Here is a 115,343-nt window from a genome sequence, read left to right as displayed (position 1 = left end):
CATGCAACTGAACAGCAGCGCTGTCAGGCCTGACGACACGTGCATCTCGCCATAGTTGAGCAAGTAGTAAGGCAGGCTGAAATACGACAGCGTGACGAACACAAAGAACCAGCGGCTTTGTCGGGGAAACAACAGCGGTTCCTTGCGCAACAGCGCGAAGCTCAGGAACAGCGGAAAAGCAATCAGAAAACGCAGCCCGGCGGCCGTCAGCGGCGGCACGCTTTCCACCGCAATCTTGATCCCCAGCCACGTCGTGCCCCAACTCAGACAGACGATGAGAAACAGCGTGCTGGTGATCAATCCGGCGAGCCAGGGTTTGCTGATGTGCATCGGTGTGCTGACGGCTGTCGACATGTGGCGTACTCCGAACGGTGGAATTGACCTGATCGCGAAAACGGTCTATTTCTGATTGAACCTGTTTTCAGCACGCTATTCGGGGCAAGAATGACTGTCAAAGTAAGTATTGCCATGGTGTCAAACCTCCGTGATGGTCTCGCCAATGGCGTGGGCGTGAAGTACAAACGCCTGGCGAATGCCGTCGCGCAAGCCATCGATGAAGGCATTATCGATGCCGGTAGCAAACTGCCGCCGCACCGGTTGTTGGCCGACAGTCTCGGAGTGACCATCGGTACGATCAGCCGTGCCTACGGCGAATTGGAGCGCGTGGGGTTGGTCGTCGCCCGCGTCGGAGATGGCACTTATGTGTGTCAGCGCGGGATAGAACGGCCGCAGGACAAAGGCTTTCGTAATGTCAGCGATGAGCCGTCAGCCTGTTTCGATATGAGCCGCAATCAGCCGATTCCCGCACAGGAAGCGGCGTTCATGAGCCAGAGTCTGCAGGAACTGGCCAGCGATCCTCGGGTGCTGCAACAGTTGACCGGGTACACCGCTGAAGCCGGGTTGGCGCGGCATCGTGTGGCGGGGGCGGTGTGGTTGCAGCATGCGGCTTATGTCCCGCATGCCGATCAGGTGTTGTGCGTCAACGGTGGCCAGCATGGTCTGCTGTGTACGTTGATGGGCTTGCTCAAGGTCGGCGACACCGTTGTGACCGAGCATTTGTCCTACCCGGGATTGATCGGCGTCGCACGCCAGCTCGGGATAAAACTCATTGGCGCAGCAATGGATGACGAAGGGCTTTTACCGTCGGCGCTCGAGGACATTTGTCGTCAGCATCGTGTTTCAGCGCTGTATTGCACCCCGACGATCCAGAATCCTACGGCCGCTGTGATGTCGATCCCACGGCGCGAGGCGATTGCCGACCTCTGTCGTCAACACAATCTGCTGATTATCGAAGACGAGGCCCATGCCGTTCTGGATCGCCAACGCCCGTTACCGCTGAGCTATTTTGCGCCGGAGCGATCGGTGTTGATCGGCAGCCTGAGCAAGGCTGTTTCGGCGGGGCTGCGCGTCGGTTATCTGCATGCGCCGCAAGCCTTGATCGGGCGTTTGAGTGCCGCCATCCGCGCAACATGCTGGATGGCCAATCCGTTATCGATGGAAGTCGCGAGTCTGTGGATTGAGAGCGGCATGGCCGAGCGTTTACTGGACGAGCAGATCAGCGAGATCACTCGGCGCAAGACCTTGGTGGCGCCTGTTCTGCAGGGTTTGAACTACAAGACTCACCCTTACAGTCCGCACTTCTGGGTGGAGGTGCCTGAGCTGTGGCGGGCGTCACAGATTGCGGCGGAGTTGAAGGAGAACAACTATCTGGTGGCCACCGCTGAGGCGTTTGCGGTGGGGCATGCAGCGGTGCCGCAATTTATTCGGGTGAGTGTGTGTAATGCGGTGGGGGATGATCGCTTGTTGCTGGCAGGTTTTGAAGCTCTGGCCAAGGCATTAACAGACACCGTGTAATCGTTCTTCGCGAGCAGGCTCGCTCCCACATTCGACCGCATTTCAACGGGATAAACGCGATCAAACTGTGGGAGCGAGCCTGCTCGCGAAAGCGTCAGCCCAGACACCACAAATCTACTTGAACCGCCGCTCCACACCTTTCTCCACCAGAATCTTCGCCGAAATCTCTTCCACCGAAAAATGCGTGGAGTTGATGTGCGGGATGTTCTCGCGGCGGAACAGATTCTCTACTTCACGCACTTCGAATTCGCACTGGGCGTAGCTCGAATAACGGCTGTTGGGCTTGCGCTCGTTGCGAATCGCGGTGAGGCGGTCGGGGTCGATGGTCAGGCCGAACAGCTTGTGCTGATGAGCGCGCAGGGCCGTCGGCAGGGTCAGGCGTTCCATGTCGTCTTCGGTCAGCGGATAGTTGGCCGCGCGAATGCCGAACTGCATGGCCATGTACAGACACGTCGGCGTTTTGCCGCATCGCGACACGCCCACTAGTATCAAATCGGCTTTGTCGTAATAGTGCGTGCGCGCGCCGTCGTCGTTGTCGAGGGCAAAGTTAACCGCCTCGATACGCTCCATGTAATTGGAGTTGTGCCCGATCGAGTGCGACTTGCCGACCGTGTAGGAAGAGTGCTCGGTCAGTTCCTGCTCCAGCGGGGCAAGAAAGGTCGAGAAAATGTCGATCATGAAACCATTGGACGTTGCGAGAATCTCACGGATGTCCTGATTGACGATGGTGTCGAAGATGATCGGGCGAAAGCCGTCGGTTTCAGCGGCTTTGTTGATTTGTTGTACCATGGCCCGCGCTTTCTCAACGCTGTCGATGTACGGTCGCGTGAATTTGCTGAAGGTAATGTTTTCGAACTGCGCCAGAAGGCTTTGACCCAGGGTTTCGGCAGTGATGCCGGTGCCATCGGAGATGAAGAAAGCAGATCGTTTCATTTGCACCTTGGGCCTTAAGCTAGTCATCAATCTTGGATATGATAGGCGCGATTTGCCGGCCGCCATTGGCCCGCATTCTCACTTATTTTCCAGGTCCAGGCCATACAACCGGCCAAGGCTCCCCCGGGCCGCCGGTTTCTGAGCTTTTCCAACACAGTTAGTGGAGAGATCACCTTGGTAGAGTACGTAGTTTCCCTCGATAAGCTCGGCAAACACGATGTTGAGCGTGTGGGGGGCAAGAACGCATCCCTGGGCGAGATGATCAGTAACCTGGCAGGCGCCGGTGTTTCGGTCCCCGGCGGCTTCGCCACGACGGCTCAGGCTTATCGTGATTTCCTCGAACTGAGCGGCCTCAACGACCAGATCCACGCGGCCCTCGATGCGCTCGACGTCGACGACGTCAACGCCCTGGCCAAAACCGGCGCACAGATCCGTCAATGGATCATGGAAGCCGAATTCCCCGAAAAACTGAATGCCGAAATCCGCACCGCGTTTGCCGCGCTGTCGGCCGGCAACCCTGACGTGGCCGTGGCCGTGCGTTCTTCCGCCACCGCCGAAGACCTGCCGGACGCCTCGTTCGCCGGTCAGCAGGAAACCTTCCTGAACATCCGTGGCGTTGAAAACGTTATCCGCGCCGCCAAAGAGGTGTTCGCTTCGCTGTTCAACGACCGTGCAATTTCCTACCGCGTGCACCAGGGCTTCGACCACAAACTGGTCGCCCTGTCGGCTGGCGTGCAGCGCATGGTGCGTTCGGAAACCGGCACTGCCGGCGTGATGTTCACCCTCGACACCGAATCCGGTTTCCGTGACGTGGTGTTCATCACCGGCGCTTACGGCTTGGGCGAAACCGTCGTACAAGGCGCGGTCAACCCGGACGAATTCTACGTACACAAGGGCACGCTGGAGGCCGGTCGTCCGGCGATCCTGCGTCGCAACCTCGGCAGCAAAGCCATCAAGATGATCTACGGCGACGAGGCCAAGGCCGGTCGTTCGGTCAAGACCATCGACGTCGACAAGGCTGATCGTGCGCGGTTCTGCCTGTCCGACGCTGAAGTCAGCGAGCTGGCCAAGCAAGCGATGATCATCGAGAAGCACTACGGCTGCCCGATGGACATCGAGTGGGCCAAGGACGGTGACGACGGCAAGCTGTACATCGTGCAGGCGCGTCCGGAAACCGTGAAAAGCCGCACCCAGGCCAACGTCATGGAACGTTACCTGCTGAAAGAAACCGGCACCGTGCTGGTGGAAGGTCGTGCGATTGGCCAGCGCATCGGCGCCGGTAAGGTTCGCATCATCAAAGACGTCTCCGAGATGGACAAAGTCCAGCCGGGCGACGTGCTCGTTTCCGACATGACCGACCCGGACTGGGAACCGGTGATGAAGCGCGCCAGCGCCATCGTCACCAACCGTGGCGGCCGTACCTGCCACGCGGCGATCATCGCCCGTGAGTTGGGGATTCCGGCAGTGGTTGGTTGCGGCAACGCTACCCAACTGCTCAAGGACGGCCAAGGCGTGACCGTGTCCTGCGCCGAAGGCGACACTGGTTACATCTTCGAAGGCGAACTGGGCTTCGACATCAAGAAGAACTCCGTCGACGCCATGCCAGAGCTGCCGTTCAAGATTATGATGAACGTCGGCAACCCGGACCGCGCCTTCGACTTCGCGCAACTGCCGAACGCTGGTGTGGGTTTGGCCCGTCTGGAATTCATCATCAACCGCATGATCGGCGTCCACCCGAAAGCGCTGTTGAACTACGACGGTCTGCCGCAGGAAATCAAGGACAGCGTCGACAAGCGTATCGCCGGTTACGACGATCCGGTCGGCTTCTACGTCGAGAAACTGGTTGAAGGCATCAGCACCCTCGCGGCTGCGTTTGCACCGAAGAAAGTCATCGTGCGTCTGTCGGACTTCAAGTCCAACGAATACGCCAACCTGATCGGCGGCAAGCTCTACGAGCCGGAAGAAGAAAACCCGATGCTGGGCTTCCGTGGCGCTTCGCGTTACATCAGCGAATCGTTCCGTGACTGCTTCGAACTCGAATGCCGCGCGCTGAAACGTGTGCGCAACGAGATGGGCCTGACCAACGTCGAAATCATGGTGCCGTTCGTCCGTACCCTCGGCGAAGCCAGCCAGGTCGTCGATCTGCTCGCCGAAAATGGCTTGAAGCGCGGCGAGAACGGTCTGCGCGTGATCATGATGTGCGAACTGCCATCCAACGCGATCCTTGCTGAAGAGTTCCTCGAATTCTTCGACGGTTTCTCGATCGGTTCCAACGACCTGACTCAGCTGACCCTGGGTCTGGACCGCGATTCCGGTATCATCGCGCACCTGTTCGACGAGCGTAATCCGGCAGTCAAGAAGCTGTTGGCCAACGCGATTGCCGCGTGCAACAAGGCCGGCAAGTACATCGGTATCTGCGGTCAGGGTCCTTCGGACCACCCGGATCTGGCCAAGTGGCTGATGGAGCAGGGCATCGAAAGCGTGTCGCTGAACCCGGACTCCGTGCTGGAAACCTGGTTCTTCCTCGCCGAAGGCCAAGCCCCGGCTTGATCAACATGTGAACGGGCCGCGTCTCCCTGTAGGAGTGAGCCTGCTCGCGATAGCGTCATGACAGTCAGCATCGATTCGAATGACACACCGCCATCGCGAGCAGGCTCACTCCTACACGGTTCGGTTCCTTATGATTCAAACAGGGCGGGGTCTCCGGATGCCGCCCTTTTTTGTGCAAGAGCATTATGCAAAGCAGCAGCAACCTGTTTCCTGTCGCCCTGATCAGCGCCGAACGGCGCGGCGATCTGAGCGAAGACGTGTATCGACTGAAACCCGGCAACAGTCCCGACTGGTCCGTGGAAATCGCTGTGACCCGTTTGGGCATGGCCGATGACTCGACGCCTCGCGGTGTGCCGGTGATTCTGCTGCACGGCAGTTTTTCCAATCGACGCTTCTGGTTTTCACCGAAAGGCCTGGGCCTGGGCGCGTATCTGACGCGACTGGGGTTCGACGTTTGGATTCCGGAGATGCGCGGTCACGGCCTGTCGCAGCGCAATGAGGAATACCGACGCAACCGGGTCGCCGACTATGCCCGTTACGATCTGCCGGCGATTGCCGCATTCGTGCGAGAGCAGAGCGGGCAGATTCCGCACTGGATCGGCCATTCGCTGGGCGGCATCACCCTGGCCGCCGCGCTCGGTGGTGAGTACCTTGGCGAACCCGCCGTGGCTTCGGCTGCGTTTTTCGGCACACAAGTCAGCCGCACTTACTGGCCGTTGAAAATTCCGCCGGTGGAGTGGAGCGGGCGCTTCATTCTCAAGCGTTTCGCGCAGCTGTCGGGTTCGCGTCTCAAGCGTGGCCCAGAAGATGAGCCGATCGGTCTGGCGCTGGAAAGCATGCGCTGGTACGGCTTGTTCGGTCGTTTTGGCGACAAGGACAAGGATTGGTGGGCGGGGCTGGCCGATGTTCAAGTGCCAGTGCTGGCGGTGACCGCAGCAGGGGATCATCAGGATCCGGCCTGGGCCTGTCGCAAATTGTTCGAGCAGATCGGCTCCGAGCACAAGCAGTTCATCAATCTGGGTCGCGAGCAGGGCTTCAACGATAATTTCGGCCATGTCGAGATGTTGGTGAGCAAAGCGGCGCAGACCGAGGTGTGGCCACTGGTGGCGCGTTGGTTGAACGATCAGCACACGCCATTGCTGGGCGAGAAGCCGGATCTGGCCGCTGCTGTGTGAGTGCGAAGGCCTTGAAGGGATTTCGTTCGGGTTGGCTTGCGGCTAAGATATGACGCAATGTGCGGATCTGGTCATTTTTGGTGGCGGTTTAGCTATTACGTTTCAGGGTTTGTTCAGGTTCGTTCAGCGACCATGGGATGGACTAAGGTAAACAGCGACCACCGAAACTCGTCTCTTCAGAACGCAGCATCCTCGATCGTTTTCCTTTTTACAGGAGTTTTTCGATGAACCATTACCTTACGCCTGATCTGTGCGACGCCTATCCGGAGCTGGTACAGGTGCTGGAACCGATGTTCAGCAATTTCGGCGGCCGTGATTCGTTCGGCGGCGAAATCGTGACCATCAAATGCTTCGAAGACAACTCGCTGGTCAAGGAACAGGCTGAACTCAAGGGTAACGGCAAGGTGCTGGTCGTCGATGGCGGCGGTTCGCTGCGCCGTGCATTGCTGGGGGACCTGATCGCCGAAAAGGCCGCTAAAAACGGTTGGGAAGGGCTGGTGATCTACGGCTGCATCCGTGACGTTGACGTCATCGCGCAGACCGATCTGGGCGTGCAGGCGCTGGCCAGCCATCCGATGAAAACCGAAAAACGCGGCATTGGTGACCTCAACGTCCCGGTGACGTTTGCCGGCGTGACATTTCACCCGGGCCACTACATTTATGCGGACAACAACGGCGTGATCGTCTCGCCGAGTCCGCTGAAGATGCCTGAATAAGCTTTTCGACAAAGGGATGCGGATGTTCGAGGAAGAAAACGCGCAGTGGGGGCTGGTGCATGCCCTGGTGCTGGACGGAAAAGGCGGTGCGCGTTCGATAGCCCGGACTGAGCTCGACGATTTGCAGCTGCAGGCCCATGAAAGCCTGTGGCTGCATTGGGATCGCAGCCATCCGCAGACCCAGACCTGGCTGCGCAAATCCAGCGGGCTCAATGAATTCACCTGCGATCTGCTGCTGGAAGAGAACACCCGGCCGCGCCTGTTGCCGCTGCCGGATGCCGAACTGTTGCTGTTTCTGCGCGGAGTCAATCTGAATCCGGGCGCCGAGCCGGAAGACATGGTCTCGGTGCGGATTTTCGCTTCTGCCCAACGGGTGATTTCACTGCGTTTGCGCCCGTTGCGCGCCACCGATGAGCTGCTGGCGCAATTGGCCGACGGCAACGGCCCGAAAACCTCCTCCGAACTGATCCTTTATCTGGCGCAGTTCCTCACCAACAAGGTGCAGGATCTGGTCACTTGCCTCTCGGAAATCGCCGATGAGGAAGAAGAAAAGATGGATGCCGACGAACGGTATACTCCCGAGCATGGCGCCATTTTGCACATCCGTCGCCGGGCGGCCGGACTAAAGCGATTTCTCGCGCCGCAGCGGGATATTTTCGGACAACTGACGCGGATAAAACTGCCTTGGTTTGTCGATGACGATGCCGATTACTGGAACGAACTGAACAACAGTCTGACCCGCTATCTCGAAGAGCTCGAATTGACCCGAGAGCGCGTGGGGCTTGTGCTTGAGGCTGAAGACCGACGCTTGAGCGAGCGTATGAATCGCACGATGTACCGCTTCGGGATCATCACCTGCATCTTTTTGCCGATGAGTTTTATCACCGGTCTGCTGGGTATAAACGTCGGCGGAATTCCGTTCTCCAGCAGCCCTTATGGTTTCCTGATTGCCTGTTTGACGGTGCTCACCCTGGCCTTCGGTCAGTGGTGGTTATTCCGTCGTTTGCGCTGGGTATGAAGATGGCGCATGTGACCCGACCAAATCTGCCCGCGTCTTTCACAGACATCACGAGAGGTGCGTATGCACGATCCGTTTGAACAGTCTTTGCGCGACATGCTCAACGCTTCGCCGTCCAGCCGCGACGACGATGCGTGCCTGGGCCGCGTACTCAAAACCGCCAACCGCCAGGTTGGCGCCGGTGATCTGTTCAGCCTGCTGGGCCGCTGGCTGCCCGCGCTGATGATCGCCCTGAATAATGGATCGGCGCATGTCTCGCCGGTTTCCCGTCTTCGTAAACCTACCGCTCGCACTGCTGATAAGGCTGATTGAATATGGAACTTGATCTCTGGACTCAGAGCCTCGTCACTGCAATGACTGCGTTGTGGACCAAAGTCGCCAACTTCATCCCGAACCTGTTCGGCGCACTGGTCGTGCTGCTGTTGGGTTTCGTCGTGGCCAAGCTGCTCGATACCCTGCTGTCCAAACTGCTCGCCAAGCTCGGTCTTGATCGCCTGATGGGCGGCACCGGGCTGACCAAGTTGATGTCGCGCGCCGGGTTGCAAGTTCCGATCTCGACCCTGATCGGTAAAATCGTTTACTGGTTCGTTCTGCTGATTTTCCTGGTTTCTGCAGCAGAATCCCTTGGCCTTGAGCGAGTTTCGGCTACGCTGGATATGTTGGCGCTCTATTTGCCGAAAGTATTCGGCGCGGCGCTGGTGTTGCTGGTAGGTGTTTTGCTCGCGCAACTGGCCAATGGGCTGGTGCGCGGGGCGGCAGAAGGCGTCGGCCTGGACTACGCTTCGGGGCTTGGGCGAATTGCTCAGGGGCTGGTGATCATCATCAGCATCTCGGTCGCGATCAGTCAGCTTGAGGTCAAGACTGACCTGCTGAACCATGTGATCGTCATCGTTTTGATTACCGTTGGTCTGGCCGTTGCGCTGGCCATGGGTTTGGGAAGCCGGGAAATTGCCGGTCAGATTCTTGCGGGAATCTATGTGCGTGAGTTGTATCAGGTTGGGCAACAAGTGCGTGTTGGCGAGGTCGAAGGCCAGATCGAGGAGATCGGCACGGTTAAAACCACATTGCTGACCGATGAGGGTGAGCTAGTCTCTCTTTCCAATCGGATCCTGCTGGAACAGCATGTGAGTAGCCGCTAATTCGGCAAACCCTGCTAATGTATGCCGCCGCAAAATGCCAGCTGATGCTGGTTGCGGCGGACATTGACCTGACTGTCGGCACGACTTGTTTTGAATAAAGCCCAAACGCTATCCACGCGCTACGACCCCCGCGAGCTCTCTGATGAGGAGTTGGTCGCGCGCTCGCATACCGAGCTTTTTCACGTAACGCGCGCCTATGAAGAACTGATGCGGCGTTACCAGCGAACATTATTTAACGTTTGTGCGAGATATCTTGGGAACGATCGCGACGCAGACGATGTCTGTCAGGAAGTCATGTTGAAGGTGCTGTATGGCCTGAAGAACTTCGAGGGGAAATCGAAGTTCAAAACGTGGCTCTACAGCATCACGTACAACGAATGTATTACGCAGTATCGGAAGGAACGGCGAAAGCGTCGCTTGATGGACGCATTGAGTCTTGACCCCCTCGAGGAAGCGTCCGAAGAAAAGGCGCCGAAACCCGAGGAGAAGGGCGGGCTTGATCGCTGGCTGGTGTATGTGAACCCGATTGACCGCGAAATTCTGGTGCTTCGATTTGTCGCAGAGCTGGAATTTCAGGAGATCGCAGACATCATGCACATGGGTTTGAGTGCGACAAAAATGCGTTACAAACGTGCTCTAGATAAATTGCGTGAGAAATTTGCAGGCATTGCTGAAACTTAGTTCAGCGCAAATATCTCTTACGTGTAGGCAAGTTCTGATAGACTTGCCGCCGAGTTGTCCCCCGGTTTGCGGGACTGCTTCACAATCACCAGATGGGGATTTAACGGATGAAACTGAAAAACACCTTGGGCTTGGCCATTGGTTCTCTGATTGCCGCCACTTCGTTCGGCGCTCTGGCACAAGGCCAAGGCGCAGTTGAAATCGAAGGCTTCGCAAAGAAAGAACAATTCGACAGCGCTCGTAACTTCAAGAACAACGGCAACCTGTTCGGCGGCTCGATCGGTTACTTCCTGACCGACGACGTTGAACTGCGTCTGGGCTACGACGAAGTGCACAACGTACGTGCCGATGATGGCAAGAACGTAAAAGGCGCTAACACCGCTCTGGACGCTCTGTACCACTTCAACAACCCAGGCGACATGCTGCGTCCATACGTCTCGGCCGGTTTCTCCGACCAGAGCATCGACCAGAACGGTTCGAACGGTCGTAACCGTTCTACCTTCGCTAACGTTGGTGGCGGTGCCAAGCTGTACTTCACCGAGAACTTCTACGCCCGTGCTGGCGTTGAAGCTCAGTACAACATCGACCAGGGCGACACCGAGTGGGCTCCTAGCGTCGGTATCGGTGTGAACTTCGGTGGCGGCTCCAAGCCTGCTGCTGCTCCAGTTCCAGCACCAGCTGAAGTCTGCTCCGACAGCGACAACGATGGCGTTTGCGACAACGTTGACAAGTGCCCGGACACCCCAGCCAACGTAACTGTTGACGCTGACGGCTGCCCAGCAGTTGCTGAAGTTGTTCGTGTTGAGCTGGACGTTAAGTTCGACTTCGACAAGTCGGTTGTGAAGCCAAACAGCTACGGCGACATCAAAAACCTGGCTGACTTCATGAAGCAGTACCCATCCACCACCACTACTGTTGAAGGTCACACTGACTCCGTCGGTCCTGACGCTTACAACCAGAAACTGTCCGAGCGTCGTGCAAACGCCGTTAAGCAAGTTCTGACCAACCAGTACGGTGTTGAATCGTCCCGCGTTCAGTCTGTTGGCTACGGCGAATCCCGCCCAGTTGCTGACAACAAAACTGAAGCTGGCCGCGCTGTAAACCGTCGCGTAGAAGCGCAGGTTGAAGCTCAAGCTAAGTAATTAGCTGCCGCTCTGAGAAAAGCCCGGCTTAGGCCGGGCTTTTCTTTGCCTGCGATTTGGCTTTGCAGCTTTAAAAGATCGCAGCCTTCGGCAGCTCCTACAGGACCAATGCAGATCCAAAGTAGGAGCTGCCGCAGGCTGCGATCTTTTGATCTTCAACAACAGCCGCCACCGCCCCGATCACCAGAATCGCCGGGCTTTTCAATCCAAACGCACACGCATCATCACTCATACTCGCCAGATCACTCCGGCATTCGCGCTGCTCTGGCAACGATGCATTCTCGATCATCGCCACCGGCGTATCCGCCGCCATCCCGCCTGCCAGCAGTTGATCGCGAATCTCCCCCAGCTTGGCCACGCCCATATAAACCACCAGCGTCGTACCCCCCTGTGCCAGCGCCTGCCAGTTCAACTGGCTGTCGTCCTGCGTGTGTGCAGTCACCAGCGTCACCCCGCGCGCCACACCGCGTAACGTCAGCGGAATATCGCACTGCGTCGCCCCGGCCAGCCCGGCGGTAATGCCATTGACCAGTTCCACCTCAACGCCTCTTTCACGGAGCCACTGCGCCTCTTCGCCACCTCGGCCGAAAATGCACGGATCGCCGCCCTTGAGCCGCACCACACACTTGCCATGGCGGGCATAGCGCAGCATCAGCCGATGGATAAACGCTTGCGGTGTCGAACGGCAGCCGCCGCGTTTACCCACTGCAATGATGCGGGCGTCAGGGGAGTGTTCCAGCACCGCGTCGTTGACCAGATCATCGATCAGCACCACATCGGCCTCGCGCAGGGCGCGTACCGCTTTGAGGGTCAGCAGTTCCGGATCACCAGGACCTGCACCCACCAGCCAGACTTTTGCGTTCATGGTGTTTTCCTCATCAGATGACGGCGGCTGGCTGCACGTCGGCAGCCAGTAAGCGTTTTATTTCCGGGACGCACGATCCGCATTGCGTGCCGCAGCCCAGTTGGTTTTTCAAGCCCTGCAGATCCAGGCCTTGGCGAATGCCGGCGCAGACCGCGTTGAGGCTGACGTTCTTGCAGTTGCACAGGGTTTTATCCACAGCCATTTGCGCCCCGACACTGCCCGGCGGCGCACTCATTGGCGCCAATAGCCAGCGCCGCAGTTGCTCATCCGCACGGCCTTCCAGCCACAACCCTTGCAGCCAATGCTGAGCGAGGGTTTCACCGGCTAACCGGATAGCAGTGATCCGGCCGTTTTCAATGCGCACGCGTTTGCCAATGGCGCGGCGAGGATCGTCATAGGCCAATACCGGGCCGTCGATCAGTGACAGGCATTGGTCGATTTCACCGAGCAATTGCGCATTCGGAGCTTCGCTGCTGGCCGCGCGTATCAGCAATGCCGATCGTTCACGTCCGACAAGGCTGAGACTCACGTAGGAAAGTGCCTCACAGAGCGGTCGTAGCGTCTCGAAATGCCGTTGAACATCACCCTCGATCAGTGCGAAAAGTTGCCACGGCAGATTGACCGGCTCGAGGCGCACACCGCTGTGTTTGAGTTCCGGTTGCTTCGACAGCGGATCAAAGTCCGGCAGGGTCAGGCTGTTCACACCGCCCTTGAGAAAACGGTCGCCCCAGTGCATCGGCAGAAACGCTTGCCCCGGACGTACGCTGTCATCGCTGCCAACCGCGACGATTACCGCGCCGCGACGACTTTTAAGGTTGACCAGATCGCCCGGCTGCAAACGATGCCGGCGCATTTCGTCCGGGTGCAGGCTCAACACCGCTTCGCTGACATGCCCGAACAATTGCGCTGCCGTGCCAGTGCGGCTCATACCGTGCCATTGATCGCGCAAGCGGCCAGTGATCAACGTCAGTGGAAAGCGAGCATCGCGCTGCTCTTTGGCGGCGCGATACGGATCGGCAATAAACTGAGCCCGACCGTTGGCCGTAGGAAAAATACCGTCCTCGTACAGTCGTGGCGTTCCTTGCCGCGCTCCGACAGGGAAGGGCCATTGCTGCGGTCCGATCTCGTCGATCAGCGCGTGGCTGATCCCGGACATATCCAGATCCCGTCCACGCGTCAGCCCTTTGAATTCATCGAACAACTGCGCAGGTTGGTTAAACGTAAACAGGCTCGACTCAGCGGGACGCAGACGTTTCTCCAGACGTTGTGCGAAATCTACCGTGATCTCCCAGTCCGGCCGCGCCTCACCCGGTGGGAGGATGGCTTTACGCACGTGGGAAATGCGTCGCTCGGAATTGGTCACCGAGCCTTCTTTCTCGCCCCAACTGGCGGCGGGTAGCAGGAGATCGGCGAATGCAGCGGTTTCGGTGGTGCGAAAGGCTTCTTGCAGAACCACAAACGGGCAGGTCTCAAGCGCTGTTCGCACAGCATGTTGGTCCGGCATCGATTGGGCAGGGTTGGTGCAGGCAATCCACAACGCCTTGATCTTGCCGTTGCGCACTTGCTCGAACAGTTCGATGGCACTGAGACCGGTACTTTCCGGCAACCGATCAACGCCCCAATATGCCGCTACTTCGGCGCGATGTTCAGGGTTGGCCGCGTCTCGATGGCCCGGCAACAGATTCGACAAACTGCCCGTTTCGCGCCCGCCCATGGCATTCGGCTGACCGGTGAGGGAGAAAGGTCCTGCACCCGGACGGCCGATTTGCCCGGTGGCTAAATGCAGATTGATCAGCGCGCTGTTCTTCGCGCTGCCAGCGGTGGACTGGTTCAGGCCCATGCACCACAGCGACAGAAAACTCGGCGAGGTGCCCACCCATTCCGCGCATTGCTGCAATTGCTCGACACTGATCCCGCACAGTTGCGAAACCATCTGCGGGGTGTAATCACGGACTAGATTTTTCAAGTCGGCGAGGCCATCGGTGTGCGCCTTGATGAAGTCACGGTCGATCCAGTCTTCCCACAACAACAGATGCAAAATCCCATGAAATAAAGCGACATCTGTGCCCGGCAGAATCGCCAAGTGCAAATCGGCAAGATCGCAGGTGTCGGTGCGCCGTGGATCAATGACGATGACTTTCATCTGCGGGCGGCGGGATTTTGCCTCTTCCAGCCGACGGAAAAGTACCGGATGGGCGTAGGCCATGTTACTGCCGACGATCATCACGCAATCGCTGAGTTCCAGATCCTCATAGCTGCACGGCGGAGCGTCGGCGCCGAGGCTGCGCTTGTAGCCGACCACCGCTGAAGACATGCACAGGCGCGAATTGCTGTCGATGTTGTTGGTCCCGACCAACGCCCGCGCCAGTTTGTTGAAGGCGTAATAGTCCTCGGTCAGCAACTGCCCGGAGATATAGAACGCCACGCTGTCCGGGCCGTGCTCGGCAATGGTCTCGGCGAACACGTTGGCAGCGTGTTCCAGTGCCGTATCCCAATCCGTTCGGCTGCGCGCCAGGCCTTTGCCCAGACGCAGTTCCGGGTACAGCGCGCGGGCTGCCAGGTCGCCGGTCAGGTGCAGGGTCGAGCCTTTGCTGCACAGTTTGCCGAAGTTGGCCGGGTGCGCCGGATCGCCGCTGACGCCGAGGATGCGCTCGCCGTCATGCTCGATCAGCACGCCGCAGCCGACCCCGCAATAACAGCAGGTCGAGGCGGTCGTCTGGCGGCTCATCAGATGGCGTCCCGCAGGGCCAGTTGCACACGACCGTTTTCGACCCGTGCCGGGTGATGGTGCGCGCAACCGATATCCGGCGCCTGAGCTTCGCCAGATTCGAGGTCGATTTGCCAGTTGTGCAACGGGCAGGCCACACGTTTGCCGTAGATCAAACCTTGCGACAATGGCCCGCCCTTGTGCGGGCAGCGGTCGTCGAGGGCGAAAACCTCATCGTCGCTTGTACGAAAAATCGCGATGTCACCTTTCGGCCCGGCAATGATTCGCGAACCGAGGGCATTGATCTCGTCGAGAGCGCAGATATCTAGCCAGTTCATGCCGGCACCTCCAGATTTTTCACAGGGATCACATCGAATTCTTTCTTCAGTTGCGGCTGCGCCAGACGCTCTTTCCAAGGGTCTTGCTCGAACGACAGAGAGAATTGCAGGCGCTCGTTCAGGGCCTTGCGACGCTCGGGGTCTTCGAGCACGGCTTTCTTGATGTGCTCCATGCCGACCCGTTGCAGGTAGTGCACGGTGCGTTCGAGGTAGAAGGCTTCTTCGCGGTAGAGCTGCAGGAACGCGCCGTTGTATTCGCGGACTTCCTCGGCGGTTTTCAGCTTGACGAAAAACTCAGCGACCTCGGTTTTGATTCCGCCGTTACCGCCGATGTACATCTCCCAACCGGAGTCGACACCGATAATTCCTACGTCTTTGATCCCCGCTTCCGAGCAGTTGCGTGGGCAACCGGAGACGGCGAGTTTCACTTTGTGCGGCGACCACATGTTGAACAGATCGTGCTCGAGCTCGATGCCCAGTTGTGTCGAGTTTTGCGTGCCGAAGCGGCAGAACTCGCTGCCGACGCAGGTCTTCACGGTACGGATGGATTTGCCGTAGGCATGCCCGGACGGCATGTCGAGGTCTTTCCAGACGCCGGGCAAGTCCTGCTTCTTGATGCCGAGCAAATCGATGCGCTGACCGCCGGTGACCTTGACCATCGGCACGTTGTACTTGTCGGCCACGTCGGCAATCCGCCGCAGTTCCGAAGGATTGGTCACGCCGCCCCACATCCGTGGTACCACCGAATACGTGCCGTCCTTCTGGATGTTGGCGTGTGCACGCTCGTTGATCAGGCGCGATTGCGGATCGTCCTTGGCTTCGCCGGGCCAAGTGGAAATCAGGTAATAGTTGAGGGCCGGGCGGCAGGTTGCGCAGCCGTTCGGCGTGCGCCAATTGAGGTAGCTCATGGTCCCGGCGATGGTCAGCAGATGCTGTTCGCGAATAGCCTGGCGGATCTGGCCGTGGTTGAGATCGCTGCAACCGCAGATGGCTTTTTCGCTTTTCGGTTTGACGTCCGCCGCGCCGCCGACGGTGTTGATCAGGATCTGTTCGACTAGCCCGGCGCACGAGCCGCAGGAGCTGGCCGCTTTGGTATGTTTCTTCACCTCGTCGACGCTGAACAGGCCGTGTTCCTGAATGGCTTTGACGATGGTGCCTTTGCACACGCCGTTGCAACCGCAGACTTCGGCGCTGTCGGCCATGACCATGGCTTTGTCCTGGCCCTGATGTCCTACGTCTCCGAGTGCGTTTTCTCCGAACATGAGGTGATCGCGGATCTCGCCAATGGCGTGATTCTCACGAATCTGCCGGAAATACCAACCGCCATCTGCCGTATCGCCGTACAGACAGGCGCCGACTAGCACGTCATCCTTGATCACCAGTTTTTTGTACACGCCGCCAATCGGGTCGGAGAGGGTGATGGTTTCCGTGCCTTCGCCGCCCATGAAATCGCCGGCAGAAAACAGATCGATGCCGGTGACTTTCAATTTGGTCGAGGTCACCGAACCCTGATAACGGGCGAAACCCAGTTGTGCGAGGTGGTTGGCGCAGACCTTGGCCTGTTCGAACAACGGCGCGACCAGACCGTAGGCAATGCCGCGGTGGCTGGCGCACTCGCCGATGGCGTAAATGCGCGGGTCGTAGGTTTGCAGCGTGTCGTTGACCAGAATCCCGCGATTGCACGGGATGCCGGCCTTTTCCGCTAATTCTGTGTTGGGACGAATACCGGCAGCCATTACCACCAGATCGGCGGGGATGATGTCGCCGTTCTTGAACTGCACCGAGCCGACCCGGCCATTGCCTGCGTCGTGCAGCGCCTGAGTCTGTTCGCACAGACGGAAGTGCAGGCCACGGGATTCAAGGGTGTTTTGCAGCAGTTGGCCGCTGGTTTTGTCGAGTTGACGTTCCAGTAACCACTCACCGATGTGCACCACGGTGACGTGCATGCCGCGCAGCATCAGGCCATTGGCGGCTTCGAGACCGAGCAGACCGCCACCGATGACCACCGCGTGTTTGTGGGTTTTGGCGGTGTCGATCATGGCTTGGGTGTCGGCGATGTCGCGGTAACCGATCACCCCGTGCAAGGTGTTGCCGGGGATCGGCAGGATGAACGGCGTCGAGCCGGTGGCGATCAGCAGGCGATCGTATTCGGCTTCGGTGCCGTCCTCGGCGATCACCCGGCGTTTGACCCGGTCGATCTCCACCACTTTGCGGTTGAGCAGCAACTTGATGTTGTTTTCCAGGTACCAGTCGAGGTCGTTGAGGACGATCTCTTCGAAGGTCTGCTCACCGGCCAGCACCGGCGACAACAGGATGCGGTTGTAGTTGGTGTGCGGTTCGGCGCCGAAGACCGTGATGTCGTACAGCTCGTTGCTCAGCTTGAGCAGTTCTTCCAGGGTGCGGACCCCGGCCATGCCATTGCCGATCATCACTAGTTTGAGTTTTTTCATCAGGTTCTCCGGGAGCTGCGGCTGGCCTCTTGTGGGCAGTCAGGCCTTGCTCGACAAATTTTGCGCAAACAAAAAAAGGCGTCCCGCTAGTTGCCTAGCGAGGACGCCTTTGTCCTGGTCCCGTTCTCTCGGGAAGCGCAGCCTTCGTCGTTGAAGGTTGGGCTTTATGTGTGTGTTGGTTGGGTTAATGCAGTGGTTGTGCCAAGTGGGGGAATGGCGTGTTTATTGGGCGGGAGCGGTAATTGACGGGGATTTTTTGCACCGAATCGACGCGGGTTGCTCGTTCGTGGGGCATTCAGGCAGACAGAATTGTTGTGATTGGGCTGACGTCATCGCGAGCAGGCTCACTCCTACAGGGGAACGCATTTCAAATTGTAGGAGTGAGCCTGGCGATGCGGTGTCAGCCGTGAAACAACAAAACCAGCAGCACCAGATTCCCCAGCAGAGCCACGATCGCCATCGTCCGCCACACCTTCAACGGCTCACGCTCCAATAATGGTCTGGGCCGCACACTCAAACTGCGCCGCTCGCCCTGTTCCAACACCAACAGCCATTCCTCAGCCGTTTCAAACCGTTGCTGCGGATCAGCCGCCACCCCGCGCTCCAGACTCTGCGCCAGCCATTCCGGCAGATCCGGCCGAAATCGACTGGCACTCACTGCCACACCAAATCGCGGCCGCTGAAACGCTTCGATCTCGCCATAGGGAAAATGCCCGGTGAGCAAGAAATACAGGGTCACACCGACCGCATACAAATCCTGCTGCACATTCGGCGGATCCCCACGAAACGCTTCCGGGGCAATATAGCTGGGCGTTCCCGGCAACGTTGACGGCGCGTCTTCGGACAAGCCTGGGCAGTACGCCAGGCCAAAATCCAGCAGACGCAATTCGCCGTCGTCGCCCACGTGCAGATTTTCCGGTTTGATGTCCCGGTGCAGGATCTGCCGCCGATGCAGCAGCCCGACCGCACGCAACAGGCGCTCGGCGATGTCCTGCCACTGTGCCAACGACAACGGGCCTGACTGTTGAAACAGCTGCGCCAGCGTCGCCCCGGAATATTCCCGCATCACGTAGTACAAATGCTGACGCTGCTGGCAGGCATGGACTTCAGGAAAGTGGCGACCGGCTACGCGTTTCAGAAACCATTCCTCGGACAACAGTGCTTGCCCGGCGTAGGAATCATCGGCGGAACGCGTGGGTAGGGTTTTCAGAAGCCACGTCTGACCTTGTCCATCAATCACCCGATACAGCAGCGATTGCTGGCTCTGAGCGACAACGTCCAGCACTTGCCAGCCTTCGAACGACTGACCGGGTTTCAACGGTGGCGGCAGGGGCCATTGCTGCAGATGAATCAGCGCATCGCCGATACTGGCCTCACCCAAAGCATCCACCCGCACCAGCAAAGCACTGGCATTGTCCTGGCTCCCCGCCAGATGCGCGGCGTTGACCAGCGTCTGCGCGGCACTGTGCAGATCCGGTTGATCACGCAGAATCGCCGCAATAGCGGTATCGCCGAGTGTCGACCAGACACCGTCACTGAGCAAAACAAAGCACTCGCCGTCGCGCAGTTCGCCATCAAGGAAGTCCAGCACCAGATGCTGATCCAGCCCTAGCGCACGCTTGAGCACATGCTGCATGCCCGGCTGATCCCAGACGTGGTCTTCGCTGATTCGCTGCAAGCTGTCGGCGTGCCAGCGATACACCCGGCAATCGCCGACGTGGGCGAGGGTGAAACGCCGACCACGCATGACCAAGGCGCTGACTGTGGTGAGCAACGGTTGCCCACCACCGTTGGCCTGCAACCAGCGGTTTTGCGCGAGCAGCAGGCGATCCAGTGCCTGGGCCACGCTCCAGGTTTCCGGTGTGGCGTAGTAGTCCAGCGCCAAGGCTTGCAAGGTTGAACGCGCGGCCAGTCCGCCATCGGCACACTGGCTGACGCCATCGGCGATAGCGAACAGATAACCCTTGCTCGCCGCCAGCGCCGGCGCGGGCGTGACCAGACGCATAGCGTCCTGATTCTCCGCGCGCGGGCCGGTGGCGCTGGCTTCGGCAAAGCTCAGTTGCAGGGCCATCGAAGGTTCAGACCCGCGCCGCCGTCACTGCCGCCGAACCCCAGGTGGTTCTCCAGCGACGCTTGACGCCGTGCAGGCCAAACCACGCCAGCACGCCAAGGCTGGCGAACAACCACAACGCCAACTGATAGCTGCCGGTGCTCTGCTTGATCGCGCCCATACCGGCGGCCAAGGCAAAACCGCCGATGCCGCCGGCCATGCCGATCAGCCCGGTCATCACGCCGATCTCCAGACGAAAACGCTGCGGTACCAGTTGGAAAACGGCGCCGTTGCCGGCGCCCAGACCGAGCATGGTGCAGACGAAAAGTGCCAGCGCGGCGTAGGAACTTGGCAGGTTGAAACCGACGGCCGCGATGCAGACGGCAGCGACGGTGTACATCGCCAGCAAGGTGCGGATGCCACCGAAACGGTCAGCCAGGGCGCCACCCAATGGCCGCATCAAACTGCCGCCGAACACGCAGGCTGCGGTGTAGTAGCCTGCGGTCACCGGGCTCAAACCGTACTGATCGTTGAAGTAGCCGGGCAGGGCGCTGGCCAGGCCGATAAAGCCGCCGAAGGTCACGCTGTAAAAAAACATGAACCACCAACTGTCACGGTCGCCCAGGGCTTTGAAGTAGTCAGCCATGGCTTTGGCTTTCGGCCGCTCAGGGGCGTTTTTTGCCAGCCAGGCGAACAGCACCAGGGTCAGAATCAGCGGGATCAGGGCGAAACCGAAGACATTGCTCCAGCCGAACGCGGCGGCGAGCACCGGCGCGAGCAGCGCGGCGAACACCGTGCCGGAGTTGCCCGCACCGGCAATGCCCATGGCTTTGCCCTGATGCTGCGGCGGGTACCACTGCGACGCCAGCGGCAGTGCAACAGCAAACGACGCGCCGGCCATGCCGAGAAACAGGCCGAGTATCAGCGCCTGTTCATAACTGTGGATGCCGAGTTTCCAGGCGCCGAACAGCGCACAGATCACGATGACCTGGCCGATCAGACCGGCGGTTTTCGGCGACAGCCGATCGGCGAGCATGCCCATCACAAAACGCAGCACCGCGCCGGCGAGGATCGGCGTGGCGACGACGAGACCGCGTTGTTGCGTGGTTAGCTGCAGGTCGGCGGCAATCTGCACCGCCAGCGGGCCGAGCAGGTACCAGACCATGAAGCTCAGGTCGAAATACAGGAAGGCTGCGAACAATGTCGGGGTGTGGCCGGATTTCCAGAAGCTTGAATTCATCGCGCACCTCAGCTGAAAAGAGTCTCGAAAGGAGTCATGCAACAGCAGGTGGGGCGCCGCCACGGCCGCACCACCGGCCCCGGGCTGTGGGGCCAAAACGCAAAAACGCCGCTACCTGATGCGCCGGTTGGGCGAACGGGTGAGCGACGTCTTTGTCGTAGGTGGGGCAACCGCCGTTGGTTACCTGTGCGTTTTACTTAGCGAGATTTGTGCCAACAGCCGGAAAATCAAAAGCCCCTCACCCTAGCCCTCCCGAAACGTCGGACCGCCCAGAGGGAGAGGGGACTGACCATGTTGTTCCAACGAATTCAGCGACCTGAAAGACCGAGTCGATTATGGATTCACAGCAGAAATCACAGGTCGGTGTACTTCGTGAGCATCCCCCAATCGGTCCCCTCTCCCTCTGGGAGAGGGCTAGGGTGAGGGGCTCTTAAGCGGTCAGAACACCTCAGCCCAGCAACTCACTCATGGCAATAATCTGCTCCGCCACCTGAATCAGCTTCTGCTGCCGGCTCATGGCCTGGCGCCGCATCAGGGTGTACGCCTCTTCCTCATTGCAGTCCTTCATCTTCATCAACAACCCCTTGGCCAGCTCAATACGCTTGCGCTCAGCCAATTGCAGGTCTCGCGCCTGCAGCTGCGCACGCAACGCCTGATCACTCTCGAAACGCGCCATCGCCACATCGAGAATCGGCTGTAAACGTTGTGCGTGAATGCCTTCGACGATGTACGCACTGACCCCTGACTTGATCGCCTGGCGCATCACCCCCGGATCATGCTCGTCGGTAAACATCACGATCGGCCGTGGTTGGTCGCGGCTGACCAGCACCACTTGCTCCATGACATCGCGGCTCGGTGACTCGGTATCGATCAGGATCACGTCCGGGCGCACCGTTTCGACGCGCGCGGGCAGGTCGATGGTCAGGCCGGACTCGTCGATCACCTCGAAACCGGCCTCGGTCAACGCAGCTTTCAGGCGACCGACTTTTTTCGCTGTGTCGTTGATCAACAGAATGCGCAACATGTTCGCGGTCTCCTGTCAGCGGCGGGCGAGAAGGGGGGCGTCGTCGTTCAGCGCGTGCAACTTGAAACTGCGCGCGTAAGCGGCCGGGTCGCTGCCGTCCCAGACCTTGCCGTCGAGCAACTGGCTGCTTCGCATGTCGGTGCCCCATGCGGCGACGCTGACAGCGGTGGCGGCGTCGCGGTAGACGTCCAGCCGCTGAACCTGGCGGGCGACGGCGAGGTAATCCGGATCCTCACGCAGCAAGCCCCAGCGGCGGAACTGGGTCATGAACCACATGCCGTCCGACAGATACGGCAGATTCACTTCGCCGTTACCGTGAAAGCGCAGCGCGTGCGGATCCTGCCAGCGATTGCCGAGGCCATCGGCATAGTCACCGAGAAAACGCGGTTCGATGCACGCCACTGGCGCATCGAGATATTCCGGCGCGCTAAGCAACTGCGCGGTGCTGCGGCGGTTTTCCGGGCTTTCTTCGATGAAGCGGCTGGCTTCAAGGATCGCCATCACCAACGCCCGTGCGGTGTTCGGATACTGCTCGACAAATTCGCGAGTGCAGCCAAGGACTTTTTCCGGGTGATCGGGCCAGATGGTCTGGCTGGTGGCCAGGGTGAAACCAAGATCCTGCTGCACCGCGCTGGCCGCCCAAGGCTCGCCGACACAAAAACCGTCGATACGCCCGGCTTGCAGGTGCGCGACCATTTGTGGCGGCGGCACCACCACGCTGTCGACATCCTGAAGTGGATGAATGCCCTGACTCGCCAGCCAGTAATACAGCCACATCGCGTGCGTGCCCGTGGGGAAGGTCTGCGCGAAAGTCAGTTTTGCGCGGCTTTGGTGCACGTGGCGGTCCAGCGCTTCAGGACTGCTCACGCCAAGGTTTTGCAGACCGTGGGAGAGGTTGAGGCTCTGGCCGTTCTGATTCAGGCCCATCAACACGGCCATATCGGTCGGGGCGATACCGCCGATGCCCAGGTGCACTGCGTAGATCAGCCCATACAGACTGTGCGCGGCGTCCAGTTCACCGCTGACCAGTTTGTCGCGCAAATTGGCCCAGGATGTCTGGCGCTTGAGGTTCAGCGTCAATCCGTAAGGCTGGGCGAAGCCCTGTGTGGCTGCGACCACCACCGACGCGCAATCGCTCAGGGCCATGAAGCCGAGGTTGATCGCGCTTTTTTCCGGGGCATCGCTGCCATTGACCCAGGCCAGTGGCCCTACCGAAGGTTCATTCATCCAACGTACCTCGAAAAAAAAGCGCCGCCGCGGACTTTGCGCAGGCAAAACCCGGGACGACGCCATTGTCCTTGCCCGCCTGCCGTCATTGGCCTGCGCACTGATAGCCTGGAGGGTGCAAGGCATATGCCAGTGCCAGTGATTTGCGCGTGCGCCTCGCGCCGCAGGTCGATGCCCGGCTATAATCGCCGCCTCTTTTCGCCGCCCGAGTCATCGCCGCCCATGTATTCCCTGGCCCGTCAGCTGTTGTTCAAACTTTCCCCGGAAACCTCCCACGATCTGTCGCTGGATCTGATCGGCGCGGGTGGGCGTTTGGGCTTAAACGGCTTGCTGTGCAAGGCGCCGGCGAAGAAGCCGGTGACGGTCATGGGCCTCGAATTCCCAAACCCGGTGGGGCTGGCGGCCGGTCTGGACAAGAACGGCGCGGCCATCGATGGCTTCGCGCAACTGGGTTTCGGTTTTGTTGAAATCGGCACCGTGACCCCACGCCCGCAGCCGGGCAACCCGAAACCACGGATCTTCCGATTGCCGGAAGCCGAGGCGATCATCAACCGCATGGGTTTCAACAACCTCGGTGTCGATAACCTGTTGGCGCGTGTGGCGGCGGCTAAGTACAAAGGCGTGCTGGGCATCAATATCGGCAAGAACTTCGATACCCCGGTCGAGCGTGCGGTCGATGATTATCTGATCTGCCTGGACAAGGTTTACGCCCACGCCAGCTACGTGACGGTCAACGTCAGTTCGCCAAACACCCCTGGCCTGCGCAGCTTGCAGTTCGGCGATTCGCTCAAGCAATTGCTCGCCGATCTGGCCACGCGTCGCGCTGAACTGGCCCTGCGTCATGGCAAGCATGTGCCGCTGGCGATCAAGATCGCGCCGGACATGACCGATGAAGAAACCGCGCAGGTTGCTCAAGCGCTGATCGAAACCGGCATGGACGCAGTGATCGCGACCAACACCACCCTGAGCCGTGTTGGCGTTGAAGGCATGGAGCATGGCGACGAGGCGGGCGGTCTGTCGGGCGCACCGGTGCGGGAGAAGAGCACGAATACTGTGAAGGTGCTGGCCGGTGAGCTGGCTGGGCGTTTGCCGATCATTGCGGCGGGCGGGATTACTGAAGGCAAGCATGCGGCGGAGAAGATTCTGGCCGGTGCGAGCCTGGTGCAGATCTACTCCGGCTTCATCTATAAAGGCCCGGCGCTGATTCGCGAATCGGTAGACGCGATCGCCGCCCTGCGCACATAACCCAGGCTGACCCGGTCAATGTAGGAGCTGCCGCAGGCTGCGATCTCTTGATCCTGTTTTTAAGATCAAGATCAAAAGATCGTCCGAACGCGGCCCGAGCCTTCGGCAGCTCCTACACGAGATGTGTGTCAGCCAGACAGGCATAAAAAAGGGCTCCTCGAAGGAGCCCCTGGGCCGCAGCCCGCCGTCCGGGAAGGACGTGCATGGTAAGTCGTTACAAATTCAGATTGTCGTGTCGGAATTAATGCCCTGTGTCAGCCGACGGCGTGAAGTTCGTTGAGTCTGTGGATTCCCGCAGTGCCGGTCATACCGTCCCAGTTGTCGCCGCGTCCTTCTCGCCAGCCGTTAATCCAGGCTTGGCGTACCGACGGTAGAGTAAATGGGCAAAGCTCACGGGATTTGCCACCAACGCCATATTGATATCCGCGCAAAAATGCTCTTTCCAACGGATCACGCTTAAGTCTTCTCATAGGGTGTTTCCCTCACTTGTTGACTGTTTTGTATCGCGTTGACCTCAACCGAGGTCTGGCAGAAAAAACCTGCCATGGTGCGGCTCGCTGCCGGCGTGGCGAGCCAAGGTGTTGACGCCGTTGCGACGTCAACCTGTGTTCAGTTCTAACCAATGAGTCACACCGAGGGAATGATCGTTTTGTCATAAGGACGTAACGAAATTGGTGCTACAGCCATAAGTAACGACGGGTTTCATGCACGGTTTTTCAGCAAACCCCGGTATGATCGGCCCCGCGCTGGATGATGGGGTTAATTCTTTAGTGAGAATGACCCACGTTTGCGCTGGGGTATAAAGCGACGAAGGGTCGCTTTAAGACTTTTTGTTTCATCAACTTTTTTATCTTTCCCGGCATCTAAGCTCTTTTAACCCGAGCAGCGGGGATGGAACGGCACACCTTCGTGCCACGCGGGCGTTCTTTTAGAAAAGCGCCTGATTGAAAACCGGATCGGCAATGCGTTGCCGATTCACTAGCCAAAGGCTCTGGAAATACCATGTCCGACCGTTTCGAACTCTTCCTCACTTGCCCTAAAGGTCTTGAAGGCCTGCTCATCGAGGAAGCCGTCGGGCTTGGCCTTGAAGAAGCGCGCGAGCACACTTCCGCCGTGCGTGGCATGGCGACCATGGAAACCGCTTATCGCCTGTGCCTCTGGTCGCGTCTGGCCAACCGCGTGTTGCTGGTACTCAAGCGTTTCCCGATGAAAGACGCTGAAGACCTCTACCACGGTGTGCTCGACATCGAGTGGCAGGATCACATGCTCAGCGACGGCACCCTGGCCGTTGAATTCAGCGGCCACGGCTCAGGCATCGACAACACCCACTTCGGTGCCCTGAAAGTCAAAGACGCCATCGTCGACAAACTGCGCACGCCGCAGGGCGACCGTCCGTCGATCGACAAGCTCAACCCGGACCTGCGCATTCACCTGCGTCTGGATCGCGGCGAAGCGATTCTCTCCCTCGACCTGTCCGGCCACAGCCTGCACCAGCGCGGCTATCGCTTGCAGCAGGGCGCTGCACCGCTGAAGGAAAACCTCGCGGCGGCGATCCTGATCCGTTCCGGCTGGCCGCGCATTGCCGCTGAAGGCGGCGCGCTGGCTGACCCGATGTGCGGTGTCGGTACGTTCCTCGTCGAAGCCGGCATGATCGCCGCTGATATGGCGCCGAACCTGCGCCGTGAGCAGTGGGGCTTCACCGCATGGCTCGGTCATGTGCCGGCGCTGTGGAAAAAACTCCATGAAGAAGCCGTTGAGCGTGCCGCTGCCGGTCTGGCCAAGCCACCGCTGTGGATTCGTGGTTATGAAGCTGACCCACGTCTGATTCAGCCGGGCCGCAACAACGTTGAACGTGCTGGCCTGAGCGAGTGGATCAAGATCTACCAGGGCGAAGTCGCGACCTTCGAGCCGCGTCCGGATCAGAACCAGAAAGGTTTGGTCATCTGCAACCCACCGTACGGCGAGCGTCTGGGTGATGAAGCCAGCCTGCTGTATCTCTACCAGAACCTCGGCGAGCGTCTGCGTCAGGCTTGCCTGAACTGGGAAGCGGCGGTGTTCACCGGCGCTCCGGATCTGGGCAAGCGCATGGGCATTCGCAGCCACAAGCAGTATTCGTTCTGGAACGGCGCGCTGCCGTGCAAACTGCTGTTGATCAAAGTGCTGCCGGATCAGTTCGTCACCGGCGAGCGTCGTACCCCGGAACAGCGTCAGGCCGAGCGTGAGCAAGCGGCTTACGATCAGACCCCGGACGAGCCGCAAGAACGCAAGTTCAACAAGAACGGCAACCCGATCAAGCCAACGCCAGCTCCGGCACCGGTGATCGAGCAACCGCGCTTGAGCGAAGGCGGGCAGATGTTTGCGAACCGCCTGCAAAAGAACCTCAAGGCCATGGGCAAGTGGGTCAAGCGCGAAGGCATCGATTGCTACCGCGTCTACGATGCCGACATGCCTGAGTACGCGATGGCCATCGACCTGTACCACGATTGGGTGCACGTCCAGGAATACGCCGCACCGAAGTCCATCGATCCGGAAAAAGCCTCGGCGCGCATGTTCGACGCCTTGGCCGCCATTCCGCAGGCGCTGAACGTCGACAAGAGCCGCGTGGTGGTCAAACGCCGCGAACGCCAGAGCGGCACCAAGCAGTACGAGCGTCAGGCTGCACAGGGCAAGTTCAATGAAGTCAGCGAGGGCGGCGTGAAGTTGCTGGTCAACCTCACCGACTACCTCGACACGGGTCTGTTCCTCGACCACCGCCCGATGCGCATGCGCATTCAGAAAGAGGCCGCCGGCAAGCGCTTCCTCAATCTGTTCTGCTACACCGCGACCGCCAGCGTGCACGCGGCCAAGGGCGGCGCGCGCAGCACCACCAGCGTCGACCTGTCGAAAACCTACCTCGACTGGGCACGCCGTAACCTGTCGCTGAACGGTTACTCCGACAAGAACCGTCTGGAGCAGGGCGATGTGATGGCGTGGCTGGAAAGCAGCCGTGACGAGTACGACCTGATCTTCATCGATCCGCCGACCTTCTCCAACTCCAAGCGCATGGAAGGCATCTTCGATGTGCAGCGTGACCAGGTACAGTTGATCGACCTGGCCATGGCCCGTCTGGCAACCGGTGGCGTGCTGTATTTCTCCAACAACTTCCGCAAGTTCCAGTTGGAAGAAAACCTCGCCGAGCGTTACGCGGTCGAGGAAATCAGCGCGCAGACCATTGATCCGGATTTCGCCCGTAACACCAAGATCCACCGCGCCTGGAAAATCACGGCTCGTTGACGCTTTGCGCAATTGGATCCACAGAGCCTTGATTTTTAAAGGCTCCGTGGATCTGCCCGCGCTAGCTAAATTAGTGGCTAATAGCTATAACTCACACACGGTCAATGGGGTTTTCCCGTAAATGCTGGCGTAGTGTGAGTTGTCTTTATGTCGTTGCACCCCGTGCGCCCAAAGATTCTGGGTTTCATCAGTGAAGACGTCTCGGCCTGGCTGGTCGCGCTGCTGGTATTGCTCGCCGGCGGGATTCTCACGGGGCTGCTCGCCTGGGCCACTCTCAATCAGTTCCAGCAACAAACCCGTCAGCGTTTCCAATTGCTGGCCAACGAACGTTACACCCGCATCGAAGAACGCTTTCAGGATCAGGAACAACGCCTAGACGGCCTGCGCCGCTTCTTCGCCAACTCTGAATCGGTGTCTCGCGCCGAATTCGACGGTTACACCCAACCCTTATTGATGCGTACCCAGGCCTATTCGTTTGCCCTCAAGGTCAATGGAGCCGAGCGCGCCGCATTCGAGCAGCGGGTGCGTGATGAAGGTCTGACCAACTTTTCCCTCCGAGAATTGAGTGCTCAGGGCGAGCTGCAACTGGCTGGCGTGCGCGATGAATACGTGCCGGTGCTCTATAGCCAGACGCAAAGTCGGCTCGGCTCACCGTTAGGCTATGACCTGCTGGCGCAACCCTTGCGCCGGGACACCCTGCAACGTGCCGACAAACGCGGCGGGCTGGCGGTGTCGCAACCGATGCACCTAGTCAGTATCGAGCCGTCCTATGCGCGCGGTGTGCTGCTGGTGGCGCCAGTGAGCCACAGTGGCGAGCGCCAATCCTTTGGCTACGTGATGGCGGTAATCAGCATGCGCCAGTTGCTGGCCGACGGTCTGCCTGATGCCTTCCATGACTATCTGTCGGTGCGCATTCTCGACATGTCGACCCATGATCAGCACGAAGTGTTGTTCGAGTCGACCAACGAGCCGGCGCCGAGCGACCTGTCGGCCACGCGGTTACTGCGCATGGCCGATCACGACTATCAGGTCGATATTCTGCCGAGCGACGCCTTCGCGCAGGCCAATCATTCGTCGGTCGGTAGCGTGATCATTCTGGGCAGCTTGCTCAGTTTGCTGCTCAGCGCCTTGCTCTACGTGTTGGTCAGTCAGCGTCAGCGCGCCTTGCGCATGGTCGAACTGCGCACGCAGGAGCTGCACGCCAGCGAACAGGAATTGCGCGGCACCCACGGTCAGTTGCGCGGCGTGCTCAATGCGGCGACGCAGGTGGCAATCATCGCCACCGACTTGCGCGGCGTGATCAACACCTTCAACCCCGGTGCCGAACAAATGCTCGGCTACAGCAGCGCCGATGTCGTCGGTCACATGACCCTGGAAAACCTGCACCTGCCCCGTGAGCTGATGGCCCGCGCTGCCGAGTTGAGTGCGCGCTACGGGAAAAGCATCCCGACCTGCCACGCGATGCTGGTCGAGGGCGGTGAGGTCGGCGGACACGAGGCCCGCGAGTGGACGCTGGTGCGCAGCGATGGCAGCCATATTCCGGTGAACATGCTCGCCACGCCGGTGCTGGATGAGCAGGGGTTGTGGGTCGGACACCTAGCGATCTGCATCGACATCACCGAGCGCAAGCGCGTGCACGAGGTGCTGGCGGCGCGGGATGTGTTGCTGAAGAAACTCAGCGCGCACGTGCCCGGAGGCATTTATCAATTCAAGATGGAATTCGATGGGCGCTTCAGCGTGATCTACGCCAGCGACGGCATCCGCGAGATCTACGAACTGGAGCCGGACGTGCTGCTGTTCAACGCCGAGGCGATCTTCACGCGCATTCATCCACAGGACGTTACTCGTGTGCGCTCTTCCATTCGCGCCTCGGCCGACAGCCTCAGCCCGTGGCGCGAGGAATATCGCGTGCAACTGCCCGAGCGCGGCCTGCGCTGGGTGCGCGGTGAGGCGACGCCGGAAGAACTGCCGGGCGGCGGCGTACTCTGGCACGGCTATATCTCGGATATTTCCGACCTGAAACGCGTGGAAGAAGAATTGCGCGCATTGTCGGTGACCGACTCGTTGACCGGCATCCATAACCGCCGCTACTTCCAGGAACGCCTGACCACGGAAATGGCCCGGGTCGAGCGCGGCGGCGGCGAGTTGTCGGTGATCATGCTCGACATCGACCATTTCAAACGTATCAACGATCAGTACGGCCACGCTGTGGGCGACCGGGTGCTGCAAGCGGTGTGCGAGCGCATCGGCCATCGTCTGCGGCGTACCGATGTGTTTTGTCGGTTGGGCGGCGAAGAGTTCATGGTGCTGTGCCCGGACATCGACGGCGAGCATGCGCACACGCTGGCGATCGAGTTATGGCAGGGTTTGCGCAGTGCGCCGGTGGATGTGGTTGGCGTGGTGACCGCGAGTTTTGGTATCGCCAGTTGGCGACCGGGGGAGGGCGCGGATGCGCTGTTGCTGAGGGCGGATTCGGGCGTGTATATGGCAAAGCAGCGCGGGCGTGATCGCGTCGAGCAGATGAGCTGACTTCAATACGCCGCAACCCCTGTGGGAGCCGGCTTGCCAGCGATAGCGTCATTTCAGTCAGCATATTCAGTGGCTGACATTCCGCAATCGCTGGCAAGCCAGCTCCCACAGGGTTTTGTGGTGTTGCTTGAACGGCGTTACAGGACCGAAGCGGTCTGCGCCAGTTTCGGCTGTTTGTACAGATCCAGCAGTACCTGATCGAGCACCGACGATGCACCAAACGGCGCCTTGTCGTTGAGGATCGCCACCACCGCCCAGGTATTGCCATTCACATCACGGCTGAAGCCGGCGATCGCGCGCACGGTGTTCAGAGTGCCGGTCTTGACGTGAGCCTCACCGCGCATCGCAGTGGTTTTCAGGCGTTTACGCATGGTGCCGTCGGTACCGGCGATCGGCAGCGAGCTGATGTATTCCGCGGCATACGGGCTGTGCCACGCCGCCTGCAGCATGCTCGCCATCTCACGGGCGCTGACACGTTCGGCGCGAGACAAACCGGAGCCGTTCTCCATCACCAGATGTGGCGCAGTGATGCCTTTCTTCGCCATCCACTGACGCACTACGCGCTGCGCTGCCTTGGCGTCATCCCCGTCGGCGTCGTTGCGGAAGCGCTGGCCGAGGCTGAGGAACAGCTGCTGGGCCATGGTGTTGTTACTGTATTTGTTGATGTCGCGGATGATTTCCGCCAGGTCCGGCGAGTAGGCACGAGCGAGAAGTTTGGCGTTGCCCGGCGTCGAGGCCAGACGATCCTTGCCCTGAATGCTGCCACCCAGCTCTTTCCAGATCGCGCGGACGGCGCCGGCGGTGTAGGTCGCGTGATCGAGCAGCGACAGATAAGTCTGTGAACTGCAACCTTCGCCCAATTGGCCGGCCACGGTCACGGTCACGCTGCCATCGGCCTGCGGCACCGGGTTGTAGCGCACGCCACCGGTGCATTGTTTGGAAGGCAGCGCTTTGACAGTGTTTTCGATACGCACGCTGGCAATCGGCGGCTCAACCGAAATCAGTACCCGGCCGTTATCGTTACGCGCAACAAAGCGCAGGGCCTTGAGGTTGACCAGCAAGGAGTCGGGTTTGACCAGGAACGGCTTGTTCTCGTCATTTCCGTCATCGTTGAATTCCGGCAGCACTGGCTGCACGAAGAAGTTACGGTCGAGGATCAGATCACCGGTGATTTGCGTCACACCGTTGGCGCGCAGGTCGCGCATCAGCAGCCAGAGCTTTTCCATGTTCAGCTTTGGATCGCCGCCGCCCTTGAGGTAAAGGTTGCCGTTGAGGATGCCTCCGTTCAGGTCGCCATCGGTGTAGAACTCGGTCTTCCACTGATGGTTGGGGCCGAGCATTTCCAGCGCCGCGTAAGTGGTCACCAGTTTCATGGTCGAGGCCGGGTTGACCGACACGTCGGCGTTGAACACGGTCGGCGTGCCCGGGCCGTCGAGCGGCACCATCACCAGCGACAGGGCGCTGGGCTGCAATTTGCTCGCCTTGAGGGCTTTTTCAACGTTGGGAGTCAGGGAAGTATTGATGTTGGCAGCAGAAACAGGCAGCGCCAGAGGCAGAAGAAGGCCGGCGAGAAACAGTGGACGCAACGATTTGATCATATGAAATAAAACCCTACAGCCGAGGGGAAAAAGACGAGGACATGGATGAAAAGGTCCTCAGTGGTCACGAAAGTGTCGGCATTATGCCCCAACCTGTAACAGGTTGTGCCTTGTCCGGGCAGGCCAATACGTTATTTTTTTACAGGCGGTCGGTCGCTGTGTCCAGAGAGTCGGGCAATCGATTGCTTAAACTGGTAAAGTGCCCGCCGTATTTACTTAAGAGGATTGTTCCAATGGCGACTAACCGTTCCCAGCGTCTGCGCAAAAAACTGTGCGTTGATGAATTTCAAGAGCTGGGTTTCGAGCTGAACCTGGACTTCAAAGAAGACTTGTCCGAAGAAGCCATTGACGCTTTCCTCGAAGCCTTCATCAAAGAAGCCATGGAAGCCAATGGTCTGGGTTATGTTGGCGGCGACGACTTCGGTCTGGTTTGCCTGCAGAAGCGTGGCTCGGTCAACGAAGAGCAGCGCGCTGCCGTTGAAGCCTGGCTGAAAACCCGCTCCGAGCTGACCAAGTATGAAGTCAGCCCGCTGCTGGACGTTTGGTATCCGGAAAAGCCGATCAATCCGGTAGCTTGATGTCATGGGAAACGGCGACCTAAGGGTCGCCGTTTTTTTTCGTCTGGTGTTTGGGTGTTCGGCTCGAGTTGTACGCTGGGCCTGCCCCTCACCCCAGCCCTCTCCCCCTGGAGAGGGGGCCGATTTATGGGCTTTTCAAAATTTGAGTTCGACTCGGTATCCCACGTCGGCGTATGTCTTCCAAACACCTCGGTCAGTCCCCTCTCCCCCGGGGAGAGGGCTAGGGTGAGGGGCTTTTGACCTTAAGCTTTACGCCAATTCAGAATCACCAGCGTCAAAACCCCCGCGACAATCCCCCAAAACGCCGAACCAATGGAAAACAACGTCAACCCCGACGCCGTGACCATAAAGGTAATCAGCGCCGCTTCGCGTTCCTTCACCTCGGTCATGGCAATGCTCAAACCATTGATGATCGAACCAAACAGCGCCAGCGCGGCAATCGACAGCACCAGTTCCTTCGGCAGCGCCGCAAACAATGCCGCCAATGTGGCGCCGAACACTCCGGCAATCCCGTAGAAAATCCCGCACCAGACTGCAGCCGTGTAGCGCTTGTTGCGATCTTCATGGGCGTGCGGCCCGGTGCAGATCGCCGCGCTGATCGCTGCGAGGTTGATGCCGTGGGAGCCGAATGGCGCCAGCAGCAGCGAGGCGATACCGGTGGTGGTGATCAGCGGTGAGGCCGGCACGTTGTAACCATCGGCGCGCAGCACGGCGATCCCGGGCATGTTCTGCGAGGTCATCGCGACCACGAACAGCGGAATGCCGATGCTGATGGTCGCCGCCAGCGAGAAGTGCGGGGTGGTCCACACTGGTGTCGCCACTTCCAGATGAAAACCGCTGAAGTCGAGCAGACCCATAAAGCCTGACAGCGCGGTGCCGATCAGCAGCGCGGCGAGCACGGCATAACGCGGCGACAGGCGTTTGATCAGCAGATAGGTGAAGAACATCCCCAGCACCAGCCCGGTGCGGTGCTGCGCGGCGACGAAGATTTCACTGCCGATCTTGAACAGAATCCCTGCCAACAATGCCGCCGCCAGTGAAGCGGGGATCTTTTTCACCAGGCGTTCGAAGCTGCCGGTCAGGCCGCAGATCGTCACCAGCACGGCGCAGGTGATGTAGGCGCCGATGGCCTCGCCATAGCTCACGCCGCCGAGGCTGGTGATCAGCAACGCTGCGCCGGGGGTCGACCAGGCGATGGTGATGGGCGTGCGATAACGCAGCGACAAACCAATCGAGCACACCGCCATGCCGATCGAGATCGCCCAGATCCACGAGGAAATCTGCCCGCTGCTCAGCCCGGCCGCTTGCCCGGCCTGGAACATCAGCACCAGCGAGCTGGTGTAGCCGGTCATCATCGCGATGAATCCCGCGACGATCGCCGACGGTGATGTGTCGGCCAGTGGGCGCAGTTGAGTGTGCGTGGCGTCGTTCATGACGGCGGTGTTCCTTATACCAATGAAGATGTCCGCCATGACGCAAACCCTTGTAGGAGCTGCCGAAGGCTGCGATCTGTTGATCTTGCTTCTTAAAATCAAAGTCAAAAGATCGCAGCCTTCGGCAGCTCCTACAGGGGAGGCGCTGTTCTGGCGGCGGATTCTGTGATCAAGCCTAAACTCAAACGTAACGGATCGTTGCAATACAGCGGAAGTCGCAAACAGCCGTACAGTCGTGTTGCCACCTTCCATTGTGTACAATCGCGCTGTTTTTTACGCGATACTTGCCAGCGACCTACTGTGCCGTATTACAGTCACGGTCTATTCGCCGCAGTTCTCCCGACTCGAGTGCCCATGAACGAACAGTTGCAACCCCTCAAGAAACAACCGCGAGCAGGCAAAGCCGGCCGCAGCGGAACCCAGGACGATATTGTCTACGCGCATATCTTCGAGGCCATCCTCGAACAGCGTCTGGCGCCCGGCACCAAATTGAGCGAAGAAGCGCTGGGGGAAATCTTCGGGGTCAGCCGCACCATCATTCGCCGCGCGCTCTCGCGTCTGGCCCATGAAGGCGTGGTGCTGTTGCGGCCGAACCGTGGCGCCGTAGTTGCCAGCCCGAGTGTTGAAGAAGCCCGTCAGGTGTTTCTTGCCCGTCGCCTGGTCGAACGCGCGATCACTGAGCTGGCGGTGCAACACGCCACCGCCGAGCAGATCGCCGAGCTGCGGCAGATGGTCAACGATGAGCGCGACAGCTTCTCCCGTGGCGATCGCGGCGCCGGTATTCGTCTGTCGGGCGAATTCCACCTGAAGCTGGCGGAAGCGGCGATGAACGCCCCGTTGATCAGCTTCCAGCGCAGCCTTGTTTCGCAGACGTCGCTGATCATTGCCCAGTACGAAAGCGGCAACCGCTCGCATTGCTCGTACGACGAACACACCCAGTTGATCGACGCGATCGAGAAGCGCGACGGTGAGTTGGCGGTGAATCTGATGATGCATCACATGGATCACATCGACAGCAAGCTCAACCTCGACGAGGAAGGCGCGTCGGATGATCTGCATGCGGTGTTCTCGCATTTGTTGCAGACCAAGAAGCCGGGGCGCCCTGCGGCCAAGCTCTGACTGACCAATAGAAAAATCCCCCGCAGCTGAAAAGTTGAGGGGGATTTTTTGTGCCTGTCTGATCGTTCCCACGCTCTGCGTGGGAATGCCTCTGGGGACGCTCCGCGTCCAGTGACGCGGAGCGTCACGGGCTGCATTCCCACGCAGAGCGTGGGAATGATCATGGGGCGGGGGAAATTAGCGCTGATGCACCAGCGCACCCGCCGCATACGTCTGCTGCACCGTGCGGTCATCACCCAGCGTCATCAACACGAACAACGTCTCGGCAATGTTGTTGGCCTGCTTCAAGCGGTAGCTCAGCAGCGGCGTGGCGTTGTAATCGAGCACCAGGAAGTCAGCGTCGGAACCCGGTTGCAGGGTGCCGATCTTGTCTTCCAGACGCAGCGCCCGCGCGCCACCTAAGGTCGCCAGGTACAGCGACTTGAACGGGCTCAGGCGCGCACCTTGCAGTTGCATCACTTTGTACGCTTCGTTCAGCGTCTGCAGCAGCGAGAAACTGGTGCCGCCGCCAACGTCAGTGCCCAGACCGACATTGAGCCTGTGCTTCTCGGCCATCGGCAGGTTGAACAGGCCACTACCCAAGAAGAAGTTCGAGGTCGGGCAGAACGAGATCGCCGAGCCGGTTTCCGCCAGTCGCGCGCATTCGTCGTCGCACAGGTGCACGCCGTGGGCGAACACCGAGCGCTCGCCGAGCAGTTTGTAGTGATCGTAAACGTCGAGGTAGCCCTTGCGCTCCGGGAACAGCTCCTTGACCCACTCGATTTCCTTGAGGTTTTCGCTGATGTGGGTCTGCATGTACAGATCCGGATACTCGGTCAGCAGTTGGCCGGCGAGTGTCAGCTGTTCCGGGGTGCTGGTCGGTGCGAAGCGCGGGGTGACCGCATAGTGCAGACGACCCTTGCCATGCCAGCGCTCGATCAGCGCTTTGCTGTCGACATAGCTCGATTCGGCGGTGTCGGTCAGGTAGTCCGGGGCGTTGCGGTCCATCATCACCTTACCGGCGATCATCCGCAGGTCGAGCTTCTCGGCCGCTTCGAATAACGAGTTCACCGATTGCGGGTGCACGCTGCCAAACACCAGTGCGGTGGTGGTGCCGTTGCGCAGCAGCTCCTTGACGAAAATGTCAGCGACTTCGTCGGCGTGGACCTTGTCGCCGAACTGGCTTTCGCACGGGAAGGTGTAGGTGTTCAGCCAGTCGAGCAGTTGCTCGCCGTAGGCACCGACCATGCCGGTTTGCGGAAAGTGAATGTGGGTGTCGATGAAGCCCGGGGTGATCAACGCGTCTTGGTAATGCTCAATTTCGATGTCCGCCGGCAGGGTCGGCAGCAAATCACTGGCATGGCCAAGGGCGCTGATCTTGCCGCCATCGACCACCAGCAGGCCGTCCTCGAAATATTCGTAGGAGGCTTCGATCCCGACTTCGGCGGGGTCGGCGATGCTGTGCAGGATGGCGGCGCGGTAGGCTTTGCGAGTCAGAGGCATGAGGGTTCTCTAATCAGTTTGAGGCTTTGAGTTTGGTGGCTTGACTGCGCCGCGACACCGGCAGCAGTTTGGCAATCGGTTCGGCGCTGGCAGTCTGCTGGCCGAAGTTGGCGTTGTAGGTGGCGATGATTTCGCCGGCGATGGAGATGGCGATTTCCACAGGCAGTTTGCCTTTGACTTCGCCGATGCCCATCGGGCAGCGCATGCGTTGCACGACGCCGCTGTCGAAACCACGATCGCGCAAACGATGTTCGAACTTCGCCCGTTTGGTTTTCGAGCCGATCAGGCCGAAGTAAGCGAAGTCGTTGCGCTTGAGAATCGCGGCGGTGAGTTCCAGGTCGAGTTGATGGTTGTGGGTCATGACGATGCAATAACTGCCGGCGGGCAGCTCATCGATTTCATCCACAGGCTCTTCGGCGACGATTTTACGCACGCCGTGGGGGATCTGTTCGGGGAATTCGGCCTCGCGCGAATCGATCCAGCGTACCCGGCAGGGCAGGCTGGCGAGCAGCGGCACCAAGGCGCGGCCAACGTGACCGGCCCCGAACACGGCGATTTGCGCCTGCACCTGGCCCATCGGTTCAAACAGCAACACGGTGGCGCCGCCGCAGCACTGGCCCAGGCTGGCGCCGAGGCTGAAGCGCTCCAGATGGGTGTCCTGCTTGCCGCTGGCGAGCATCTCGCGGGCGATCTGCATGGCTTTGTATTCCAGATGCCCGCCACCGATGGTGTCGAAACTCTGATTGGCACTGATGACCATTTTCGAGCCGGCGTTGCGTGGCGTCGAGCCGAGTTCTTCGATGATCGTCACCAGAACGCAGGGTTCGCCCTGGTTCTGCAGGTCGGCGAGGGCGTCGATCCAGTTGTACATACACACCTCTCAGATCGTTCCCACGCTCTGCGTGGGAATGCATCACTGGACGCTCCGCGTCCGCTGTTCAGGATGCGACGCAGAGCGTCGCGGGCTGCATTCCCACGCAGAGCGTGGGAACGATCATCAAACAACCGCGGTTTCAGCTTCGACGGCTTTCACCGCTTTCAACTGACGCATCTGCTCACACCCCCACAACACCCGCTCCGGGGTCGCCGGCGCATCGATCTGCGGCTGATGTTTGTAATCACCGAGGCTCGCCACTGCATCCTTGATCGCACACCACGACGCAATCCCGAGCATGAACGGCGGCTCACCGACAGCTTTGGAATGGAACACCGTGTCTTCCGGGTTCTTGCGGTTTTCCACCAGTTTCACCCGCAGGTCGAGCGGCATGTCCGCCACGGCCGGGATCTTGTAGCTCGCCGGGCCGTTGGTCATCAGCTTGCCTTTGTTGTTCCAGACCAGCTCTTCCATGGTCAGCCAGCCCATGCCCTGGATGAAGCCACCTTCGACCTGACCGATGTCGATGGACGGGTTCAGCGAGGCGCCGACGTCGTGAAGGATGTCGGTGCGCAGCATCTTGTACTCGCCGGTCAGGGTGTCGACGATCACTTCGCAGCACGCCGCGCCGAAGGCGAAGTAGTAGAACGGACGACCACGCGCCTGGCTGCGGTCGTAGTAGATTTTCGGGGTCTTGTAGAAGCCAGTGCTCGACAGCGAGACCTGATTGAAATACGCCTGCTGGATCAGCGCTCCAAAGGTCAGGATATGGTCGCGAACACGCACGTGACCGTTGTGGAATTCAACGTCTTCTTCAGTGACTTTGTAGTGACGCGCAGCGAATTCGATCAGGCGTTTCTTGATGATTTCCGCCGCGTTCTGCGCCGCTTTACCGTTCAAGTCGGCGCCGCTGGACGCTGCCGTCGGCGAGGTGTTTGGCACCTTGTCGGTATTGGTCGCAGTGATCTGCACACGATCGATTTCGACCTGGAACACTTCGGCCACGACCTGCGCGACTTTGGTGTTCAGGCCCTGACCCATTTCGGTGCCGCCATGGTTCAGGTGGATGCTGCCATCGGTGTAGATGTGGATCAGCGCACCGGCCTGGTTCAAGAAACTGGCGGTGAAGGAAATGCCGAATTTCACCGGGGTCAGCGCCAGGCCTTTTTTCAGGATCGGGCTGTTGGCGTTGTAGCGACGAATCGCTTCACGGCGCTCGTGGTACTGGCTGCTTTCTTCCAGTTCGGCGGTCATCTCTTCGAGCATGTTGTGCTCGACGGTCTGGTAGTAGTGGGTGACGTTGCGCTCGGTCTTGCCGTAGTAGTTGGCCTTGCGCACCGCAAGTGGGTCGAGGTGCAGGTGACGGGCAATCGCGTCCATCACTTCTTCAATCGCAACCATGCCTTGCGGGCCACCGAAACCACGGTAAGCGGTGTTCGACGCGGTGTTGGTCTTGCAGCGGTGACCATTGATGGTCGCATCGCCGAGGTAGTACGAGTTGTCCGAGTGGAACATCGCCCGGTCAACGATCGACGCGGACAGGTCCGGCGAGCAGCCGCAGTTGCCGGCTAGGTCCATGTTGATCCCGTGCAGGCGCCCGGTGCTGTCGAAGCCGACGTCGTACTCGACGTAGAACGGGTGACGCTTGCCGGTCATCAGCATGTCTTCGACGCGCGGCAGGCGCATCTTCGTCGGCTGGCCGGTGAGGTGCGCAACCACCGCGCACAGGCACGCCGGGCTTGCGGCTTGAGTTTCCTTGCCACCGAAACCACCGCCCATGCGGCGCATGTCGACGACGATTTTGTTCATCGATACGTCGAGCACTTCGGCAACCAGTTTCTGTACTTCGGTCGGGTTCTGCGTCGAACAGTAAACGATCATGCCGCCATCTTCAGTCGGCATCACCGAGGAGATTTGCGTCTCCAGATAGAAGTGTTCCTGGCCACCGATGTGCAGCGTGCCCTGAATGCGGTGTTCAGCGGTCGCCAGCGCGGAAACCGAATCGCCGCGCTGGTGGGTGTGACTGTCGAGGACGAAGTGGCGTTTGCGCAGGGCTTCGACCACGTCGAGCACGGGTTCGAGATCTTCGTATTCGATGATCGCGGCCATCGCGGCTTTGCGCGCGGTTTCCAGATCCTTTGCGGCGACGGCAAGCACCGGTTGACCGACGAACTGCACGTCATCGATGGCCAGCAACGGGTCGCCCGGCATCAGCGGGCCGATGTCTTTCAGGCCCGGCACGTCTTCGTGGGTGATGGCGATGCGCACGCCTTCGAAGGCGTAGCACGGCGAGGTGTCGATGCTGATGATCTTCGCGTGGGCGCGGTCCGACATGCGTGCATACAGGTGCAACTGGTTGGGAAATTCCAGGCGATCATCGATGTACTGCGCTTCACCGGACACGTGCTTGGCGGCGCTGTCGTGCTTGACGCTGCGGCCGACACCGGAGGTCAGGTCCTTGGCGAACAATTCAGCCAGTTCAGCCTGGGTTTTTTCTACGCCGTGATGGTTAGACATAAGCGGTCACCCGAGTCTCGATGTGCGGTGTTTGCAGTTCGATGAAGTATTTGCGCAGCAGGTTCTGCGCGCTGAGCAGGCGATATTCCTTGCTGGCGCGGAAGTCCGAGAGCGGCGTGAAATCTTCCGCCAGTGCGGCGCAGGCGCGTTCGACCACCGTGTTGGTGAACGGCGCACCGATCAGCGCGGCTTCACAGTGGGCAGCGCGTTTCGGGATCGCGGCCATACCGCCGAAAGCCATGCGTGCATCGGTGATCACGCCGTTTTCGACGCGCAGGTTGAACGCGGCGCAGACGGCGGAGATGTCATCGTCCAGACGCTTGGAGACTTTGTAGGCACGGAACAATTGCTCGGCGCTGGCGCGCGGGACGATGATCTTCTCGATGAATTCACTTTCCTGACGGGCCGTGACTTTGTAATCGATGAAGTAATCTTCCAGGTTCAGGGTGCGGCGGGTTTCGCCTTTACACAGCACGACCTGCGCGCCGAGGGCGATCAGCAGCGGTGGCGAGTCACCGATCGGCGAGGCGTTGCCGATGTTGCCGCCGAGGGTGCCCTGGTTGCGGATTTGCAGCGAGGCGAAGCGGTGCAGCAGTTCGCCGAAGTCCGGGTACTCGGCGTTCAACGCTTCGTAGCAGTCGGAGAGGGCGGTGGCGGCGCCGATTTCAATGCGGTCTTCGAAGGTGTCGATGCGCTTCATTTCCGCGACGTTGCCGACGTAGATCATCACCGGCAGGGTGCGGTGGAATTGGGTGACTTCCAGCGCCAGATCGGTACCGCCAGCGAGCAGACGCGCTTGTGGGTACGCGTCGTAGAGATCGGCAAGGTCGGCGACAGTCAGCGGCACCAGGCAGCGCTTGTCGCCGCTGTTGAGTTCGCCGATATCGGTCGGGGCGATGGCTTTGAGGCGCGCGATGGTTTCCGCTTCGCGGGCATCGAACTGATCTGGTTGCTTGCCGCAGCAGGATTGCTCGGCAGCGGCCAGAATAGGGCGGTAGCCGGTGCAGCGGCAGAGGTTGCCGGCCAGCGCTTCGTGGGCCTTGGCGTGATCCGGTGCATCGCTGTTCTTTTGCAGGGCGAACAGCGACATGACGAAGCCGGGGGTGCAGAAACCGCACTGCGAGCCGTGGCACTCGACCATGGCTTTCTGCACGCTGTGCAGTTCGCCTTTGTGCTTGAGGTCTTCGACGCTGATCAGTTGTTTGCCGTGCAGCGACGACACGAACGTCAGGCACGAGTTGAGGCTGCGATAGCGAATGTGTTCGCGGCCAGCGTCATCCGTTTGCAATTCGCCGACCACCACGGTGCAAGCGCCGCAGTCACCGCTGGCGCAACCTTCTTTGGTGCCGGATTTGCCGACGTGTTCACGCAGGTAATTGAGCACAGTCAGATTCGGGTCCAGGGCGTGCTCGCTACGGAGTTCCTGGTTAAGTAAAAACTGGATCACGGAAGGCCTCGCAGACTCATTATTGTTGTTAACCGACGTGAACCGAATTTAGCAGGTCTGACTTTTCGGTCAATGGTTTTCTGACTTAAAGGTCAGGAAAATGCATTTCGTCGATCAACAACGTGTCTATTCAGTATTGACCCTCATCGGATCCCCTGCTTTTTTGCGGGATTCGTGCCAAAAACCGCTGAGTGGGCACTCCGCCATGACCGTGCATTTGCGCTACACTGCGCCGCTTGTGCAGATCGATAGAGTTTGAAGGACAACCATGACGTTCAAGGCGCCGGACAGCCTCGCCGAGCAAATCGCTCACCACCTCGCCGAACGCATCATTCGTGGCGAAATGAAGCCGGGAGAGCGCATCCAGGAACAGAAGGTCACGCTGGCACTGAATGTCAGCCGCGGTTCGGTCCGTGAAGCCTTGCTGATCCTTGAGCGCCGCCACCTGATCGCGATCCTGCCGCGCCGTGGTGCGCACGTCACCGAGCTGACGCCGCACAAGGTGCAGAGCCTATGCACGTTGATGAGCGAGCTGTACATCCTGCTCGGCAACGCGGTGGCCAATGGCTGGCAAGTGCAATCGGACATGGCGCCGTTCGTGCAGATCCAGCAGCGCCTGACCGCCAGCTACGAGCGTCAGGATATCCGCAGCTTCGTCGACGACAGCTTCGCCGTAATGCGCGCTGCCTATCCGTTCGCCAACAACCCGTACCTGCAAGAGACCGTCGAGAACCTGCAACCGGCGATGAGCCGTGCGTACTTCCTCGCCCTCGAACAGCGCAAGGCTTCAATGAGCGAGTTCCTCGAACTGTTCGAACGCCTGCTCGCCGCCGTGCTCGCCCGTGATTTGCCGCAGATCCGCATCGTGCTGACGGCTTACGCCCAGCGCAGCTGCGATCTGGTGGTTTCCGCCCTGACGGTTGCCTAAGCGTGCGGCTCAAGTGCATCAAACTGGCGGGATTCAAATCCTTCGTCGACCCGACCACGGTGAACTTCCCCAGTAACATGGCGGCGGTCGTCGGGCCGAACGGTTGCGGCAAGTCGAACATCATCGACGCCGTACGCTGGGTGATGGGCGAGAGTTCGGCGAAGAACCTCCGTGGCGAGTCGATGACCGACGTCATCTTCAACGGTTCGACCAGCCGCAAACCGGTGAGTCAGGCCAGTATCGAGCTGGTTTTCGACAACTCCGACGGCACGCTCCTGGGCGAGTACGCCGCCTACGCCGAGATTTCGATTCGCCGTAAAGTCACCCGCGACAGCCAGACCACGTATTACCTCAACGGCACCAAATGCCGGCGTCGCGACATCACCGATATCTTCCTCGGCACCGGTCTGGGCCCGCGCAGTTACTCGATCATCGAGCAGGGGATGATCTCCAAGCTGATCGAATCCAAGCCGGAAGACTTGCGCAACTTCATCGAAGAAGCGGCCGGCATCTCGAAATATAAAGAGCGCCGCCGCGAGACCGAAAACCGCATCCGCCGCACCCACGAAAACCTCGCGCGTCTGACTGACCTGCGCGATGAGCTGGAGCGTCAGCTCGAGCGCCTGCACCGCCAGGCCGAAGCGGCGAAGAAGTATCAGGAATTTAAAGCCGAGGAGCGTCAGCTCAAGGCACAACTGTCGGCCCTGCGCTGGCAGGATCTCAACGAACAGGTTGGCCAGCGCGAGTCGATCATCGGCACCCAGGAAATCAGTTTCGAAGCGCTGGTCGCTGAGCAGCGCAATGCCGATGCGGCCATCGAACGTCTGCGCGACGGTCACCATGACCTGTCCGAACGCTTCAATCTGGTGCAGGGGCGCTTCTATTCGGTCGGCGGCGACATCGCCCGCGTCGAGCAGAGCATCCAGCACGGCCAGCAACGCTTGCGGCAGTTGCAGGACGACTTGAAAGAAGCCGAGCGCGCACGCCTCGAAACCGAATCACACCTGGGCCACGACCGCACGTTGCTGCTGACCCTCGGCGAAGAGCTGGACATGCTCACCCCTGAGCAGGAAGTCACCAGCGCTGCCGCCGAGGAAGCCGCCGCTGCGCTGGAAGATTCCGAATCGGTCATGCACGGCTGGCAGGAGCAGTGGGACGCCTTCAACCTGACCGCCGCCGAACCGCGCCGTCAGGCTGAAGTGCAGCAGTCGCGCATCCAGCAGCTGGAAACCAGCATGGAGCGTCTCGCTGATCGGCAAAAGCGTCTCGGTGAAGAGCGCGCGCTGCTCTCGGCTGACCCGGAAGACGCGGCGATCATGGAACTCAACGAGCAGCTCGCCGAGTCCGAAGCGACCCTCGAAGATTTGCAGACCAGCGAAGAAGCGCAGGTCGAAAAGCTTGAACAACTGCGTCAGGAGTTGCAGCAAGCGCTGACCGCGCAGCAACAGGCGCAGGGTGATTTGCAGCGCCTCAACGGTCGTCTGGCTTCCCTTGAAGCCTTGCAGCAAGCTGCGCTCGATCCGGGCACCGGCACTGCCGAATGGCTGAAAGAACACAACCTCGCCGAGCGTCCGCGTCTGGCCGAAGGCCTGAAGGTTGAGGCCGGTTGGGAACTGGCGGTGGAAACCGTACTCGGCGCCGACCTGCAAGCGGTGCTGGTCGACGACTTCAGCGGCTTCGATTTATCCGGTTTCACTCAGGGCGATCTGCGCCTGCTCAGCCCGGCCAGCGATGGCGTGCGCGTCGCTGGCAGCTTGCTCGATAAGGTCGAAGCGCAGATCGATCTGTCGCCGTGGCTCGGTCAGGTCAAACCGGTCGACAGCCTCGAGCAGGCCTTGGCCTTGCGCGGGCAATTGAGCGCCGGCGAGAGCTTGATCAGCCGCGACGGTTACTGGGTCGGTCGGCATTTTTTACGCGTGCGTCGGGCCAGCGAAGCGGAAAGCGGCATGCTCGCCCGGGGCCAGGAAATCGAAGCGCTGCATCTCGAACGCGAAGAGAAAGAAGCCACGGTCGAGGCTATGGAAACCCGTCTGCAAACCCTGCGCGCGCAACAGCGTCAGCAGGAAAACGGCCGCGAACATTTGCGCCGTTTGCTGCAAGACGAAGCGCGCCAGCAAGGTGAATTGAAAGCGCAGCTGTCCGCTGGCAAAGCCAAGGCTGAACAGCTGACGCTGCGCCGCACGCGTCTCGATGAAGAGCTGGTCGAGCTCGGCGAACAACGCGAACTCGAGCACGAACAGATCGGCGAAGCGCGCATGCAATTGCAGGAAGCGCTGGATGCCATGGCGCTGGACACCGAGCAGCGCGAGTTGCTGCTGGCCCAGCGCGACAGCCTGCGCGAACGCCTTGACCGGGTGCGTCAGGAAGCGCGCCAGCACAAGGATCACGCGCATCAATTGGCCGTGCGTCTTGGCTCGTTGCGCGCGCAGCATGACTCCACGCGTCAGGCGCTGGAGCGTCTGGAAATGCAGGCCGAGCGCCTGACTGAAAAGCGCGAACAGTTGAGTCTGAATCTGGAGGAGGGCGAGGCACCGCTGGAAGAGCTGCGCCTGAAACTCGAAGAACTGCTCGACAAGCGCATGACCGTCGATGAAGAACTGAAGACCGCGCAGATCGCTTTGGAAGATGCCGATCGCGAATTGCGCGACGCGGAAAAGCGCCGGACTCAGGCCGAGCAGCAATCGCAGTTGATTCGCGGCCAGCTCGAACAGCAACGCATGGAATGGCAAGCCCTGACCGTGCGCCGCAAGGCTTTGCAGGATCAGTTGCTCGAGGACGGCTACGATCTTAACGGCGTGCTCGCGACATTAACCGCACAAGCCAGTGAACGCGAAGCCGAAGAAGAACTCGAACGCATCAACGCGCGGATTCAGCGCCTGGGTGCGATCAACCTCGCGGCCATCGATGAATACACGCAACAGTCCGAGCGTAAACGTTATCTGGATGCCCAGGACGCCGATCTGGTCGAAGCGCTGGAGACCCTGGAAAACGTCATTCGCAAGATCGACAAGGAAACCCGTAACCGCTTCAAAGATACCTTTGATCAGATCAATGGTGGTTTACAGGCGCTTTTCCCGAAAGTTTTTGGTGGCGGGCGCGCGTATTTGGAACTGACGGGCGAAGATCTACTCGATACAGGGGTAACGATCATGGCGCAGCCGCCAGGGAAGAAGAACAGCACCATCCATTTGCTCTCCGGCGGGGAGAAAGCCCTGACCGCACTGGCACTGGTTTTTGCCATCTTCAAATTGAACCCGGCGCCGTTCTGCATGCTTGATGAGGTTGACGCACCACTGGATGACGCTAACGTTGGACGCTACGCACGCTTGGTCAAAGAGATGTCGCAGACCGTGCAGTTCATCTATATCACCCACAACAAGATCGCCATGGAAATGGCCGAGCAGTTGATGGGCGTAACGATGCATGAACCGGGTTGTTCGCGACTGGTAGCCGTGGATGTCGAGGAGGCGATGGCGATGGTGGACGCCTGAGTCAGCGTGGTGTCGGAAAAGGTAATTCAGGTCTGTAGGACTTTTTTACCAACTGCGACTTGCTGGCCAATCGACATATTCGCGCAAGCCAAATGAGACAGACGGTGTAAAGTTGTCTTTGGTCGTGCTAGTTTAATGTCAATTTTTCGTATACGTGGGCAAAACGCCTGTCAGAACATAGAGTTGGCGCCACGTTTTAAAGCGGTTTGCACAATGTAAACCCCTTATTTTTCAGCATTTTTTATAGAGGCACGGGATTACATGGAAATCGGTCTGCGCGAGTGGCTGATCGTCATCGGCATCATTGTGATAGCCGGTATTCTTTTCGATGGCTGGCGCCGTATGCGCGGCGGCAAGGGAAAACTGAAATTCCGTCTTGACCGAAGTCTGTCCAACCTGCCGGACGAGGACACCAGCGCTGAGCTGTTGGGCCCGGCTCGCGTGCTGGACACTCACAAAGAGCCGCAACTGGACGAACACGACCTGCCGTCGGTGAGCATGCCGGCCCGCGAAGCACGCGAGCCTCGCGAATCCGGTTCGAAACGTGGCAAGCGTGGCAGCAACGGTCCGGCGCAGGGTGACCTGAACCTCGATCTGGATCTGGACGGCGGCCCGAGCTTCAGCAGCCGTGACAACGATTTCGTTGAAGACAGCAAGCCTGCTCCGGCGATGGCCGACAAGGATCAGCCGCAAGCTGAAGAAGTATTGGTCATCAGCGTGATCTGCCGTGATGCCGCTGGCTTCAAAGGCCCGGCGCTGTTGCAGAACATTCTCGAAAGCGGTCTGCGTTTCGGCGAGATGGATATTTTCCACCGTCACGAAAGCATGGCTGGCAACGGTGAAGTGCTGTTCTCCATGGCTAACGCGGTCAAGCCGGGCATCTTTGATCTGGACGACATCGACCATTTCAGCACCCCGGCGGTAAGCTTCTTCCTCGGCCTGCCAGGCCCGCGTCATCCGAAGCAAGCCTTCGACGTGATGGTGGCTGCAGCCCGCAAGCTGTCGCAGGAATTGAACGGCGAACTGAAAGATGACCAGCGCAGCGTCCTGACCGCGCAGACCATCGAGCACTACCGTCAGCGCATCGTTGAATTCGAACGTCGCGCCTTGACCCAGAAGCGCTAAGGCCAAGATCAAAAGATCGCAGCCTCGTTTCACTCGACAGCTCCTACAGGATTGCGATGTCTGTAGGAGCTGCCGAAGGCTGCGATCTTTTGCTTCTGCTGCCAGAGATAGATGAATTAGAGCAGCTTCGGCTGCTCTTTTGCTTTTTGAGAGAACACCCATGACCGCCGCCAAAAACCGCATTCTTGAACTGCGCGCTGAACTCGATCAGCACAACTACCGTTACCACGTCCTCGACGAGCCGAGCATTCCGGACGCCGAGTACGACCGGTTGTTCCACGAGCTCAAAGCGCTGGAAGCGGCCAACCCGGAATTGATCACCAGCGACTCGCCGACCCAGCGCGTCGGCAGCGTGGCGCTGACCGCGTTCACCCAGGTGCGTCACGAAGTGCCGATGCTCAGCCTCGGCAACGCCTTCGAAGAAACCGATATGCGCGAATTTGATCGCCGGGTGACCGAAGGTCTGGACCTGCCGGCCGGCGATCTGTTCGGTGGCGGGGCGGCGGTGGAGTACAGCTGCGAGCCGAAACTTGATGGCCTGGCGGTCAGTCTGCTTTATCAGGACGGCGTGCTGGTACGCGGCGCCACGCGCGGCGACGGCACTACTGGCGAAGACATCAGCGTCAACGTGCGCACCGTGCGCAACATTCCCCTGAAACTGCATGGCGAAGGCTGGCCGACGACCCTGGAAGTGCGCGGTGAAGTGTTCATGTCCAAGGCCGGTTTCGAGCGTCTCAATGCCTCGCAACTGGAAGTCGGCGGCAAGACCTTCGCCAACCCGCGAAACGCCGCCGCCGGCAGCTTGCGTCAGCTCGATTCGAAGATCACCGCCAACCGTCCGCTGGAATTCTGCTGCTACGGCATCGGTCAGGTTTCCCACGATATTTCCGACACGCACATCGGCAACCTCAAGCAGTTGCAGAAGTGGGGCATGCCGATCAGTCACGAGCTGAAACTGGCCAAGGGCATCGGCGAATGCCTGGACTACTACCGCGACATCGGCGAGCGCCGTAACTCGCTGGCCTATGAAATCGATGGCGTGGTGTTCAAGGTCAACAGCATTGCCGATCAGCGCGAGCTGGGCTTCCGCGCCCGCGAGCCGCGCTGGGCGATTGCACATAAATTCCCGGCGATGGAAGAACTCACCGAGCTGCTCGACGTCGAGTTTCAAGTCGGTCGTACCGGTGCTGTCACCCCGGTCGCTCGTTTGAAACCGGTCAAGGTCGCCGGCGTCACCGTGGCCAACGCCACGCTGCACAACATGGACGAAGTCGCCCGTCTGGGTCTGATGATCGGCGACACCGTCATCATCCGTCGCGCCGGTGATGTGATTCCGCAAGTGGTGCAAGTGGTCATGGATCGCCGTCCCGAAAATGCGCGCGCGGTGCAGATTCCAGAGAACTGCCCGGTGTGCGGCTCGCACGTCGAGCGCACGCAACTGATCAAGCGCAGTAAAGGCAAGGAAACCGTCAGCGAAGGCGCGGTGTATCGCTGTGTCGGCCGTCTGGCCTGTGGCGCGCAACTGAAGCAGGCGATCATTCACTTTGTCTCGCGTCGGGCGATGGATATTGAAGGCTTGGGCGACAAGAGCGTGGAGCAATTGGTCGACGAAGGTCTGGTCAGTTCACCGGCCGATCTGTATGCGCTGAAGTTCGACGACATCGTCGATCTGGAAGGCTTTGCCGAGGTGTCGAGCAACAAACTGCTGGCGGCCATTGAAGACAGCAAGAAGCCGGGGCTGGCGCGTTTTATCTATGCGCTGGGTATCCCTGATGTCGGCGAGGAGACCGCCAAGGTGCTGGCGCGCTCGCTCGGTTCGCTGGAACGCGTGCAGCAGGCATTGCCGCAAGTGCTGACCTATCTGCCGGATGTGGGGCTGGAAGTGGCGCACGAGATTCACAGCTTCTTTGAAGATGCGCATAACCAGCAGGTCATCGCTGAGTTGCTGGGCCATGGTCTGCAGATTCAGGATCAGGGTGAGCTGGGTGCCGAGTTTGCCGCCAGCGCCACGCTGGGTGGCTTCCTCGACAAGCTGCACATTCCTTCGGTCGGCCCGGGCGGCGCGCAGAAGTTGGCGGACAAGTTCGGTTCGCTGGAAGCGGTGCTGAATGCTGACTGGCTGGACATGCGTCAGGCCTTGCCGGAGAAGCAGGCCAATTCGGTTCGCGAGTTTTTTGCACTGCCTGAGAACCGGCAACTGGCTGAGAAATCCGAAAAGCAACTGCGTGATTTCGGCATGCACTGGCAGAGCGAGAAGAAAGTCGTCGAAGGTTTGCCGCTGTCCGGCGAGACTTGGGTGCTGACTGGCAAAGTTGAGTTGATGAGCCGTGATGTCGCCAAGGAGCATCTGGAAAGCCTGGGCGCCAAAGTCGCGGGTTCGGTGTCTGCGAAGACTCATTGCGTCGTGGCAGGCCCCGGTGCCGGTTCCAAATTGACCAAGGCCAATGAGCTGGGCGTAAAAGTGATGGACGAAGAAACCTTCATCGCCTTCCTCAAAACCCATGGCCTGAACGTTTGATCGTTCCCACGCTCCCGCGTGGGAATGCCACCCCGGACGCTCCGCGTCCGCTGTGACGCAGAGCGTCACTGGATGCATTCCCACGCAGAGCGTTGGAACGATCAGCAAAGTGCGGGAACGATGTTGTCACGGGAATGATCTAGTCTTGGCAAGCCCCAGGGAGAGATCGCCATGCACCGTTTTTTCGAGCAGCTCAGTTCCCGCATCATCGCGCCGTTCATGGGCGAATCCTCACGCAACAGCAAACTCTGGCCGTGCCGCTGCGGCCAGTCGCTGTTCTTTCGTAACAGCCAGTGTCTGGCCTGCAACGCATTGCTTGGTTATCAAGCCGAAGAAAGTCGCCTGACTTCGCTGCAACCGGGGCCGTATGAGGGCACCTGGACGCTCGATGCCGACCCCGAGGCCGGACTGTTTCGCCGCTGCGCCAACCTCGACACAGCCGCCGCGTGCAACTGGCTGCTGCCGGCCAACGAACACGACAGCCTATGCATCGCCTGCAGCCTCAATCGCACCATCCCCGACCTGTCCGCCCCGGACAACCCTGAGCGTTGGCGCAAAGTCGAAATCGCCAAGCGTCGCCTCGTTGCGCAACTGATCACCCTCGGCCTGCAAGTCATCCCGAAAACCGTTGATGAAGACACTGGGCTGGCCTTCGACTTCATCGGCGTCGACCTCGAAGGCAACGCGCCGATGACCGGCCACGCCAATGGCCTGATCACCCTCGACATCAAAGAAGCCGACGACGCCCACCGCGAGCAGGTGAGGGCGGCGATGCATGAACCTTACCGCACACTGCTCGGGCATTTTCGTCATGAGGTTGGCCATTACTACTGGGATCGCCTGATCGCCAACGGCCCCTGGCTCGATTCATTCCGCAGCCTGTTCGGTGACGAACGCGCCAGTTACGCCGAGGCGCTGGACCGTCACTACCAACAAGGCGCACCGCAGGACTGGCCGCAGTACTACGTCAGCGCCTACGCGACCATGCACCCGTGGGAAGACTGGGCGGAAACCTGGGCGCATTACCTGCACATGATGGATGCGGTGGACACGGCGTTGGGCTTTGGCATGAGCGCGCGGGAAATGGATTTCGACTACCAGCCGTTTCCGCCCAGCACGCTGTACGACCCGGAGCATCCCGGCGGCGAGGCGTTCCTCTCATTCGTCAATGCGTGGATCGAATTGGCCGGCATGCTCAATGAACTGTCACGGAGCATGGGCCAGCCGGATTTCTACCCGTTCGTGCTGCCGGCACCGGCGATTGCCAAGCTGCACTTCATTCATCTGGTGATCCAGCAGGCGGGCGGCAGGGCGGATGAGGTTCTGACCCTGTAGGCGCTGCCGCTGGCTGCGATCTTTATGTCCTTGAGCCCGTTCATATTTTTTATCTGCAACCAACGGTTGTAACTTCGCTTCAGATAGGTACAATGGCGCGGCTCGCCGACAGGCAAGCGTCGTTATGGTGACCCCATCGGTCCCCCCGCAACGATTACCCGTGAACCTGGTCAGAGCCGGAAGGCAGCAGCCACAGCGGGAACATTGTGTGCCGGGGTGTGGCTGGTGGGGTTACCACCTTAACGAACAATCGAACGCTTCAAACAGAACTGCATGGGTTTCGCCCACTGCGGTTTTTTTGTTTCTGCGATTTGCCAAATCGACACATATTCCCCCTGTTGAAGATGACCCTGTGGGGGCTGGCTTGCCAGCGATAGCGGTGTGTCAGGTTCATCTATTTGACTGAAAATCCGCAATCGCTGGCAAGCCAGCTCCCACAAGGTTATGGGGTGTTGTCGGAGTGGCCGGTGTAGAGCCGGATAATCTCATCAATCTCCCCCGATATCTTCATCCGCAACAACGTGCGCAAGACCAGTTGCACCGGCACCTTCGGGTCATTGCGCACATAGCAACCCACCTTCTGCTCCTGCAACACGGCGACACCTTGCAGTTGCTGCTCAGGCATCAACCGCTGATTAAACCAGTCCAGCGTCCACTGGTTACTCACCGCATAGCGATAACGCCCGGCCAGTAGTTTCTCCAGCACCTGCTCCTGATTACGCGCATCTTCCCGTTGCAGCCGATCAGCGTCGAACAACGGTTGCAGAGTCGGGTAGGTGTAGCCCAGAACGGTGCCGATGGATTGGCGGGGCAAATGCGCGGGGACGACACTGGCAGGTTGATCCTTGCGGCTGATCAACAGATCGCGCTGGAAGAACAACGGCAGACTCCAGATGTAGTCCCCCGACTGATTCGGCAGCCACGACTGTGCGGCATAGCAGCGCACGTCGATCTCGCCGTGTTCCATCGCGCTCTGCACGCGGGCGCGGGGCAGGACGTGAAACTCGGCCGGTACGCCGACTTGCGTGGCCAGGCTGAGCATCAGATCGTAAAGAATGCCTTGCGTGGGTCGCCCGCGTTCGTATTGCACCATCGGCATCGCCCAGCTGTCGGGCATGGCGAAGCGCAACGGGGTTTCCGCTGCCGTCACATTCAGGCTGATTCCCAGCAACGCCCCCACGGCCCACCGCATAAACGCTCCGGTAATTCCCGATCCCGAGCCGATAAAAGCCTCTGCTCATGCAGCTTAGCCATATTAGACGAGGACACCGGATGCAATTTTGCCCTTGCTCCGCTAGCATTAGCCGCTTCAGCTTCCTTCGTTGCGACGGTTTTCGATGAGTTATCAGGTTCTTGCACGTAAATGGCGTCCGCGCTCGTTCCGCGAAATGGTCGGCCAGACCCATGTGCTCAAGGCTCTGATCAATGCCTTGGACAGCCAGCGGCTGCACCACGCGTACCTGTTTACCGGTACGCGTGGGGTGGGTAAAACCACGATTGCGCGGATCATTGCCAAATGCCTGAACTGTGAGACAGGTATCACTTCCAGCCCGTGCGGCGAGTGTTCGGTGTGCCGGGAAATCGATGAGGGGCGCTTCGTCGACCTGATCGAGATCGATGCCGCGAGCCGCACCAAGGTCGAAGACACCCGCGAACTGCTCGACAACGTGCAGTACGCGCCAAGCCGTGGGCGCTTCAAGGTCTACCTGATCGACGAAGTGCACATGCTCTCCAGCCATTCCTTCAATGCGCTGCTGAAAACCCTCGAAGAGCCGCCGCCGTACGTCAAGTTCATCCTGGCGACCACTGACCCGCAGAAACTTCCGGCAACGATTTTGTCGCGCTGCCTGCAGTTCTCGCTGAAGAACATGACGCCGGAGCGTGTGGTCGAGCATTTGACCCACGTTCTCACTGCCGAGAACGTACCGTTCGAAGACGATGCACTGTGGCTGCTCGGTCGCGCCGCTGACGGTTCGATGCGTGACGCCATGAGCCTCACCGACCAGGCGATTGCCTTCGGTGAGGGCAAGGTTCTCGCTACCGACGTGCGGGCGATGCTCGGCACCCTGGATCACGGTCAGGTCTATGACGTCCTGCATTCATTGATCGAAGGCGACGCCAAGGCGTTGCTCGAAGCCGTGCGTCACTTGGCCGAACAAGGTCCGGACTGGAACGGCGTGCTCTCCGAAATTCTCAACGTGCTGCACCGCGTGGCCATCGCTCAGGCGTTGCCGGAAGGCGTCGACAATGGCCATGGCGACCGCGATCGCGTGTTGGCACTGGCGCAGGCCTTGCCTGCCGAAGACGTGCAGTTCTATTACCAGATGGGCCTGATCGGCCGCCGCGATTTACCGCTGGCGCCGGACCCGCGTGGTGGCTTCGAAATGGTCCTGCTGCGGATGCTGGCCTTCCGGCCCGCCGACACCGCGGACGCGCCGAGGCAACCGCTAAAGCCAGTGGGGATCAGCCAGGCCACAGTTGATTCCGCAAACTCCGTGGCTGCCGCGCCTAAACCTGCGCCGGTAGTCGCTGCGGCGGTTGGGCCGACGCTTGCTCCTGCGCCGGTGGCTGCAACTGCACCGGCTCCCGAGCCTGCGCCGGTTGCTCAAGTTGCTCAAGTTGCTCCCGTTGCCGAGCCAGAACCTGCGCCAGCGGCTGTCGTCGCCGAAGCAGTCGTCGATTTACCGTGGAATGATCCGGTAGAGCCAGAGCCAGAGCCCGAGCCTGCGCAGCAGCCAGCCGTAGAGCCCGTACTGGAAACCACCGCCGAGCAACCCGAGTTGCCGCCGATGCCGCTGCCGACCCCGGACAGCGTCGTTCCGGAGGCGCCTGAGTGGGCCGCCGCGCCGATTCCCGAGCCGTCGGTCGCCGACGTCGATGCCGCCACCCCGGGCATGGACCTGGACGACGAGCCGCCGCTGGATGAGGATTACATCGAGCCGGACATCGATTCGGCCTACAGCTACCTCGACGAACTGGCCAGCGAACACGCTGCCGAGCCTGCCCCGGAACCAGAGCCAGAGCCGGCAGCGGCGCCAGCCACAGGTCTGGCGTTGCAGTGGCTGGAGCTGTTCCCGAAACTGCCGATCTCCGGCATGACGGGCAGCATCGCCGCCAATTGCACATTGATCGCCGTCGATGGCGACCATTGGCTGATGCACCTCGACCCGGCGCACAGCGCACTGTTCAACGCCACGCAGCAGCGACGCCTCAACGACGCGTTGAACCAGTTCCATGGCCGCACGCTGAGCCTCACCATCGAGCTGATCAAGCCCGAGCAGGAAACCCCGGCGCAAGCGGCGTCCCGTCGGCGCGCCAACCGTCAGCGCGAGGCGGAGGAGTCGATCCACGGCGATCCGTTCATCCAGCAGATGGTTCAGCAGTTCGGCGCAGTGGTGCGACACGATACTATTGAACCTGTCGATGCCTTGGTCGCCCAAGGCTAATAACTGAAGGTGCCCGGCCTCGCTGGCCGGGCGCTGTTTTGATCCAAGTACTTTTGAGGTGATTCCCATGATGAAAGGTGGCATGGCCGGCCTGATGAAGCAGGCACAGCAGATGCAGGAAAAAATGGCCAAGATGCAGGAAGAACTGGCCAACGCCGAAGTCACCGGTAAGGCCGGCGGCGATATGGTCACCGTGGTGATGACCGGTCGTCACGACGTCAAAAGCGTGAGCATCGACCCAAGCCTGGTTGAAGGCATGAGCGAAGATGACAAAGAAATGTTGGAAGCGGTCATCGCCTCCGCCGTCAACGACGCAGTGCGCAAGATCGAAAAGAACAGTCAGGACAAAATGGGCAACATGACCGCTGGCATGAACCTGCCGGCCGGTATGAAACTGCCATTCTGATTCGCCAACCGGCGGCAGATGAGCTACACAAAATGCCAGGCATCGCGCCTGGCATTTTTGTTTCTGACTGATCATTCCCACGCTCTGCGTGGGAATGCAGCCCGGGACGCTCCGCGTTCCAAGTCCAGAGCCGAACGCGGAGCGTCCGTTGCGGCATTCCCACGCGGAGCATGGGAACGATCAATCCCGGCCAACTGAATAAACATCGAACGCGCAAAAGCTTCAACGGTCTGCTCCCTATACCCGCTGAATTAACCCTTCACAGGAGACGCTGACATGTCCGACCCTCTCACCCTCAACCAGCGCTTTGTCCTCGCCTCACGTCCGGTCGGTGCGCCGACCCCGGAAAACTTCCGCCTCGAACGCGAAGCCTTGCCGGATCTGCAGGACGGCCAGGTATTGTTGAAAACCCTGTACCTGTCCCTCGATCCCTACATGCGCGGGCGAATGAGCGACGCACCGTCCTACGCCGCGCCGGTACAAATCGGTGAAGTGATGACCGGCGGCGCGGTCAGCCGTGTCGAGGATTCACGTCATCCGAAATTCCATAAAGGCGATCTGGTGGTCGGCGCGACCGGTTGGCAGAGCCACAGCATCAGCGATGGCCGTGACATCATGCCGATCCCGGCCGGGTTGCCGAGCCCGTCGATGGCGCTGGGTGTGTTGGGCATGCCCGGCATGACCGCGTACATGGGGCTGATGGACATCGGCCAGCCAAAAGAGGGCGAAACATTGGTCGTGGCTGCTGCGTCCGGCGCGGTCGGTTCGGTGGTCGGGCAAGTGGCCAAGATCAAAGGGCTGCGCGCAGTCGGCGTGGCCGGCGGTGCCGATAAGTGCAAGTACGTGGTCGAAGAGTTGGGTTTTGATGCCTGCATCGATCACAAGGCGCCCGATTTTGCCGAGCAATTGGCCAAGGCCTGCCCCGATGGCATCGACATCTATTACGAGAACGTCGGTGGTCATGTGTTCGATGCCGTGGTGCCGTTGCTCAACCCCAAGGCGCGCATTCCGCTGTGCGGCCTGATCGCCGGTTACAACGCCTCCGAAACGCCAAAAGGCCCGGATCGCCTGCCGATGCTGCAACGCACGCTGCTGACCAAGCGCGTGCGCATTCAGGGCTTCATCGTGTTCGACGACTACGGTGATCGTCAGCCGGAGTTCATCAGCCACATGGTGCCGTGGGTACGCGATGGCAAGGTGAAATTCCGCGAGGACGTGGTCGAAGGCCTGGAGCAGGCGCCCGAGGCGTTTATCGGTCTGCTGGAAGGGCGCAACTTCGGCAAACTGGTGGTGAAGGTCGCCCAGGACTGAGTATTTGACGCTGGCCAGAGGCGCGGGTATAAACCGCGTCTCGTTGTTTTGTCGGACTTTTTACCCATGAGCTTCAGCCCTTTGATTCGCCAACTGATCGACGCCTTGCGCACTTTGCCAGGCGTGGGTCAGAAGACCGCCCAGCGCATGGCGTTGCAGATGCTCGAGCGTGACCGCAGCGGCGGCTTGCGCCTGGCCCAGGCCCTCAGCCAGGCCATGGAAGGGGTCGGTCACTGCCGTCAGTGCCGCACGCTGACCGAAGACGATCTGTGCCCGCAATGCGCCGATACCCGCCGTGACGACACGTTGCTGTGCGTGGTGGAAGGGCCGATGGATGTGTATGCGGTCGAGCAGACCGGTTTCCGTGGCCGCTACTTTGTGCTCAAGGGGCATTTGTCGCCGCTCGATGGCCTGGGGCCTGAGGCGATCGGCATTCCGCAGTTGATGACGCGGATCGAAGAGGCGGGCACGTTTACCGAAGTCATTCTCGCGACCAACCCGACCGTGGAAGGTGAAGCGACGGCGCATTACATTGCTCAGCTGTTGAGCAACAAAGGCCTGATCGCCTCTCGCATTGCCCACGGCGTGCCGTTGGGTGGTGAACTGGAGCTGGTCGATGGCGGCACGCTGGCGCATTCGTTTGCCGGGCGTAAACCCATCTCTCTCTGATAAAAATCAAAAGATCGCAGCCTTCGGCAGCTCCTACATGGAAACGCGTATTTCCAATGTAGGAGCTGCCGAAGGCTGCGATCTTTTGATCTTCTGCATCTTGTAAACCAAGCAAGCGCTCGGTTAAGTTCGGCGAACCCTACCGTGGAGCTCGCCCATGCCTGCCTTTCAGGAATACTTCGACCCCAGCCACCAATTGGTCCGCGACAGCGTCAGACGTTTCGTCGAACGCGAGATCCTGCCGGACATTGATCAGTGGGAAGAAGCCGAAAGTTTCCCCCGCGAGCTGTACCGGAAGGCTGGCGCGGCAGGCATCCTCGGCATCGGTTATCCGGAAATGCTTGGAGGCAGCCATGAAGGCGATCTGTTCACCAAGGTTGCCGCCAGTGAGGAGTTGATGCGCTGCGGCTCTGGCGGCCTGGTAGCGGGGCTGGGATCGCTGGATATCGGCCTGCCACCGATCGTCAAATGGGCGCGCCCGGAGGTACGTGACCGGGTCGTGCCACAGGTGCTCAGCGGTGAAAAGATCAGCGCGCTGGCGGTTACCGAACCGGGCGGTGGCTCCGACGTCGCCAACCTGCAAACCCGCGCCGTGCGTGACGGCGATGTCTATCGCGTCAGCGGCAGCAAAACCTTTATCACCAGTGGCGTGCGCGCCGATTTCTACACCGTCGCGGTGCGCACCGGTGCGCCGGGGTTTGGCGGCATCAGCCTGTTGCTGATCGAGAAGGGTACGCCAGGCTTCACCGTTGGTCGTCAGTTGAAAAAAATGGGCTGGTGGGCGTCGGACACGGCTGAATTGTTCTTCGACGACTGCCATGTACCTGTGGGCAATCTGATCGGCGCGGAGAACATGGGCTTCGCCTGCATCATGGGTAACTTTCAAAGCGAACGTCTGGCGCTGGCATTGATGGCCAACATGACTTCACAGCTAGCGCTGGAAGAGAGTCTGAAATGGGCGCGCGAGCGTGAAGCGTTTGGCAAGCCGATCGGCAAGTTTCAGGTGATCAAGCATCGCCTCGCCGAAATGGCGACTGCGCTGGAGGTTTCACGGGAGTTCACTTACCGGCAAGCGGCGAAGATGGCGGCGGGGCAGAGCGTGATCAAAGAGATTTCGATGGCGAAGAATTTTGCCACGGACACGTCAGACCGGATCACCACCGAGGCAGTGCAGATTCTTGGTGGGCTGGGTTATATGCGCGAGAGTCTGGTGGAGCGGCTGTATCGGGATAACCGCATCTTGTCGATTGGCGGCGGGACGCGGGAGGTGATGAACGAGATCATCAGTAAGCAGATGGGGCTTTAAAGGCAAAAGATCGCAGCCTTCGGCAGCTCCTACAGGGAAACGCACATTCCAATGTAGGAGCTGCCGAAGGCTGCGATCTTTTGATCTTGATTATTTATCGGTCAACGCAAACTGCGTCAGGCAGAAGGTCGGGATGCCCATGTCCTCAAGACGCTGCGAACCTTGCAGTTCCGGCAAATCAATAATCGCCGCCGCTTCATGCACCCGCGCGCCCATGCGGCGAATCAGGTTGGCGGCTGCGATCAATGTCCCGCCCGTGGCAATCAAATCATCGAACATCACCACCGAATCGCCTTCACACAGGCTGTCGGCGTGCACTTCCAGGAACGCTTCGCCGTACTCGGTTGCGTAACCTTCGGCCAGTACGTCCGCCGGCAGTTTGCCTTGCTTGCGGAACAGCACCAGCGGCTTGTTCAACTGATAGGCCAACACCGAGCCGATCAGGAAGCCACGGGCATCCATCGCGCCAATGTGGGTGAAATCAGCTTCCACGTAGCGGTGGGCGAAACTGTCCATCACCAAGCGCAGAGCCGTTGGCGACTGAAACAGCGGGGTGATGTCGCGAAAGATCACGCCCGGTTTCGGGAAGTCGATCACAGGGCGGATAAGCGATTTGATGTCGAAGGAGTCGAAGACCATCGTCGAGGTGTCCTGGCAGGGCTGCAAACGGCGCAGTATACCCGCGGCTGAAACGCTTCGCTCAACCGCGGATCGAGATCAGCCTTCGATCGAGCCACCGGCCAGCGCGCAGAGCTGGATCGGGTCGAGGATGTGAATCTCTTTGCCCTCGGCGGCAATCAGTTCGTTCTGCTGGAAACGGGTGAAGACCCGGGACACGGTTTCCACCGCCAGACCGAGGTAGTTACCGATTTCATTGCGCGACATGCTCAGGCGGAACTGGTTGGCGGAGAAGCCGCGAGCGCGGAAGCGGGCCGAGAGGTTGACCAGGAAGGTAGCGATGCGCTCGTCGGCGGTTTTTTTCGACAGCAGCAACATCATTTGCTGGTCGTCACGGATTTCCCGGCTCATGACGCGCATCAACTGCCGGCGCAGCTGCGGCAGTTGCAGGGCCAGCTCATCGAGACGTTCAAAAGGGATTTCGCAGACCGATGTGGTTTCCAATGCTTGGGCGGAGACCGGGTGTTTCTCGGTGTCCATGCCTGACAGGCCGACCAGTTCGCTTGGCAGGTGGAAGCCCGTCAGTTGCTCTTCGCCGCTGTCGCTGAGGCTGAAGGTCTTCAGGGCGCCGGAGCGTACTGCATAAACGGAATCGAACGTGTCGCCCTGGCGGAACAGGAACTCGCCCTTTTTCAGCGGGCGGCCGCGTTTAACGATTTCGTCCAGCGCATCCATGTCTTCCAGATTCAAAGAAAGTGGCAGGCAGAGAGGGGCCAGGCTGCAATCCTTGCAATGGGCCTGGTTGTGAGCGCGCAGTTTAACTGGCTCGGACATTTCTTAGATCCTTGTGGGAAAACACACATAAGCCGTAAGGGTAACTCACGGGAGGACATTCAGGCCAGTCTGGGGCGACTTTGCCCTACAGCCATAAAGCCACAGGGCCAGCAGCCGATAAACAGGTATCAAAGTGCATACAAGGAACGATTCGATGGCCGCCATTGGTACGCTGGGCCCCGCTAGCAGCGACGTTGCGGCAACGCCGGAAGCGTTTAAAGTTGCGTCCGGCAATGCACACAACCCAGGTTCGTCCGATGAGGCAACCCCGACCTTGGTCGAGGGCGTCAAAGTGTCGCTCTCCGGTGCATCGATTGCAAAATCCGCCAGTGCCGGTGGCGAAAACAGCGACATCGAGACCAGTGGCCTGCCCGAGAACATCCAGCAATTGCTGAAGATGATCCGCAAACTGCAAAAACAGATTGCCGAGAAAAAGGCACTCATCGAAGCGGTCATGGCCGACAAGCGCCTTTCCAACGAAGAAAAGATCATCAAGGCTGCCGCGCTGCGAGGCGCAATCGCCGCGTTGAATACCGGTCTGATCACGGCCAATCTGGCTTTGTCCAAAGTGGTCGGGCAGTCCGGGTTGACCGCGGATCAGAACCTGAGCGTCGGTTCGTTGTTGACGAAAAACTAAATCACCCGCGAAAAACGCTGGCGGTTCTGCTGTTCCAGGTAGGCATCGAACACCATGCACACCGAGCGCACCAGCAGACGACCCGCCGGCAACACGGCGATCCGCTCGCGATCCAGCGCGATCAGGCCATCACTGGCCATGCCTTGCAACTGCGGCCACAGCGCGCCGAAATAGCCCTGAAAATCGATGTTGAACTGCTGCTCGATCGCGGCGAACTCCAGGCTGAAATTGCAGATCAGCTGCTGGATCACCGCTCGGCGCAAGCGATCATCGGCGTTGCACACCAAGCCCCGGCTGGTCGCCAGTTGTGCGGCGGCGAGGGTGTTCTGGTACTCGTTGAGGTCGCTGCTGTTCTGGCAATACAAGTCGCCGATCTGGCTGATGGCCGAAACGCCCAACCCGATCAGGTCGCAATGGCCGTGAGTGGTGTAACCCTGGAAGTTACGTTGCAGGGTTTCTTCTTCCTGAGCAATCGCCAGCTCGTCATCGGGCAGGGCGAAGTGATCCATGCCGATGTAGCGATAGCCGGCGGCGGTGAGTTGCTCAATGGTGCGCTCAAGCATTTCCAGCTTCTGCGCGGGCGCCGGCAACTCATTGTCATTGATCCGTCGCTGCGGCATGAAACGCTCGGGCAGGTGCGCATAGTTGAACACCGAGAGCCGGTCCGGTTGCAGGCTGATGACTTCTTCAACGGTGCGGGCGAAATTTTCCGGGATCTGCTTGGGCAACCCGTAGATCAAGTCGATATTGATCGAGCGGAACTGCAGGGTGCGCGCCGCATCGATCACCGCGCGGGTTTCCTCCAGACTTTGCAGGCGATTGACCGCGCGCTGCACCGCCGGATCAAGGTCTTGCAGGCCGATGCTGACCCGGTTGAAACCCAGTTCGCGCAGCAGGCCCATGGTCGACCAGTCGGCTTCACGCGGGTCGATCTCGATGCCGTAATCACCGGAGTCGTCATCCAGCAAATTGAAATGCTTGCGCAGGTGCGCCATCAATTGGCGCAGCTCGTCGTGGCTGAGAAAGGTCGGCGTGCCGCCGCCAAAGTGCAGTTGCTCGACTTTCTGGGCCGGGTCGAGGTGGCAGGCGATCAACTGGATTTCCTGCTCCAGCCGCTGCAGGTAGGGCAGGGCGCGACCACGATCCTTGGTGATGACCTTGTTGCAGGCGCAGTAGTAGCAAATGTTCGCGCAGAACGGCACATGCACGTAGAGAGACAACGGGCGCAGGGCCTTGCGGCTGTCGCGCAGGGCATGAAACAGGTCGAAGGTGCCGACCTGACTGTGAAATTGCACGGCCGTCGGATACGAGGTGTAGCGCGGCCCCGCCAGGTCGTAGCGGCGGATCAGATCAGAGTCCCAACGAATGGCGTCGAGCATGCGGGCATTCCCCCGGATAGGCTGGCAGTGTGAGCGAGTCTATCGGGGGGCGGTGGTGGCGCTGTTGATTTGCATCAACGGGGAGAGGTGTGGTGTTAGTGCGGGCCTCTTCGCGAGCAGGCTCGCTCCCACATTGGATCGGTGGTGCAACACAAATCCCCTGTGGGAGCGAGCCTGCTCGCGAAGGCCGCGCCGCCGATCTAATGGCCCATGAGCCAATGCTGATGTGGGCCGGGTAATGTCCAGATCCCGAACAGGATCACCAGCAATCCACCCGCCATGCGCACGCTGCGTTTGCGCAAAATGGCAGTCACGCGTTCCGCCGCAAGCCCCGTCGCCAGCAATACCGGCCAGGTGCCGAGGCCAAACGCGAGCATCAACAACGCACTGTCCAGCGCATTGCCCTGACTCGCCGACCACAGCAACGTGCTGTAAACCAGTCCGCAGGGCAGCCAGCCCCACAACGCGCCAAGCAATAGAGCCCTAGGCAGGCTCGACACCGGCAGCAAGCGGTTGGCCACCGGTTGAATGTAACGCCACAAACCGCGTCCAAGACTTTCAATGCGCGTCAGCCCGCTCCACCATCCGGCCAGATACAAACCCATGGCGATCAGTAGCAATCCAGCCAGCACGCGCATGAACAGCGCGGCCGGACTGTTGGCGACAGCCCATCCGGCCAGACCGATCAACAAACCAGCCGTGGCATAACTGAGAATCCGCCCAAGGTTATACGCCAGCAACAAGCGGAAACGCCGGCTGCGCTGTTCCTTGGGAATCGCCAGGGTCAGCGCGCCCATCAAACCGCCGCACATGCCCAGGCAATGACCGCCACCGAGCAGGCCGAGGATCAATGCCGATACCAGCAAGGGCGCCAGTTCAAGCATGAGGTGGGGCCTTGTCGTCCGGTTTGTCGGGGTTGGCTTCGTCCACGGCGGCGGTGTGGTTCGGGTCCTGATCATCGAACAGGATGCTGTGCGCCGGGCCGTCGAGGTCGTCGTACTGACCGCTGTCCACCGCCCAGAAAAAGATGTAAACGGCGATGGCCACGATCAGCAGGGCGGCCGGGATCATCACGTAGAGAGCTGGCATCTGTACTCCAGGTGCCCGCGCGGCTCAGGCCGGCAGCGGGCGGGTTTGCGATCGGGTGCTGGCGGGCGGCGGACTCGGCAGGCGAGTCAGACGCAAGGCATTGAGCACCACGGTCAACGAACTGATCGACATGCCGACGGCGGCCCACACCGGCGTGATCCAGCCGAGGGCGGCGAACGGCAACATGAGGCCATTGTACAGCGCCGCCCACAGCAGGTTCTCGATGATGACCCGACGGGTGCGGCGCGCCAGCGTGAAAGCCTGGACCAGCGCGTCGAGTCGGTTGGACAGCAGCACCGCATCAGCACTGGTTTTCGCCAGATCGGTGGCCGAACCCATGGCGACACTGATGTCGGCCGCGGCGAGTACCGGCACGTCATTGACGCCATCGCCGAGCATCAGCACTTTGCGACCTTCCTTGTGCAACTGTTGCAGGACTTGCAGCTTGTCGTCCGGGCGAAGACCACCGCGAGCCTCGTCGATGCCGAGTTCTGCCGCCACACTGGCGACCATCGGCGAGCTGTCGCCCGACAACAGCAATGTGCGCCAGCCGCGCGCCTTGCACGCGGCGAGCAGGGCGGGGGCGTCGTCACGCAAGCGATCGTCGAGGACGAACCACGCCAGCGGCCCCTGAGCGTCGCCGAGCAGCAGCCATTGGCCGGCCTCGTTCGGCATGCCGGGCACGTTCGCACCGCTGAGGGCGCAGACAAATTCTGCCTGGCCGATGCGCAAACGCTGTCCGCCCACCAAGCCTTCGAGGCCAAGCCCCGGCGTGCTGTGGACTTCTTCAGCGGCCAGCGGCGCACGGCCGAAGGCGCGGGCAATCGGATGTTCCGAACGGTTTTCCAGTGCGGCGGCAAGGCTCAGGCATTCATCGCTGTCGCGCGCGCCGAGCGGGCGAATCGAGCGCAGCACCAGTCGGCCTTCGGTGAGGGTGCCGGTCTTGTCGAAGATCACCGTGTCGATTTGATTCAAGCCTTCCAGCACGTGACCACGGGTCAGCAGCAAACCGAGTTTGTGCAATGTCCCGGTGGCTGCGGTGAGCGCGGTCGGTGTTGCCAGCGACAGCGCGCACGGGCAGGTCGCAACGAGCATGGCGAGGACGATCCAGAATGCGCGCGATGAATCCAGCTCCCACCAGAGCAGGCCGATGGCCGCGGCGGCAATCAGTGATAACAGCAAAAACCATTGCGCGGCGCGGTCGGCGATTTCCGCCAGTCGCGGTTTTTCCGCTTGGGCGCGGTCGAGCAGGCGGACGATGGCCGACAGGCGCGTGTCTTGGCCCAGCGCCTGAACTTCCACGGTCAACGCGCCTTCGACATTGAGCGTGCCGGCAGTGACCGTGTCGCCGAGGGTACGCGGTTGCGGCAGGTATTCGCCGGTGAGCAGCGATTCGTCGATGCTCGATTGGCCGTCGATGATTTTGCCGTCCGCCGGCAGAATCGACCCGGCCTGCACCAGAATCCGCTCGCCGAGGCGCAGTTCGCTGAGCAGGATGCGTTCGCTCTGGCCGGCTGCATCAAGGCGCAGGCAAGAGGCAGGCAATAGATTGACCAATTGCGCGGTGGCGGCAGCGGTGCGTTCGCGGGCACGGCGTTCGAGATAGCGGCCGGCAAGCAGGAACAACGCAAACATCCCCACCGCGTCGAAATACAACTCGCCGACCCCGGTGATCGAGGTCCAGATCCCGGCAATGTAAGCACTGCCGATCGCCAGCGACACCGAGACATCCATGGTCAGGTGGCGTGTGCGCAGATCGCGCATCGCGCCTTTGAAGAACGGCGCGCAGCTGTAGAACACGATCGGTGTGGTCAGGAACAGCGCGACCCAGCGCAGGATCGTGTGCAGCTCGGGGCTGAGGTCGATGTTGAATTCCGGCCAGGTGGCCATGGTCGCCATCATCGCCTGGAACCACAGCAGACCGGCGACACCGAGTTGGCGCAGGGCCAGACGGTTTTCGCTGGCCAGTTGTTCGCTGGCGCGATCGGCCTGATACGGGTGGGCGGCGTAGCCGATGTGGCGCAGTTCGGCGAGCACTTGGCTCAGCGGCAATTGCGCGTCGGCCCAGCGCACATGCAGGCGATGGTTGGACAGGTTCAGCCGCGCCTCGGCCACGGCGGGCAGCGTGCGCAGGTGTTTTTCGATCAGCCAGCCGCAGGCGGCACAACTGATGCCTTCCATCAACAGGGTGGTTTCGGCCAGATCGCCTTCGTGGCGGACGAAGGGTTGCTGCACATCGGCGCGGTCGTACAGGGCCAGTTCATCGACCAATTGCACCGGCAATGCTTCGGGGTTGGCCGAGGCTTCGCTGCGGTGTTGGTAATAGCTTTCCAGACCGCCGGCGACGATGGCTTCGGCCACCGCCTGACAGCCCGGGCAGCAGAATTCGCGGGATTGCCCGAGTACGACGGCAGTGAAGCGGCTGCCGGACGGGACCGGCAGGGCGCAGTGATAGCAGGGGAGTGGGGTGGTCATGGCATCGTTGAGGGGGTAAGCCCTTGCATTGGGGTTGTCCGCTTGCCCTCACCCCAGCCCTCTCCCGGAGGGAGAGGGAGCCGATCGGTGTGAGCCGGAAAAACTGGTTCAGTCGGCTGGATCTTTACTGTCATACACAAAACGTGCAAACGCTCTAGATCAGTCCCCTCTCCCGGAGGGAGAAGGAGCCGATCGGTGTGAGCCTGAAAACAGGCTCAGTCGCCTGGATTTTCACTGTCATACACAAAACGTGCAAACGCTCGAGATCAGTTCCCTCTCCAGGGGGAGAGGGCTAGGGTGAGGGGGCTTTTGAAGTTGTTTACTTCTTCAAATCTTCGGCACCTTGCAGCGGTTCATCACCCAGCAGCAGATCCTTGTCATGGTTAACCAATTCTTCCTCGAACATCCGCCAGACGTGATCATCCTGAGTGCCCAGCAACTCGACAAACCGGCGACCTTCAACTTTGTCACCCAATTGGCCGATGTAACGCCCGGTTTCGGTCTCGCTGCGGGTCAGGACAATCTTGCGATCCTTCTCCGGCTGCGTCGGTGAAATCAGGTTCAGCTCCAGAGTCTTTGGCTGACTGTCACCGCTTAAACGCAGATCAACTTCACCGGTCACGTCATCCAGATGCACAGCGGCGCGCATCTTCAGAGTCTGTGCCAACAGCTCACGGTCCAGCGAACGGTTGATGCCTTTGCCGGCCTCGTAGTAGTTGTCGTTGACGAGGTTGTCCGGGTTGTTCACCGCAATGGTCACCATGGACAGAGTCAGGGTCACCGAACAGGCCAGAATTCCGATGATGATCCATGGCCAAAGGTGCTTGTACCAGGGACTTGCGGCGTTTGCTGCGGGCATGTTCAGTTCTCTCAACGGATTTGTGGGCCGATGAATCGGCTCTTGGCTTCAACGTGGACGCTGTCGTCATCGGCATCCTTGAGGAGGAATTTCACCTCATTGGTGCTCGATGGCAGTTGCTCCGGTGCGCTCGACAACTCGACCGGCATGCTGACGATGTCGCCGGCCGCGACTTTGATCTCGCGTTTGCCTTGCAGGCGCAGGTCGGGCAGGCCGGCGGCTTCCAGCACGTAAGTGTGGTCGCGCTGATCCTTGTTCATGATCTTCAGGCTGTAGACGTTTTCGATCCGGCCTTCGGCGTTTTCGCGGTATAGCACGCGGTCCTTGCTGACGTCGAAGCCAACCAGCGAGCGCATCACGAATGCAGTGACCAACAGGCTGATCATCGCCAGCAACACTACGGCATAGCCGATCAGGCGTGGCCGCAGTTTATGGGTTTTCTGCCCGGACAGGTTGTGTTCGGTGGTGTAGCTGATCAGCCCGCGCGGGTAATCCATCTTGTCCATGATGCTGTCGCAGGCGTCGATGCAGGCCGCGCAGCCAATGCACTCGATCTGCAGACCGTCGCGGATGTCGATGCCGGTCGGGCACACCTGAACGCACATGGTGCAATCGATGCAATCGCCCAGGCCCTGGGCCTTGTAATCGACGCCTTTCTTGCGCGGGCCACGGCTTTCGCCGCGACGCGGGTCGTAGGAGACGATCAGCGTGTCCTTGTCGAACATCACGCTCTGGAAGCGTGCGTACGGGCACATGTAAATGCACACCTGCTCACGCAGCCAACCGGCGTTGCCGTAAGTGGCGAGGGTGAAGAAGCCGACCCAGAAATACGACCAGCCATCGGCCTGGCCGGTGAAGAATTCGAAGACCAGTTCACGGATCGGCGAGAAGTAGCCAACGAAGGTCATGCCGGTGACAAAACCGATCAACAGCCACAGCGCGTGTTTGGCGAGTTTGCGCGCGAACTTGTTGGCGCTCATCGGCGCCTTGTCGAGCTTGATGCGCTGATTACGGTCGCCTTCGGTGACCTTCTCGCACCACATGAAAATCCACGTCCACACACTTTGCGGACAGGTGTAGCCGCACCAGACCCGGCCGGCGTACACGGTAATGAAGAACAGGCCGAACGCGGCAATGATCAACAGGCCCGAGAGCAGAATGAAATCCTGTGGCCAGAAAGTGGCGCCGAAGATGAAGAACTTGCGCTCCGGCAGGTTCCACCACACGGCCTGATGACCGCCCCAGTTCAGCCACACCGTACCGAAATACAGCAGAAACAATGCCGCACCGCCCATCATCCGCAGATTGCGGAACAGGCCAGTGAAAGCACGGGTGTAGATTTTTTCTCGAGAGGCGTAAAGGTCAACGCTGTTGTTCGCGTTTTTGCTCGGTGGTGTGACGTCGTGTACCGGAATCTGGTTGCTCATCATTGCATCCCACGGCAGTGGAAAAATGCCTCGGTCGATACGTGCCAACCCAGGTCAGAAAGGGGTGTTGCAGTGGCGCAATGATACGCCGGTCGCTCTGGCTCAAGGGTGCGACCTTTGGTCGCGTTGGGTAAAAAACCTGAATGGTGTAGCGAATGCAGCAAAGCATGATGCAGGTCAATTGACTTGTTGAGTATGGACGGTTTTGGCTTGAGGGCTAATTCATTGTTTCCACGGGAGAACAGTCCGCCGCTGCGGTCATTGCGAGTTTCATAAAAAAGCCTGGTCAGATTGGACGCACGCACGAATGGCGTCACGTTCAGGGTTTCCTTTGCACAACTCGACGCGTGTCTGTCCTGAAAGAAAACTTTGAATGTGGTTTTGCGTGGACCACGCCAGGTTGAATGGAACTTGTCATGTTTATTTTCAGTGCTCTGCAGGTTATTCAAGTTGTGCGGTTAGTGCCTCTGAAATAAATCCAATTGATTGTTCTTTATGAGTGCTTTGAAGTTTTCTGTTTTTTCGAATAAGTTCTGTTTGCGCGAAAAGTTTGCGTCTGATTGATTAATCTAAACGGAATTTAATGTATGGCTTTTAACAAGTTTGCAAGCGTTGTGCTGGGTGTTTGTTTGTGGGCGACGGTTGTATCGGCGCAGGCTATAAGCGGAACACCGAAACACATGGTTTTTGCCTCGGATACTCAATATCCCTGGACCGACAAGACTGATGACCGGGAGCCGGAATCCGACGCCGAATTCGATGTTCGTTCGAAATGGCTGGTTGATACTCAGCTTGGGAGTATTGCCGAGTTCAGAAATCAGCACGGCTCTCAAGCCCAGGTGCCTTTGATGATCAATGGCGATATAACCGCTTTTGGTCATGGCTGGCAGCGTTCGTTCATGAAGGATTTACTGACCAAGCACTTCAAAGGTGAGTATTTGTATGGCTTGGGTAATCACGATTATGAAAACAATGTTGATGATTGTTTTAGTAATAGCTGTGCAGCGGGAAGTATCGTCGAATTCAAAGAACACCATGAGGGTAAAGTCGACAGCTTTGATCTGAAAATCACCAGTGGGTTTCTCAGTAAAAAGTACTCTGGCAGTCTCGCCTATTCAAAAAATATCGGCGAAGTTCATATGGTTCAACTCAATAACGAACCGACGTATACCACCCGCATTGCTCATCCATTGAACCCGACGACATTTGAAATCAACGATGCGCTCGACTGGCTCGAGACGGACCTCAGACTGGCGCGAGCCTCGGGGTACGCCATCATCATCAATATGCATAAACCGTTGCGCCACCAGGGGACCCAGGCGCAACAGAAACGCTTCACCGATATGGTCAACAAATATCAAGTGACGGCGATCTTTGCCGGCCATTTGCATAAGGATGGAGGTGATGCTTATTGGGAGGGTAGCGTACCCATCTACCTGAGCGGCAGTACGTCTCAGCAAACCTATCTGATTGCCAGTTTCACCGAGGACCGCAAGCAGTTGCAGGTCTATCTGGTGAAGAACAATCAGTGGCGCAATCGAACGCTGATCGATACGACGCCGGTGCATTCAATCTTTGCCAAGCGCCCATAAAAAAAGCCCCGCCAGTGATTAGGCGGGGCTTTGTACGATCAGTGATTGGCAGCGTTCCATGGATTGATCAGATGAACGCCGCTGAGTTGGAAATCGGCAACATTACGGGTGACCAGCGTCAGCCCATGAACAAGCGCGGTGGCGGCGATCAAAGCGTCGCATTCATTGCTGCGATCAGGCACGTGCAGCTGTGCGCATCGGCTAGCGACGGTGCTATCGACCGAGAGGATTCTTCCCGAGAATGCGGGTTTGACATGACGCTCGAGCCAGTTGCGCAGCATCCCTCCTTGTGGCGGGTCGCGGCGTTCGATACGCAGAATGCCGGTTTCCAGCTCCAGCACAGTGATGGCCGATAAATACAGGCTGGCCGGGGCGACGCTGTTTGCCCATGTCACCACCTGCTTGTCGGCCTGGGGTTTTCGCAGTTCGGAAACTACATTGGTATCCAGTAGAAACATCAGGACAGGTCCACGCTGCGAGGAGTGATGACGGCGCGCTCGGGTTCGAATTCGATGTCAGGCGCATTCGGCATGACCAGCAGATCGACGATGCTGGTCTGGGTACCGGTCAGTTTCTGGTATTCCTCGATGCACAGCAGTACATGGGCAGGCTTGCCACGATCGGTAATGATGACCGGGCCCTGATGCGCGGCTTTTTTGGCAGCACTGGTGTCCTGGTTGAATTCGCGGCTGGAAATGGTCGTGATGGCCATCATGTTCGGCCTCCGGTGATCCTGGTGTAGAAACGTTACTACTTTGGGGTTTGCCCCGCAATCGAAAAGGTGGGTTGCGGACGATCGGTTTATCACTGTCATAACGGCACCGGCGAAAGCGCCCCGGCCAAAGGGCAGGGGCGCAGGATATTGGACGTAAATTCGCTGTGTTTTGCTGCCCCCTGTCAGGGCAATCTGCCGCCGCCAAGACCGTCCAGACCGCCGCTGTTACCTGGGCAACCTACGGGGTTTGGTGAGGGTGAGCGTGCGGGTGCCACAGGCCTATTCACCAGCGTTGCTTCATGATCATGGAGGGACTGCAAACGTTTTGGCAGTGTGGTTTCGTCATTCTTTGACATGTAGGCTTCATCCTTGAAGGTTGACCCGATGCTGCTCATCGGGGTGAGAAAAACCTACAGGGCAGCTTTCCTCAGGTCTATTGAGCAAACGTTTCAAGGCATGAATTCCAGCATGAAAAAAGGCCCCGCCAATCAACATTGGCGGGGCCTTTTCTACTTCAAGCGCTGGCCTTACTCGGCGTTCGCTTCGGGTGCTTTTTCACCGTGGGACAGGCTGTAAACATATGCCGCCAGCAGGTGCACCTTGTCGTTGCCTTGCAGTTGTTCCTGCGCAGGCATCTGGCCCTGACGGCCGTAACGGATGGTCTGCTGCAGTTGCGCGAAGCTCGAACCGTAGATGAACGCACCCGGGTGGGTCAGGTCAGGCGCGCCCATGGCGGGGGTGCCTTTGCCGGCCGGACCGTGGCAGGCCACGCAGTTGGCGGCAAACAGTTTACCGCCGTTAGCCGGGTCAGCCTTGGTGCCTTCCGGCAGTTTGCGGCCATCCAGGTTGGTCACGACAAACGCTGCCACGTCGGCAACGCCTTGCTCACCAATCACTTCAGCCCAGGCCGGCATCACCGCGTGACGACCGCCCATGATGGTGGTCTTGATGGTTTCCGGCTCGCCGCCCCAGCGCCAGTCGGCGTCGGTCAGGTTAGGGAAACCGTAGGCACCCTTGGCGTCGGAACCGTGGCACACCGAGCAGTTGGAGGCGAACAAACGGCCACCCATCTTCAGTGCTTGCGGATCCTTGGCCACTTCTTCGATTGGCATGGCAGCGAACTTGGCGAAGATCGGACCGAACTTGGCGTCCGAGCGGGCCATTTCCTTTTCCCACTCGTGCACGCCGGTCCAGCCGGTCTGGCCATTGGCGAACGCGGTCTGCTTGTCGTTATCGAGGTAGTTGTAGCCCGGCAGCAGGCCTTTCCAGTTGCCCAGGCCCGGGTACAGCACCAGGTAACCCAAGGCAAAAATGATGGTGCCGACAAACAGCATGAACCACCATTTCGGCAGTGGGTTGTCGTACTCCTCGATCCCGTCGAAGGAGTGCCCGACCGTCTCGTCCGTCTGTTCGCTGCGCTGGCCCTTGCGGGTCGACAGCAGCAGCCAGGTCAGGGAAAAGATCGTACCGAGACTGAGGACTGTGACGTACAGACTCCAGAATGTAGTCATTCTTTGTTACTCCTAGAAGCTTGCTCGACGTGCTTGATGGCTTCGGGATCATCCGCAAAAGGCAACAAGGTCGCGTCTTCAAACTCCGACTTGCGCTTGGGGCTGAACACCCACAACGCCAGACCGATGAAGGCCACCATCACGACAACGGTGCCCAGGCCACGAATCATCCCGATATCCATCTAGATCACCGTTTGCTTTTGATGATGGTGCCCAGGCCTTGCAGATAGGCCACCAGCGCGTCCATTTCGGTTTTGCCCTTCACGGCATCCTTGGCCCCGGCGATGTCTTCGTCGGTGTAAGGAACGCCGAGCGTGCGCAACACTTCCATTTTCTTGGCAGTGTCTTTGCCGTCGAGCTTGTTTTCTACGAGGAACGGGTAAGCCGGCATTTTCGACTCAGGCACGACGTTGCGCGGGTTGTACAAGTGCGCACGCTGCCAGTCATCGGAGTAACGACCGCCAACACGGGCCAGATCTGGCCCGGTACGTTTGGAACCCCACAGGAACGGGTGATCCCAGACGCTTTCACCGGCGACCGAGTAGTGCCCATAGCGTTCGGTTTCGGCACGGAACGGACGGATCATCTGCGAGTGGCAGCCGACACAGCCGTTGGCGATGTAAACGTCGCGGCCTTCCAGTTCCAGCGCCGAACGCGGCTTCATGCCTTCGACTGGCTTATTGGTGACGTCCTGGAAAAACAGCGGAACGATTTGGGTCAGGCCGCCAACGCTGACGGCGATGACCATGAAGAAGGCCAGCAGGCCAATATTCTTCTCGACAGCTTCATGCTTCATCAGTGAGCTCCAACGACAGCGATCTGGGCAGCGGCTTCGGCTTCAGCCGGGTTCGAGGCGCGCACGGTGCGCCAGACGTTGTAAGCCATCAGGAACATGCCGCTGGCGAAGAAAGCACCGCCCAAGGCGCGAACGATGTAGCCCGGGTGGCTGGCTTGCAGCGCTTCAACGAACGAGTAGGTGAGGGTGCCGTCGTCGTTGATTGCACGCCACATCAGGCCCTGCGTGATGCCGTTGACCCACATCGAAGCGATGTAGAGCACGGTGCCGATGGTCGCGAGCCAGAAGTGCGCGTTGATCAGGCCAACACTGTGCATCTGCGCACGGCCGAACAGGCGCGGGATCATGTGGTAGATCGCGCCGATCGAGATCATCGCTACCCAGCCGAGAGCGCCAGCGTGTACGTGGCCAATGGTCCAGTCGGTGTAGTGCGAGAGCGAGTTGACGGTCTTGATCGCCATCATCGGCCCTTCGAAGGTCGACATGCCGTAGAACGCCAACGAGACCACGAGGAAGCGCAGGATCGGGTCGGTGCGCAGCTTATGCCAGGCGCCCGACAGGGTCATCATGCCGTTGATCATGCCGCCCCAGCTTGGCGCCAGAAGGATGATCGACATCGCCATGCCCAGCGATTGTGCCCAATCCGGCAGTGCGGTGTAGTGCAGGTGGTGCGGACCGGCCCAGATGTACAGGGTGATCAGCGCCCAGAAGTGCACGATCGACAGGCGATAGGAGTAGATCGGACGCTCGGCCTGTTTCGGCACGAAGTAGTACATCATCCCGAGGAAACCGGTGGTCAGGAAGAAGCCCACCGCGTTGTGGCCGTACCACCACTGGATCATCGCATCGGTCGCGCCGGAGTAGGCGGAGTAGGACTTGAAGAAGCTCACCGGCAGGGAGGCGTGGTTGACGATGTGCAGCATCGCCGTGACGACGATGAACGCGCCGTAGAACCAGTTACCCACATAAATGTGCTTGGTTTTGCGCTTGGTGATGGTGCCGAAGAACACCAGACCGTAGGTGACCCAGACAATCGCCAGCAGAATAGCCAGTGGCCATTCCAGTTCCGCGTATTCCTTGGTGGTGGTGTAACCCAGCGGCAAGGTAATGATCGCGCCGACGATCACCGCTTGCCAGCCCCAGAAGGTGAAGGCCGCGAGGCTGTCGGAAATCAGTCGCGTCTGGCAGGTTCGCTGCACGACATAGTAGGAAGTGGCAAACAGTGCACAACCACCGAAGGCGAAAATCACCAGGTTTGTGTGCAACGGGCGCAGGCGTCCAAAGCTCGTCCAAGGCAGACCGAAGTTCAACTCCGGCCAGACCAGTTGCGAGGCGATGAAGACACCGAGCCCCATGCCAAGGATCCCCCAGACCACCGTCATGATGGCGAACTGGCGGACTACCTTATAGTTATAAGCAGTCGGACTGATTGCTGTGCTCATTCTAAGGTTCCACGGTTTGGGTGTTTTATTAGGATTAAAATCGGCCGCAAGTATGCAGAGAGCAGGGGGTCATTGCAACGCGCCATGACCTGGGTCAATGCTTTCCAACGCTGATTCTGCGGCCTTTCCATGCGCCGCGTAAGGACAAAATTGGCCTCGGACAAAATGTCGCAGCGGACGAAAAAAGCGAGGGGTTCAGGTCGCTTGTAACGGGGTGTGTTCAAACGCTCAGTTCGGGTGACGGACGCTAAATGGCACGACAGCCGGTATCTACCGGCGTTTGCGGCCACATCAGTCAGCCGGTTCGCGGAACACAGCAGTCAGCGTTGACCTGGAACCGGCACAAGCCAGTCCGCATCGAGCAAGCGTAGACCCGAATCAGAGGAACCGAAAGGAGAGGGTGTGAAGGGGTGCGACAATGCGTCGCAAAGGGGCTGGATGCTGCCGCACCGAGAATGGTGCGGCAGATGTGTACGCAATGCTTACTTCTTGTTGTCTTCAGTAATCAGTTTTTCTGTATTCAATCCATGTGACAGGCTGTACACATAAGCGGCCAGCAATTGCACTTTATCGTTACCCAGCAGCTCGTTCTGCGCCGGCATGTGGCCTTGGCGACCATGGCGAATGGTTTGCTCGAGTTGGGTCAGGCTGGTGCCATAGATAAACCCGGCCGGGTGCGTCAGATTTGGCGCCCCCATGGCTTCAGTACCTTGGCCGGTTGCCCCATGACAGGCCACGCAAGTAGTGCTGAACGCCTGCTGTCCGGCTTGCAGGTCAGCCTTGTTATCGGCTGGCAATGGCAGACCGGCCAGTTCGTGACGGACGTACGCCGCGACGTTTTTCACCCCGGCTTCGCCCAACACTTCGCCCCAGGCCGGCATTGCCGCCATCCGGCCACCCATGATGGTGGTCTTGATGGTGTCGGCGTCGCCACCCCAGCGCCAGTCGCTGTCGGCGAGGTTAGGGAAACCGAACGCGCCTTTGGCGTCTGAGCCGTGGCACACCGAGCAGTTGGAGGCGAACAGGCGGCCACCCATCTTCAGCGCCTGCGGATCCTTCGCCACTTCTTCCAGCGGCATGGCGGCGAACTTGGCGAAGATCGGCCCGAATTTGGCGTCGGCCTTGTTCATTTCCTTTTCCCACTCGTGCACGCCGGTCCAGCCATCCTCGTAACCCGGCAGGATGCCTTTCCAGTTGCCCAGGCCCGGATAGAGGATCAGATAGCCCACGGAAAACACCAGCGTGCCGGCGAACAGCATGAACCACCACTGCGGCAGCGGGTTGTCGTACTCCTCGATGCCGTCGAAGCTATGGCCCATGGTCTGGTCTACGCTGCCCTTGGTCTCGCCCCGGCGCGTGCCGATCAGCAGCCACGTCAGGCCGATCAGGCTGCCGATGGTCAGTACGCAGATCCACGTACTCCAGAAGGTGGTCATGGCCGGGTACTCCTTGTCTCATTTACTGGGGTTGTGTCGGGTTGCGGCTCGTCGGCGAACGGCAGCAGACGCGCTTCGGCGAATTCCGGGGTGCGCTTGCGGTTGAATACCCACAAAGTCAAACCGACGAAAGCTATAAACACGACAACGGTGCCTAAACCACGGATCAGCCCTGTGCTCATTTCAATGACCATGGCTCACCTCTTGCTCTTGATCGCAGTGCCGAGCACTTGCAGGTAGGAGACGAGGGCGTCCATTTCGGTCTTCCCCTTGAGGCTGGCCACCGCACCGCTGATGTCGTCGTCGGTGTACGGCACGCCGAGGGTGCGCATGGTCTTGAGCTTGGTTTCGGTGTGGCTGCTGTCGACCGCTTGCGTGACCAGCCACGGATAGGCCGGCATTTTCGATTCCGGTACGACGTTGCGCGGGTTGTACAAGTGCGCGCGGTGCCAGTCATCCGAGTAACGCGCGCCGACCCGGGCGAGGTCCGGACCGGTACGTTTCGAACCCCACAGGAACGGGTGATCCCACACGCTTTCGCCCGCAACCGAGTAGTGCCCGTAGCGCTCGGTTTCGGCGCGGAACGGGCGGATCATCTGCGAGTGGCAACCGACGCAGCCTTCGCGGATGTAGATGTCGCGGCCTTCCAGTTGCAGCGCGGTGTAGGGCTTCATGCCTTCCACCGGTTTGTTGGTGACGTCCTGGAAGAACAGCGGGACGATCTGGGTCAGGCCGCCGATGCTCACGGCAAAGACCATGAGCAACATCAACAGGCCGACGTTCTTTTCAATCGTTTCGTGTTTCATGGCGGACTCCTCAGGCCATCTGCGCGGCAGCAACGACGTCAGCAGGCTGCGAGGCCCGCACGGTGCGCCAGGTGTTGTAAGCCATCAGGAACATGCCGCTGAGGAAGATCGCGCCACCAATCAGCCGCACGACGAAGCCTGGGTGGCTGGCCACCAGGGTTTCGACGAAGGAGTAGGTCAGCGTGCCGTCCTCGTTTACCGCACGCCACATCAAGCCTTGGGCGATGCCGTTGACCCACATCGACGCGATGTAGAGCACGGTGCCGATGGTCGCGAGCCAGAAGTGCGCGTTGATCAAACCGACGCTGTGCATCTGCGCCTTGCCGAAGATTTTCGGGATCATGTGGTACAGCGCGCCGATCGAGATCATCGCCACCCAGCCGAGGGCGCCGGCATGTACGTGGCCGATGGTCCAGTCGGTGTAGTGGGAGAGGGCGTTGACGGTCTTGATCGCCATCATCGGACCTTCGAAGGTCGACATGCCGTAGAACGCCAGCGAGACCACAAGGAAGCGCAGGATCGGGTCGCTGCGCAATTTATGCCAGGCGCCTGAGAGGGTCATCATGCCGTTGATCATGCCGCCCCAGCTCGGTGCCAGCAGAATCAGCGACATCACCATGCCCAGCGACTGTGCCCAGTCTGGCAGCGCGGTGTAGTGCAAGTGGTGCGGGCCGGCCCAGATGTACAGGGTGATCAAGGCCCAGAAGTGCACGATCGACAGGCGATACGAATACACCGGACGCTCGGCCTGTTTCGGTACGAAGTAGTACATCATCCCGAGGAAACCAGCGGTGAGGAAAAAGCCTACGGCGTTGTGGCCGTACCACCATTGCACCATCGCGTCGGTTGCACCGGCGTACACCGAGTAGGACTTGGTGAAACTCACCGGCAATTCAAGGTTGTTGACGATGTGCAGAATCGCCACGGTGATGATGAACGCGCCGAAGAACCAGTTGCCCACGTAGATGTGCTTGGTCTTGCGCTGCATGATCGTGCCGAAGAACACGATGGCGTAGGCGACCCAGACGATGGTGATCAGGATGTCGATCGGCCATTCCAGCTCGGCGTATTCCTTGGAACTGGTGTAACCCAGTGGCAGGCTGATCGCCGCCAGCAGGATCACCAGTTGCCAGCCCCAGAAGCAGAACGCGGCGATTTTCGGCGCAAACAGTTGTGTCTGGCAGGTGCGTTGCACCGAGTAAAACGAACTGGCGAACAGCGCACAGCCACCGAACGCGAAGATTACCGCGTTGGTGTGCAGCGGGCGCAGACGGCCGAAACTGGTCCAGGGCAAATTGAAGTTGAGTTCGGGCCAGACCAATTGAGCCGCGAGAAAAACCCCGAGGCCCATGCCGACGATGCCCCACACCACCGTCATAATGGCGAATTGGCGGACCACCTTGTAGTTGTAGGCGGTACTGATAGAAGTGTTCATGGTTCCCCATCCACGGTTCAGCCGAAGTGAGCGCGCGCAAGACACGCGGCGAATCCTTCGTCTGGAGTTATAGGCAGACTAAAAGCGAGGCAAGCATGGACAAACAGCACAAGGCCAGTATTGACGGGGATCAATGGGCGCAGTGTGTGCGTGATCATGGATGGCTTTGGGATGCCGCTGAGGGTAAGGCGTTTGTGACGTTGATCCTCGCGCATGGGGCGGGGGCGCCGATGGATAGCGATTGGATGACCGACATGGCTGGGCGCCTTGCTGCACTGGGTGTGAACGTGTTGCGGTTTGAGTTTCCTTATATGGCGCAGCGGCGGGTGGATGGGGTGAAGCGGCCGCCGAATCCTGCGGGGAAATTGCAGGAGTGTTGGCGTGAGGTGTATGCCGAGGTGCGGCGTCATGTCGCTGGGGTTTTGGCCATTGGCGGGAAGTCTATGGGTGGGCGGATGGCCAGTCTTTTGGCTGACGAATTGGAAGCGGATGCTTTGGTGTGTCTGGGGTATCCGTTTTATGCGGTGGGGAAGCCGGAGAAGCCTCGGGTTGAGCATTTGGCTGGTTTGCAGACTCGGACGTTGATTGTGCAGGGCGAGCGGGATGCGTTAGGCAATCGTGAGGCGGTTGAGGCTTACACCTTGTCACCGAGTATTGAGGTGGCGTGGTTAGCTGCCGGCGATCATGACCTCAAGCCATTAAAGGTTTCCGGGTTTACCCATGAACAGCATTTGGCCAGCGCTGCGCAGAAAATAGCCGAGTTTCTCAGCAACTGACCGAGCTGGGCTGAGATTTTGAACTGCATGAAGATCTGCTCCCTTTCCCCCTCGCCCCCATGGGGGAGAGGGCTGGGGTGAGGGGGATCGATTTCAGCTGCGACATATTTTTTGGGTACATATCCGTTGCTGCGGTAACGGCCACTTAGGGTTCCGCCCTTACGGCGGGTCACCTTTTCCAAACGCCGAAAAGGTAACCCAAAAGGCTTGCTCCTACGTACGGCCCGCTCGCTAAGGCTCGGGGTCCCTTCGCTCCGGGATCGATCCGGGCGCAGCGCCTACGGTTTGCTTCGCTGCACCTCCTCTCGCTGTGTTTGGCTTCGCCAAACGGTCGCTGCGCTCCCACCCCCGGATCAATCCCTCACTCAGCCTTCCGACGTCGCCCGTGGATCAAGATCAAAAGCAGGCGAGCTGACACTCGGCCTATTGAGTGGTTAAGGGCCAAGCGGTGTTCGGCTGTTAATTTGTGTTGTGACTGCCCTCACACCAGCCCTCTCCCGAGGGAGAGAAAGCCGATTTGTGGGCTTTTCAAAGCCTGAGTTCAACGCGCTATTGCATGTCGGCGTACCTCTCCCAAACACCGCGATCAGTCCCCTCTCCCTCTGGGAGAGGGCTAGGGTGAGGGGCGATTTCGCTGACACGATAAAAAACTGGAAGCGCTCTCTGTCCAGCATTTCCTGCGCGTAAACATGATTCCGTGAGCGCGTTTAAAGTACACAGCCCGTTACGCCACGGGGCCTACAACACCTTGCGCCGTTACCTACGCGTACGCCAGAATCCGCCTGCTTACGCGGCTATGAGGTGGGTTGTATCGTGTCCCTGTCACTGAAAAACAGTGATCGGGTTTGGTAGCCCGCTTCGAAACCGTATGGCGTCACCGTATGCAGTCCCTTTTTGGGGGCTCAGATCTTTATGGTGGGCATGCGTGGGGCTCATTCGTGAGCGCCGGGTTTCCCGTTTCGACCGGTCTACCAACCCACGTATGGCCACCACCCACTCGTTTGGTAGCGAGGGTGATGGCTCCTAATATTCGAAACTGGAGTTACACCTATGTTCAAAATCACACCAAACCCGCCCGTTACCGATCCAATCCCACACGACCCCGCGATTAGCCCGCAAAAGATCAAAGAAGCAACCGACCGCGCCCTCGACTACTACCTCCGACCCGAAGCCCTGGGTGCTCCACCAAGCTCGCCAAAATTTCGCCCGGTCTATCTCGTCGACCCCACGCTGGATGACGAAACGCTGCTGGTCGAGGCGAGCGAGTCGCTTTCATACGCCCATGCCATGGCCGGTAACATCGCCCACTCAATCGGCGGCCCGGAGCGCAAACCGCTGCTGGCGCTGCAACAGGTGATCATGCTCAACGAACTTTTGGTCAATCGACTGCTGGATAAGCTGAAGTTGCCTCAGTAATTTCGCTGGCTGTTATGGCCTCATCGCGAGCAGGCTCACTCCTACAAGGGATTGTCGTTGGACACAAATCTGTGATCCCACTACGTTCCAAAGTGGGAGCGAGCCTGCTCGCGAAAAGCGCTCTGCCAAGCACTATCACTTTCAGACAAGCAACAAAAAACCCGGAAGCTTTCGCCGTCCGGGCTTTCAAGATCAAAAGATCGCAGCCTTCGGCAGCTCCTACATTGGAATGCATGTTCCTGTAGGAGCTGCCGAAGGCTGCGATCTTTTTGATTTACTGGGTAATGGGTAGCCTGCCAGTGATCACAAATTTATCGAACACTTTCTGACCATCGCGCGCAGCTTGTCAAACATCAAGGAATGTCAGCTCATCACGAACTTTCTGTTTTGCGGGTTTTCGGGCGGGGGTTGTATTCATGCTGGCCGGTCTGTGTGATTGGGTAGCGACCGGCAAACGATAGAACCTGGCTTCATCAAGCACCAGTCGGCGCATTCTGGGCGAGTTGTAGGCAGTGTCTGCATTGCTTGAGTGAGCTCGTCGTCGGCAGAGACGGCCTCATCGCGAGCAGGCTCGCTCCTACAAGGGATTGTGGTCGGGCACAAAAGCTGTGTTCATCGCAGACCCCATGTAGGAGTGAGCCTGATCGCGATGGCGGTCTGCCGGCCCCCAAAAATTCCAGATCACAAACAAAAGGCCCGGAAGCGCTCGCTTGCCGGGCTTTCAAATGTAAAACGGGCTACGCGGGATTGCTGCGCTATTTCAGCGTCCCGTCGCTGCCTACTTCACGCTTTGCACGTGCATATCCACCGCAATCCCATCGCCTTTATCCGTACTAGCGTGATAGAAAAAACCGTAATCCACCAGATAGTAATAATGATCCATCGGCACGGGCTTCAAGCTCTTGCGCTGATCACGGCAACTGATCGCTTTGGCGTTACCACTCAACGCCGGGTTCAGCAGTTTGGCGGGTGATTCGCTGTCGACGGTGCAATCCACGGTAACCGGTTCTTCCCCCAGCGAGCCGATCAGGTTGCTGTTGATGCTGCCTTGGCGGGTGTAGCCCAGTTGGCTGCCGACGCGCATTTGCTGCCAATCACCTCGGAAACTCAAATTGTCGATCACAAGGGTGTTGCGGGACAGTTTGGCCTGTTCCCGACCGGACAGGGTGAGCAGGCCGCGCCAGCTGATTTGATGGCCGACGAGGTTTTCGCTCTTATGGTCAATGCTCAGTTGTTGGCTGGCCGGGTCGCTGGAAATGAAGTATTCGGTGCGTTCCGGCCAGCTCTTTTTGCTATTGCTGGCGGTCCCGGCGAGGTCCAGGTAAGTCAGGGTCTTGAGTGGTTTCGGCAGGTGCAGCTGTTCGATGCTTTTCAGCACGTTCGGGTTGATGTCGGGGATAGCGTTGGCATCTACCGTCGCTTTGCTGCGTCGGGTCAGCGCCGGCAGGCTGGCGATTGACGTTGGTGCGTTGCACACCAGTTCAACCATCTTTGACTTGTCCGCCTCGGACGCCGTGATCGCTTTGGTCTCGGGGAACATGTCGACTTTGCCGTCGGTGACCTGGTTGTCGGCGTTGAGGAAATAGCGGGCCAGCAGCGTGGAATTGCGTGTGGCGCAATCGAACGTGTAATGCTCGCGAGTTTGGGTGAACGGTGCGCTATTGACCAGGTTGAGGCGGGTTTTCGGCTCGTCGTAGGCCATCCATACATCGACTTGCCCGGCCTTGTTTTGCAGGTTGTTTTTATCGACCAGCAACCAGCGACCCGTGTCGTCTTCCGCCACTTTGCGCCAATCGGCGACGGGCAGGTTTTTGCATGCCTGGAGGAAGTCGCGGTTGTTCAGCAGTGTGGCGTGGTAACGCTCGGGCAACGCCCTCGCCGGCGCATAGTGGCCCGGATTGCCCGGATAAATGTGGCGCATCAACAGGAATGAATACACTTCGTTGATCTGCGCCGTGCTGCAGGCCGCCGAGTACTGGAAGCGCTGTACCACCACGGATTGCGGATCGCGCGGCTCGATCACCTGAAAGTTGATGACGTCGCCTTCACGCATCAGGCTGTTGGGTGTCAACGGCTGGGCCAGCAACACTGCCTGGCGGTCGGTATTTTTGGGCTGGGTGACGCAAGCGGCCAGCAGCAATGTGCTGATGCAAAGAATGATGCGCTGCACGGAACTCTCCGGGGGATCGATTGAAAGAGGCATTACGATTCATATAGCTCTGCTTGGGCTCAGCGCAGCGCCATCACCCTTACTCGTTCAAATCCTTGACCAGATAGTCGCCGACAATCTGCGAAACACCGGTCAACGCGGTGCGTACCAGTTCCGGTTCAGTGCGATAGCGCAGCGGCTCATAACCGTAGGTGTTGGCGCCGTTAAACGCGGTGATCGGCTCGTTGCGCTGCCAGATCAACTCGTCGCCGCGCTTCATCACGCCGTTGACCGCGATGGTCGGGTAAACCACGCTGCTGAAGCCCTGGGTCAGGGCGAAGCCCCAGTTGAATACGGTCAGTTCAATCTGCGCGTCCGCCGGTTCGTTGTCGCCGACGATTTTGAAGCGGCCGCTGGCGGCGAGTTTTTCTTCGAAGCTCGTTTTCACCAAGTCGCCGAGGTTGATGTTGGCGGTTTCCATGTTGTACAGGATCGCATCGACGGTCGACATGGAGGCCAAGTCGCCGGCCTTCAAACCAGCGGCAAAACCGGCACCGCCGAGTGCCGCTGTACCGATTTTGCCAGCGCCCGCCGCCAGACCTACGCCGGTGCCGACGCCCGCGCCAATGGCGGCGCCCCATGCTTGTTCGCGTCCCATATAGCTCATTTCCCGGGGTTTCCATGACACCGCGAGGATTTTCACGGTGTGGATTTGGGTACGGTATTCGGGCTTGAATTTCTGGTTGGCGCATCCGGCCAGGAACAGAACGGCGAACATCAGGACAGCGATCTTCTTCATGAAGGACTCACAACAAGAAACGGACTTGCGGAGGTTGTCGTCCGCATGCAGGAATTCTGAAGGGGTAGTGGCTACTAATGTGCCACTATTGCGGCGATAGAGTTCCGGCGCCTGAATTCAGCTGCTGCCAGGACGTTGAAGCGCGCATCGGAAAACTCGCTGGACACACGCACAGCCCCACACGCTAGCGTCTCGCGCTCTAATGCGAGAGACCTGTCATGGATGACCTGTTGACTACATTATCCAGGCGCATGAAATACTGGTGTGCACGTCGTTCGCGGCGCTGTTGGCGAGTCAGCCGTTGCTGGTCCTGGCGGAAAACGTCAACGGGAAAACTCTCTATTCCCAGTGATGCGCGGTGTGCCAGACGTCACCAATCCCGGAACCAATAGAACCGGACAGCTTTCGCCGTCCGGGTTTCCAAGGTCAAAAAGATCGCAGCCTGCGGCAGCTCCTACACCGATTATCTGTAGGAGCTGCCGCAGGCTGCGATTTTTTGCTGTTAGCGGTTAAACCGCTCCACCAACGAATACTGCGTATTCGCCGTCTTCGTCAGCTCTTCACTCAACAACGCCGAGTTATGCGCCTGTTCCGACGTCTGATCCGCCAGCTCCGAAATATTGCTGATGTTGCGGCTGATCTCTTCAGCCACCGCACTTTGCTCTTCGGTCGCGGCCGCAATCTGCGTGGTCATGTCGGTGATGTTGGCCACCGCTTCGCTGATGCCGACCAACGCCTGATCCGCTTCCAGCACCCGCGCCACACCTTCTTCAGCCTGGCGATGCCCGGCTTCCATGGTTTGCACGGCACTCGAAGCCGTCTGCTGCAACTTGGCGATCAGGGCATGAATCTGCCCGGTCGATTCGCTGGTGCGTTGCGCCAGTTGACGCACTTCGTCAGCCACCACGGCAAAGCCACGGCCCATCTCACCGGCACGCGCTGCTTCAATCGCAGCGTTCAGGGCGAGCAGGTTGGTCTGGTCAGCGATGCCTTTGATCACATCCACCACGCCGCCGATTTCGTCGCTGTCCTTTGCCAGTTGGGTCACGGTCAAACCGGTTTCACCGACAACTACCGACAGACGCTGGATGGCTTCGCGGGTTTCCCCGGCGATGTCACGACCGCGACCGGTCAGGCGATTGGCTTCCTGAGTGGCGTCAGCTGTGCGCTGGACGTGGCTCGCCACTTCCTGGGTGGTCGCGGCCATCTGGTTGACGGCGGTGGCGACTTGTTCGGTTTCCACACGCTGGCGTTCCAGGCCGGTGGAGCTGTTGTGCGCCAGGACGTCGGATTGCTTGGCCTGATCGGTCAAGTGTTCGGCGGTGTCCTGCAGACGGGTCAGGCAGGTTTTCAGGCGTGCTTCCTGGCTGAGGATCGACATTTCCAGACGCGCCTGGGCGCCACGGCTGTCGGTGTACATCTGCGCGATCAGCGGGTCGGAGGTGGTCTGCTCGGCCAGGCGCAGCAGGCGTTTGAGCCCGCGTTGCTGCCATTGCAGGCCCATCAGGCCCAGCGGCACCGACAGACCGGCGGCGAGGGCGAAGCCCCACTGCGAGTTCAGGGTCGCGCCGATCATGAAACTCAACTGGCTGACCAGAATGAACGGCAGCCAGTCTTGCAACACCGGCAGCCATTTATCAGTGGAAGGGATCGCCGACTTGCCTTGGTTGATGCGTTGGTAGAGCGCTTCGGCACGGCGGATCTGTTCGGCAGTGGGTTTGACACGCACTGACTCGTAGCCGATCACCTGACTGCCATCGAACACCGGAGTCACGTAGGCGTTCACCCAGTAGTGGTCGCCGGATTTGCAGCGATTCTTGACAATGCCCATCCATGGCAAGCCTTGTTTCAATGTGCCCCACATGTGCGAAAACACCGCCGCCGGTACGTCTGGGTGACGGACCAGGTTGTGCGGCGCACGGATCAGTTCTTCACGCGAAAACCCGCTGATCTCGACGAAAGCGTCGTTGCAGTAGGTGATCACGCCCTTGGCGTCGGTTGTGGAAATCAACCGCTGCTGAGCCGGGAAAGTCCGTTCGCGTTGTGTAATGGGCTGGTTGTTACGCATGGTTTTTCAATCCGCAAGGCTTTGAAAGGTTGTCGGCGGTGACAGCTTTTTATTGAAATTTTTTTTCAATAATCAGCACGGCGTCGCAAAATGGCGCTTGCTTCAGCCGGCGAGCATCGGATAGGTGAACAGGCCGAAATGCAGCAGGTTCAGGCCGAAATGCGTGGCGATCGCCGCGCCGAGCCCGCCAAAACGGTAGGCCAGACCATAGCCGACACCCGCCAGACCCGCCAGCAACACCCAGGTCCAGCCTGCGCCGGCATGCACCAGACCAAACAGCAGCGAGGCCAGCAGCAGGGCGAGATTTTCTCCGTAAGGAAGATTTTTGAAACGCTGACTGAGGCCGCCCTGTATATAGCCGCGAAACAGCGCTTCCTCGACCAAGGTCACCAGCAGCAGATTGTTCAGCACCCACAGCCACGCTTGATCAGGCCACTTCGGTGCCCAGGCGATCACGCCCAGCAACAGCGCGCCGCCAAGGGCAAGAACCGCGCTCAGCGTCAGGGCGAGGGCGGTGGCGTAGACGCTCAGGCGCAACGAACGTCGCCCGACAATCCACGGGCACACCAGCAACAACCAGAAGCCAACCAGCGGTTTGTCGAGGTTCAGGTACATCGCGAACGGCACGGCGTTGTCGGTGAAGCGTTGCGGATCAATGGCGCGACCGTTGGCGAAGCCCGGTAGCCAGTGTAGAGCCAGCGCCAAAGCCAGCACGATAAACAGACCATGGCCGAGAAAACGTGCGACCGGCACCTGTTGTTGGCGAACGGCAAAACCGGCGAACACCAGCAGCCCGATGGAAATCAGCGCCAGCCAGCCGAGGTGGCCGTAACTCAGCGCCCATCCGTAACCGAGGCTGAGAAGCGCCAGATAGAGCCATGGCAAAGCCTTCATCGAAAGTCCCTGTGCAAATTTGTGGAAGGGCTTTCTACACGGGTGGGGGCGTGGGGACAAGTGAAGGTGAAGGGGGAAACTGGGGCAGCACACAAACCTATGGTCAACCCCTTTACCTGTGGGAGCTGGCTTGCCAGCGATGAGGCCTGTTCAGCCGACATCTTCATCGACTGGTCCACCGCTATCGCTGGCAAGCCAGCTCCCACAGGGTTTTGTGTTTGCCTGGGAATCAACGCAAGTTAAGTTTCGCCGCCGCACGCTCGGTGATTTCCGTGCGCAGCTTCAGCGATGGCGCTGCACGCAAACGTGCCTCATCGACAATCTCACTCGGCGCAGTCTCCGGGCTGCCCGCGTTGAACGGCGGTGCCGGGGCATATTCCAATTGCAACTGGATCAGCTGCGCCGCATCGGCACCCACCAACTCTTCAGCCAGCACCAAGGCGAAATCAATCCCCGCCGTGATCCCGCCGCCGGTAAACAGATTGCCGTCACGCACCACCCGATCCTTCACCGCGATCGCCCCCAGCGTCGGCAGCAGATCGTGATACGCCCAATGCGTGGTCGCCCGTTTGCCTTGCAGCAGACCCGCCGCGCCGAGCACCAGCGAACCGGTGCACACCGATGTCACGTACTTTGCCAGCTCAGCCTGACGCTTGATGAAAGCCAGTGTCAGCTCATCTTCCATCAGCGCGCCGACGCCACCACCACCCGGTACACAGATCACATCCAGATCCGGGCAATCCTCAAACGTGGTGGTCGGTTTCAGCAGCAGTCCGGTACTGGCGGTGACCGGCATCAGATCCTTCCAGATCAAGTGCACCTGCACGTTCGGCAGCGAGGCGAGCACGTCATACGGCCCGGTCAGGTCGAGTTGCTGAACCTGCGGAAACAACAGAAAACCGATCTGCAACGTCATCGTTCTTACTCCATGAAAAGGGCTGGACGGCTTCACTGTAGGCGCGTAGGTTCTGGCGCATACGCCAATCACCCCACGAATTACGCCAAATGCCCAAAGCCATCCACGTACTCGCGTTTGCCAACATGCAGATCCTCGACGTCACCGGCCCCTTGCAGGTGTTCGCCTCGGCCAACGACATCGCCCGTCAGCGCGGCTTGCCGATCCCGTATGCGCCGAGCGTGATTGCCAGCGGCGGCGGGGCGGTGATGTCGTCGGCGGGGTTGGCGGTGTTGGCCGAGCCGTTGCCGCAACTGCCCAGCGACACGTTGATCATCGCCGGTGGCTGGGGCATTTATCCGGCGGCCGAAGATGTGCTGTTGGTGGATTGGGTGCGCGAACACGCCGGCAAATGTCGACGCGTGGCCTCCGTGTGTACGGGGGCATTTCTGTTGGCGGCGAGCGGCTGGCTCGATGGCCGTCGCGTGGTTACCCACTGGACGCGATGCGAACAACTGGCGCAGCAACATCCGAATTTGCACGTCGAGGCCAATCCGATTTTCATCAATGACGGCCCGGTCTGGACCTCGGCGGGGGTCACGGCCGGCATCGATCTGGCCTTGGCCATGGTTGAAGAGGATCTGGGCAGCGACATCGCCCTGGACGTCGCCCGGCACCTCGTGGTGTTTCTGAAACGTCCGGGCGGGCAATCGCAATTCAGCGTGACCTTATCCTTGCAGAATCAGGGCAATCGCTTTGATGAACTGCACGCGTGGATCGCCGAAAACCTCACCTGCGACCTTGGCATCCCGACCCTCGCAGAACAAGCCGGGATGAGCGAACGCAGTTTCGTCCGCCACTACCGCGCCGACACCGGCCAGACCCCGGCGCGGGCGATCGAATTGATTCGCGTCGAAACCGCCCGGCGCTTGCTCAGTGACACCGGTTTGCCGGTCAAACGCATCGCCGCCAATTGCGGTTTTGGCAGTGAAGAGACGTTGCGGCGCAGCTTCCTGCGGGCCATGGGGGTAACTCCGCAGGCTTATCGGGAGCGGTTTTCGGTCAAGGCTGGAGCAGATCCAGTGATGCCTTGAATCAAGCCTCGGCTTCCGCCACCTGATTAAAATACTTCGTCCGATCCGGGGTAAACGTCACCACCATCCCAGTCCGCGAGCACGTCAGGGAACGCTCCTGACTCAAATCAATATCCAGATCCTCACCGCGCAAGCCTTGCCACTGCGCCAGATACTTCAGCGAGCCAAATTTCTCGTTTTTCTTCAGGCTGCGGCTCACGCCACCTTTCCAGCCGAGCACGGGCAGTTCGCCGGCGAGACATTTTTGCGCGAGGTCGGGGAAGCGGGTGGCGCGCTGGCGGCCGATTTCCCAGCACTTGATCAGGCCTTTGTCCGCGGCTTCCCAGAGTTGGGTGCGGGTCAGGCCGCTGCGAAGCGGCGTGTCGATGGTGCGCTGGACGTGCTGGGACATTCTGGTTCCTTGAATTCGGGTTTTATTGGACAGCTCCGCTGTGCCCGTTGCGGTGGATGGTAGGGGTGGATGTAACAGCTGGCAACAGGGTATTTCCGGGTGTGACTGCGAGTTGCAGGGCAGACACGGTTCAGGGGATGTTGACCATTTGTAGTCTTACGGCAGTTGAAAACTGTGCTGAGGGAGCTTGCTCCCGCTCGGCTGTGCAGCAGGCGCAAAGTCAGGCAACCCGGTGCTTCAGTGGGATTGGGGAGGCAGGTTTCAGGGCCGCTTCGCGACCCGGCGGGAGCAAGCTCCCTCGCCATAGGGGGTGGGAGTGAGCCTGCTTTTGCGTAGGTGTCAGTCCTACAATTGGTTGTTGATGCAGGCTATTTCCTACAGCCTTTGGTGACAATTACGGCTGCCAGTAACTCTTTTCCCCACTCAACTTGCGATCGAGAAAACTCGCCGCACTGATCAACGCCAGATGCGTCAAGGCTTGCGGGGTATTACCCAAGTGCCGGCCATGAGCGTCGAACTCTTCGGCGTAGAGACCCAGCGGATTGGCATAGCGCAGCAATTGCTCAAACTCCAGATGGGCTTTTTCAACCTGCCCCGCGCGAGCCAGGCATTCGACATACCAGAACGAACACGCGGCGAAGGCGCCTTCAGTGCCGGCCAGGCCATCGATATTGCTGTCGTCATTGCGATAGCGATAAACCATGCCGTCGCGCACCAGGGTCTTTTCGATGGCCGCAAGGGTCGACAGCCAGCGCGGATCCTTGGCGCTTACGAAACGCACCAACGGCATCAACAACATCGAGCCATCCAGCGCGGTGCCGCCCTTGTACTGGACGAAATGCCCGCGCTCCTCATTCCAGAAGTTGTCCCAGATATCCGCGTAGATCGCCTGTCGTGTCTGGTCCCACTGCGCGAACGGTGCTGGCAGCGAGCGTTTCGAGGCCAGGCGAATCGCCCGGTCCAGCGCTACCCAGCACATCAGCCGCGAGTGCAGGAAGTGATGCTGCTCACCGCGCATTTCCCAAATGCCGACATCGGCGGTCTGCCACGTTTCACAGACTTGATCGACCACTTCGCGCACATGTTTCCAGCCCTCGTGGGAAATTGCGTCGCCGTATTTGTTGACCAGATACACCGCATCCATCAGCTCGCCGAAGATATCCAGCTGAATCTGATCGTAAGCGCCGTTGCCGATGCGCACCGGTTGCGCACCGCCGTGACCGGACAGGTGCGACAGCTCGGTTTCCGGCAATTCCTGACGACCATCGATGGCGTACAGAATGTTCAACTTCATCGGCTTGCCGCAGCAGTCGCTGACCCGTCCGCGCAGCCAGCCCATATAGGCGTTGGCCTCGCCGACAAAGCCCAGGCGCATGAACGCGTACACCGTGAACGAGGCATCGCGGATCCATGTGTAGCGGTAGTCCCAGTTACGTTCGCCGCCCGGCGTTTCCGGTAGACCGAAAGTGGCGGCGGCGAGAATGGCGCCGTGTTTGCGTGAGGTCAGCAGCTTCAACGCGAGGGCCGAGCGGTTGACCATTTCCCGCCAGCGCCCGCGATAAATCGACTGACCGATCCAGTCGCGCCAGAACTTCAATGTGCGTTCCATGCACAAGTGTCCGGCGCCTTCGGCGAATCGTGGATCATCGGTCGCCCCGAGCATGAACGCCGCCGTTTCATTTTGCTTGAGCGTGAATTGTGCCACCGCCGCTTGCGCGTCGATCTGCATCGGCTGGTCCGAAGCCAGGCGCAGTGACGGTTGGCCGGAAGCGCTAAATTTCACGTCTTGTTGATCCATCTGAGCTCGGGTGTCGGCTCGGGCGTAATCGTGGCGCACGGCGCAGCGCATGGTGAAAGTCGCTTCGCCGCTGACCACGCGCACCCGACGCATCAACAGCGGCAGGTCATCGGCGTTGTCCGCCACTGGCAGCAGATCGGTGACTTCGACCACGGCGCGTTCACTCAGCCAGCGGGTTTGCAGAACGTTAGTGTCGGGCAGGTAAATCTGTTCGCGGCGGGCGTCGGGCAAGTCCGGCGCCAACTGGAAAATCCCCGCGTCCGGGGTGTCCAGCAACGAACAGAAAATCGACGGACTGTCGAACTCCGGCCAGCAGAAAAAATCCACACTGCCACGGTCGTTGATCAGTGCCGCGCTGCGCATGTCGCCGATGATGCCGTGGGCGTCGATTGGGCTTTGTCGTTCCAGGTGATGCTCAGCCATTGCCGCGAAACTCCGGATAGAGGCTCATGCCGCCGTCGATGAACAGGGTGGTGCCAACGATGTAATCGGCGGCATCCGAGGCGAGAAAGACCACGGCGTTAGCGACGTCTTGCGCGTCGCCGATGCGCCCGTAGGGAATCAGATCAAGCAGCTTTTCGCCGGCAGCGCCTTCGGTGGCATCTTTATTGATCGCCGTGCGAATCGCCCCCGGCGCGATGCCGTTGATGCGAATGCGTTGGTGGCTGACTTCCTGTGCAAGGGTCTGCATCAGCTGATCGACACCACCCTTGGACGCGGCGTAATTGACGTGCCCGGCCCAGGGAATGCGCTGGTGCACCGAACTCATGTGGATGATCTTGCCGGCCGCGCGGGACACGCCTTCACGAACGCCCTGGCGATTGAAAATCCGCAGGGCAGCGCGGGCGCAGAGGAACTGCCCGGTGAGGTTGACGCCGATCACCGCGTTCCAGTCGTCGAGGGTCATGTCCACAGCGGCGGCATCTTTTTGCATACCCGAGTTGGCCAGCAGAATATCCAGCGAACCGAAGGCATCGATGGCCGCCGAGAACAGACGCTCAACCTCGTCTTCCTTGGAGACATCAGCGCGAATGGCGATGGCCTGCCCACCGTCAGCAATGATTTGCCGGGCCAGTGCTTCGGCAGGTTCTGCCTGACGGTTGTAGTTGATGACCACTGCCGCGCCGGCAGCGGCCAGGGCTTTGGCGCACGCGTGGCCGATGCCGGAGCTGGCGCCGGTGATCAGGGCTGTTTGTCGGGCGAGGGAAATATGCATGCAAAATCGCGCCTTGAGTGAGGGCCTACATAGCTGACCGGTTGCCAATAGTGAGAGTTCATTCGGCAGAAAGGGCTGTGGTGATCTCGCCGACGCTTTCGCGAGCAGGCTCGCTCCCACACTGGATCGGCGTCGTACACAAATCCTCCTGTGGGAGTGAGCCTGCTCGCGATGGAGGCTTCACATTCCACCAACAATTCCGCGCTTCCACGCCACCCGACCCTATGGCAACTTGGCGGCCCTTGATGAGGCTGCAGTCCATGGCAAACCCCTACCGCGAATTGTTCAACGCCCCCGGCGCACGGAATTTTGTCCTGGCCGGAATGATCGCGCGCATGCCGATCTCCATGACCGGTATCGGCGTGATCACCATGCTGTCGCAGTTGAAGGGCGGGTATGCGCTGGCCGGCGCGGTGGCGGCAACCTTTGCCCTGGCCACAGCGTTTTGCGCGCCGCAGGTATCGCGTCTGGTTGACCGTTATGGGCAGCGACGCATTCTGCCGGTATCGGCATTGATCGGCGGCGGGGCACTGCTGATGTTGCTGCTGTGCACGCGGTTGCAGGCGCCGAACTGGACGCTGTTTATCTTTGCCGCGCTGGCCGGGTGCATGCCGAGCATGTCGGCGATGGTGCGGGCGCGCTGGACGGAGATCTATCGCGGCCAACCGCAGTTACAGACGGCTTATGCGCTGGAGTCAGTACTCGATGAAGTCTGCTTTATCGTCGGTGCGCCGCTGTCGGTGGGGCTGTGCGTGACGCTGTTTCCCGAGGCCGGACCACTGGCGGGACTGTTGATGCTGGCGGTCGGCGTCACCGCGTTTGTCGCCCAGCGCAGTACCGAGCCCTCGGTGCATCCGCATGAGCCACACCATCAAGGCTCGATCATTCGCTCCACGGACATGCAATGGCTGCTGTTGTTGATGACCGCCATGGGCGTCATCGTCGGCGTGATCGATGTGGTCAGCGTCGCGTTCGCCCAGCAACAGGGGCAGCCGGCGGCAGCGAGCATCGTGTTGTCGGTGTACGGAATCGGTTCTTTCCTGTCCGGTATTGCGTTCGGTGCGATGCGCTCGAAGCTGCCGTTGCCGCAGCTGTTTTTGTACGGTGGAGTGGCGACGGCGGTGACCACATTGCCGCTGTTGCTGGCGAGCAATATTGTTGGATTGTCGGTGGCGGTGTTCGTCGCCGGGCTGTTCTTTTCACCGACGCTGATTGTGGCGATGGCGTTGATCGAGCGCATCGTACCGCCGGCCAAGCTCACTGAAGGCCTGACCTGGCTGGTGACCGGTTTGAGTATCGGCGTGGCGGTGGGCGCCGCCGGCGCAGGTGCGCTGGTCGATGCCTTCGGCGCGCGCAGCGGCTTCTGGCTGGCGATTGCTGCCGGGGCGGTAGTCCTCGCATCGGCGGTGCAGAGTTTCCGTCATTTGAAGTGATCGGCTAACCGACTAATTCCCGCGCTATCTCATCCGTTCTCTTTTACAGATAACCCTATTGAGGTAAACGCGGTGACAAAGCTGACACTGCTGTGCCTGCCCTATTCGGGCGCCAGCGCCATGGTCTACAGCCGCTGGCGGCGCCAGCTGCCATCGTGGCTGCACTTGCAACCGGTGGAACTGCCCGGGCGCGGTGCCCGTTTCGACGAACCCCTGCAGATCGACATGCGTGCGCTGGCCCGGCAACTGGCCCGCGAGCACAAGGCTGGCTTGCAGGCGCCTTACGCACTGTTCGGGCATAGCCTCGGCGCGCTGCTGGCGTGCGAGATGGCGCATGCCTTTCGCGAACTCGGAGTACCGGAACCGGTGGCGTTGTTCGCTTCCGGTACTGCTGCGCCGACGATGCGCAGTGACTACGATCGCGGCTTTGCCGAAGCGCGCAGCGATGAGGAATTGATCGATCAACTGCGCACCTTCCAGGGCACCAGCGAAGAAGTATTGGCCAACAAAGAACTGATGAGCCTGACCCTGCCGGTGCTGCGCGCCGACTTCATGATGTGCGGGCGTTTCACGCCGGCGCAGCGGCCGTTGCTCAATTGCCCGGTGCACGTGCTGGGCGGCAAGGAAGACCGCGCGACCACCGAGCAACTGATCGGCTGGAGCAAGGAAACCCTGGGCAGTTTTTCCGTGGACATGATGACCGGTGGGCATTTCTTCATTCATGAACACGAAGCCCGGGTCATCCGCACGATCAAGACCCATCTGGAAGTCCATCACCGCCGTCATGCGCAGGCTACGGCACCGGCGTTTTAGCGCGCGGTTCACCTATCGAGTGATTACAGGAGGCCAGTCATGGCTGTTGCTGTGGGATTTTCCGTTCGGCCACTGCTGCCGCAACGGGGGCGCTTGCCGTTGTTGGTGGAAGCGACCGATGCGGACACTGACTTGTTGGCGGTGTTCGATGAATTGAAAGAACTGGTGGACGAGCATCTGCTGCGCGACGGCGGGCTGCTGTTTCGCGGCTTCCGTCTGAACGGTGCCGAACAGTTCCGGCAGTTCGCCGCCAGTTTTGGCCATCCGCTGTTGAACTATGAATTCGGCTCGACACCGCGCACCAACGTGACGCAGGGCGTGTACACCTCGACCGAATACCCGGCGCACCAGAGCATTCCGCTGCACAACGAGCAGGCTTATTCTCGCGACTGGCCGATGAAGATCTGGTTCTACAGCATGATCGCCGCCAAGTCCGGCGGCGAGACGCCGATTGCCGATAGCCGTGAAGTTTATCGGCGCATTCCGTTGGCAATTCGCGAGCGCTTCGTCAGCAAAGGGCTGATGTATGTGCGCAACTTCGGCAACGGCTTGGATGTGGCTTGGGAAGACGTGTTCAACACCGACGATCGCGAGGTCGTCGAGGCCTACTGCAAGGCTCACGGCATTGTCTGCGAATGGAAGGACGACGGTGAATTGCGCACCCGCCAGACTTGTCAGGCGGTGGCGGTGCATCCGGTGACCGGCGACAACGTCTGGTTCAATCAGGCGCACCTGTTCCACATTTCCAACCTGCAAGCGGAAGTGCGCGAAAGCCTGCTCGATATCGTCGACGAAGAGGACTTGCCGCGTAACGTCTATTACGGCGATGGTTCGGCGATTGAAGACGAAGTGCTGGCGCAGATTCGCGCGGTGCTCGATGAGTGCGCGATCAGTTTTCCTTGGCAGGAGGGCGATGTGCTGATGCTCGACAACATGCTCTCGGCGCACGCGCGTTCGCCATTCGAGGGGCCGCGCAAAGTGATTGTCGCCATGGCTGAAGGGCATTCACAGGGGCCGCTCTGAGCAATCCCCACGCCTGGTGGTAAAGCAGCCGAAGCCGGTCTCGTACCGGCTTCGGCGTTTGTGTGCCTACCGTCGGGCCGCTGTTGCGCCAGCGCGCTAAATCATCGCGTTTGTCATTCGTTCTTGTTGATACGACCGGGTCTCCTGGTCACGCCGCCGATCAGCAAGGACCCCATGCATGAATGCCGCAGACGCCCAGAAACTAGCCCGTCGTTTTATCGAACTGCCACAGGACAAACGCCGTTTGTTCCTCGCCGGCATGGCCCGTGAGGGCATCGATTTTGCGCAGCTTCCCATGACTGCCTGTGACGGAATCGCCGAGCGCGACGGGCTTTCGTACGCCCAGCAGCGGATGTGGTTTCTTTGGCAACTGGACCCGCACAGTACCGCTTACAACTTGCCGATGGCGGTGCGCCTGACGGGCGACCTGCAAGCGCAGGCGCTGGAGCAGGCGTTCAGTCTACTGGCGGCGCGGCACGAGTGCTTGCGCACCACCTTTGGTCAGGAGGGTGAGCGCGCGTTTCAGCGTGTCGCCGAACCGCAGCCGTTGAAACTGCCGATCACTGATCTGAGTGCGCTGCCCGAGACCCAGCGCTGGCCGCTGGCGCAACAGCACATGATGGCTGAGGCCGCTCAGGCCTTCGATCTGGAGAACGGTCCGCTGCTCAGCCTGCGCCTGTTGCGTCTGGCCGAGCAGGAGCATGTGTTGCTGCTGACCTTGCACCACATCATCGCCGATGGCTGGTCGATGAATATTCTCATCGATGAATTCATGCGCACTTACGATGCTCTGGTGGCGGGGCGCGAGCCGTCATTGCCGGCACTTACCGTGCACTACCGCGATTTCGCCCTGTGGCAACGCAGTTGGCTGGAGGCCGGTGAGCGCGAACGTCAGCTGGATTACTGGCGCACGCAATTGGGCGACGAGCATCCGCTGCTTGAGCTGCCGACCGATCGTGCCTATCCGGCGCAATCCAGTCATCAGGGCGCGCGTCTGGAAGCGGTGATCGACGCAGCGCTGCGCCAAGAGCTGAAAAGCCTCGCGCAACGTCAGGGCGTGACGCTGTTCGTGGTGCTGTTGGCGGCGTTCAAAACGTTGTTGCATCGCTACAGCGGCCAGACCGACATCCGCGTCGGCGGGTTGATTGCCAACCGTACGCGCAGCGAAACCGAAGGGCTGATCGGCTTCTTCGTCAACACGCAGATCCTGCGCAGTGAAGTCACCGCACAAACCCGTTTTGCCGATCTGTTGCAAAGCCTGCGTCAGGCTGCGCTCGGCGCCCAGATTCATCAGGATCTGCCGTTCGATGCCTTGATCGAAGCCTTACAACCGGCGCGCAGCCAAAGCCACAACCCGTTGTTCCAGGTGATGTTCAACCACCAGCCGCTGGTGACCGACTTGCACGATGTGCAACTTGAGTCCGGTTTGCAGGTGGGCTATTTGACTGAGGAGCAATTGGCCGGCAGCGGTCGCCAACATGCCGCCACCAGCGACCTGATGCTCGACACCCGCGAGGAGGGCGAGCAGTTGTTCGCGGCGTTCACCTACGCCACCGATATTTTTGATGCCACCACCATTGCTGCTATGGCCGGGCATTGGCGCAACATCCTCGCGTCCGTGTGCCGCGATCCGCAGCAAATCGTCGGCGAAGTCGAACTGCTGGCGGAGGCGGAACGTGCACAACTCATTCAGGCCACCGAAGCAGAACCTGTGTTCGCCAGCGTGCAGACCCTGTTCGAAGCGCAAGTAGCGCGCACGCCACAGGCATTGGCAGTGATTCTGGCGACCGAGCCGTCGCCGGCACTCAGCTATGCCGAGTTGAACACCCGCAGTAATCGTCTGGCCCATCAGTTGCGCGCTCGCGGTGTCGGCCCTGATGTGCTGGTCGGTGTCGCGTTGGGGCGCTCGCTGGAACTGGCGGTGGCGTTGCTGGCGGTGCTCAAGGCCGGCGGCGCCTACGTGCCGCTGGATCCGCAAACCCCGGCCGAACGCTTGCGCCATGTGCTAGATGACAGCGGTTTGAAATTGCTGCTGACCGATCACGCCAGCCTCGCCAGCCTGCCGGATCTGGATGGCGTCGATTGCCTGTGCCTGGAGCAACTGGCCGACAGTGATCGGGCCGACAATCTGCCGGTGACGGTCGCCGCGCAAAACCTCGCCTATGTGATCTACACCTCCGGTTCCACCGGGCGCCCGAAAGGCGTCGCGGTCAGTCATGGTGCGCTGAGCGAGTTCATCGCCCGCGCCATTGATTACAGCGACCTGCGTGAAGGCGATCGCGTTCTGCAGTTCGCCACCAGCAGCTTCGACGGCTTTGTCGAGCAGTTTTTCCCGCCGCTGTGCCACGGCGCCGCAGTCGTCCTGCGCGATGCGCGGTTGTGGGACAGCGCGGCGTTGCATCAAGTGATTGTCGATCACGGCATCACCTTGGCCGACTTGCCGGCCGCTTATTGGTATTGGCTGGTGCAGGAATTTGCCGCTAATCCACCGAGCGGCTTCGGTGCGCTGCGGCAGATTCACGTCGGCGGCGAAGCGATGGCGGTGGACGGTTTGCGCTTGTGGCAACAGGCCGGTTTGGGCCATGTGCGCTTGCTCAATACCTACGGGCCGACCGAGGCCACGGTGGTGTCGAGCATTCACGATTGCACGGCATTGACGGCAGACGCCGTGTCGTGGCGCGGCATCCCGATCGGCCACGGTCTCGACGCGCGCCGTTTATACGTGCTGGACGATGATTTGAACCTGCTGCCGCAAGGCGCGGTGGGCGAGTTGTACATCGGTGGTCCGGGCCTGGCGCGGGGTTATCACCGCCAGCCGATGCTCAGCGCCGAGCGTTTTATCGCCGACCCGTTTGCCGATGGCCAGCGCCTGTACCGCACCGGTGACCGCGCGCGCTTGCGACCTGACGGAGCCGTGGAGTACATCGGTCGGGCCGATCATCAAGTGAAGATTCGCGGTTTCCGCATCGAGTTGGGCGAAATCGAATCGCGCCTGCAGCAATGCTCTGGCGTTCGCGAAGCCGTGGTGCTGGCGGTGCCGCTCAGCGGCGGCCAGCAACTGGTGGCCTACGTAGTCGCCGATCAGGCCACGCTCGAAAACGCCGCGACGCAAGCGGCGTTCCGTCAGCAAATTCGCGCTGCCCTGCAAGCCCATTTGCCGGACTACATGGTGCCGGGCCACTTGCTGTTGCTGGCGAACCTGCCGCTGACACCCAGCGGCAAGCTCGATCGCAAGGCGTTGCCGGCGCCGGATCCGGCGCAGTTGCAGGGCGATTATCGCGCCCCGCAATCGGACGCCGAGTTGTGTCTGGCGCAGATCTGGGCGGATGTTTTGCAAGTTTCGCGGGTGGGTCTTGACGATCACTTTTTTGAACTGGGCGGCCACTCGCTGTTGGCCGCGCAAGTGATTGCCCGGGTGAAAAGTCAGCAGGGCGTGGTGCTGCCGCTACGCAGCCTGTTCGAGAAACCGCTGCTGATCGATCTGGCCGCCGTGTTGGCGCAACTGGCAGATGGCGCAACGAACGACGACTGGTCCGACATGGATCAGTTCATGAGTGCTTTGGAAGGAGAAGAAGTATGAGCGGCACAATGGCGGAACGTATCGCGAAGAGGTTCGTCGGCTTGCCGCTGGAACAGCGTCGGCTGTTTCTGGCCAAGTTGCGCGAAGATGGCAAGGACTTCAGCCTGTTGCCGCTGCCGGTCAGTCGTCACGATATCGCGCCGATTCCGTTGTCGTTCGCTCAGCAGCGCCTGCTGTTTCTCTGGCAACTCGAACCGCAAAGCGCTGCTTACAACATGGCCGCCGGCCTGCGCCTGAACGGGCGTCTGGACGAAGCGGCGCTGCAGCGCTCCTTCGATCATCTGGTGGCGCGCCATGAGGTCCTGCGCACGGTGTTCCAGACTGACGGTGATCAGCCGCATCAGGTGATCCTTGAACAGCAACCGCTGGCCGTGGAGCGTATCGACCTGACCCGCCTGCCGGCAGCAGAACGCGAGCAAGCGTTGGCGCAACAGGTGCAGACCGTCACTGCAAGGCCTTTCGATTTGCGCCACGGGCCGCTGCTGCGCGCCAGTCTGTTTGCCCTGGCCGACGAGGAATTCGTGCTGGTGGTGAGCATGCACCACATCGTCTCTGACGGCTGGTCGATGGACGTGATGGTCAAGGAATTCGTCCAGTGCTATCAGGCGTTCAGCCTCGAACGCGAACCGCAATTGCCGGCGCTGGCGCTGCAATACGCCGACTATGCGATCTGGCAGCGCCGCTGGCTGGAAGCCGGCGAGGGCGAGCGTCAACTCGATTACTGGCGCCAGCAACTGGGTGAAGAACATCCGCTGCTGGAAGTGGCGCCGGACTTTGCCCGGCCACTGACGCAAAGCTTCGAAGGCCAGACCCTGAGTTTTGATTTCGGTGCGCCGCTATCCCTGCAACTCAACGCCTTCGCCCGTAGCCAAGGCATCAGTCTGTTCATGCTGGTGCTGGCCGGGTTCTCGCTGTTTCTGTCGCGGCAGGCCGGGCAGCGCGACATTCGTGTCGGCGTGCCGAATGCCAACCGTGGCCGTGCTGAAGTCGAAGGGCTGATCGGCTTTTTCGTCAACACCCAAGTGCTGCGTTGCGAGGTGGATGAGCGCGGCAGTTTCGAGGATTTGCTGGCGCGGGTGCGTGAAGCTTCGTTCGGCGCGCAGGCGCATCAGGAGTTGCCGTTCGAGCAACTGGTGGACGAGTTGGTGGCTGAACGCACCCTCGGCCACAACCCGCTGTTCCAGGCCAAGTTCAACCAGAACGTCGGCATGCAGAAACAGCGCGCGATGGCTCTGCCAGGGCTGACTGTCGCCGAGTATCCGCTGGACAAGGACGGCACCCACTTCGATCTGGCGCTGGACATCACCGATGACGGCACGCTGATTCACGGTCAGATGACCTATGCCAGCGACCTCTATCGCCCGCAGACCGTCGAAGCTTTCGTGCCGGCCTTGCTCGGTCTGTTCAGCGAATTGCTGAAAGCGCCGCAGGCACCGTTGCACAGTGTTGCGTTGATCTTGCCAGCACCGCTCCCGGCACCCGCCGAGCCGGCGTTGTTGGTGTTGCAGCACTGGGATCGTGAAGTCGCGCGCCAGCCCGAAGCATTGGCCGCGCGCGACTTGAATCAGGCCTTGAGTTTTCAGGCGCTGGATCAGGCGGCCAATCGACTGGCCCATCATTTGCGCGCCCAAGGCGTGCGCGACGGCCAGCCGGTGGCAGTGCTGATGGAGCGTTCGCTGGACTGGCTGACTTCTGTGCTGGCGATCTTCAAGGCGGGCGCGGTGTACATGCCGCTGGACGTCAAGGCGCCGGACGCACGCCTGCAGCAGATGCTTGGCGCTGCGAAAGCACGGCTGCTGTTGTGCGCCGAAGGCGATGCGCGTGTCTCCGCGCTGGCGGTCGATGGCTGTCAGGGTATCGCCTTTGCAGCGCAGCAGTGGCAGTCAATGCCGGACACTTGCCCAGCCGTGACGCTGTGCGCGCAATCACCGGCGTACGTGATTCACACCTCTGGTTCCACCGGGCAACCGAAAGGCGTACTGGTCAGCCACGGTGCGCTGGGCAGTTATGTGCGCGGTGTGCTGGAACGGATGGCGCCGACGGCGGACAGCAGCATGGCGCTGGTCTCGACCATTGCTGCGGATCTGGGCTTTACCGTGCTCTTCGGTGCGCTGTGTTCCGGGCGCCTGTTGCATGTCTTGCCGGAAGAATTGGGCTTCGATCCGGACCGCTTTGCCGAGTACATGGCCGCGCATCAAGTGGGCATGCTGAAAATCGTCCCGGGCCATCTGGCCGCGTTGTTGCAGGCCGCGCGGGCTGCCGACGTGCTGCCGGAACACGCGTTGATTGTCGGCGGTGAAGCGTGCTCGCCGGCGCTGGTCGAGCGCGTGCGCCAGCTCAAACCGGGCTGCCGCCTCATCAACCACTACGGGCCGAGCGAAACCACGGTGGGCGTGCTGGCCCATGAAGTCGGTGATCTGAGCCTGACGCGCAGCGTACCGGTCGGTAGCGCGCTGGCCGGCGCTCACGTTTACGTGCTCGACGATGTGCTGAACAACGTCGCCGATCAGGTGGCTGGCGAGTTGTACATCGGTGGTGACAGCGTGGCGCTGGGCTACCTGAACCAGCCGGGGCTGACCGCCGAGCGCTTCCTGCCCGATCCGTTTGGCGCGCCGGGTGCGCGGGTGTATCGCAGTGGTGACCGGGTACGCCGCAATCGTCAGCAAACGGTGGAATTCATCGGCCGTGCCGACGATCAGGTCAAGGTGCGCGGTTATCGCGTGGAGCCGGCGGAAGTCGCGCGGGTGTTGCTGGGCCTGGACGGTGTCAGTGAAGCGGCGGTGCTGGCGCTGTCACTGGATGACGACCCGACCCGGCTGCAACTGGTTGCGTGGTGTGTGCCGGTGGCAGGTCTGACATTGCAAGCGCAGGCGCTGCGCGAGCAATTGCAGGCGTGCCTGCCGGACTACATGGTGCCGGCGCAAATTGTCCTGCTTGAGCAGCTGCCACTGACCGCCAATGGCAAACTCGACAAACGTGCCTTGCCGGTGCCGGGGGTGGTCACTCAACACTTCGTCGCGCCAGTGGGTGAAGTCGAGGAAAAGCTCGCGGCGATCTGGGCCGATGTGCTCAAGCTTGAGCGCGTGGGTAGCACCGACAACTTCTTCGAACTGGGCGGCGACTCGATCCTCAGCCTGCAAATCATCGCCCGGGCCAAACGCCAAGGCATCAAGCTGAGCCCCAAGCAACTGTTTGAAAAACAGACCATCGGCCAACTGGCCGCCGTGGCTAAACTGATCGAAGCCAAGCCCGTCACGGCTGCGGCACCTGCTGCTCGCGGGCCGTTGCCATTGTTGCCGATTCAGGCGCGGTTCTTCGCAACCCCGATTGCCCAGCGTCAGCACTGGAACCAGTCGGTGATGTTGCAGCCGACCACGCCGCTCGACGCCGCGCATCTGCGCACGGCGCTGGCCGCGCTGATCGAACAGCACGACGCATTGGCGCTGAGCTTCCAGGCGTCCGCCGACGTGTGGCAGGCAATGCCGCAGACCCAGCGTGATCCGCAGCTGTTGTGGGTGCGTGAGCTGGACAGCCTGGACGCTTTGCCGGCATTGGCCGATGTGGCCCAGCGCAGCCTGAATCTGCAACAAGGGCACTTGGTGCGGGCGGTGTTGGTGAATCTGCCGAATGCTGAGCAACGCCTGTTGCTGGTTATCCATCACCTGGTGGTCGACGGCGTGTCGTGGCGCATTCTGCTCGAAGACCTGCAGCTCGCTTACGCCGCTTTGGCGGCGGGCACGCCGCTGGTCTTGCCGGGCAAAAGCAGCTCGCTGCACAGCTGGGCCGAACATCTGCAGCGTTACGCGCAGAGTGAGGCGCTGGCCGCTGAGAGCGCCTACTGGCGGCAAACCCTGGCGGCGGGCGACGCGCAACTGCCACGGGATTTCCCGCAGGACACCCAGACCCGCGCACAAGCGGCCCGGGCCAGCACGCGCTTGAGTCAGACGCTGACGCACAAACTGCTAAAAGTGGCGCCAGCGGCGTATCGCACGCAGATCAATGATCTGTTGCTGACGGCCCTGGCGCGGGTGTTGTGTGACTGGAGCGAACAGCCTTCGGTACTGATTCAGCTCGAAGGTCATGGTCGTGAAGACTTGTTCGACGACATCGACCTGAGCCGCACCGTGGGCTGGTTCAGCAGCTTGTTTCCGGTGTGCCTGACCCCTGAATCGACGCCGGGTGCGTCGCTGTGCGCGATCAAGGAACAGTTGCGGGCGGTGCCGGGCAAAGGCATCGGGTTTGGCGTGCTGCGTTACTTGAGCCAATCCGCCGAGTTGCAGGGATTGCCGCAGCCGCGCGTGACCTTCAACTACCTCGGCCAGTTCGACGGCGCGTTCAACGCCGACGCGGGTGCGCTGTTCGTGCCAAGCGGCGAAAGCACCGGCGCTAATCAGGACGCGGCAGCGCCGCTGGGTAACTGGCTGAGCGTTGACGGTCAGGTCTACGGCGGTGAGCTGGAATTGACCTGGACCTTCGGCAGCGGCATGTATCGCGCAGAAACCGTCGCGGCGCTGGCCGAAGCCTACCGGCGCGAGCTGGAGCGTTTGATCGAACATTGCTGCGACAGTGGCGAGGCGGCTGTGACACCGTCGGACTTCAGTCTGGCAACGCTGACCCAGGCACAACTGTCGGCGCTGCCGATCCCGGCCCGCGACATCGTCGACCTCTATCCGCTGTCGCCGATGCAGCAGGGCATTCTGTTCCACAGCGTCAACGATCCGGACAGCCCGGCGTACACCAATCAATTGCGTGTGGATGTGCAACAACTCGACGCCGAGCGCTTCCGTCTAGCCTGGCAGCAAACCGTTGATGCCCACGAGATCCTGCGCACCGCATTTGTCTGGCCACAAGACGCTGGCGCCGCAGTACAAGTGGTGCGTCAAAGTGCGCAGATGCCATGGCGCGTGCAGGACTGGCGCGGTCGTGCTGACCTCGGCACGGCGCTGGAGCAACTGGCCAGCGAGGACTTGGCCAACGGTTTCGACCTGACTGGCGCGCCGCTGTTGCGGGTGACGCTGGTGCGCACGGACGAGGCCACGCATCACCTGATTTACACCTGCCATCACATCCTCATGGACGGCTGGAGCACCTCGCAGTTGTTCGGCGAAGTGCTGCAGCGTTATGCCGGCCTGACCCCGGCGGTCGGGCAGGGGCGCTATCGCGATTACATCGAATGGCTGGATCAGCGCGATCAGCAGGCCAGCCGCGATTTCTGGACGACAGCCCTCGCTGATCTTGATGAGCCGACGCGTCTGGCCAGTGCCGTGTCGGGCGGGCAGCACGCGGCCAGCGGTTACGCCGATCACGAGCATGTATTCAGCGAAACCTTGACGGCGGACTTGAACCGCTTCGCCCGCGAGCAGAAAGTCACCCTCAACACCTTGGTGCAAGCGGCGTGGCTGGTGCTGTTGCAGCGTTATACCGGGCAGGACCATGTGGCCTTCGGCGCCACGGTTGCCGGGCGTCCGACGGATTTGCCGGGCGTCGAGCAGCAGATCGGTCTGTTCATCAACACCTTACCGGTGGTCGCGGCGCCGTCCGCCGAGATCGTCGTCAGCCAGTGGCTGCAACAGGTGCAGGACGTCAATCTGGCACTGCGTGAACACGAGCACACGCCGCTCTACGACATTCAGCGTTGGGCCGGTGCCGGTAACGGCGCGTTGTTCGACAGCATTCTGGTGTTCGAAAACTACCCGATGGCCGAAGCGCTGCAACAAGGCCCGGCCACCGGTCTGAAGTTCTCGGCGATTCGTCGTCAGGAACAGACCAACTACCCGTTGACGCTGGTGGCGGTCACCGGGCGTGAGCTGAGCCTGGGGATCAGTTACGACCGGGCCAGTTTCGATGCGGCCGCAATCAGCGGTTTGAGCGCGCAACTGGAGAGCCTGCTGACGCAGTTCCTCGCCGATGCTTCTCTGCCGCTGGGCGATTTGCAATTGCTTGCAGAACCGCAGCGTCAACAAGCCATCGCTTGGGGCAAGGCTGACCTCACGGCAACGGACGCGCGCACGGTGCTGGAACACCTCGCCGCGCAAGTGCAGCGCCAACCGCAAGCGCATGCGGTGCTGTTCGCCGAACAACAGATCGATTACCAAAGCCTCGATACTCGGGCCAACCGTCTGGCGCACAAGCTGCAGGCACTGGGTGTCGGACCGGAGGTGCGCGTCGGCGTGTGCATGCGACGCACGCCAGATATGCTCGTGGCGTTGTTGGCCATTCTCAAGGCCGGTGGCGCGTATGTGCCGCTGGATCCGGACTACCCGCAGGAACGCTTGCTGCACATGCTCGATGACAGCCGCGCCGCCGTGCTGATCACCGAACCGGCCGCACTGGCGCTGCTGCCTGAAAACTTGAGTGCGCAGGTGTTGTTGGTGGAAAAGGGCGCGTTGAGCGCGTTCCCGACAACGGCACCGCTGGCGAATGTCACTGCGCAGAATCTGGCGTACGTCATCTACACCTCCGGTTCCACCGGCAAACCGAAAGGCGTAGCCATCACCCACGGCAACCTGTCGGCGCTGATTCAGTGGTCGGCCGGGGTCTATCGCGAAGAACAGTTGCGTGGCGTGCTGGCGTCGACGTCGATCTGCTTCGACCTGTCGGTCTGGGAGATTTTCGTCACTCTGGCTTGCGGGGGTTGCCTGGTGTTGGCGGACAATGCGCTGGCGCTGGCCGATTTGCCGGCCCGCGAACAGGTCACCCTGATCAACACGGTGCCGTCGGCGATTGCCGCGCTGCAACGGGCCGGGCAGATTCCGCATTCGGTGGCGACCATCAATCTGGCCGGTGAACCGCTCAAGCAGAGCCTGGTCGACACGCTGTACGCGAGCACGTCGGTGCAGCAGGTCTATGACCTCTACGGGCCGTCGGAAGACACCACCTATTCGACCTTCACCCTGCGCACAACCCAGGGGCAGGCGAACATCGGCAGACCGTTGCCGAACACCGTGGCCTATCTGCTCGACAGCCAGTTGCAAGTACTGCCGAGTGGCGTGCCCGCCGAGTTGTACCTGGGCGGTGCCGGTGTCACCCGGGGTTATCTGATGCGTGCGGCACTGACCGCCGAGCGCTTTGTGCCGAACCCGTACGCCAGCAACGGCGAACGCCTGTATCGCACCGGCGATCTGGTACGCCAGGGCAGCGATGACAACATCGAGTACATCGGCCGGGCCGACCATCAGGTGAAGATTCGCGGCTTCCGTATCGAACTCAGCGAAATCGAAGCGCGACTGCTGGAGCAGGACGACATCCGTGAAGCGGTGGTGCTCGCTCAGGACGGAGCCGCCGGCAAACACCTGCACGCCTATGTGGTGGTGGCGCAGGCTGTGGTCGATCAACCGGTGTTGGCGGAACACTTGCGCAATGCACTGGCCAGTCGCTTGCCGGCGCACATGGTGCCAGGCCACTTGCACCTGATCGACGCCATTCCGCTGACTCCCAACGGCAAGCTCGATCGCAAGGCGCTGATGGCCTTGGGCGACGGCCCGACGCAGCAGCACTATCAGGCGCCGCAAAGCGATTTGCAGTGGGAGGTGGCGACGATCTGGCAGGAGGTGCTGGAGGTCGAGCAGGTGGGCCTCGCGGACAACTTCTTCCAGCTCGGCGGGCATTCGTTGCTGGCCACGCTGGTGGTGACCCGGATCAAGGAGCGTCTGGGCGACAAGGTGCCGCTAAAAGAGTTGTTCGAAACCGATACCCTCAAGGCGTTCTGCGCGCGAATCGAGGCTCTGCGCGTCGAAATGTCGCCCGTTCAGGATGAATTGGCTAAATCCCTGGAGGCCCTCAAACGTCTATCCCTCGATGATCTGGAAAAACTGATTTCTTGAGAGGGAAAAACGCGTGCAAGAGTTAATCGAGTCGGTAGGACAACTTTCGGCTAAGCAAAGAAAGGCTCTGGCGGTTCTGCTCAAGCAGAAAGGCGTCAACCTCTTTGACATTGCCCCGGTTTTCAAGCGCACGGCTGAAGAGCCGTTGCTGCTGTCCTACGCTCAGCAGCGCCAGTGGTTTCTCTGGCAGTGGGCGCCGCACAGTGCGGCCTACAACATTCCGACGGCCCTGCGCTTGCAGGGTCCGCTGGATGTCAGCGCGCTGGAGCGCAGCGTCCAGGCGCTGATCGAACGACACGAAACCTTGCGCACGGTGTTCTCCCAGGAAACCGCGCAACCCTTGCAAGTGGTCCTGCCCGCAGGGCCCTTTGCACTGGAGATCCATCAACTGAGCACTGAGCTGGCCAACGACGCGGATGCCTCGATCCAGGCGTTCGTACAGACCCAGAGCCAGAAAACTTTCGACCTGCAGCACGGCCCGCTTTTGCGCGCAGCGCTGCTGCAAGTCGGCCCCAATGACCATGTGCTGGTGCTGACCCTGCACCACATCGTCTCCGATGGCTGGTCGCTGCAAGTGATGATCGAGGAACTGGTGCAGCTCTACGCCGGTTTCAACCTCGATCACGACGCCGGTCTGCCGGCGCTGCCGATTCAATACGCCGACTACGCCTTGTGGCAGCGGCAGTGGATGGAGGCCGGTGAACAGGAGCGGCAACTGGCCTACTGGCAAGAGAAACTCGGTGGCGAACAACCGGTGCTGGAACTGCCGATGGATCGCCCGCGCACCATCGAGCAAAGCTTCGCTGGCGCCAGCCATAACCTGATTCTCGACCCGGCGCTGAGCAACGCGCTCAAAGCCTTCGCCCGGCAAGAAAACGTCACCCTGTTCGTGGTCTTGCTGGCCTCGTTCCAGGCCTTGTTGCATCGCTACAGCGGTCAGGCCGACATCCGCGTCGGCGTGCCAAATGCCAACCGTGGCCGGGTAGAGATCGAGCGGCTGATCGGCTTCTTCGTCAACACTCAGGTGCTCAAGGCCGACATCGATGGGCAGATGTCCTTTGTCGATCTGCTGCGTCAGGTCAAACAGACCGCGCAAGAAGCGCAGGCCCATCAGGACTTGCCGTTCGAGCAACTGGTCGAAGCGCTGGAACCGGGCCGCAGCCTCAGTCACAGCCCGCTGTTCCAGGTGATGTTCAACCATCAGGCCGAGCGCCGCGTGAGTGTCGAAACCCGTTTGAATGGCCTGAGCATCGAGCCGCTGGAATGGCAGAGTCAGACCGCGCAGTTCGACCTGACCCTCAACACCACCGAACAAGCCCATGGCATCGAAGCCGTACTGAAATACGCCACCGATCTGTTCGACGCCGCGACCATTGAGCGTCTGGCACAACACTGGAACGCGCTGTTGCAGGCCATCGTCGCCGAGCCGACCCAGCGCGTTGGCCAGTTGCTGATGCTCGATGCCGGCCAGCAGCAACAATTGCTCGCGCAGTGGAATCCTGAGCGGGTCGAGCAACCGCTTGAGCAGTGCATTCACCAAGCCATTGAAGCGCAGGCCGAGCGTTATCCCGATGCGATCGCCGTGACGTACGATGGGCAACGCCTGACGTACGCCGAACTCAATCGCCGCGCCAACCAGTGGGCGCATGCGCTGATCGCCCGTGGCGTTGGCCCGGACGTGCGTGTTGGCGTGGCGGTCGAGCGTTCGCTGGACATGATTGTCGCCATCCTCGCTGTGCTTAAGGCCGGTGGCGCTTATGTGCCGCTGGATCCGGGCTACCCGGATGATCGCTTGAGCTACATGATCGCGGACAGCGGCATCGAGCTGCTGCTGACCCAAGGCCATCTGCTTGCGCAACTGCCGGTACCGTCAGGGCTGGCGTGCCTCGATCTGAATCAGACCCCAGAGCCCGACAACGAAACCAACCCGCTGTGCCTGACCACGTCGGACAGCCTGGCGTACGTCATTTACACCTCCGGTTCCACCGGTAAACCGAAAGGCGCATTGCTGCCGCACGGCAACGTCATGCGGCTGTTCAGCGCCACCGAACACTGGTTCGATTTCGGCCCGCAGGACAGCTGGACGCTGTTCCATTCCTACGCCTTTGACTTCTCGGTTTGGGAGATTTTCGGCGCGCTGTTGTATGGCGGCAAACTGGTGGTGGTGCCCCACGACGTCAGCCGTTCACCGGAGGATTTCTACACGCTGCTGTGCGATGAAAACGTCACCGTGTTGAACCAGACGCCGTCGGCGTTCAAGCCCTTGATGCAGGTCGCCAGCGAGTCATCGCGCAACAACGCTCTGCGCTACGTGGTGTTCGGCGGCGAGGCGCTGGAAGTGCAGAGCCTGCGCCCGTGGTTCGAACGTTTCGGCGACCGTGCGCCCACGCTGATCAACATGTATGGCATCACTGAAACCACCGTGCACGTGACCTACCGGCCGTTGTCGATGGCCGATCTTGAACAAAGCCACAGCAGCCCGATTGGCGAGCCGATTGTCGACCTGTCGTGGTACTTGCTCGATGGCTCGCTGAACCTGGTGCCACAAGGTTGCATCGGTGAGCTGTACATCGCCGGTGCCGGTCTGGCCCGGGGTTATCTGAATCAGGCCGGCATGACCGCCACACGTTTTGTGCCAGACCCCTTCAATCCGCAGGCCGGCGAGCGTCTGTATCGCACCGGCGACCTAGCGCGGCTGCGCGGCGACGGGGTGATCGAGTACATCGGGCGGATCGACCATCAGGTGAAGATTCGCGGTTTCCGTATCGAGCTTGGCGAAATCGAAGCGCAACTGCTCAAGCACGCCGACGTGCGCGAAGCGGTGGTGCTGGCGGTCGACGGTATCAGCGGCCAGCAACTGGCAACCTGGATCGTCGCCAACGAGGCGCTGGATACCGAAGGGCAGGGCGCACTGCGCGATTCGATCAAGGCGCATCTGCGCGAAACCCTGCCTGATTACATGGTTCCGGTCAGTTGGGCGTTCCTTGAACGCCTGCCGCTGACGGCCAACGGCAAACTCGATCGCAAGCAACTGCCGCACCCGGAAGTTGCGCAGGCGCAGGAAGTCTATGCCGCACCGCGCAACGAACTGGAACAGCGTCTGGCCGAGATCTGGCAGGACGTGTTGAAGGTCGAGCGTGTCGGCCTCAACGACAACTTCTTCGAGCTGGGCGGCGACTCGATCATTTCGATTCAGGTGGTCAGCCGCGCGCGTCAGGCGGGCATTCGCTTCACCCCCAAAGACATCTTCCAGCATCAGACCGTGCAACGTCTGGCGACCGTCGCGCAACAGAGCGACGCGGTGCAAATGCAGCAGGGCGAAGTGCTCGGCGACGCAGTGCTGACACCGATCCAGCATTACTTTTTCAACAGCGACATTCCGGCGCGGCATCACTGGAACCAGTCGATCCTGCTGACCCCGGCCAGCGCACTGCACGCGGCGCCGCTGGAGCAGGCGCTGGTGCAGTTGCAGCGCCACCACGACGCCTTGCGCCTGCGTTACCGGCAAACCAACGATGGCTGGCAGCAGAGCCACGCGCCGGCGGATCAGGCGCAAACCTTGTTGCGCACGGTCACCCTGGACGACAGCGCAGCATTGCCAGCGCTGTGCCTGGACTTGCAACGCAGCCTCGATTTGCTCGATGGTCCGCTGATTCGTGCAGTGTTGGTTGACTTGCCGGACGCCACTCAGCGTCTGCTGCTGGTGATCCATCACCTGGTGGTCGATGGCGTGTCGTGGCGGATTCTGCTGGAAGATCTGCAAAGCGCTTATCAACAACTGAGCAGCGGTCAGGCTGTGCGTCTGCCGGCCAAGACCAGTGCGTTCAAGGATTGGGGCGAGCGTCTGCAGAAGCATGCCCGTAGCGCTGAACTGGAAAGCGAACTGGATTACTGGCGCGGGCAACTGCGCGATGAGTCGGTCGAACTGCCGCTGGACAACCCGCATGGCCAGTTGAGCAACCGTTTCGAGCGCAGCGTCGATACGCGTCTCGACGCCGAACGCACTCGCCAGTTGCTGCAACAGGCACCTGCGGTTTATCGCACCCAGGTCAACGACCTGCTGCTGACCGCGCTGGCCCGCGTGCTGTGCCAATGGACGAACACCGATAGCGCCCTGGTGCAGCTTGAAGGCCATGGTCGCGAAGACCTGTTCGATGACGTCGACCTCAGCCGCACGGTGGGTTGGTTCACCAGCATGTTCCCGGTGCGCCTGACCCCGGACGCCAGTCTGGAAACCTCGATCAAAGGCATCAAGGAGCAACTGCGCGCGATCCCGAACAAAGGCATCGGTTATGGCTTGCTGCGTCATCTGGGCAGCGCCGAGTCGCAAGGGGTCTTGAACGAACTGGCGCAACCGAAGGTGACGTTCAACTACCTCGGCCAGTTCGACAACAACTTCGATGAACACGCCCTGTGGGTGCCGGCCACTGAAGACAAGGGCGCCGGTCAGGACGCAAACGCGCCGATGGCCAACTGGCTGACCATCGATGGCCGGGTTTATCAGGGCCAGTTGAGCCTGACCTGGACTTACAGCGGCGATGTCTTTGAAGAGGCGACCATCAACGCGTTGGCCCGCGCTTATGAAGTAGCGCTGAGCGAGTTGATCGACCATTGCCTGAACCATCCGAGCGGCGGTTTGACGCCATCGGACGTGCCGTTGGCCGGGTTGTCCCAGGCGCATCTGGATAGCTTGCCGATCGCTGCCCAGCGCATCGAGGACATCTATCCGCTGGCGCCGATGCAGCAAGGCATCCTGTTTCACAGCCTGTACGACGCCGATGCCAGCGCCTATGTCTATCAGATGCTGCTGGATATCGACGGCCTCGACGTGGCGCGTTTCCAGCAGGCCTGGCAGCGCGTGGTGGATCGCCATGAAGTGCTGCGCGCCGGTTTTATCTGGGGCCGCGATGGCCTCGATGCGCCGCTGCAAGTGATCAATCGCCAGTTGACCCTGGAAATGCCCGAAGTCGATGTGCGCGGTGTGGCGGACTTGCCGGCCGTGCTCGAAGCGCGGGCGCAGGCTGATCGCGCACGCGGTTTCGATCTGCAGAACCCGCCGCTGCTGCGTCTGTGCCTGCTGCGCACCGGCGATGACCGCCATCGTTTGATTTTCACCTGCCACCACATCCTCATGGATGGTTGGAGCAACTCGCGGATGTTCGGCGAGGTGTTGCAGGATTACGCCGGTCAGCCGGTACCAAGCGCGCAGGGCCGTTATCGCGACTTCCTCGTCTGGCTGCAAGGTCAGGACAAGGCGGGCGCAGAGGCATTCTGGCGCGGACAACTGGCCGCACTGGACGAACCGACCCGACTGGCTTCGGCCTGTCACGGGCGTACCGTGCCGGGGCCTGGCAAACAGATGCATCGCCTGCATTTCGACCAAGCCTTCACTCAGCGCCTGAACGGTTTCTCCCGTCAGCAGCAAGTGACCCTCAACAGTCTGGTGCAAGCCGCGTGGTTGCTGGTGTTGCAGCGCTACACCGGCCAGGCCACGGTAGCCTTTGGTGCGACTGTGTCCGGACGTCCGGTGGATCTGCCGGGCATCGAGCAGCAATTGGGCCTGTTCATCAACACCTTGCCGGTGATCGCCAGCCCGCAAGCCACGCTCAGCGCCGGCGACTGGGTGCGCAGCGTGCAGGACAAAAACCTGTTGCTGCGCGACTACGAGCAGACGCCGTTGCAGGACATCCAGCGTCTGGCCCAGCTGAGCGGCGAAGCGTTGTTCGACACCTTGCTGGTGTTTGAAAACTATCCGGTGTCCGAAGCGCTGGAAGCCAATCCGGGCGGTCTGCGTTTCGCTGGCCTGGAGCATCGCGAGCAAACCAACTACGGCCTGACCCTGATCGCCGGGGCCAGCGATGTCTTGAACCTGGACTTCAACTACCTCACCGAACACTTTGCCGAACGCAGCGTGCTAGGTCTGGCGGGGCATCTGGAAGAAGTGCTGCGTCAATTCATCGAGGCGCCGCAGCGTCTGCTCGGTGAGATCGGCCTGTTGCCACTCGCCGAACGCCAGACCCTGGCGCAATGGAACGACCATCAGGCCGCGTATCCGGCTGAGCGGTTGATCCCGCAAAGTTTTGAACGTCGCGTCGCGGCACATCCGCAGGCACTGGCGCTGAGTCATGCCGGCGTCGCCCTGAGCTATGCCGAGCTCAATCAACGCGCCAACCAGTTGGCTCATCATCTTGTCGCACTGGGTGTCGGTGCGGAAATCCGTGTAGGCGTGGCGATGCCGCGTTCGGCGGAGCTGGTCATTGCCCTGATGGCGGTGCTCAAGGCCGGTGGCACCTATGTGCCGCTGGACCCGGATTACCCGGCGGATCGCGTGGCCTACATGCTCGACGACAGTCAGGCGAAAGTCTTGCTCACGCAGCAGTCGCTGCTGGCGCAACTGCCGCAGACCGATGCGCAGGTGGTGCTGGTCGAGCCGGGTGGTGCAGCATTTGCCGAGCAGCCTGCGGACAATCTTGCTGCGCGCGGGGATTCGGCCAATCTGGCCTACGTGATCTACACCTCCGGTTCCACCGGCAAGCCGAAAGGCGTGGCCATTGCCCATTGCAACGTGCAGGCGCTGATTCACTGGTCCGCCGAGGTCTACAGCGAAGACGATCTGCAAGGTGTACTGGCGTCGACGTCGGTGTGCTTCGACCTGTCGGTGTGGGAGATCTTCGTCACCCTCGCACGCGGCGGCTCGATCGTCATGGCGCGCAATGCCCTGGAACTGCCGGACTTGCCGGAGCGCGATCAGGTGCGCCTGATCAACACCGTGCCGTCGGCGATTGCCGCGCTGCAACGCACCGGGCAAATTCCGCCGGGCGTGCGCATTATCAACCTCGCCGGCGAGCCACTGAAGCAGAGCCTGGTCGACACGCTCTACCGCGAGACGGCGGTGGAGCACGTCTACGACCTGTACGGGCCGTCGGAAGACACCACCTATTCGACCTGCACCCGCCGCGAACTGGGTGGTCTGGCGAACATCGGCCGGCCGCTGGTCAACACCACGGCGTACCTGCTCGATGGTCAATTACAGCAAGCGCCGCTGGGCGTGGCGGCCGAACTGTACCTGGCCGGCGACGGCATCACCCGCGGCTACCTGTTCCGCCCGGGCCTGACCGCCGAACGTTTCGTGCCCAATCCATTCTCGAGCAGCGGCGAGCGCATGTACCGCACCGGCGACCTGACCCGCTTCAGCGATGACGGCCGGATCGAATACGTCGGGCGTATCGATCATCAGGTCAAGGTGCGCGGTTTCCGCATCGAACTGGGTGAAATCGAAGCGCGTCTGCTCGCTCAGGACACTGTGCGCGAGGGCGTGGTGCTGGCGGTGGATGGCCACAGCGGTCAGCAACTGGTGGCGTATGTGGTGCCGAGTGACAGCAGCCTCAGCCTCGAACAATTGGACGATCTGAGTGAAACGCTGCAGGCCGCGCTGAAGGCGCATCTGCCGGAATACATGGTGCCGGCGCAGTGGCTGTTCCTCGAACAGTTGCCGCTGACCCCCAACGGAAAACTCGACCGCAAAGCCTTGCCTGCAGCGGACCTCAGCCAGTCGCAGCGCGAATACGTGGCGCCGTCGACGCCGCTGGAGCAGCAACTCGCCGAGGTCTGGCAGGATATTCTGAAGATCGAACGGGTCGGCGTGACCGACAACTACTTTGCGCTGGGCGGCGATTCGATCATCTCGATTCAACTGGTCAGCCGTGCGCGCCAGCAGGGGATTCGCTTCACCCCCAAAGACCTGTTCCAGCAGCAGACCGTGCAGAAGCTCGCCGCTGTGGTTGCGCTCGAGTCGTCGACCGACGAGGCGCCGGCGGATTATCCGCTGGCGCAACTCGATCAGGCGCAGCTCGATGCGTTGCCGGTGCCGGCCGACCAGATCGAGGATGTCTACCCGCTGTCGCCGATGCAGGAAGGCATGCTCTTTCACACGCTGTCGGATAACGGCAGCAGCCTTTACGTGCAACAGGTCAGCCTGCCGATCAAGGGCCTGGACGTGGAACGCTTCCGTCAGGCGTGGGAATTTGTCATCGCCCGTCAGGCGATTCTGCGCACCAGTTTCCATTGGCAGGACGGCCTGGCCAAACCGTTGCAGGTGGTGCATCGCCATGCGCCGTTGCAAATGCAGGTACTTGATTGGCGTGATCGGGAGACGAGCGAGGAACTGATTGCCGAGTTCGCCAGCGCTGACCGTGCGCTCGGTTTCAATCTGGCCGAAGCGCGTTTGTTGCGGGTGACCCTGCTGCGCCTGAGCGAAGATCAGTACCAGATGATCTGGACCAGCCACCACATTCTCATGGACGGCTGGAGCAGTTCGCGGCTGTTCGGTGAGGTGCTGCAGTATTACGCCAAGGGCGAAATCATCGGCGAGAACGGTCGTTACCGCGACTTTATCGCCTGGTTGCAGGCGCAGGATCAGGACGCTCAGGAGCTGTTCTGGAAGGCGCGGCTGGCGGCGGTCAACGAGCCGACGGCACTGAGCCAGGCGATGCACCCGCGCCACAGCGCCGATGTCGCCGGTCACGATGCAATCTATTCGAACTGGGATAAAGCGCAGACCGCGCGGCTGTTGCAGTTCTGTCGCGACCTGCGCATCACCCCCAACACGCTGATTCAGGGTGCATGGTTGCTGCTGTTGCAACGCTACACCGGGCAGCAGACGGTGACCTTTGGCGCCACGGTGTCGGGGCGTCCGGAAAGTCTGGCGAATGTCGGCAACATGCTCGGTCTGTTTATCAACACCTTGCCGATCATTCAGACCCCGCAAGCCGATCAGCGTCTGGCTGACTGGCTGGGCGAAGTGCAGGCCTACAACCTCGACATCCGTGATTATTCCCAGGCGCCGCTGGCGGATGTACAGCGCTGGTCCAGCCTCGGTGGGCAGGCGTTGTTCGACAGCATCGTGGTGTTCGAAAACTTCCCGATCGACGATCGCTTGCAGGAAGACAACGACACCGATCTGACCTTCGGCAAATCCATCGGCCATGGCGTGACCAACGTGCCGATGGACCTCGCGGTGATGCTCGGCGACGAGTTGTCGATCGAATACCTGTACCTGCGCAGCCACTTCAGCGCCGAGGCGGTTGTCGGTATTCGCCAGACCATGGAAAACACCCTCGCCGCGATGCTGGCGGCGCCGTACGAGCGCCTCGGTAATTTGCAGCGCCTGAGCGGCGAGCAATGGCAAGCGGCGCAAGCCTGGAGCGCCGAGCCGACGCACACCCATCAAGCCGCGCTGTTGCCGGAACTGATCAGCCGTCACGCGCAACAGCAGCCGCAGGCCATCGCCCTGCAATGCGCCGGAATGAACCTGACCTACGCCGAACTCGAGCAACGCGCCAACCGACTGGCGCACTGCCTGATCGAACACGGCGCCGGGCCGGAAGTGGTGATCGGCGTGGCCTTGCCACGCTCGCTGGAAATGGTCGTGAGCTTCCTCGCCGTGCTCAAGAGCGGGGCGGCGTACGTACCGCTGGACATCGACTATCCGCCGGAGCGTCTGGCCTACATGATCGAAGATTCCGGCATGGCGCTGTTGCTGACCCAGAGCAGTCTGCGCAGCACGTTGCCGGCGCCGCAAGGCCTGCTGCGCCTGGAAATCGATCACCTCGATGAAAGCCGCTACGCCGACCACGCCCCCGAACGTCGCGTGCAGGAGCAGGGCCTGGCCTATTTGGTCTACACCTCGGGTTCCACCGGCCGGCCGAAAGGCGTCGCGGTGACCCAAGGCCCGCTGAGCATGCACTGTCAGGCCATCGCCGAGCTGTACGAAATGGACGCCAGCAGTTGCGAGCTGCACTTTATGTCGTTCGCCTTCGACGGGGCCCATGAGCGCTGGTTGAGCACCTTGTACAGCGGCGGTCGTCTGCTGATTCGCGACGGTTGCCTGTGGACGCCGGAGCAGACCTATCAGGCGCTGCACGACTACGGCATCACCATTGCCTGCTTCCCGCCGGCCTATCTCAAGCAACTGGCCGAGTACGCGGCGGCCAGCGGTATTGCGCCGCCACCCGTGCGCATCTATTGCTTCGGCGGTGACGCGGTGCCGGATCAGACCTTCGAGCAGGTCAAGGCTGCGCTGCGTCCGCAGTACTTCACCAACGGCTACGGCCCGACCGAAACCGTGGTCACGCCGATGCTCTGGAAAGTCCCGGTCAGCCAGCATTGCGAAGCGGCGTACGCGCCGATCGGCCGTGCCGTGGGCGCGCGCTCGCTGTACGTGCTGGACGAAGACCTGAACCCGCTGCCGCCAGGCTTTGCCGGTGAGTTGTACATCGGTGGCTATGGCGTCGCCCGGGGTTATCACGGCCGTCCGGACCTGACCTGCGAGCGCTTCGTACCCAATCCGTTCGCGGCGGGCGAGCGCCTGTATCGCAGCGGCGATC

At 60.4% G+C, this 115,343-nt stretch carries 80 protein-coding genes and 1 other RNA gene (2 of these 81 running past the window's edge); 36 read left to right on the top strand and 45 right to left on the bottom strand.

Annotation, left to right across the window (positions count from 1 at the left end):
- On the bottom strand, positions 1 to 330 hold the start of the coding sequence (locus CKW26_RS05160) for a DMT family transporter (RefSeq protein ID WP_177409225.1). 585 nt of this gene lie to the left of the window's left edge; only the first 330 of its 915 coding nucleotides appear in the window; the start codon lies at positions 328 to 330; the stop codon falls past the left edge of the window.
- 114 nt (positions 331 to 444) lie between these two features.
- Between CKW26_RS05160 and CKW26_RS05155 the strand changes: the two genes are divergently transcribed.
- Positions 445 to 1,854 carry a PLP-dependent aminotransferase family protein gene (locus CKW26_RS05155; RefSeq protein WP_095047751.1) on the top strand — a complete coding sequence of 470 codons (1,410 nt, stop codon included), beginning with the start codon at positions 445 to 447 and terminating at the stop codon, positions 1,852 to 1,854.
- A gap of 114 nt (positions 1,855 to 1,968) precedes the next feature.
- Here the strand turns inward: CKW26_RS05155 and CKW26_RS05150 are convergent, their stop codons facing one another.
- Positions 1,969 to 2,787 (bottom strand): pyruvate, water dikinase regulatory protein, encoded by an 819-nt coding sequence (locus CKW26_RS05150; RefSeq protein WP_016773826.1) that lies wholly within the window; start codon positions 2,785 to 2,787, stop codon positions 1,969 to 1,971.
- 174 nt (positions 2,788 to 2,961) lie between these two features.
- Between CKW26_RS05150 and ppsA the strand changes: the two genes are divergently transcribed.
- From ppsA to CKW26_RS05110, 8 genes are all read left to right on the top strand, one after another.
- Positions 2,962 to 5,337 (top strand): phosphoenolpyruvate synthase, encoded by a 2,376-nt coding sequence (gene ppsA / locus CKW26_RS05145; protein ID WP_095047750.1) that lies wholly within the window; start codon positions 2,962 to 2,964, stop codon positions 5,335 to 5,337.
- A gap of 185 nt (positions 5,338 to 5,522) precedes the next feature.
- Positions 5,523 to 6,512, top strand: coding sequence for an alpha/beta fold hydrolase (locus CKW26_RS05140; protein WP_095047749.1), 990 nt, complete (start codon positions 5,523 to 5,525; stop codon positions 6,510 to 6,512).
- Positions 6,513 to 6,736: 224 nt separating this feature from the next.
- Complete coding sequence (gene rraA, locus CKW26_RS05135; protein WP_095047748.1) at positions 6,737 to 7,228, top strand: ribonuclease E activity regulator RraA; 492 nt, start codon at positions 6,737 to 6,739, stop codon at positions 7,226 to 7,228.
- Positions 7,229 to 7,250: 22 nt separating this feature from the next.
- Positions 7,251 to 8,246, top strand: coding sequence for a zinc transporter ZntB (locus CKW26_RS05130; protein ID WP_095047747.1), 996 nt, complete (start codon positions 7,251 to 7,253; stop codon positions 8,244 to 8,246).
- A 63-nt stretch (positions 8,247 to 8,309) separates the two neighbouring features.
- Complete coding sequence (locus CKW26_RS05125) at positions 8,310 to 8,558, top strand: hypothetical protein (protein WP_008076827.1); 249 nt, start codon at positions 8,310 to 8,312, stop codon at positions 8,556 to 8,558.
- A gap of 2 nt (positions 8,559 to 8,560) precedes the next feature.
- Positions 8,561 to 9,385, top strand: coding sequence for a mechanosensitive ion channel domain-containing protein (locus tag CKW26_RS05120; protein WP_007916401.1), 825 nt, complete (start codon positions 8,561 to 8,563; stop codon positions 9,383 to 9,385).
- Positions 9,386 to 9,475: 90 nt separating this feature from the next.
- On the top strand, positions 9,476 to 10,066 hold the full coding sequence (gene sigX, locus CKW26_RS05115; protein WP_011333251.1) for an RNA polymerase sigma factor SigX: 591 nt from the start codon (positions 9,476 to 9,478) through the stop codon (positions 10,064 to 10,066).
- Positions 10,067 to 10,173: 107 nt separating this feature from the next.
- Entirely contained in the window at positions 10,174 to 11,208 is a 1,035-nt protein-coding gene (locus CKW26_RS05110; protein WP_095047746.1) for an OmpA family protein, read from the top strand.
- 97 nt (positions 11,209 to 11,305) lie between these two features.
- On the opposite strand, the gene cobA is transcribed toward CKW26_RS05110, so the two are convergent.
- The 8 genes from cobA to CKW26_RS05065 all read right to left on the bottom strand — a co-directional run bounded on the left by cobA (position 11,306) and on the right by CKW26_RS05065 (position 23,109).
- Positions 11,306 to 12,073: a uroporphyrinogen-III C-methyltransferase gene (gene cobA / locus CKW26_RS05105; RefSeq protein WP_095047745.1), complete on the bottom strand. Its 768-nt coding sequence runs from the start codon at positions 12,071 to 12,073 to the stop codon at positions 11,306 to 11,308.
- Positions 12,074 to 12,086: 13 nt separating this feature from the next.
- On the bottom strand, positions 12,087 to 14,801 hold the full coding sequence (locus CKW26_RS05100; RefSeq protein ID WP_095047744.1) for a nitrate reductase: 2,715 nt from the start codon (positions 14,799 to 14,801) through the stop codon (positions 12,087 to 12,089).
- On the bottom strand, positions 14,801 to 15,118 hold the full coding sequence (gene nirD / locus CKW26_RS05095; protein ID WP_016985592.1) for a nitrite reductase small subunit NirD: 318 nt from the start codon (positions 15,116 to 15,118) through the stop codon (positions 14,801 to 14,803). The genes CKW26_RS05100 and nirD overlap by 1 nt, the downstream gene beginning before the upstream one ends.
- A complete protein-coding gene (gene nirB / locus CKW26_RS05090) occupies positions 15,115 to 17,568 on the bottom strand; it encodes a nitrite reductase large subunit NirB (RefSeq protein ID WP_095047743.1) in 2,454 nt (817 codons plus the stop codon). Before nirB ends, nirD begins: the two co-directional genes overlap by 4 nt.
- A gap of 400 nt (positions 17,569 to 17,968) precedes the next feature.
- Positions 17,969 to 19,639 (bottom strand): bifunctional protein-serine/threonine kinase/phosphatase, encoded by a 1,671-nt coding sequence (locus tag CKW26_RS05085; RefSeq protein ID WP_095047742.1) that lies wholly within the window; start codon positions 19,637 to 19,639, stop codon positions 17,969 to 17,971.
- Positions 19,640 to 19,646: 7 nt separating this feature from the next.
- Positions 19,647 to 20,858: a NarK/NasA family nitrate transporter gene (locus CKW26_RS05080; protein ID WP_095047741.1), complete on the bottom strand. Its 1,212-nt coding sequence runs from the start codon at positions 20,856 to 20,858 to the stop codon at positions 19,647 to 19,649.
- 448 nt (positions 20,859 to 21,306) lie between these two features.
- Positions 21,307 to 21,882 carry an ANTAR domain-containing response regulator gene (locus CKW26_RS05070; RefSeq protein ID WP_038365449.1) on the bottom strand — a complete coding sequence of 192 codons (576 nt, stop codon included), beginning with the start codon at positions 21,880 to 21,882 and terminating at the stop codon, positions 21,307 to 21,309.
- A gap of 15 nt (positions 21,883 to 21,897) precedes the next feature.
- The gene (locus tag CKW26_RS05065; RefSeq protein WP_095047740.1) at positions 21,898 to 23,109 is read right to left on the bottom strand and encodes a CmpA/NrtA family ABC transporter substrate-binding protein; all 1,212 of its coding nucleotides are present in this window, start codon (positions 23,107 to 23,109) and stop codon (positions 21,898 to 21,900) included.
- 222 nt (positions 23,110 to 23,331) lie between these two features.
- Between CKW26_RS05065 and CKW26_RS05060 the strand changes: the two genes are divergently transcribed.
- Positions 23,332 to 24,354 carry a quinone-dependent dihydroorotate dehydrogenase gene (locus CKW26_RS05060; RefSeq protein WP_095047739.1) on the top strand — a complete coding sequence of 341 codons (1,023 nt, stop codon included), beginning with the start codon at positions 23,332 to 23,334 and terminating at the stop codon, positions 24,352 to 24,354.
- 254 nt (positions 24,355 to 24,608) lie between these two features.
- Here the strand turns inward: CKW26_RS05060 and rmf are convergent, their stop codons facing one another.
- Positions 24,609 to 24,824, bottom strand: a complete 216-nt coding sequence (gene rmf / locus CKW26_RS05055; RefSeq protein WP_003223300.1) for a ribosome modulation factor — start codon at positions 24,822 to 24,824, stop codon at positions 24,609 to 24,611.
- Positions 24,825 to 25,356: 532 nt separating this feature from the next.
- Here rmf and rlmKL point away from each other — a divergent pair.
- Positions 25,357 to 27,627, top strand: coding sequence for a bifunctional 23S rRNA (guanine(2069)-N(7))-methyltransferase RlmK/23S rRNA (guanine(2445)-N(2))-methyltransferase RlmL (gene rlmKL / locus CKW26_RS05050; RefSeq protein ID WP_095047738.1), 2,271 nt, complete (start codon positions 25,357 to 25,359; stop codon positions 27,625 to 27,627).
- Between the two features lie 147 nt (positions 27,628 to 27,774).
- Positions 27,775 to 30,156 carry a diguanylate cyclase gene (locus tag CKW26_RS05045; protein WP_095047737.1) on the top strand — a complete coding sequence of 794 codons (2,382 nt, stop codon included), beginning with the start codon at positions 27,775 to 27,777 and terminating at the stop codon, positions 30,154 to 30,156.
- A 137-nt stretch (positions 30,157 to 30,293) separates the two neighbouring features.
- Here CKW26_RS05045 and dacB read toward each other — a convergent pair whose 3' ends face one another.
- Positions 30,294 to 31,754 (bottom strand): D-alanyl-D-alanine carboxypeptidase/D-alanyl-D-alanine-endopeptidase, encoded by a 1,461-nt coding sequence (gene dacB / locus CKW26_RS05040; RefSeq protein WP_095047736.1) that lies wholly within the window; start codon positions 31,752 to 31,754, stop codon positions 30,294 to 30,296.
- A 233-nt stretch (positions 31,755 to 31,987) separates the two neighbouring features.
- Here dacB and CKW26_RS05035 point away from each other — a divergent pair, with 233 nt between their 5' ends.
- Complete coding sequence (locus CKW26_RS05035; protein ID WP_095047735.1) at positions 31,988 to 32,332, top strand: YggL family protein; 345 nt, start codon at positions 31,988 to 31,990, stop codon at positions 32,330 to 32,332.
- A gap of 242 nt (positions 32,333 to 32,574) precedes the next feature.
- Here the strand turns inward: CKW26_RS05035 and CKW26_RS05030 are convergent, their stop codons facing one another.
- Positions 32,575 to 33,765, bottom strand: coding sequence for a benzoate/H(+) symporter BenE family transporter (locus tag CKW26_RS05030; RefSeq protein WP_095047734.1), 1,191 nt, complete (start codon positions 33,763 to 33,765; stop codon positions 32,575 to 32,577).
- 354 nt (positions 33,766 to 34,119) lie between these two features.
- Here CKW26_RS05030 and CKW26_RS05025 point away from each other — a divergent pair, with 354 nt between their 5' ends.
- Entirely contained in the window at positions 34,120 to 34,884 is a 765-nt protein-coding gene (locus tag CKW26_RS05025) for a GntR family transcriptional regulator (protein ID WP_007918375.1), read from the top strand.
- Between the two features lie 177 nt (positions 34,885 to 35,061).
- Here CKW26_RS05025 and guaD read toward each other — a convergent pair whose 3' ends face one another.
- From guaD to xdhA, 4 genes are all read right to left on the bottom strand, one after another.
- Positions 35,062 to 36,366 (bottom strand): guanine deaminase, encoded by a 1,305-nt coding sequence (gene guaD, locus CKW26_RS05020; RefSeq protein WP_095047733.1) that lies wholly within the window; start codon positions 36,364 to 36,366, stop codon positions 35,062 to 35,064.
- Between the two features lie 13 nt (positions 36,367 to 36,379).
- Positions 36,380 to 37,237 carry a xanthine dehydrogenase accessory protein XdhC gene (gene xdhC, locus CKW26_RS05015; protein WP_095047732.1) on the bottom strand — a complete coding sequence of 286 codons (858 nt, stop codon included), beginning with the start codon at positions 37,235 to 37,237 and terminating at the stop codon, positions 36,380 to 36,382.
- A 126-nt stretch (positions 37,238 to 37,363) separates the two neighbouring features.
- Positions 37,364 to 39,757 carry a xanthine dehydrogenase molybdopterin binding subunit gene (gene xdhB, locus CKW26_RS05005; protein ID WP_095047731.1) on the bottom strand — a complete coding sequence of 798 codons (2,394 nt, stop codon included), beginning with the start codon at positions 39,755 to 39,757 and terminating at the stop codon, positions 37,364 to 37,366.
- A complete protein-coding gene (gene xdhA, locus CKW26_RS05000; protein WP_095047730.1) occupies positions 39,750 to 41,204 on the bottom strand; it encodes a xanthine dehydrogenase small subunit in 1,455 nt (484 codons plus the stop codon). Before xdhA ends, xdhB begins: the two co-directional genes overlap by 8 nt.
- Positions 41,205 to 41,472: 268 nt before the next feature.
- On the opposite strand from xdhA, the gene CKW26_RS04995 reads away from it, so the two are divergent.
- The 6 genes from CKW26_RS04995 (at position 41,473) to ffs (ending at position 50,832) form a co-directional block, all read left to right on the top strand.
- Positions 41,473 to 42,132, top strand: a complete 660-nt coding sequence (locus CKW26_RS04995) for a GntR family transcriptional regulator (protein ID WP_034152853.1) — start codon at positions 41,473 to 41,475, stop codon at positions 42,130 to 42,132.
- A gap of 2 nt (positions 42,133 to 42,134) precedes the next feature.
- Positions 42,135 to 45,623: a chromosome segregation protein SMC gene (smc, locus tag CKW26_RS04990; protein ID WP_095047729.1), complete on the top strand. Its 3,489-nt coding sequence runs from the start codon at positions 42,135 to 42,137 to the stop codon at positions 45,621 to 45,623.
- A 261-nt stretch (positions 45,624 to 45,884) separates the two neighbouring features.
- Positions 45,885 to 46,748, top strand: a complete 864-nt coding sequence (zipA, locus tag CKW26_RS04985; protein ID WP_034152851.1) for a cell division protein ZipA — start codon at positions 45,885 to 45,887, stop codon at positions 46,746 to 46,748.
- Between the two features lie 160 nt (positions 46,749 to 46,908).
- Positions 46,909 to 49,266: an NAD-dependent DNA ligase LigA gene (gene ligA / locus CKW26_RS04980; RefSeq protein WP_095047728.1), complete on the top strand. Its 2,358-nt coding sequence runs from the start codon at positions 46,909 to 46,911 to the stop codon at positions 49,264 to 49,266.
- A 171-nt stretch (positions 49,267 to 49,437) separates the two neighbouring features.
- Positions 49,438 to 50,601, top strand: coding sequence for a putative zinc-binding metallopeptidase (locus tag CKW26_RS04975; protein WP_095047727.1), 1,164 nt, complete (start codon positions 49,438 to 49,440; stop codon positions 50,599 to 50,601).
- A gap of 134 nt (positions 50,602 to 50,735) precedes the next feature.
- Positions 50,736 to 50,832: signal recognition particle sRNA small type (gene ffs, locus CKW26_RS04970), an RNA gene on the top strand.
- 211 nt (positions 50,833 to 51,043) lie between these two features.
- Here the strand turns inward: ffs and CKW26_RS04965 are convergent.
- A complete protein-coding gene (locus CKW26_RS04965) occupies positions 51,044 to 51,793 on the bottom strand; it encodes an ABC transporter substrate-binding protein (protein WP_095047726.1) in 750 nt (249 codons plus the stop codon).
- Positions 51,794 to 51,938: 145 nt separating this feature from the next.
- On the opposite strand from CKW26_RS04965, the gene dnaX reads away from it, so the two are divergent.
- From dnaX to CKW26_RS04935, 5 genes are all read left to right on the top strand, one after another.
- Positions 51,939 to 54,047: a DNA polymerase III subunit gamma/tau gene (dnaX, locus tag CKW26_RS04960; RefSeq protein WP_095047725.1), complete on the top strand. Its 2,109-nt coding sequence runs from the start codon at positions 51,939 to 51,941 to the stop codon at positions 54,045 to 54,047.
- 67 nt (positions 54,048 to 54,114) lie between these two features.
- A complete protein-coding gene (locus CKW26_RS04955; protein ID WP_016984747.1) occupies positions 54,115 to 54,453 on the top strand; it encodes a YbaB/EbfC family nucleoid-associated protein in 339 nt (112 codons plus the stop codon).
- Positions 54,454 to 54,729: 276 nt separating this feature from the next.
- A complete protein-coding gene (locus CKW26_RS04945) occupies positions 54,730 to 55,764 on the top strand; it encodes an NADP-dependent oxidoreductase (RefSeq protein WP_095047723.1) in 1,035 nt (344 codons plus the stop codon).
- 66 nt (positions 55,765 to 55,830) lie between these two features.
- Complete coding sequence (gene recR / locus CKW26_RS04940) at positions 55,831 to 56,433, top strand: recombination mediator RecR (RefSeq protein ID WP_007918335.1); 603 nt, start codon at positions 55,831 to 55,833, stop codon at positions 56,431 to 56,433.
- A gap of 157 nt (positions 56,434 to 56,590) precedes the next feature.
- Complete coding sequence (locus tag CKW26_RS04935; RefSeq protein ID WP_095047722.1) at positions 56,591 to 57,739, top strand: acyl-CoA dehydrogenase family protein; 1,149 nt, start codon at positions 56,591 to 56,593, stop codon at positions 57,737 to 57,739.
- Between the two features lie 90 nt (positions 57,740 to 57,829).
- Here the strand turns inward: CKW26_RS04935 and CKW26_RS04930 are convergent, their stop codons facing one another.
- Positions 57,830 to 58,378, bottom strand: a complete 549-nt coding sequence (locus tag CKW26_RS04930; RefSeq protein WP_007918333.1) for an adenine phosphoribosyltransferase — start codon at positions 58,376 to 58,378, stop codon at positions 57,830 to 57,832.
- Positions 58,379 to 58,456: 78 nt separating this feature from the next.
- Positions 58,457 to 59,191, bottom strand: a complete 735-nt coding sequence (gene fnr, locus CKW26_RS04925) for a fumarate/nitrate reduction transcriptional regulator Fnr (RefSeq protein WP_007918332.1) — start codon at positions 59,189 to 59,191, stop codon at positions 58,457 to 58,459.
- Positions 59,192 to 59,345: 154 nt separating this feature from the next.
- Between fnr and CKW26_RS04920 the strand changes: the two genes are divergently transcribed.
- Positions 59,346 to 59,828: a hypothetical protein gene (locus CKW26_RS04920; RefSeq protein WP_095047721.1), complete on the top strand. Its 483-nt coding sequence runs from the start codon at positions 59,346 to 59,348 to the stop codon at positions 59,826 to 59,828.
- Here CKW26_RS04920 and hemN read toward each other — a convergent pair.
- The 7 genes from hemN to CKW26_RS29350 form a co-directional block, all read right to left on the bottom strand.
- Complete coding sequence (hemN, locus tag CKW26_RS04915) at positions 59,825 to 61,207, bottom strand: oxygen-independent coproporphyrinogen III oxidase (protein ID WP_095047720.1); 1,383 nt, start codon at positions 61,205 to 61,207, stop codon at positions 59,825 to 59,827. The two genes, CKW26_RS04920 and hemN, sit on opposite strands and share 4 nt — an antisense overlap.
- Before the next feature lie 200 nt (positions 61,208 to 61,407).
- Entirely contained in the window at positions 61,408 to 62,091 is a 684-nt protein-coding gene (locus CKW26_RS04910; RefSeq protein ID WP_016984739.1) for a sulfite exporter TauE/SafE family protein, read from the bottom strand.
- Positions 62,084 to 62,296: a cbb3-type cytochrome oxidase assembly protein CcoS gene (gene ccoS, locus CKW26_RS04905; protein ID WP_093431851.1), complete on the bottom strand. Its 213-nt coding sequence runs from the start codon at positions 62,294 to 62,296 to the stop codon at positions 62,084 to 62,086. Before ccoS ends, CKW26_RS04910 begins: the two co-directional genes overlap by 8 nt.
- Positions 62,297 to 62,320: 24 nt before the next feature.
- Positions 62,321 to 64,771 (bottom strand): heavy metal translocating P-type ATPase, encoded by a 2,451-nt coding sequence (locus CKW26_RS04900; RefSeq protein ID WP_095047719.1) that lies wholly within the window; start codon positions 64,769 to 64,771, stop codon positions 62,321 to 62,323.
- 319 nt (positions 64,772 to 65,090) lie between these two features.
- The gene (locus CKW26_RS04895; RefSeq protein WP_095047718.1) at positions 65,091 to 65,630 is read right to left on the bottom strand and encodes a FixH family protein; all 540 of its coding nucleotides are present in this window, start codon (positions 65,628 to 65,630) and stop codon (positions 65,091 to 65,093) included.
- Between the two features lie 11 nt (positions 65,631 to 65,641).
- Positions 65,642 to 67,057: a cytochrome c oxidase accessory protein CcoG gene (gene ccoG, locus CKW26_RS04890; RefSeq protein WP_095047717.1), complete on the bottom strand. Its 1,416-nt coding sequence runs from the start codon at positions 67,055 to 67,057 to the stop codon at positions 65,642 to 65,644.
- Positions 67,057 to 67,506, bottom strand: coding sequence for a hypothetical protein (locus CKW26_RS29350; RefSeq protein ID WP_218251720.1), 450 nt, complete (start codon positions 67,504 to 67,506; stop codon positions 67,057 to 67,059). The genes ccoG and CKW26_RS29350 overlap by 1 nt, the downstream gene beginning before the upstream one ends.
- 138 nt (positions 67,507 to 67,644) lie before the next feature.
- Between CKW26_RS29350 and CKW26_RS04885 the strand changes: the two genes are divergently transcribed.
- On the top strand, positions 67,645 to 68,649 hold the full coding sequence (locus CKW26_RS04885; protein WP_095047716.1) for a metallophosphoesterase: 1,005 nt from the start codon (positions 67,645 to 67,647) through the stop codon (positions 68,647 to 68,649).
- Between the two features lie 38 nt (positions 68,650 to 68,687).
- Here the strand turns inward: CKW26_RS04885 and CKW26_RS04880 are convergent, their stop codons facing one another.
- The 10 genes from CKW26_RS04880 to ccoN (CKW26_RS04835) form a co-directional block, all read right to left on the bottom strand.
- On the bottom strand, positions 68,688 to 69,107 hold the full coding sequence (locus tag CKW26_RS04880; RefSeq protein WP_095047715.1) for a type II toxin-antitoxin system VapC family toxin: 420 nt from the start codon (positions 69,105 to 69,107) through the stop codon (positions 68,688 to 68,690).
- On the bottom strand, positions 69,107 to 69,361 hold the full coding sequence (locus CKW26_RS04875) for a type II toxin-antitoxin system Phd/YefM family antitoxin (protein ID WP_177409224.1): 255 nt from the start codon (positions 69,359 to 69,361) through the stop codon (positions 69,107 to 69,109). The genes CKW26_RS04880 and CKW26_RS04875 overlap by 1 nt, the downstream gene beginning before the upstream one ends.
- 530 nt (positions 69,362 to 69,891) lie before the next feature.
- Positions 69,892 to 70,875, bottom strand: a complete 984-nt coding sequence (gene ccoP / locus CKW26_RS04870; protein WP_093431872.1) for a cytochrome-c oxidase, cbb3-type subunit III — start codon at positions 70,873 to 70,875, stop codon at positions 69,892 to 69,894.
- Positions 70,872 to 71,057, bottom strand: coding sequence for a CcoQ/FixQ family Cbb3-type cytochrome c oxidase assembly chaperone (locus CKW26_RS04865; protein WP_003175465.1), 186 nt, complete (start codon positions 71,055 to 71,057; stop codon positions 70,872 to 70,874). Before CKW26_RS04865 ends, ccoP (CKW26_RS04870) begins: the two co-directional genes overlap by 4 nt.
- Before the next feature lie 5 nt (positions 71,058 to 71,062).
- A complete protein-coding gene (ccoO, locus tag CKW26_RS04860) occupies positions 71,063 to 71,671 on the bottom strand; it encodes a cytochrome-c oxidase, cbb3-type subunit II (RefSeq protein WP_095047713.1) in 609 nt (202 codons plus the stop codon).
- Positions 71,671 to 73,113, bottom strand: coding sequence for a cytochrome-c oxidase, cbb3-type subunit I (gene ccoN / locus CKW26_RS04855; protein ID WP_093431876.1), 1,443 nt, complete (start codon positions 73,111 to 73,113; stop codon positions 71,671 to 71,673). Before ccoN (CKW26_RS04855) ends, ccoO (CKW26_RS04860) begins: the two co-directional genes overlap by 1 nt.
- Before the next feature lie 482 nt (positions 73,114 to 73,595).
- Positions 73,596 to 74,549 (bottom strand): cytochrome-c oxidase, cbb3-type subunit III, encoded by a 954-nt coding sequence (gene ccoP / locus CKW26_RS04850; protein ID WP_095047712.1) that lies wholly within the window; start codon positions 74,547 to 74,549, stop codon positions 73,596 to 73,598.
- Positions 74,546 to 74,743 (bottom strand): cbb3-type cytochrome c oxidase subunit 3, encoded by a 198-nt coding sequence (locus tag CKW26_RS04845; RefSeq protein WP_095047711.1) that lies wholly within the window; start codon positions 74,741 to 74,743, stop codon positions 74,546 to 74,548. The genes ccoP (CKW26_RS04850) and CKW26_RS04845 overlap by 4 nt, the downstream gene beginning before the upstream one ends.
- A gap of 3 nt (positions 74,744 to 74,746) precedes the next feature.
- On the bottom strand, positions 74,747 to 75,355 hold the full coding sequence (gene ccoO, locus CKW26_RS04840; protein WP_003223389.1) for a cytochrome-c oxidase, cbb3-type subunit II: 609 nt from the start codon (positions 75,353 to 75,355) through the stop codon (positions 74,747 to 74,749).
- Between the two features lie 10 nt (positions 75,356 to 75,365).
- Positions 75,366 to 76,790 carry a cytochrome-c oxidase, cbb3-type subunit I gene (ccoN, locus tag CKW26_RS04835; protein ID WP_008082029.1) on the bottom strand — a complete coding sequence of 475 codons (1,425 nt, stop codon included), beginning with the start codon at positions 76,788 to 76,790 and terminating at the stop codon, positions 75,366 to 75,368.
- Between the two features lie 95 nt (positions 76,791 to 76,885).
- On the opposite strand from ccoN (CKW26_RS04835), the gene CKW26_RS04830 reads away from it, so the two are divergent.
- Together CKW26_RS04830 and CKW26_RS04825 are read left to right on the top strand one after the other, a co-directional pair.
- Positions 76,886 to 77,566: an alpha/beta family hydrolase gene (locus CKW26_RS04830; protein ID WP_095047710.1), complete on the top strand. Its 681-nt coding sequence runs from the start codon at positions 76,886 to 76,888 to the stop codon at positions 77,564 to 77,566.
- Positions 77,567 to 78,616: 1,050 nt separating this feature from the next.
- Entirely contained in the window at positions 78,617 to 78,982 is a 366-nt protein-coding gene (locus CKW26_RS04825; protein ID WP_095047709.1) for a DUF6124 family protein, read from the top strand.
- 778 nt (positions 78,983 to 79,760) lie between these two features.
- On the opposite strand, the gene CKW26_RS04820 is transcribed toward CKW26_RS04825, so the two are convergent.
- From CKW26_RS04820 to inhA, 5 genes are all read right to left on the bottom strand, one after another.
- On the bottom strand, positions 79,761 to 81,152 hold the full coding sequence (locus CKW26_RS04820) for a surface-adhesin E family protein (protein WP_095047708.1): 1,392 nt from the start codon (positions 81,150 to 81,152) through the stop codon (positions 79,761 to 79,763).
- 79 nt (positions 81,153 to 81,231) lie between these two features.
- Positions 81,232 to 81,930: a hypothetical protein gene (locus CKW26_RS04815; RefSeq protein ID WP_064389790.1), complete on the bottom strand. Its 699-nt coding sequence runs from the start codon at positions 81,928 to 81,930 to the stop codon at positions 81,232 to 81,234.
- A gap of 502 nt (positions 81,931 to 82,432) precedes the next feature.
- A complete protein-coding gene (locus CKW26_RS04810) occupies positions 82,433 to 83,998 on the bottom strand; it encodes a PAS domain-containing methyl-accepting chemotaxis protein (protein ID WP_095047707.1) in 1,566 nt (521 codons plus the stop codon).
- Positions 83,999 to 84,100: 102 nt separating this feature from the next.
- Positions 84,101 to 84,892 (bottom strand): CPBP family intramembrane glutamic endopeptidase, encoded by a 792-nt coding sequence (locus CKW26_RS04805; protein ID WP_095047706.1) that lies wholly within the window; start codon positions 84,890 to 84,892, stop codon positions 84,101 to 84,103.
- A gap of 229 nt (positions 84,893 to 85,121) precedes the next feature.
- Positions 85,122 to 85,808: an isonitrile hydratase gene (gene inhA / locus CKW26_RS04800; RefSeq protein WP_095047705.1), complete on the bottom strand. Its 687-nt coding sequence runs from the start codon at positions 85,806 to 85,808 to the stop codon at positions 85,122 to 85,124.
- An 89-nt stretch (positions 85,809 to 85,897) separates the two neighbouring features.
- On the opposite strand from inhA, the gene CKW26_RS04795 reads away from it, so the two are divergent.
- Positions 85,898 to 86,881: a GlxA family transcriptional regulator gene (locus CKW26_RS04795; RefSeq protein WP_095047704.1), complete on the top strand. Its 984-nt coding sequence runs from the start codon at positions 85,898 to 85,900 to the stop codon at positions 86,879 to 86,881.
- 1 nt (position 86,882) lies between these two features.
- On the opposite strand, the gene CKW26_RS04790 is transcribed toward CKW26_RS04795, so the two are convergent.
- The 3 genes from CKW26_RS04790 to CKW26_RS04780 form a co-directional block, all read right to left on the bottom strand.
- Entirely contained in the window at positions 86,883 to 87,272 is a 390-nt protein-coding gene (locus CKW26_RS04790; RefSeq protein ID WP_095047703.1) for a hypothetical protein, read from the bottom strand.
- A 394-nt stretch (positions 87,273 to 87,666) separates the two neighbouring features.
- Positions 87,667 to 89,493 (bottom strand): glycoside hydrolase family 15 protein, encoded by a 1,827-nt coding sequence (locus tag CKW26_RS04785; RefSeq protein ID WP_095047702.1) that lies wholly within the window; start codon positions 89,491 to 89,493, stop codon positions 87,667 to 87,669.
- Positions 89,486 to 90,286 (bottom strand): glucose 1-dehydrogenase, encoded by an 801-nt coding sequence (locus CKW26_RS04780; protein ID WP_093431918.1) that lies wholly within the window; start codon positions 90,284 to 90,286, stop codon positions 89,486 to 89,488. The genes CKW26_RS04785 and CKW26_RS04780 overlap by 8 nt, the downstream gene beginning before the upstream one ends.
- A gap of 260 nt (positions 90,287 to 90,546) precedes the next feature.
- Here CKW26_RS04780 and CKW26_RS04775 point away from each other — a divergent pair, with 260 nt between their 5' ends.
- The 6 genes from CKW26_RS04775 to CKW26_RS04750 form a co-directional block, all read left to right on the top strand.
- Positions 90,547 to 91,719, top strand: coding sequence for an MFS transporter (locus CKW26_RS04775; RefSeq protein ID WP_095047701.1), 1,173 nt, complete (start codon positions 90,547 to 90,549; stop codon positions 91,717 to 91,719).
- Between the two features lie 72 nt (positions 91,720 to 91,791).
- Positions 91,792 to 92,532, top strand: coding sequence for a thioesterase II family protein (locus CKW26_RS04770; RefSeq protein WP_095047700.1), 741 nt, complete (start codon positions 91,792 to 91,794; stop codon positions 92,530 to 92,532).
- A gap of 39 nt (positions 92,533 to 92,571) precedes the next feature.
- Positions 92,572 to 93,555: a TauD/TfdA family dioxygenase gene (locus CKW26_RS04765; protein ID WP_095047699.1), complete on the top strand. Its 984-nt coding sequence runs from the start codon at positions 92,572 to 92,574 to the stop codon at positions 93,553 to 93,555.
- Between the two features lie 178 nt (positions 93,556 to 93,733).
- Entirely contained in the window at positions 93,734 to 97,135 is a 3,402-nt protein-coding gene (locus tag CKW26_RS04760) for a non-ribosomal peptide synthetase (protein ID WP_095047698.1), read from the top strand.
- Positions 97,132 to 104,958 (top strand): non-ribosomal peptide synthetase, encoded by a 7,827-nt coding sequence (locus tag CKW26_RS04755; protein WP_095047697.1) that lies wholly within the window; start codon positions 97,132 to 97,134, stop codon positions 104,956 to 104,958. The genes CKW26_RS04760 and CKW26_RS04755 overlap by 4 nt, the downstream gene beginning before the upstream one ends.
- A 13-nt stretch (positions 104,959 to 104,971) precedes the next feature.
- Positions 104,972 to 115,343, top strand: partial view of a non-ribosomal peptide synthetase gene (locus CKW26_RS04750; protein WP_095047696.1) — the 5' portion only. It continues 1,949 nt past the right edge of the window; only the first 10,372 of its 12,321 coding nucleotides appear in the window; its start codon is at positions 104,972 to 104,974; its stop codon lies off the right edge, out of view.

The organism is Pseudomonas sp. Irchel s3h9 (genome assembly GCF_900187475.1).
GTDB lineage: Bacteria > Pseudomonadota > Gammaproteobacteria > Pseudomonadales > Pseudomonadaceae > Aquipseudomonas > Aquipseudomonas neuropathica.
This window is presented reverse-complemented; position numbering and strand designations above follow the sequence as displayed.

What these genes read in the sequence shown, in the direction of transcription:
- CKW26_RS05155 (WP_095047751.1), top strand. Translation starts at nt 445, where the DNA reads ATGACTGTCAAAGTAAGTATTGCCATGGTGTCAAACCTCCGTGATGGT.
- CKW26_RS05150 (WP_016773826.1), bottom strand. Translation starts at nt 2,787, where the DNA reads ATGAAACGATCTGCTTTCTTCATCTCCGATGGCACCGGCATCACTGCC.
- CKW26_RS05140 (WP_095047749.1), top strand. Translation starts at nt 5,523, where the DNA reads ATGCAAAGCAGCAGCAACCTGTTTCCTGTCGCCCTGATCAGCGCCGAA.
- rraA (WP_095047748.1), top strand. Translation starts at nt 6,737, where the DNA reads ATGAACCATTACCTTACGCCTGATCTGTGCGACGCCTATCCGGAGCTG.
- CKW26_RS05130 (WP_095047747.1), top strand. Translation starts at nt 7,251, where the DNA reads ATGTTCGAGGAAGAAAACGCGCAGTGGGGGCTGGTGCATGCCCTGGTG.
- CKW26_RS05125 (WP_008076827.1), top strand. Translation starts at nt 8,310, where the DNA reads ATGCACGATCCGTTTGAACAGTCTTTGCGCGACATGCTCAACGCTTCG.
- CKW26_RS05120 (WP_007916401.1), top strand. Translation starts at nt 8,561, where the DNA reads ATGGAACTTGATCTCTGGACTCAGAGCCTCGTCACTGCAATGACTGCG.
- CKW26_RS05110 (WP_095047746.1), top strand. Translation starts at nt 10,174, where the DNA reads ATGAAACTGAAAAACACCTTGGGCTTGGCCATTGGTTCTCTGATTGCC.
- cobA (WP_095047745.1), bottom strand. Translation starts at nt 12,073, where the DNA reads ATGAACGCAAAAGTCTGGCTGGTGGGTGCAGGTCCTGGTGATCCGGAA.
- CKW26_RS05100 (WP_095047744.1), bottom strand. Translation starts at nt 14,801, where the DNA reads ATGAGCCGCCAGACGACCGCCTCGACCTGCTGTTATTGCGGGGTCGGC.
- nirD (WP_016985592.1), bottom strand. Translation starts at nt 15,118, where the DNA reads ATGAACTGGCTAGATATCTGCGCTCTCGACGAGATCAATGCCCTCGGT.
- nirB (WP_095047743.1), bottom strand. Translation starts at nt 17,568, where the DNA reads ATGAAAAAACTCAAACTAGTGATGATCGGCAATGGCATGGCCGGGGTC.
- CKW26_RS05085 (WP_095047742.1), bottom strand. Translation starts at nt 19,639, where the DNA reads ATGGCCCTGCAACTGAGCTTTGCCGAAGCCAGCGCCACCGGCCCGCGC.
- CKW26_RS05080 (WP_095047741.1), bottom strand. Translation starts at nt 20,858, where the DNA reads ATGAATTCAAGCTTCTGGAAATCCGGCCACACCCCGACATTGTTCGCA.
- CKW26_RS05070 (WP_038365449.1), bottom strand. Translation starts at nt 21,882, where the DNA reads ATGTTGCGCATTCTGTTGATCAACGACACAGCGAAAAAAGTCGGTCGC.
- CKW26_RS05065 (WP_095047740.1), bottom strand. Translation starts at nt 23,109, where the DNA reads ATGAATGAACCTTCGGTAGGGCCACTGGCCTGGGTCAATGGCAGCGAT.
- CKW26_RS05060 (WP_095047739.1), top strand. Translation starts at nt 23,332, where the DNA reads ATGTATTCCCTGGCCCGTCAGCTGTTGTTCAAACTTTCCCCGGAAACC.
- rmf (WP_003223300.1), bottom strand. Translation starts at nt 24,824, where the DNA reads ATGAGAAGACTTAAGCGTGATCCGTTGGAAAGAGCATTTTTGCGCGGA.
- rlmKL (WP_095047738.1), top strand. Translation starts at nt 25,357, where the DNA reads ATGTCCGACCGTTTCGAACTCTTCCTCACTTGCCCTAAAGGTCTTGAA.
- CKW26_RS05045 (WP_095047737.1), top strand. Translation starts at nt 27,775, where the DNA reads ATGTCGTTGCACCCCGTGCGCCCAAAGATTCTGGGTTTCATCAGTGAA.
- dacB (WP_095047736.1), bottom strand. Translation starts at nt 31,754, where the DNA reads ATGATCAAATCGTTGCGTCCACTGTTTCTCGCCGGCCTTCTTCTGCCT.
- CKW26_RS05035 (WP_095047735.1), top strand. Translation starts at nt 31,988, where the DNA reads ATGGCGACTAACCGTTCCCAGCGTCTGCGCAAAAAACTGTGCGTTGAT.
- CKW26_RS05030 (WP_095047734.1), bottom strand. Translation starts at nt 33,765, where the DNA reads ATGAACGACGCCACGCACACTCAACTGCGCCCACTGGCCGACACATCA.
- CKW26_RS05025 (WP_007918375.1), top strand. Translation starts at nt 34,120, where the DNA reads ATGAACGAACAGTTGCAACCCCTCAAGAAACAACCGCGAGCAGGCAAA.
- guaD (WP_095047733.1), bottom strand. Translation starts at nt 36,366, where the DNA reads ATGCCTCTGACTCGCAAAGCCTACCGCGCCGCCATCCTGCACAGCATC.
- xdhC (WP_095047732.1), bottom strand. Translation starts at nt 37,237, where the DNA reads ATGTACAACTGGATCGACGCCCTCGCCGACCTGCAGAACCAGGGCGAA.
- xdhB (WP_095047731.1), bottom strand. Translation starts at nt 39,757, where the DNA reads ATGTCTAACCATCACGGCGTAGAAAAAACCCAGGCTGAACTGGCTGAA.
- CKW26_RS04995 (WP_034152853.1), top strand. Translation starts at nt 41,473, where the DNA reads ATGACGTTCAAGGCGCCGGACAGCCTCGCCGAGCAAATCGCTCACCAC.
- zipA (WP_034152851.1), top strand. Translation starts at nt 45,885, where the DNA reads ATGGAAATCGGTCTGCGCGAGTGGCTGATCGTCATCGGCATCATTGTG.
- ligA (WP_095047728.1), top strand. Translation starts at nt 46,909, where the DNA reads ATGACCGCCGCCAAAAACCGCATTCTTGAACTGCGCGCTGAACTCGAT.
- CKW26_RS04975 (WP_095047727.1), top strand. Translation starts at nt 49,438, where the DNA reads ATGCACCGTTTTTTCGAGCAGCTCAGTTCCCGCATCATCGCGCCGTTC.
- CKW26_RS04965 (WP_095047726.1), bottom strand. Translation starts at nt 51,793, where the DNA reads ATGCGGTGGGCCGTGGGGGCGTTGCTGGGAATCAGCCTGAATGTGACG.
- dnaX (WP_095047725.1), top strand. Translation starts at nt 51,939, where the DNA reads ATGAGTTATCAGGTTCTTGCACGTAAATGGCGTCCGCGCTCGTTCCGC.
- CKW26_RS04955 (WP_016984747.1), top strand. Translation starts at nt 54,115, where the DNA reads ATGATGAAAGGTGGCATGGCCGGCCTGATGAAGCAGGCACAGCAGATG.
- CKW26_RS04945 (WP_095047723.1), top strand. Translation starts at nt 54,730, where the DNA reads ATGTCCGACCCTCTCACCCTCAACCAGCGCTTTGTCCTCGCCTCACGT.
- recR (WP_007918335.1), top strand. Translation starts at nt 55,831, where the DNA reads ATGAGCTTCAGCCCTTTGATTCGCCAACTGATCGACGCCTTGCGCACT.
- CKW26_RS04935 (WP_095047722.1), top strand. Translation starts at nt 56,591, where the DNA reads ATGCCTGCCTTTCAGGAATACTTCGACCCCAGCCACCAATTGGTCCGC.
- CKW26_RS04930 (WP_007918333.1), bottom strand. Translation starts at nt 58,378, where the DNA reads ATGGTCTTCGACTCCTTCGACATCAAATCGCTTATCCGCCCTGTGATC.
- fnr (WP_007918332.1), bottom strand. Translation starts at nt 59,191, where the DNA reads ATGTCCGAGCCAGTTAAACTGCGCGCTCACAACCAGGCCCATTGCAAG.
- CKW26_RS04920 (WP_095047721.1), top strand. Translation starts at nt 59,346, where the DNA reads ATGGCCGCCATTGGTACGCTGGGCCCCGCTAGCAGCGACGTTGCGGCA.
- hemN (WP_095047720.1), bottom strand. Translation starts at nt 61,207, where the DNA reads ATGCTCGACGCCATTCGTTGGGACTCTGATCTGATCCGCCGCTACGAC.
- CKW26_RS04910 (WP_016984739.1), bottom strand. Translation starts at nt 62,091, where the DNA reads ATGCTTGAACTGGCGCCCTTGCTGGTATCGGCATTGATCCTCGGCCTG.
- ccoS (WP_093431851.1), bottom strand. Translation starts at nt 62,296, where the DNA reads ATGCCAGCTCTCTACGTGATGATCCCGGCCGCCCTGCTGATCGTGGCC.
- CKW26_RS04900 (WP_095047719.1), bottom strand. Translation starts at nt 64,771, where the DNA reads ATGACCACCCCACTCCCCTGCTATCACTGCGCCCTGCCGGTCCCGTCC.
- CKW26_RS04895 (WP_095047718.1), bottom strand. Translation starts at nt 65,630, where the DNA reads ATGCCCGCAGCAAACGCCGCAAGTCCCTGGTACAAGCACCTTTGGCCA.
- ccoG (WP_095047717.1), bottom strand. Translation starts at nt 67,057, where the DNA reads ATGAGCAACCAGATTCCGGTACACGACGTCACACCACCGAGCAAAAAC.
- CKW26_RS04885 (WP_095047716.1), top strand. Translation starts at nt 67,645, where the DNA reads ATGGCTTTTAACAAGTTTGCAAGCGTTGTGCTGGGTGTTTGTTTGTGG.
- CKW26_RS04880 (WP_095047715.1), bottom strand. Translation starts at nt 69,107, where the DNA reads ATGTTTCTACTGGATACCAATGTAGTTTCCGAACTGCGAAAACCCCAG.
- CKW26_RS04875 (WP_177409224.1), bottom strand. Translation starts at nt 69,361, where the DNA reads ATGGCCATCACGACCATTTCCAGCCGCGAATTCAACCAGGACACCAGT.
- ccoP (WP_093431872.1), bottom strand. Translation starts at nt 70,875, where the DNA reads ATGACTACATTCTGGAGTCTGTACGTCACAGTCCTCAGTCTCGGTACG.
- CKW26_RS04865 (WP_003175465.1), bottom strand. Translation starts at nt 71,057, where the DNA reads ATGGATATCGGGATGATTCGTGGCCTGGGCACCGTTGTCGTGATGGTG.
- ccoO (WP_095047713.1), bottom strand. Translation starts at nt 71,671, where the DNA reads ATGAAGCATGAAGCTGTCGAGAAGAATATTGGCCTGCTGGCCTTCTTC.
- ccoN (WP_093431876.1), bottom strand. Translation starts at nt 73,113, where the DNA reads ATGAGCACAGCAATCAGTCCGACTGCTTATAACTATAAGGTAGTCCGC.
- ccoP (WP_095047712.1), bottom strand. Translation starts at nt 74,549, where the DNA reads ATGACCACCTTCTGGAGTACGTGGATCTGCGTACTGACCATCGGCAGC.
- CKW26_RS04845 (WP_095047711.1), bottom strand. Translation starts at nt 74,743, where the DNA reads ATGGTCATTGAAATGAGCACAGGGCTGATCCGTGGTTTAGGCACCGTT.
- ccoO (WP_003223389.1), bottom strand. Translation starts at nt 75,355, where the DNA reads ATGAAACACGAAACGATTGAAAAGAACGTCGGCCTGTTGATGTTGCTC.
- ccoN (WP_008082029.1), bottom strand. Translation starts at nt 76,790, where the DNA reads ATGAACACTTCTATCAGTACCGCCTACAACTACAAGGTGGTCCGCCAA.
- CKW26_RS04830 (WP_095047710.1), top strand. Translation starts at nt 76,886, where the DNA reads ATGGACAAACAGCACAAGGCCAGTATTGACGGGGATCAATGGGCGCAG.
- CKW26_RS04825 (WP_095047709.1), top strand. Translation starts at nt 78,617, where the DNA reads ATGTTCAAAATCACACCAAACCCGCCCGTTACCGATCCAATCCCACAC.
- CKW26_RS04815 (WP_064389790.1), bottom strand. Translation starts at nt 81,930, where the DNA reads ATGAAGAAGATCGCTGTCCTGATGTTCGCCGTTCTGTTCCTGGCCGGA.
- CKW26_RS04810 (WP_095047707.1), bottom strand. Translation starts at nt 83,998, where the DNA reads ATGCGTAACAACCAGCCCATTACACAACGCGAACGGACTTTCCCGGCT.
- CKW26_RS04805 (WP_095047706.1), bottom strand. Translation starts at nt 84,892, where the DNA reads ATGAAGGCTTTGCCATGGCTCTATCTGGCGCTTCTCAGCCTCGGTTAC.
- inhA (WP_095047705.1), bottom strand. Translation starts at nt 85,808, where the DNA reads ATGACGTTGCAGATCGGTTTTCTGTTGTTTCCGCAGGTTCAGCAACTC.
- CKW26_RS04795 (WP_095047704.1), top strand. Translation starts at nt 85,898, where the DNA reads ATGCCCAAAGCCATCCACGTACTCGCGTTTGCCAACATGCAGATCCTC.
- CKW26_RS04790 (WP_095047703.1), bottom strand. Translation starts at nt 87,272, where the DNA reads ATGTCCCAGCACGTCCAGCGCACCATCGACACGCCGCTTCGCAGCGGC.
- CKW26_RS04785 (WP_095047702.1), bottom strand. Translation starts at nt 89,493, where the DNA reads ATGGCTGAGCATCACCTGGAACGACAAAGCCCAATCGACGCCCACGGC.
- CKW26_RS04780 (WP_093431918.1), bottom strand. Translation starts at nt 90,286, where the DNA reads ATGCATATTTCCCTCGCCCGACAAACAGCCCTGATCACCGGCGCCAGC.
- CKW26_RS04775 (WP_095047701.1), top strand. Translation starts at nt 90,547, where the DNA reads ATGGCAAACCCCTACCGCGAATTGTTCAACGCCCCCGGCGCACGGAAT.
- CKW26_RS04765 (WP_095047699.1), top strand. Translation starts at nt 92,572, where the DNA reads ATGGCTGTTGCTGTGGGATTTTCCGTTCGGCCACTGCTGCCGCAACGG.
- CKW26_RS04760 (WP_095047698.1), top strand. Translation starts at nt 93,734, where the DNA reads ATGAATGCCGCAGACGCCCAGAAACTAGCCCGTCGTTTTATCGAACTG.
- CKW26_RS04755 (WP_095047697.1), top strand. Translation starts at nt 97,132, where the DNA reads ATGAGCGGCACAATGGCGGAACGTATCGCGAAGAGGTTCGTCGGCTTG.